We start from the raw sequence: 115,343 nt of genomic DNA on the forward strand, positions 1-115,343 counted from the left end.
TTTATTACGTTTCACAACAGTGCGTCGTTGTGTGGGGCGTATTATAGATATTTCAGAATTCTTTGCAAGTGCTTTTTTGTAAAAAATGTGATTTTTTTCTTAATTGAATATCTTTTCGTCTATTCGCTCAAAAAATAGATTATTTTTGTTATTTAATTAATCGCTTTGCTATTCTTGGTAAATCTGCAATAGAATCCAAAACATAATCAGCGAGATTCTCTCCTTCTTCTGTAATAGGTTTACCTGTTCGTACTAAAATATTTGTTCTCACGTTTGCGTCAATACCCGCTTTAAGATCTTCAATCTTATCGCCAACCATAATAGATTGCGCAGGATCGATTTTTAGTGCTTTAATCGCCTCTAATAACATGCCTGATTTTGGTTTTCTACATGCACAGTCTTCTTTATATTCGCCTTTCCCTTCCGGGTGATGAGGACAATAGTAGATACCATCTAAATCAATACCACGATCAGCCAATGACCAGTCCATCCATTCTGTAAGCTGCAAAAATTGTTCTTCTGAAAAATATCCACGAGCAATACCTGATTGATTCGTCACTAAAACTAAAAGGTATCCCAGTTCTTTTAGCGCTTTTAGTGCATCAATACTGCCTTCAATAAATTGGAAATCTTCAATTTTATAAACATAACCATGGTCGATATTTAAGGTACCATCTCGATCCAAAAAAATAGCTTTCTTCATATATTTTCTTATTTACCTTCTTCTTAAGGCAAATTATCTCCTTTATCTTCTACATTAGCAATAATAAGTCATAACCAATCAATCTAAAAAAGATCCGTTAACATATTGACATAGCAATCTAGACGTCTAGAATACAGATTAAACTTAGATATTAACTGACGACAAGGGCTTATATGATTAAGCTAAATAATATTACGAAGATTTTTACACTTCCAGATAAAAAACTGACTGCACTTGATAATGTTTCATTACATGTGCCTAAAGGACAGATTTGTGGGGTCATTGGTGCCTCTGGTGCGGGCAAAAGTACGCTGATCCGTTGTGTAAACTTATTAGAAAGACCAACTCACGGTGCCGTAATCATCGATGGCGTAGATTTAACTCAACTTTCTGACGCTGAATTAGTGAAAACACGCCGCCAAATCGGCATGATTTTCCAACATTTTAATTTATTGACCTCTCGAACCGTTTTTGAAAACGTAGCGTTACCACTTGAATTAGAAAATAAATCAAAAGCAGAAATTCAAGAGAAAACAACCGCACTTTTAGCGCTTGTTGGATTAAGTGATAAACATAATGTGTATCCAGCTAATCTCTCAGGCGGCCAAAAACAGCGTGTAGCCATTGCTCGAGCACTTGCAAGTGATCCCAAAGTATTATTATGTGATGAAGCTACTAGCGCATTAGATCCCGCTACAACACAATCCATTCTAAAATTATTAAAAGAAATCAACCGCTCTTTAGGCATTACAATTCTTCTTATTACCCATGAAATGGAAGTAGTTAAACGAATCTGCGATCAAGTTGCAGTAATTGATAAAGGCCGTCTCGTTGAACAAGGCACAGTTAGCGAAATTTTCTCTAATCCAAAAACAAAGTTAGCTCAAGAATTTATTAGTTCTACTTTCCATATCTCGTTGCCAGAAGAATACTTGGAAAATTTATCTCATAGTCCCAAACATGCAAGATCTTACCCAATTATCAAATTTGAATTTACTGGTCGCTCTGTCGATGCGCCACTACTTTCTCAAGCATCGAAAAAGTTTGGTGTCGAACTCAGTATTTTAACTTCACAAATTGATTATGCCGGTGGCGTTAAATTCGGCTTTACTATTGCAGAAGTTGAAGGTGATGAAGATGCAATTACACAAACTAAGGTCTATTTAATGGAAAATAATGTTCGAGTAGAGGTACTAGGCTATGTTCAATGAATTATGGGCAACACTTAGCCAACAATTTCCCGATAATTTTGCTAATTTATTAACGGTATCTACCGTTGAAACAATTTATATGTCGGTCTTATCAACATTAATTGCAGCTTTATTAGGTTTACCATTAGGTTTTTTAACCTTTTTAACCAATAAAGGGGCGATTTTAGAAAGCAAAAAGCTCAATGCGTGTTTAAATGTCATTATTAATATTGGACGTTCAATCCCTTATATTATTTTGTTACTTGCTTTAATTCCGCTTACCAGTTGGTTACTTCCTAGCGGGAGCATTGGTTCTAATGCAGCGATTGTGTCATTAAGTGCGGCGGCAACACCATTTTTTGCTCGCCTAACAAGTAATGCGCTTTTTGAGATTCCAATGGGTTTAACTGAAACCGCAAAAGCAATGGGTGCAACCAATTGGCAAATTATTCGTAAATTCTATTTGCCTGAATCCCTACCTACGCTAATTAATGCTATTACGCTCACTTTCGTGACATTAATTGGCTATACCGCAATGGCGGGAACGCAAGGCGGTGGCGGCTTAGGAAGCCTCGCCATTAACTATGGTGTCTATCGCAATATGCCATCGGTAACTTGGGCGGCAACGATTGTTATCGTGATTATCGTGATGCTCAGTCAAAAATTAGGCGACACGCTCGCAAAACGAGTGGATCACCGTTAATTATTTTCTATAGTATTTTATTCACAACAAGGAAAAAACATGAAATTAAAAAACTTATTTGCTATCACTGCTATTGCGTCAGCATTAGTATTAACAGGGTGTAAAGAAGAGAAAAAAGCAGATGTAGCATCAACTACACCTACTGCAACATCAATCAAAGTTGGTGTAATGGCGGGTCCTGAGCACCAAGTAGCTGAAACTGCTGCAAAAGTCGCAAAAGATAAATACAACTTAAATGTTGAATTTGTTTTATTCAATGACTACGCATTACCAAACACTGCGGTATCTAAAGGTGATTTAGATGCTAACGCAATGCAACACAAACCTTACCTAGATGAAGATGCAAAAGCAAAAAGCTTAAATAACTTAGTGATCGTTGGTAACACCTTTGTTTACCCACTTGCTGGTTATTCTAAAACTATTAAAAATGTAAATGATTTAAAAGAAGGTGCTAAAATCGTTGTTCCAAACGATCCGTCAAACCGCGGTCGCGCATTAATTCTTCTAGAAAAACAAGGTTTAATCAAACTTAAAAATGTTAACGACCTTCTTTCAACTGTAGCTGATATTGTTGAAAATCAGAAAAACTTCAAAATTTCTGAAGTAGATACTTCTGTTGCCGCTCGTGCACTAGATGATGTTGATCTTGCTGTTGTAAATAACACTTATGCGGGTCAAGTTGGTTTAAATGCGCAAGATAACGGTGTCTTCGTAGAAGATAAAGATTCTCCATACGTAAACATCATCGTTGCACGTACTGATAACAAAGACAGCAAAGCGATCCAAGATTTCGTCAAAGCGTACCAAACTGAAGAAGTTTACCAAGAAGCGAAAAAACACTTTAAAGATGGTGTTGTAAAAGGCTGGTAATCTTAGCTTAGAAGTACATATTTCAAAGCCATCCATTAGGGTGGCTTTTTATTGATGAAAAGAAAGTGCGGTCATTTTACAATACTTTTCCAAAAGAAAAATTCATCAAAACCTAACCGCTCTTTCTGTATTAAGATAATAAAAAACCCAAGTTTAAACTTGGGTTTTCTTTTATTGATTAGCGATTACTCTGCATCATCTGCCATATTAAGCATTTCTGCTAAGTTAGCGGTTGCATCATCTGCTGTCATGACAAATTCATCAGCAATTGCTGCTTCATCGTCTTCAGACAATTTAATCACAACATCGTCTACAATACGTTTTTTGTGACGACCTTGGTGATACGCAAAACCAGTACCTGCAGGGATTAAACGACCTACAATTACGTTCTCTTTCAAGCCGCGTAATTCATCACGTTTACCCGCCACCGCAGCTTCAGTAAGCACGCGAGTGGTTTCTTGGAACGATGCCGCAGAAATGAAGGATTCTGTCGCCAATGATGCTTTGGTAATACCAAGTAATTCACGTTCGAATTCAACCGGTGGTTTACCTTCCACTTCACGTTTACGGTTCACAATTTTCACGCGAGCTACTTCAACTTGTTCCCCTTCGAGGAATTCGCTGTCATAAGCTTTCGTAATGACTGCTTTACGTAACATTTGACGTACAATAACTTCGATGTGCTTATCGTTAATTTTTACCCCTTGTAAGCGGTAAACTTCTTGCACTTCGTTTACGATATATTCAGTTACAGCACGAACACCGCGTAAACGTAAGATATCGTGTGGTGTCTCTGCACCATCAGAAATCACGTCACCACGTTCTACCATCTCACCTTCAAATACGTTGAGCTGACGCCATTTTGGAATCATTTCTTCGTAGATTTCACCTTCAGTTGGGGTGATTAACAAGCGACGTTTACCTTTGGTTTCTTTACCGAAGGACACGATACCTGAAATTTCTGCCAAAATAGCAGGCTCTTTCGGTTTACGAGCTTCGAATAAATCAGCAACGCGTGGAAGACCACCAGTAATATCTTTAGTACCTACAGATTCTTGTGGAATACGTGCAAGTGGTTCACCCACTTTCACTTCCGCACCGTCATCTAAACTTACGATTGCTTTACCTGGTAAGAAGTATTGTGCAATAACATCAGTTTCAGGTAAGAAAATATCGTTACCTTTTGCATCAACTAATTTGATGGTTGGACGTAAATCTTTACCTGCTGTTGCACGTTCACCCACGTCTTGTACCACGATAGAAGAAAGACCGGTTAATTCATCCGTTTGACGAGTTACAGTTAAACCGTCCACGATATCAACGAATTTCACAAAACCTGATACCTCAGAGACAACTGGCATGGTATGTGGATCCCAGTTTGCCACTGTTTCACCTGCTGATACTTCTTGACCATCTGCTTTATTCAATACCGTACCGTAAGGCACTTTATAGTGTTCTTTCGTACGACCGAATGCATCGGTTACGGTTAACTCAGTATTACGAGAAGTTAACACTAATTTACCTTCGTCATTCACAACGAATTTTGCGTTAGCAAGGTGTAAAGTACCGTTGTTTTTGATTTGTACGCTAGATTCTTTCGCGGCTGCAGAAGCTGCACCACCGATGTGGAACGTACGCATGGTTAACTGTGTACCTGGCTCACCGATAGATTGAGCAGCGATAACACCCACTGCTTCACCTTGGTTGATGAGGTGACCACGTGCTAAGTCACGACCGTAACATTTCGCACATACACCGAAGTCAGTATCACAAGTTACAACAGAACGTACTTTTACGCTGTCCACTGAGTTTGCATCTAACACATCACAAAGTTTTTCATCTAATAACGTGTTACGTGCAATTAAAACTTCTTCTGTACCTGGTTTATACACATCTTCAGCTACAACACGACCTAACACTAATTCGCGAAGTGGAACTTTCTCATCGCCACCTTCGATTAATGGAGTCATGACTAAGCCTTCGTGTGTACCACAGTCATCTTCAACGATCACTAAGTCTTGTGCTACATCAACTAAACGACGAGTTAAGTAACCCGAGTTTGCTGTTTTTAATGCGGTATCCGCCAAACCTTTACGTGCACCGTGGGTTGAAATAAAGTACTGAAGTACGTTCAAACCTTCACGGAAGTTCGCTGTAATTGGGGTTTCGATGATCGAACCATCTGGACGCGCCATCAAACCACGCATACCTGCTAACTGACGAATCTGAGCTGCAGAACCACGCGCACCAGAGTCAGCCATCATAAAGATACTGTTGAAAGAAGCTTGTTTCTCAGGGTTACCTTCACGGTTGATGACTTCTTCCTGAGATAAGTTTTCCATCATCGCTTTCGCTACGCGCTCATTCGCCGCAGCCCAAATATCGATAACTTTGTTATAACGTTCGCCAGCTGTTACAAGACCAGATTGGAACTGTTCTTGAATTTCTGCCACTTCTTCTTCCGCTGCAGAAATAATTTCATATTTTTTCTCTGGGATAACCATATCATCGATACCCACAGAAGAACCTGAACGTGCAGCGTAAGCAAAACCGGTATACATAATATGGTCAGCAAACATTACTGCTTCTTTCAAACCTAAACGACGATAAGCTTCGTTGATGAGTTTAGAAATTGCTTTTTTACCTAATGTTTGGTTGAACAATAAATAAGGCATGCCTTTCGGCGCGATCATCCATAAGATTGCACGACCGATAGTGGTATCGGTTAATGTGGTTTTCTCTTCTAATTCGCCAGCTTCATTTTTCACATATTCAGTAATACGTACTTTAACACGAGAATGTAACTCCGCTTCACCTGTGCGATACGCTTTTTCAGCTTCGCGCGGATCTTGCAATAACATGCCTTCGCCTTTACCGTTTACTTTTTCACGGGTCATATAATAAAGACCCAACACCACGTCTTGTGATGGAACGATAATTGGATCACCGTTTGCTGGTGAAAGTACGTTGTTGGTTGACATCATTAACGCACGTGCTTCTAACTGCGCTTCAAGTGTTAATGGTACGTGAACCGCCATTTGGTCACCATCGAAGTCCGCGTTGAACGCCGCACAAACAAGTGGGTGTAACTGGATTGCTTTACCTTCGATTAGAAGTGGTTCAAACGCTTGAATACCTAAACGGTGAAGTGTCGGTGCACGGTTCAATAGAATTGGGTGCTCACGAATAACTTCTGCCAAGATATCCCAAACGATCGCGTCTTCACGCTCAACCATTTTCTTAGCCGCTTTAATTGTGGTTGCATAACCACGGCTTTCTAATTTTGCATAGATAAACGGACGGAATAATTCCAATGCCATTTTCTTCGGTAAACCACATTGGTGTAAGTGCAAGTATGGACCTACAGTGATTACAGAACGGCCTGAATAGTCAACACGTTTACCTAATAAGTTTTGACGGAAACGACCTTGTTTACCTTTGATCATATCCGCAAGTGATTTTAATGGACGACGGTTAGAACCCGTAATCGCACGACCACGACGACCATTATCTAATAACGCATCCACAGATTCTTGTAACATACGTTTTTCGTTGCGCACGATAATATCTGGTGCAATTAAATCTAATAAACGTTTTAAACGGTTGTTACGGTTGATCACGCGACGATATAAATCGTTCAAATCAGATGTTGCAAAACGACCACCATCTAATGGTACTAACGGACGTAAATCTGGTGGAAGTACCGGTAATACCGTCATCACCATCCACTCTGGTTTATTACCAGACTGTTGGAAAGCTTCTAATAATTTTAAGCGTTTAGTGATTTTCTTACGTTTTGTTTCAGAGTTAGTTTCTTGTAACTCTTCACGTAATTTTTCACATTCCACTTCAAGATCAATACCTTTAAGTAAATCTTGAATTGCTTCAGCACCCATTTTCGCTTCGAATTCATCTTGCCAACGGTCTTCTGCATCAAGGAATTGTTCTTCAGTTAATAACTGTCCACGTTCCAAATCGGTCATACCCGGTTCGGTCACGATGTACATTTCAAAGTAAAGCACACGTTCAATATCACGTAATGGCATATCAAGTAATAAACCAATACGGGATGGAAGTGATTTTAAGAACCAAATGTGTGCAACTGGACAAGCCAATTCGATATGGCCCATACGTTCACGACGCACTTTAGTTTGTGTAACTTCAACACCACATTTTTCACAAATCACACCACGGTGTTTTAAGCGTTTATATTTACCGCATAAACATTCGTAATCTTTTACTGGCCCGAAAATACGTGCACAGAAAAGACCATCACGCTCAGGTTTGAACGTACGATAGTTGATTGTTTCAGGTTTTTTAACTTCACCAAATGACCACGAACGGATCATGTCTGGAGAAGCTAACCCAATTTTAATCACATCAAAATCTTCACTCGTTTTTGATTGTGCTTTTAAAAACTTAACTAAGTCTTTCACAAATAGTCTCCTGTCGGAGTTAAGGGTTTCAAAGTGTGGTCAAAAATATTTTGTTTTTTAATCGCACTTCGGTGATTTCTTCCTTTTGCTTCCCCTGCGAACAGGGGAAGACAGGTTTGTCGATTACTCTTCGTCTAACTCGATATTCAAACCAAGTGAACGGATTTCTTTCATAATTACGTTGAAAGATTCTGGCGTACCCGGATCCATTTGTTGGTTGCCACCGACAATGTTTTTATACATCTTCGTACGGCCGTTCACGTCATCGGATTTCACGGTTAACATTTCTTGTAAGGTGTAAGCTGCACCATATGCTTCAAGTGCCCATACCTCCATCTCACCGAAACGTTGACCACCGAATTGTGCTTTACCACCAAGTGGTTGTTGAGTAACAAGACTATAAGAACCGGTTGAACGAGCATGCATTTTGTCATCAACTAAGTGGTTCAATTTGAGCATGTACATATAACCTACAGTTACTGGACGCTCGAATTTCTCACCAGTACGGCCATCATATAACGTAATCTGACCTGAAGTTGGTAAGCCACCGAGTTTCAACATTTCTTTGATTTCTTGCTCAGCAGCACCATCAAACACAGGTGTTGCTACCGGTAAACCTTTACGTAGGTTTTCCGCTAAACGCATGATTTCGTCATCGCTAAAGGTGCTTAAATCAACTTTTTGTGCGCCATGACCTAAATCGTATGCTTTTTGCATATAGCCACGAAGTTTCTCAACATCTTGTTTTTGTTTGATCATCGCATTGATTTGATCACCGATACCTTTCGCCGCTAAGCCTAAGTGGGTTTCTAAGATCTGACCGATGTTCATACGAGATGGTACGCCCAGTGGGTTCAATACGATTTCAACAGGTTGGCCATTCTCATCGTATGGCATATCTTCAACTGGGTTAATTTTCGAGATAACACCTTTGTTACCATGACGACCCGCCATTTTATCACCCGGCTGGATGTGACGTTTCACCGCAAGGTAAACTTTAACCACTTTTAACACGCCTGGTGCAAGGTCATCGCCTTTAATGATTTTCTTACGTTGTACTTCAAGTTTGTGTTCAAACTCTTTACGTAATTCTTCATATTGCTCAGCAAGCTGTTCTAATTGGTTTTGTTTTTCTTCATCTGAAATGGTTTGTTCTAACCATTTAGTGCGATCCATTTTATCTAATTGAACCGCATCAATACCGCCTGCAATAAGTACATTACGTACACGAGCAAACAAGCCAGCTTCTAAGATTTCTAATTCATCAGAAAGGTCTTTCTTAGCTTGTTTTAACTGCATTTCTTCAATTTCTAATGCACGTTTGTCTTTTTCTACGCCATCACGGGTGAAGACTTGAACGTCAATTACAGTACCACTTACGCTGTTTGGTACACGTAATGAAGAGTCTTTCACATCAGATGCTTTTTCACCGAAGATTGCACGTAACAATTTTTCTTCTGGTGTTAATTGCGTTTCGCCTTTAGGGGTTACTTTACCGACTAAGATGTCACCACCTTTCACTTCAGCACCCACATAAACGATACCTGATTCATCCAATTTGCTTAATGCAGATTCACCTACGTTTGGAATATCCGCAGTGATTTCTTCAGAACCTAATTTAGTATCACGTGCCACACAAGATAATTCTTGAATGTGGATTGTCGTGAAGCGGTCTTGTTGTACAACACGCTCAGAAACTAACATTGAGTCTTCGAAGTTATAACCGTTCCAAGGCATGAACGCCACACGGATATTTTGACCTAATGCTAATTCACCTAAATCTGTTGAAGGACCATCAGCTAATACTTCACCACGGTTAATTGGATCGCCTAAATTCACACAAGGAATTTGGTTGATACAGGTATTTTGGTTAGAACGGGTGTATTTAATTAAGTTATAAATATCGATACCCGCTTCGCCTGCTACAGTTTCGTCTTCATTTACTTTGATAACGATACGAGACGCATCAACGTATTGAACTGTACCACCACGTTTCGCAACAACCGCCACACCTGAGTCAAGTGCGATTGGTTTTTCCATACCTGTACCCACTAACGGCTTATCAGCACGTAAAGTCGGAACTGCTTGACGTTGCATGTTCGCACCCATTAAGGCACGGTTCGCATCGTCATGCTCTAAGAATGGAATTAACGCTGCAGCCACAGATACCACTTGTTGAGTTGAAACGTCCATATAATGAATTTCTTCTGGTTTATAAAGACCAGATTCACCACGCTCACCACGCGCAGTAACGAATGCATCAGTAAAGCGATTGTTCTCATCAAGATTTGAGTTCGCCTGTGCAATGATGTAGTTCGCTTCATCAATTGCAGATAAATATTCGATTTCTTCAGTTACTTGGCCATCAACCACTTTACGATACGGGGTTTCTAAGAAACCATAATCGTTCGTACGAGCAAACGCAGAAAGTGAGTTGATCAAACCGATGTTTGGACCTTCAGGAGTTTCAATTGGACATAAACGACCATAGTGGGTGTTATGTACGTCACGTACCTCAAAGCCTGCGCGTTCACGCGTTAAACCGCCTGGACCTAATGCAGAAATACGACGTTTATGTGTCACTTCTGATAATGGATTGTTTTGGTCCATGAATTGCGAAAGTTGTGAAGAACCAAAGAATTCTTTCACTGCCGCAGAAATTGGTTTTGGATTAATTAAGTCTTGTGGCGTGATCGCATCTAAATCGCCTAAAGATAAACGCTCTTTAACCGCTCTTTCTACACGAACTAAACCAATACGGAATTGGTTTTCTGCCATTTCACCTACGGAACGAATACGACGGTTACCCAAGTGGTCGATATCATCCACTTCACCACGACCATTGCGGATGTCGATGAGTTTTTTCATCACACCAATGATATCGTCGTTACTTAAAATACCCGTCCCCTCGCCTTCAGGAATACCTAACGAGCGATTAAACTTCATACGACCTACTGCAGATAAATCATAACGTTCTGCAGAGAAGAATAAGTTATTGAATAACGCTTCCGAAGATTCGGGTGTAGGTGGTTCACCTGGACGCATCATGCGATAGATTTCATATAATGCACTTATACGATCGTAAGTTGGATCAACACGTAATGTCTCAGAAATATATGGACCATAATCTAAATCGTTAGTAAACAATGTTTCGATGACTTTATAGCCCGCTTGAGATAACTTCGCTAATCCTTCTAATGAAATTTCACTGTTAACTGGACAAATAATCTCTCCAGAATCAAGATCAACGTAATCTTTTGCAGAAACTTTACCAATAATGTATTCCGTTGGCACCTCAACTTGTGTCACATTATCTTTTTCTAATGCTTTGATATGACGAGCTGTAATACGACGACCACGTTCTACATAGACTTTGCCATTTGCTTCGATATCAAATGTCGCCGTTTCACCGCGTAAACGCTCTGGTACTAAGGTCATTAATAATTTATTGCCAGCGATTTCGAACGTTACTCTGTCAAAGAATAGGTTTAAGATTTCTTCAACCGTATAACCTAACGCACGTAAAATAATGGTTGCCGGTAATTTACGACGACGGTCAATACGTGCATATAAGTTATCTTTTGGATCAAATTCGAAATCCAACCAAGACCCACGGTAAGGGATAATACGTGCGTTATAAAGCACTTTACCTGAAGAGTGTGTTTTCCCTTTATCAGAATCAAAGAATACGCCTGGGCTACGGTGTAATTGTGAAACGATAACACGCTCGGTACCATTGATCACAAAGGTACCATTATCAGTCATCAATGGGATTTCTCCCATGTACACTTCGCTTTCTTTGATGTCTTTTACTGCATGTGATGAAGATTCTTTATCGTAGCTAACTAAACGTAATTTGACACGCAACCCTGCCGCATAAGTGGAACCACGAATTTGACATTCACGTACATCAAACTCTGGCTCTTCTAAACGGTAATCAACATATTGTAATTCTGTATAGCCATTATTGCTTACGATTGGAAAAACAGAACGGAATGCAGCTTCTAAGCCTTGTTGACCTTCAGGATCTTTTTGAATGAATTTATCAAAAGAATCTAATTGGATAGTTAATAAATAAGGTACATTTAAAACTTGCGGACGTTTGCCGAAGTCTTTACGAATTCGTTTTTTCTCAGTATAGGAGTAACCCATTATTGGTTTTCCTCTGTAAATTTTAGTGAGACCGAGTTGATATAAAGAAAAGTGCAGTCAAATTGATTGACGTTTTTATTTATATCGGAGATTGACGCCGTTTCGGATACCGCACTCTGAACCTTACTTCTGTAGTGGGCTACTTAAATTAAAACGTCTGATTAATTTAAGTGGAAACAGATACCATTAAACGGAAAATGCCTATCTGTTTTTTTGTACTGTTTTTGATAGCACAAAATGGCTGATGGTAAACCACCAGCCATTAAGCCTGAGAAACAGGACATAAGTGAATCAAAAATTATTTGATTTCTACTTTTGCACCAGCTTCTTCTAATTCTTTCTTAAGTGCTTCAGCTTCTTCTTTAGAAATGCCTTCTTTTAAGTTAGCTGGAGCAGATTCAACTAAGTCTTTAGCTTCTTTTAAGCCTAAACCAGTTGCACCACGTACTGCTTTGATAACTGCTACTTTGTTAGCACCAGCTTCAGCAAGAACTACGTCGAATTCAGTTTTTTCTTCTGCCGCTGCTGCTGCACCGCCAGCTGCTGGAGCTGCTGCTACTGCTGCTGCAGAAACGCCGAATTTTTCTTCCATCGCTGCGATTAATTCAACGATTTCAGTTACAGATTTAGAAGCAATCGCTTCAATGATTTGTTCGTTAGTTAATGACATAACAATCAATTCCTAAAATTAATAAAGTTAAATGAAGTAAGAAACGCTTAATGATTAAGCTGCTTCTTGTAATTTGTCGCGTAATGCCGCAAAAGTGCGAACAAGTTTGCCTGCCGCAGCTTCTTTCATTGTGCCCATTAAACGTGCAATTGCTTCTTCGTAAGTTGGTAATGTTGCTAAGAATTCAACATCTTGGATCTTACCTTCAAAGGCTGCACCTTTAATTTCAAACTTATCGTTTGCTTTAGCAAAATCTTTGAACAAACGTGCTGCTGCACCTGGGTGTTCATTAGAGAATGCGATAAGTGTTGGACCTACAAACGTATCTTGTAAGCATTCGAAATCAGTGCCTTCAACCGCACGACGTAATAAAGTATTACGAACAACGCGCATTGTTACACCCGCTTCACGAGCTGCTTTACGTAATTCAGTCATTTTATCAACAGTTACACCGCGAGAATCCGCGATTACTGCTGAAAGTGCACCTTTGGCTGCTTCATTTACTTCGGCAACAATTGCTTGTTTGTCTTGAAGATTTAATGCCATTGGCTTTTAGCTCCTGAATACACTCCGATTTCTCGGAATTAATTTACCTCATCGAAAGAGTTATCTTTCAGACTAGGACGACTTCGGTGCCCAGAAGCAAGAAATATTCTTATTCTGTTCACCATCTACGTAGGATTATTAAGACGATTATTGCTAACCATTCCCTACGGTCTTGGACGGGGCTTGAATAGGTCAAGCACCAACCAGAAATTTTACGCTGAGCGTAATTTAGGAGCGAGATTATAGTGATTAATCTCGCTCTTGTAAAGTCTATTGTAGAAAAAATCTGCAGATTTTAACCGCACTTTGCGATTATTTTCTTACCGCAATTGCTTCGATTTCCACACCTACATCTTTTGGTAATCGAGCCACTTCTACACAAGAACGAGCTGGGAAATTCGGATGATTGTTTTCTTTAAAGAACTTCTCGTACTCTGCATTTACTGCTGCAAAATCATTCAGATCTTTCACAAACACAGTAGTTTTCACAATATCACCCACGGCCAAACCCGCTTGTTCAATAATCGCTTTCACATTCTCTAAAGATTGACGCGCTTGTGCCACAATATCTTTCGGCACTTCACCATTCGCCGGATTAACGGGAATTTGTCCAGATGTTAAAACTAAATTACCTAAATCTACCGCTTGAACATAAGGACCGATTGCTGCTGGGGCTTTTTCTGTGTGAATGATTTTAGTCATGATATTCTCCTTTAATATTGACGAATAAATACGCTTGCTATCCTAACATATAAGTGACTTTATCGCTTATACGAGTATTCTTAATCAATCTCTTTTAATACATCATCAGACAATTCTTTCTGTGAGCTTTCTTTTACTTTGCCATCATTTACTTTAAATTCTAAATTCTGATAATAAGCTTCGCGGAAGGTAACATAAGGATCTTGTGCTTGATTGAGCAACTCGGTTTGATCCAATGTTTTCGAGCGTTTATCTACCGCTTGCACTCCATATTTTACAAGTGACCACGGACCGCCTACCCAATTCCAGAAAGGATAGGTATAAGCTGCATCAACTACTGCACCCGTTAATTGACGAGGTGTCGTCGCATTATAAATTGGCAATACAATATAAGTACCTGCATCTACACCATAGGTGCCCAATGTTTCACCAAAGCTACGTTGATCATAAACCTGTAATTCTTTACTTGCACTTGCAAAGTCAAATAAGCCACCGATACCAAAGGTTGAGTTAATCCAAAAGCGGTTGAAGTGAACAAAGGCTTTTTTCGGTTCACCTTCTAATAAACGGTTAACAAAGCTCACCGGCTCATCCAAGTTATTTGCCACATTGGATAGACCTTTTGTAACCGGTGTTGGCACGTAATCACGCCAGCCTTTTGCTGCTGGTTCCAACACATAGCGATCCATGACTTTATAGTTAAAATCAAACATCGTACGGTTAAAACCTTCTAATTTATCATTGCGTTCACCATCAGCTTTGGTTGCACAACCTGTTAAAACAGCCGTTGTCATTAAGCTTACTGCAAGTAAAGGTGCTTTTTTCATTCCACTTTCCTATTACAAAAAATTGTCTTTATTCTAACCAACTTGAGAGATAACTACAAAAAATTTATTTAAATTCTAGTACTAACTTTCTTGTAAAACGATATTTTGGATTTCAATGTCAGTAAAAATGCCACCTTATTGGTGGCATTCTTACTCAAAAAGATTGATTATTCTGTTGTATTTTTTAATGGAATTTCTGCATCGGGCTCGTGAGTAATACGGTTACGTAGATCACGGCGAATAATCTCAATTGTCCAGAACCAGAAAATGTGTCCCACTAATTCAGAAATATGTTCATATAACGGCCATTCTGCAACAGGTGGTGTTAAACCCAATGCAGGGAAAGTAATGTAATGCACAAAAATATCGGCGATTAAACCAGCACCAATACCCTGCCAAAATTTGATTTTAGGGAAACGTTCTGCCACTAAGCAGTAAGCAATAGCAAATACTAATGAGAAAGTAATGTGAGTCACACCAATCCAGTCAAAACCATGATCTGCAAAAGTAAATACGGCTTGAGTTGGATCAATACCTAAATAATCACGTAAGAATACGTGTGGTGGGTTTAAGAATGCACGTGAACAGACTTGAAGAATTTGATCTTGGCTTAAGCCTGTAATGTCTACTTTACATGCTGCCGCGAAGAAATCAATTGGACTACGCGGTGGAAATGGATGCTCTGCACCCCATTTTACGAATGCAGAAATCAAACCTGCAATAATACCAACAAAAATCGCTACGCCATAACGACGACGATTAGCAGGAGTTTGTTCAAAAATACCTGACATATATTTGCTCCGAAAAAAGAAAAAAATGACCGCTCTTTGTATCAAAAGTCGCAGTTCCCATTTTGCTTTAGCAAAACTTATCTTGAATTTTCAATGACTTTGGTGAGTTAGTCAAGAACTAATTATTAAGAGTTAGAACATTTTATGATAAGAATAAAAAATGCGGTTATTTCCAACCGCACTTTCTTCTCTATCAAATTAAAGTTTTGCTGAAAGCATTGCTTCTAATTTCTCTTGGTCAACTGCAAATTTGCGAATTCCCTCTGCTAATTTTTCAACTGCCATCGCATCGCTGTTATGTTGCCAATAGAACTCTGCTTCAGTAGTTAACGGTTGAGGTTTCGCTTTTACTTCACCTTTGTACTCTAGTTTACGTACAAGTGCGGTTGAATTTTCTTGTAATTCTTTGAGTAAAGCGGGTGCAATAGTTAAACGGTCACAACCTGCTAATTCAATAATTTCGCCTACATTACGGAAACTTGCGCCCATCACCACCGTTTTATAACCATATTCTTTGTAATAGTTATAAATTTTGGTTACAGAAATGACACCTGGGTCTTCTGCTGGCGCATATTCTTTTTTATCGGTATTTGCTTTGTACCAGTCTAAAATACGGCCTACGAATGGCGAAATTAAATAAACACCCGCTTCAGCACAGGCGCGAGCTTGCGCTTCGGAGAATAATAACGTTAAGTTACAGTTAATGCCTTCTTTTTCAAGAATTTCTGCCGCACGAATACCTTGCCATGTTGAAGCAATTTTGATCAAAATACGATCATTTGAAATGCCTGCCGCATTATAAAGTGCGATAAGTTTACGTGCTTTTTCAACGGTTGCTTGGGTATCGTAAGAAAGGCGCGCATCTACTTCTGTTGAAATGCGTCTCGGAACAATTTTTAAAATTTCTAACCCAATGTTTACCGCTAATTTATCTTCTGCATCAATTAATTGTTGTGCTTTATTCGCACTTTGCGCTTTTGCATAAGCAATCGCTTCATCAATTAATGGTGCATATTGAGGTAATGCTGAAGCACTTAAAATTAAAGATGGGTTTGTTGTTGCATCTTGCGGTTGGTATTTTTTAATTGCATCAATATCGCCAGTATCAGCCACAACGACGGTCATTTTACGAAGTGAATCTAACTGAGTTGTCATTATATTCTCCTTGAATGGACTTGTTTGAATCTAATTGAGTTAAGATAGCATAATTAGCTTTAAAAAGGTAATTTCTCCAGCAAAATATTTGCGATAGGAAAAACCAATACATTCTAGATTTCTCCTCTCATATCATCACTTTTAGCAATTTTTTTAGCGATTTATTAGACACAAATCACAAAACTCAATTTTTCTTCAAATAATCCCCTTACAAATCTTTACAAAAATAATTTTTTGAGCTAATAAGTGGAAGACTCTTATAAAAATATCACCTAATAACAAGGAGGCTCAAATGCAACACAAACTACTCTTCTCAGCAATCGCTCTTGCTCTTTCCTATTCTGCGCAAGCAGTTATACTACCTGAGGGAACGCAATTAGATGAAAAACAGCATATCGTGTTCAATAATGGGGCTGAACCGCAAAGTTTTGATCCACAAAAAACCGAAGGTGTACCAGAATCTAACGTTGCTTATCAATTACTTGAAGGCTTAGTCACCTCAGACTCTGAGGGTAAACTTCAACCGGGTGTGGCGGAAAGCTGGGAAAATACACCTGACTTCAAAACCTGGACATTCCATTTACGTAAAGATGCTAAATGGTCAAACGGTGATCCTGTTACAGCACACGACTTCGTATTTGCGTGGCGCCGTTTAGTGGATCCTGCAACTGCTGCACCTTACGCAAGTTACTTAAGTTATTTACAAGTTGAAAATGCGCAAGACATCATTGACGGTAAGAAAAAACCGGCTGAATTAGGCGTGGAAGCAAAAGATGATTACACCTTTATTGTTCATGCAACCAATCCTGTGCCTTATGCGGTCAGTTTAACGACTCACCAATCCTTATTGCCATTACCACAAAAAGTAGTCGAAAAATTGGGTGATGCATGGGTGAAAAAAGAAAACTACGTGGGTAACGGTGCGTATAAGCTCGCTAACCACATCATTAACGAAAAAATCGAATTTGAACGTAACCCACTTTATTGGAACGATAAAGAAACCGTAATCAATAGCGCGACATTCCTCGCTATTGAGAATCCAAGTACCGATGTAGCGCGTTATCGTGCCGGCGATTTAGATATGACGAGCTACGCCTTACCACCAGAACAATTTGCTAAATTACAAAAAGAGTTGCCCGGCGAAGTATTCACGACACGTACTCTCGCAACCTATTCTTACGAGCTAAACAATAAGAAAGCGCCTTTTGATAACGTGAATATTCGTAAAGCCTTAAACTTATCCCTTGATCGTCATGTGATCACCGATAAAGTATTGGGTCAAGGTCAAACACCAACCTATGTGTTTACCCCAACTTACATCGAAGAAGGTCATCTTATTCAACAACCTGCTTATTCAAAAGAACCAATGGCACAACGTAATGAAGAAGCCATCAAACTCTTAGAAGAAGCGGGTTACAGCAAAGCAAATCCATTGAAATTCAGCATTCTTTACAATACCAATGAAAACCACAAAAAAGTGGCCATTGCTGCAGCATCTATGTGGAAAGCGAACACCAAAGGTTTGATTGATGTGAAATTAGAAAACCAAGAGTGGAAAACTTACATTGATAGCCGTCGTGCCGGTCGTTACGACGCGGCACGTGCAGGATGGAATGCGGATTACAACCAAGCCACAACATTCGGCAACTATTTCTTATCTAATTCGAGTAACAATACCGCAAAATACACGAATCCAGAATATGATAAAGCGATTGCTGAATCTTATGTCGCAACGGATGCAGAAGGTCGTGCAAAAGCTTATGCGAAAGCCGAAGAAATTCTTGCAAAAGATTACGGTATCGTACCAATCTTTAACTATGTGAATCCACGCTTAGTGAAACCTTATGTAAAAGGTTATTCAGGCAAAGATCCGCAAGATCACATCTACTTACGCAACCTTTATATTATTAAACATTAATTCGTTGCTCGTATTTAAGTGCGGTTAAAAATCGTCGTATTTTTTGACCGCACTTTTCGCCCATTTTGGTTGGAGTTGTTATGCTCAAGTTTATTTTTAAACGGCTGTTGGAAGCCTTGCCGACGCTGTTTATTTTGATTACTTTTTCTTTCTTTTTGATGCGTCTCGCCCCTGGCAGCCCGTTCACTTCTGAACGCGCTTATCCGCCAGAAGTCATGGCTAATATCGAAGCGAAGTATCATTTAAATGAACCATTATATAAACAATATTTCCTTTATTTAGAAAATCTTTCCAAAGGCGATTTTGGACCCTCTTTTAAATATAAAGACCAATCAGTCAATGATTTAATCGCGTCAGCTTTCCCTGTTTCCATAAAATTGGGAATGGTGGCTTTCGCCTTTGCAGTCGTGTTAGGGGTGACAGCAGGTACGCTCGCCGCTCTAAATCAAAATAGCCGCTGGGATTATATATTGATGAGTTTCTCGATGCTTGGCGTCATAATGCCAAGCTTTGTCTTCGCTCCAGTCTTGGTGCTGATTTTCGCCATTTATTTAGGATGGCTGCCAGCTGGTGGTTGGAACGGCGGTACCGCCATGTACATGATCTTACCTGTAGCCTCCTTAACTATCGCTTATGTGGCAGGGATTGCGCGTATCATGCGTGGCTCGATGATTGAAGTGTTACATTCCAACTTTATTCGTACCGCTAAAGCTAAAGGACTTTCTACGTCGAGAATCATTTTAAAACATGCTTTACGCCCTGCTCTTTTACCCGTGATTACCTATTTAGGCCCGGCTTTCGTAGGGATTATTACCGGCTCAATGGTGATCGAAAGCGTATTTGGTTTACCTGGCATGGGATTATTATTTGTAAACGGCGCATTAAACCGCGATTATTCTTTAGTTTTGAGCCTTACTATTTTAGTGGGGACATTAACCATTTTATTTAATGCGATTGTGGATATTTTATACGCCATCATCGATCCAAAAATTCGTTATTAAGGATAAGTTATGACAGATTATCGTACTCAGCCGATTAATCAGAAAAATGCGGATTTTGTGGAGCAAGTGGCTGACCGTATTGAAGAAATGCAACTGGAAGGCCGCAGCCTATGGCAAGATGCCAAACGCCGTTTTTTCCGCAATAAAGCGGCCGTTGCCAGTCTGATTATTTTAGCGTTTATTATTATATTTATTACCGTAGCGCCTTGGTTCTTCCCATTTACCTACGAAGATACCGATTGGAATATGATGAGCGCCGCACCAACAATGGAAGGCTATCACTTCCTCGGTACCGATGCTTCAGGTCGAGACTTGTTGGTACGTACTGCTATTGGTGGACGTATTTCCTTATTGGTCGGTATTGCGGGTGCTTTCATTTCCGTCACTATCGGCACAATTTATGGGGCGATTTCCGGCTATATAGGTGGTAAAACAGATATGTTGATGATGCGCTTTTTAGAGATTCTCAGCTCATTTCCATTTATGTTTTTCGTGATTTTGTTGGTGACGCTTTTTGGCCAAAACATTTTCTTAATTTTTATCGCAATCGGGGCCATTGCTTGGCTTGGTCTTGCACGTATTGTACGCGGACAAACCCTCAGCCTAAAAAATAAAGAATTCGTCGAAGCCGCCATCGTTTGTGGCGTACCTCGTCGCCAAATCATTTTGAAACACATTATTCCGAATGTATTGGGCTTAGTGGCAGTTTACGCCTCGCTTGAAGTACCGGGGCTCATTCTATTTGAATCATTCTTAAGCTTCTTAGGATTAGGTACACAAGAGCCGATGAGTAGTTGGGGCGCACTCTTAAGTGATGGTGCTGCGCAAATGGAAGTCTCGCCTTGGTTATTAATTTTCCCGGCATTTTTCCTTTGCCTTACCCTATTTTGTTTTAACTTTATCGGTGACGGGTTGCGTGATGCACTCGATCCGAAAGATAGATAGGAGCGAATAATGAATCCTTTATTAGATGTAAAAAATCTCTACGTTCGCTTCAAAACACCAGATGGCGTCGTCACAGCAGTGAATGACTTAAACTTCACGCTGAATGCAGGAAGCACGCTGGGTATTGTAGGCGAAAGTGGCTCAGGCAAGTCACAAACGGCCTTTGCTTTAATGGGTTTATTGGCAGCCAACGGAGAAGTGGAAGGTTCAGCCATTTTTGAAGGGAAAGAATTAGTTAATTTACCGAATGCTGAATTGAATAAAATCCGCGCCGAGCAAATTTCCATGATTTTCCAAGATCCCATGACGTCACTCAACCCATACATGAAAATCGGTGAACAACTCATGGAAGTGCTGCAATTGCACAAAGGTTATGATAAACAAACTGCCTTTGCTGAATCCGTGAAAATGTTAGATGCAGTTAAAATGCCAGAAGCTAAAAAACGTATGGGCATGTATCCGCATGAATTTTCGGGTGGTATGCGTCAACGGGTGATGATTGCGATGGCCTTATTATGCCGTCCCAAACTACTCATTGCTGATGAACCAACCACTGCTTTGGATGTAACGGTTCAAGCGCAAATCATGACTTTATTAAATGAGCTAAAACGTGAATTTAATACTGCGATTATTATGATTACCCATGATCTTGGTGTAGTGGCAGGTATCTGCGATCAAGTTATGGTGATGTATGCTGGACGAACCATGGAATACGGCACAGCGGAACAAATTTTCTATCATCCAACCCATCCTTATTCCATTGGCTTAATGGATGCAATTCCTCGCTTAGACGGCAATGAAGAACACTTGGTAACCATTCCAGGCAATCCACCGAATCTGTTGCATTTGCCAAAAGGTTGCCCATTCTCACCACGTTGCCAATTTGCAACCGAACAATGCCAAACTGCGCCCAAACTGACTACATTTAATCACGGTCAATTACGCAATTGTTGGTTACCCGCGGAGAAATTTAACCTATGACAGTCTCAAATAACAAAGAATTACTCCTTGAAGTCAATCACTTAGGCGTCAGTTTTAAAATTAAAAATGAGAAATCCCTTTTCTTCGCCAAACCGCAAACCTTAAAAGCGGTGAAGGATGTCTCTTTTAAACTTTACGCAGGTGAAACTCTCGGTGTGGTGGGTGAGTCCGGTTGCGGTAAATCCACACTTGCACGCGCTATTATCGGTTTAGTCGAAGCGAGCGAAGGGGAAATCTTGTGGCTTGGTAAAAATTTACGAAAACAATCAGCCAAACAATGGAAAGAAACGCGTAAAGATATCCAAATGATTTTCCAAGATCCGCTGGCCTCTCTCAATCCGCGAATGAATATTGGTGAAATCATTGCTGAGCCATTAAAAATCTACCAACCGCACTTAAGTGCCGCTGAAGTGAAAGAAAAAGTACAAGCAATGATGTTGAAAGTTGGGCTTTTACCAAACTTGATTAACCGCTATCCGCATGAGTTTTCTGGTGGCCAATGTCAGCGTATCGGTATTGCTCGTGCGTTAATCATTGAGCCGAAAATGATCATTTGTGATGAGCCGGTTTCTGCATTGGATGTATCGATTCAAGCTCAAGTGGTAAATTTATTAAAATCCCTACAAAAAGAAATGGGGCTTTCCTTAATTTTTATCGCCCATGACTTAGCGGTGGTAAAACACATTTCTGACCGCGTATTAGTCATGTATTTAGGCAATGCCATGGAATTAGGCAGTGATGAGGAGGTATATAACAATACCAAACATCCTTATACCAAAGCCTTAATGTCTGCAGTTCCGATTCCCGATCCAAAATTGGAACGCAATAAATCCATCGAATTGCTTGAAGGTGATTTGCCTTCGCCAATTAATCCGCCGTCTGGTTGCGTGTTCCGTACCCGCTGCCTGAAAGCTGATGAAAATTGTGCGAAACAAAAACCACCTTTCACCAGCCAAAACAACAGCCATTTTGTGGCTTGTTTAAAAGTCTTATAAAACAAAAAGTGCGGTTAAAATTGATCTGCACCCCAAAAGTTGGACTCAACAAACCAACAATTGAGGTGCAGATTTTTTATGGGTAAACACTACACAATCGAATTTAAATTACAAATTCTACAACATATGAGAATTTTGGATAAAACGAGATTTATTTTGATATTCTTGTGGAATACCTAATTAAAAATGTTTAAATCATACAAAGTCCGCATTCTCTCATCATTTCAGCAATTTTTCTATTTGTGATATGCTAGGATCAATTGATGAAAGGAACTATTATGTCTGAAATTAAACTGAATTATCATAAAACGCATTTTCTTACGAGCGCCCCCAATATTCGTTCTATCCCAGAAGATACAGGAATTGAAATTGCTTTTGCGGGACGCTCAAATGCTGGAAAATCAACCGCACTTAATGCATTAACCAATCAAAAAAGCTTAGCTCGAACTTCTAAAACACCTGGTCGTACACAGCTCATCAACCTTTTTGAGGTGGAGCCGAATTGTAAACTAGTGGATTTACCCGGCTATGGTTATGCTGCTGTTCCTGAAAAAATGAAAATCGAATGGCAAAAATCCCTCGGGGAATATTTGCAAAAACGCGAATGTTTAGGCGGGCTTGTTGTTTTAATGGATATTCGCCATCCTTTAAAAGATCTCGACCAACAAATGATCGAATGGGCTGTTTCTGCTGATTTACCGGTTATGTTACTTTTAACTAAAGCAGATAAGCTCAGTCAAAGTGCGCGTAGCAAACAGGTCAAAATGGTACGTGAAGCTATTTTACCCTTCCAAGGTGATATTCAAGTTGAGGCTTTTTCTGCACAAAACAAAATTGGTATTGATAAATTAGCAACTAAGTTAGATAGTTGGTTTGCGCCACTTTTCGTGTAGTTTTTTATCAAGAAAAAGTCATTTCTGCGATCAAGATCGCAAAAAAAGCACAGAATGCATGATTTCATTCTGTGCTTTTTTTATAGTGCGAAAATCTAATTATTTTTGACTGCACTTTAAGGAATCTGAATGTCTCTTGCCATTGTTTATAGCCGTGCCTCAATGGGGGTACAAGCCCCCCTTGTCACCATTGAGGTGCACTTAAGTAACGGAAAGCCTGGATTTACCTTAGTTGGCCTACCTGAAAAAACAGTAAAAGAAGCGCAAGATCGTGTCAGAAGTGCATTAATAAATGCCCAGTTCAAATATCCGGCCAAACGCATCACCGTTAACCTTGCACCAGCCGATTTACCCAAAGAAGGGGGACGATTTGATTTACCTATTGCAATCGGTATTTTAGCCGCATCAGATCAACTTGATGGCAGCCGTTTAAAACAGTTTGAATTCGTAGGTGAGCTCGCATTAACAGGTGAATTACGTGGTGTACACGGTGTCATTCCTGCCATTTTAGCGGCACAAAAAGCGAAACGCGCCCCCATTATCGCTTATCAAAATGCTAATGAAGCTTCGCTTGTTTCAGAACAAGAGACTTATTTTGCTAAAAACCTGTTAGACGTCGTACAATTCTTAAATAATCAAGAAAAATTACCTTTAGCCTCATTACTCGCACAAGAAAGTGCGGTCGGATTTTCAGCTAAAAATCACTTAGATTTGACCGATATTATTGGTCAACAACATGCTAAACGAGCACTAACGATAGCGGCAGCAGGTCAGCACAACCTACTCTTTTTAGGGCCACCAGGGACGGGTAAAACCATGTTGGCAAGCCGTCTTACTGCATTGCTACCTGAAATGACCGATTTAGAAGCCATTGAAACCGCTTCGGTTACGAGCTTAGTACAAAATGAATTAAATTTTCATAACTGGAAACAACGTCCGTTTCGAGCGCCACATCATAGTGCCTCATTACCGGCCTTAGTAGGTGGGGGATGTTAAAGTTACAAATAATTGGCAAACGATACAAATAATTGTCACATAGCTACCACATCATTTATAATCTACATATCTCTTGAAATAATAGAAAGGATGTGGATTATGTCTTTCGTAGATGAACTTATTGGAAAAGAATTCACTTATGAATCCTATGATAGTTTCTGTCCTGATTTTTCAGTATTCTTTAATAAAATGAAATATCTAGAAAACCATGCTGAATTAAACCCACGCCCACCAATTAAAGGTAGTAGTTGGTATTTTCCTTCTTATGAATATATCGTTGTTTGGTACGATAGTAGCTTGATTTTTCAAAGAAAAAACACTCAATCACACATTAAAGTTAAGTTGGTAAACCTAAAGAATCCTACCTATAAAAAGGAAGGTGTCACTTATTTAAGCATTCTGTATATTTCTGTACCTATTAATATTCTTCATTACTTCTTTATTGGTAGTGTTTGGAAAGATGGTAAGGCAATAAAACAGATAAAACTCAAAGAATATCTTGTTACAGCTAATCAAGCATTTGAAGGAAACAGAGATAACGTAAATTATCAACCTTTCTATGATAAAGAAAACCATAAATACAACGAGCCATTCTCACCAAATTTATACACTATTGAATCAGACTGTAACAACTATAAGTATGATAAAAATCAACTAATCAAAATTCAGCAAGATGGTATAGATTTCATTATTCATCCATTACATCTTTTCTGTGCTCATTATGGAATGTCAGCAGATATTAAGAGAATTTTAACAACCTACGATTGGAATGAAGTCAAAAAACGGTTTTATTTAGATATAAATGAGCCATCTTTATATCATGAAAAACACGTTGTTGTATCAAAGTATTTTGTGAAGAAAGATGCAATTTTCCTTTACCATCTCAAATATGATAAAGCAGTAACACTAGAACGAACAAAAACGCTTAATAATGAAATTAAGATTTCAGATGAGAATCCAAAGCCGATAAAAGTTCAATTTTGGCACGACCAAAAAGTGCAACTAAAAATTCGTGGTATTGAGTTAAATGGAGTTATTTTATGTGCAGAAATTGTAGGTATAAATCAACCTATCGGCGATGATATTACTCTTGTATTACATCGCAATAAAAAGGAAGAAGAAAAAAATATCCAATCAAACGGAAATGAAAAACCTGCCATCAAAAAGTATAAACGAGAAGTAAATACAGAATATCTCAGCACAAAAATTACAGATAGCGAGCCTAATAATAGAACATCTCAAAGTATCAGAAAAAAATTTGAAGAACTAGGGCAAAAAAGAATCATGAATACGGTTCATGTTCAACACCAAAATAACAATTTACATCAAACTAAAGGAATACAACCCAAAGAGGCTGATGAGCTTGGATTCGGAGACCATTATGGTGCAGAAGGTAATATAGGCTTAGCGGCTTGTTTCCTAGATGATACAAGTGAAAATAAAGATATAAAGCTATTTCGACTTTGGGATATGGCAAAAGACTTTGTTTTAAAGAATGGCGGACAGGTCCACTGGTTCACTCCCAAATTAGGATTCAGAGATGACAATGATTTGGTGTTCATATCATTAGATCAAGATAATTCTATTGCCTACCCTGAAATCGCATTGGTAATTCGTATCATCCTAGACGATGAAAAATTCTACATTATAGATTTTTCTCAAAAATCACATGACATTTCAATGAGCGGTATTGCTTATAAAGAAAGCGACGATGAAGACTTCATTTCATTAGATAACACTCAAAGCAGTAAATTAATGGAAATAATTTGTGAAGTGATACTTTCAGAGCAACTACCTACTGAGTATATTTCACAACAGAACGAGAAAGAAATGAAGATTTCAACATTCAAACATCCAACAGCAGAAAGTAGTAATTGGGTATATAACGCTATAAGTAAATTAACACTCCAAAATTTAAATAAATAATAAAGGACCATTTTACAGTAGAGCAGATCATAACCCAATTAATAGTGAATCTAGCAAATATTAACCCTAATAAATGAGCGATAATATGAATTTTGAAAATTTACAAGTAAAAAAGTTATTTCACACTTTATTCATCAACCTGATTATGCAGGAAATTCCATCCCACCTATCATTAGTCAAGAGCTAATTAGTTTAGATACACTTGCAAAAAGCCTTTTAACTGAGCGACTGGTAAAAGTCTTAGGAAGTGATTCTAAATCTGTTGAAATGCAAATATCTGATACTCAAGCAGGTAGTTGCTTTGATTATATAAACAGGGCTTTAATAAATAATAGAAGTAATTTTATAGAGCAATCTCAAAACATCGCTAATAAGCTTGCAGCCATACAAAATTCTGATAGAAAATATCCAAGTGGATTACTTATTTTAATTTATGCTACTGTAACCGCTGATAATTTAGATTGTATAATTGTGATAAAGGCAGAAGAGCAAAGTGCATTTCAAAAAATAATAGATGAAAACACGCAGTCTATTTCTTTAAACTTACTTAATGATTTATTCTTAACTCCTCAAAGTAAGCTCTATAAAGTTGGTGTTTTTATTGGGAATAATATAGAAAATAAAGATATTAGTTTATCGGAAAGAGTAAAATATTACAATGCCTTTTTATATGATTCAAATTTCACTAGAGATTTAAAAAATGCAGCAAAGTATTTCTACTCACTATTTTTAGGATTATCAATCCCTGAAAATGATAAAATTATAACTCAAAAGTTTTATGAAGAAACTCGGAAATTTATTAATAATATGCAAATTCCTTCAGAAAAAAAGATCGAGTTACAGAATGCACTCTATACAGAATTAAAAACCAATAAATCTTCAATTATTTCAACGGCAACCTTTGCAGAAAATTATCTAGATGGAAATGAGCAAGATAATTATTTATCAGTTATGTCTGATGCAAATATTCCAGATAGATCGTTCACAAAAGATATATCATTAATTGAAAATGTGCTAAAATTAAGACATTATCATTTTTCTAGTGGGGTAAAAATAATCTCACCAAGTGAAAGCGATCTAGTGAAAATAATTTCTACTGATGAAGAAATCTCGCTAATTGACAGAACACAATCAACGATTATTCGTATTAAAGGCACTTTATCTGAGCAATGATAAGAGAAGAATTTATAGCTAAATATGAACAAGACAAACCCATGTTAGAAGCATGGGCGCAGTTTATTATTGCTGAAATTCGTAAACACTTACCAGAGGGATTTGAGCAACATTCTGTAAAAATCCCCGTATCATATCGTCTTAAAGACAACCAATCTATTCTTGAAAAAGTTTTTATTAGAAAAAGGGATAAATATAAAAATCCATACGAAGACGTTCAAGATAAAGTTGGATTAAGATGGGTAGTTTTGCTTACAGAACAATTAGAAACTTTTTGCAAAATTATTGAAAATAGTGAATATTGGTCTTTTTCTAAAGATCGAACATTAAATGATTGGGAAGAAAAACCTGAGGTTTTTAGCTATCAATCTATTCATTATGTTCTCATAGCTAAACAAAAATTAGTATATAAAAGTACAGAGATTCAAATTGGTACACCTTGTGAAGTTCAACTAAGAACGCTATTGCAACATACTTATTCTGAATTTGGGCATGATACAATTTATAAAGGAAATTTAAATAAACCACCTGAAGTTTTAAGATACCTAGCTAAAAGCATGGCACTACTTGAAACAACAGATGAACTTCTATGTAATGCTAAGGAAAAAATTGAGAAAATTAATTATAAAGATCCTAGTTATCCTCTTATAAAGAAATCTAATGAAATATTTAAATCGCATTTAAACTTTACAGAGAAGCAAATATTAGATAGTGAAAAAACGGCATACTTTATTTTAAATAAAATTCGAAGTATCATTGATGACAATAAAAACTTATCAGAAGAAGATTTTAATATTTTTCTTGAATCAAAAAAATTTATTCTTGAACAAATCAAGGATAAACAATCGCATTTTATTGAATTTTCTCAACCTATCATCCTATTAATTTATTTCCTTGTTTATAAAAATCGAAGAAGAAAAGATTGGCATCCATTCTCGGGTAATATAATGGATAAAATTTATACTGATTTAGGGTACTCTTATGAACAAGATTAAATTCTTCGCCATTATGTCGCAAATGAACAAGTACTAACCACTTAAAATTACTAAAATCCTCGTAATGCATTTTCTGATTGCGGGGATTTTTTATGGCTCTAAGTTTACTAATAAACTAGGAGTAATTAAAGGGATAGTAAAAATTGATGAAATAAATTTAATGATATTATTTCCGCAAGTAAGAGAGTTTATTTGGGATTCAACCAAGTCAGAGAATGACCATATAGATAAACAGATAATAAAAGCAGTATTCCGAGATTTTCTTGAAGATGTTATAGAAAGATTATAGATAAAATAAGAGCTTCTGATTTAAAATACAGGTATGAAAAATCAGAAGCTCTTATAGTTTATAGTTATTTTCTGAAATTTGATAAGCTATCTAAAAAGACTAATAGCCCACGTCTTTCATCCGCACTTAGTTGATCCATGTGATAAGTTAAACGTTCTCTCACTTCATCTTCGCCAACAGGTATAAATTTTCTTGTATGCGTTGTCTTACCATCTTCCGCTAAACAATCAATAAAGAACCAACCAATAGATGTATCAAGTGCAGTTGCAATTTCAACTAAATGGGAAACATTAATTTTGTTATCCCCACGCTCATAGCGAGAAAGTTGTTGTTGAGCAATACCAATTTGTTCCGAAAGTGCTGATGCAGTAAGCCCCAATTCTTTTCTACGTTGCTGAATACGTTTACCAATAAATCTATCTACATCTGTAACGGATAACTTTGACATCGATCTAAATTCCTTACTTATCTTTTATTGATATTTTCGGGATTATTTACTAGTAAAAGAACATCTGATATAGTACATATAACCTAAATTACCTAATAACGGTGTATTTAGAATGTAAACATAAATTAAAACATCACAAAGGGTTATCACAATGAAGAAGCTACTTCTCTTACTCGGAATAGTTGTATTTTCAGCTAACGCCACAGCCACATCCACACTTGATCAAGCCAAATTAAATACGGTTGCAAAGGTTTATCAAACAGGAAATTTGTATAAATACGCCACTCCTGATTTTCAGAAATTGTTAGCTAAAAAGGCAAAATACGATAAATCCACGCCTTGTGATGATTGTGTAGGACACGAATCTTGGATTGATGGTCCATCTGCACAAGATGTTCCTGATTCAATTAACCCTAAATTCAAATTAGTTAAAGATAAGGTATATGCCACGTTCTTATTTTTTGATGAGAAAGTGACCATTAAATTTAGCCTAGATTGTAATAAGAATAATCAATGTTTGGTTTCTGACTTTATTACAGCAGAAGGCGATAGTTATAAGAAATCAATAATGAAATATATCAGATAGGGAAATTAAGATATGAAAAAAGTCTTTATTGCAACAACACTTGCTTTATCACTGACATCTTGTGAGGAATTAGCTTCATTTGCAAATGCATTACAACCTAGCAATACAATGCCTTCTTATGAGTTTTATGAGAAATTTAGCGAAATGAATAACGCTAAAGTAGTATTGACGATTTTAGAGAAACACCTAACAACGATATCGATAGATGGGCAAAATGAACAAGTATTTTTATTTTCACCTAGTTTAGTGAATCAATCTACATTTGGTTGGTTTACCCCAAATGATGATTATTCCTTCAATAATAGAGTAAGCTATTTACAAGAAACGAAGAACAATAAAATTGAATATATTAGCTTTGGATTCAGCCACGTTCTAAGTTTATCTAAATCAAATTTTTATCAGATATTCAATCTTAATCCAAATGATGTTTCGATAAGTCAATTAAAACAACATTGTTCTGCTTATCGAAGAATTGTTCCACTTTACAAACTTTCTATTAAGAATGGGAAATCACTCTATTTAGCTGAAGATATGGGAAGTGGTTCTGCTAATTCTTCAACAAATTTGATTATGTTTAACAGCAAGCCAGCTTGCAAGCGTTTAGGTTTTGATAAAACAGTCAAAGAATATGGTAATGAAAACTTTGAACAATAGAGTTTATCTATTTTAGTTTAATCCCAAAAATCAATCATCTTATTACAGAAGGAAACCATTATGAAAGAGTTGATCTATTTCTATCTTATTGTCGGTTGCTACATTGCACATCGTAGAACATCTCATCTTGATGCTAATTCAACTGAATTTCTAAAAACATACCTGAAAATAGTATGTACATATCCTAAAGAGTTATTTAGCAAAATATCTAGTTTAAAGAAAAAAGAGTCTGAAAATCCTGAAAAACAACAAGGAGAATAAAATGGCTTTTTCTAAGTTTAGAAAATATATTTTTCCAGTGATTGCTACTGCATTTAGTATAGATGTTTTAGTGCCTAGTATATCGCCTTTACAACTAGTACCTACCTTTCAAAAGGAAATTGAGTGCGATGATTATGTTGTTGAAGAAACAGTCCGCAGATTCATTAACGAAGGAATTCGAGCTCAAAATGTTCAAGCAAATAAACTCGCTCAATTTTTTGTAGGGCACGCTACGCAAGGGTTAGACCGCTCTAATCCACTCTGGGATATGTTTGGTCGAGCAATGGAAGGTGCAGGAAGTATTGCTGAAGGTACAACAAGAATGCAGAATTATATTGCATTTTCTTCTTTTGAATCTAAAGAAATATCTGATAACAACGGTGTGAAGAAGTGTAGAATTATGGCTAATTCTATTGGTAACAGATTATCAGGTAGTGCAGACTATACTACACATAACTATATTGTGAGCATTAATGGTAATCAGGTTAGCGTTGATTAACTTGTTATATATCCATTTTTTAGAATCACAGTTCATAAGCAACTCAGCAATGGGTTGCTTTATTTTTTAATTTAATATTTAAAATAAAGTTGTTTAATTGAAGTATTTTAAATTCAATGAGTATTTGATTATAAATTATAAATAGCATAAAATTAACGACATGAATTTCGTCATCTTGAGTAAAAATATGAAAGTAGTTTATCAGCATATTTATTCGGTAATGATATTTGCCTGCCTTCCTAATTCTCTTTTTGCTAATCAAACTGAAAACTTCTCTCGCTTAAATCAAATTGATGCTACGCAGCAACAACGACAGCAACACATTCAACAAGCACAAGATAAAATATTGCAACCTCAATCTGATGTACGTTTAGATACCACCAATAAGGAAAGGTTGACATTATCAAACCACGAAATGCCTTGTTACCCCATCCATCGTATTAGTATCATCGATTACTCCACTACGCCCACTTCCTCTAAAAGCCAATTCCAATGGGCATTTGAACAAGCCGCCCGAGATTTAAAACTAACCTTGCCGCACTGTTTTGGTGGGGAAGGTTTAGGTATTTTAATGAAGCAAATTCAAAATCGAATTATTGAAAAAGGTTATGTGACAACCCGTGTGGTAACTCCTGAGCAGGATTTACGTGGTGGGCAGTTACATTTAACGGTTATCCCTGGGCGGATTGGCAATACCATTGTAGCTGATAGCGGTGTAGTACCTCGTTTTACGCGTTTACATGCGTTAACGGGGTTTACTTTTTCTAAAGGCGACTTGTTAAATGTGCGTGATATTGAGCAGTCTTTGGAAAACTTGAAACGCATTCCGAGCGCAGAGGCGAACATTGAGATCTTACCGAGTGAAAGCGAACAAGCACAGCTTGGCGAGAGCGATTTAAAAATCAGTTATGCACAAGCTTTTCCTTTTCGGCTGAATATTGGTTTAGATGATGCCGGTTCAACCTCTACGGGGAAATTTCAAGCCAGCGGAACGTTGTCGTTTGATAATATGTTCTCGGCAAATGACCTATTTTATACGGCTTTCACGCATAGTTTAAAAACGCATAATGATGATAAAGGCAACCGTGCCAGCAAAAATCTAACCTTCTATTATTCAATTCCTTTTGGTTATTGGACACTTTCTGCTTCACAAACTTATAGCCGTTATCATCAAGAAGTCTTCGGAGCCTTTGACAATAACTACCTGTATGCCGGTGAGAGCAATACCACCAAAGCAACACTTTCTTATCTACTCTATCGAGATAGCAAACGCAAAACGTCCATTTCGGGAAGTTTTTGGTCTCGTCAATCACATAACTATGTTGATGGGGCGGAAGTTGAAGTTCAACAACGCAGAATGGCAGGTTGGGAAGCCGGGCTTTCACATAAAGAATATTTGGGCAGTGCCACACTTGAATTATCAGCGAATTATAAACGAGGAACAGGCGCAAGAGGTGCTTTATCTGCACCGGAAGAGCTTTGGGGCGAAGGGACATCTCGTCCACAAATCATCTCGGCTTCAATCGATTTTACCCAACCATTTATGTTAGGCGAACAACCTTGGCAATATCAAACCGGTTGGAATGCACAATGGAACAAAACACCATTGATTGCCCAAGACCGTTTTAGCATTGGTGGGCGTTATACGGTGCGAGGATTTGATGGCGAATTAACGCTTTCTGGTGAGCGGGGCTGGTTATGGCGGAATGAATTGGCTTGGAATGTGAATGGCAAAGGGCAACAGCTTTATTTTGCTTTAGATGGTGGACGAGTGATGGGCTGGGCAACCGAATCGCAATTAGGTCATCATTTAATGGGAATGGCGATGGGCATTAAAGGTGGCTGGCAAGGCTTTTATTACGATGTTTTTGTCGGTAAGCCAATCAGCAAACCACAAGGTTTTAAAACCTCTAACGCCGTAGCAGGCTTTAATGTGGGTTATAGTTTCTAATAAAAAATGACATCACTTTGCTCCCTCCGTTTACGGAGGGAGCAAGGTTTTTGTGGGGTAATGTGGATTTACATCCACCCTACATGATTTTGAATAAAAAATTTTGAAATAAGGATTAAAAAATGAATAAAAAATGTTTCCGTGTGATTTTCAGCAAAACGCTTCAGCGTTTGGTGGTAACCTCTGAATTAGCAAAATCAGAAGGTAAATCTACGGAGTCGTCCGCTTTTGGCTTATCGCACATTTTTGCCCAAATCCGACCGCTTACCTTTAGCCTTTATTGTGCATTAGGCTTTGTAGCATTCTCTAATTCGGCATTAGCCAATCTGATTATTCAAGCCGATAAATCCGCCCCGAAAAATCAACAACCGATAGTACTACAAACAGCGAACGGTTTACCGCAAGTCAATATTCAAACCCCGAACGACAAAGGGCTTTCACATAATAAATATGCCAAATTTGATGTTGATACCAAGGGGGCGATTTTGAACAACAGCCGCACCAATGTGCAAACACAGCAAGGCGGTTTGATTACGGGCAATCCTTATTTGGCGAGAGGGGAAGCCAAGGTCATTTTAAATGAAGTCAATTCCTCCGACCCCTCAGTGTTAAAAGGCTATGTGGAAGTAGCAGGCAAAAAGGCGGATGTGATTATTGCCAATCCGTCCGGTATTCATTGCGAAGGGTGTGGGATTATCAACTCTAACCGTGCGACGCTCACAACCGGTAAACCACAGATTAAAAACGGCAACTTAGAAAGCTTTGTGGTGGAAAAGGGTAAGGTCAAAGTATCGGGCAAGGGGTTGGATAACAGCCGAGTAGATTACACCGAGATTATTGCTCGAGAAACGCAAGTCAATGCCGGTGTTTGGTCTAAAAAAGAAGCTAAAGTGATTACCGGTAAGAATACGGTCAAGCGGTTGGAAACTTCGACAGATTTACAAATTATTCACAACAATCAACCGCTTGCGGATGAACCACGCCCACAGGTGGCGGTGGATGTTGGCGAGTTGGGTGGCATGTACTCGGGCAAAATTCATCTTATCGGCACGGAAAAAGGCGTGGGCGTGCACAATGCCGGACATATTGGGGCGAGTGCGGAAACTCTCAAAATTGACAGCGAAGGTCGCATTGTCAATACCGGAACTTTAAACGCCAATCACGCCGTTCAACTAGCAGGCACAAAAGGCATTGAAAACCGAGGTAAAATCGAAAACCGCCAAGGCGACATGACCTTTAACACGGCAGCCGATATTCAACAAGATGGCTCTGTAGTCGCACGTGGCGGTCAAATTCATCAAACGGCAAACCAAGCCATTCACCAGCAAGGTGAAACGGTGGCAAAAGGGCGTATTACCTACAAGGCACCCAAGGTTACCGCTTCAACGTCTTCCTTAATTGCCGCCGGTGTAGAGATTCAAGACACTCCAAACGGCGAAACCCGTACCCTTGAAAAAGCAAGTGCCCAAGGGCAATCGATTGTAGTAAACACGACCGGAAAAAGTACGCTGCAAGGCAAGGTGTTGGCGTCGAATGTCCAAGTCAATGCTGCTGAGGCGAACTTTGATAACAGCCAAATCCACGCCTATGCGCTGAATGTGCAAGCAAAAGCGGGCAACATTCAAGCGGATAATGCCGTGCTGATGGCAGAAAAAACGCTCAATCTCACTACGCCAGCCCAACTCCAAACGCAAAACAGCGTGCTGAAGGCGGAAACACTGACGACCCAACAACGCTCACTGAATACCAACGGTGCCATTTGGGAGCAAACCGGCAGCAGCGAATTAAAGCTCAATGTTGCCGATAAACTGCAAAATCGTGGCGGTACTTTTAAAACCCAAGGGGATTTAACGGTTAATGCACAGGGAATGGATAACCAACAAGGGCGTTTGTTGGCGAAAGGCAAGCTGACGGTTAATGTTGCTCAAGGTAAGGTTGATGCTACGCAAGGCATGTTGGTGGCGGAGAAAGACGTTGTGATTAAGTCGGGCGAATGGCTTAATGACGGCGGTTTAATTCAGTCTCATCAAAATGTGACGATAAATACCCATGGGCAAACACTTTCGAATCAACAAACGCTCACGGCAACACAAGACAAAGGCATTGTGGCATTGGGGCAATTAAATATTCAGTCGTCCAATTTTTCCAACCAACAAGGGCGAGTGGTTAGCGGTGGCAATCAACAGCTTACTGCCACGAACGTCAATAACGACCAAGGTTTGGTTTATACCCAACAAAACCTCGCCTTAAACGCACAAAACCTGACGAACCACCACGGCACGCTCAATGCCACCCAACAGGCAACCTTGGCACTGACCGGAAATTTAAGCCAAACGGCAGGCATGGTTGAGGCGGAGCGTATCACGCTTTCGGCTCAAAATCTGCACAGCCGTGAGCATAGCCGTATTGTGGCAAATCAAACGGATTTAACGCTGGCGAATCAGTTAGATAACAGCAACAGCTTGATTCAAGCGAAAACGGCGGCTTTAACGATTTCAAGCCAAGCATTAAATAATACAAAAGGGGACATTCAGAGTTTACAAGGTCGTGCTGATATCAATACCCATCAACAAACGCTTGATAATACCGCCGGTAAAATTCGCTCAAAATCTACGCTGACGTTAAATAGCGGAAAATTAGATAACACCCAAGGTGCAATTCATAGCGAAAGTGATATTTGGCTTGATACCCATCATCAAACATTAACCAACCAGAATACCCTTTCATCAGAACAAGGGATTGTGGCATTGGGTAAATTGACGCTAAAAAGCGCAGATTTGGTTAATCAACAAGGTTATATTGCAAGCCGAGAAGCACAAACGCTAGAGGCTAACGCAGTTGATAACACGCAAGGTTTAATCAAAGCAAATCAGGCATTGACGTTTGTTGCACAGTCGGTTGAAAACAAGGAAGGGATTATTTCAGGGAAGACGGTTGCTAATATTTCTGTCGCTGATCATTTTTCACAAACAGCAGGGCAGCTTGGGGCGGATACACTGTGGTTAAATGCAGCGCGTTTAACGAGCGAAGAGGGCAGTTTGATCTCGGCAACGAAGGCAGATATTCAAGTCTCAGGGCCGTTCAGTCATCAACAAAGCCGTTTAAATACGGTTGGGGATCTCACTGTTCAAAGCCAGGGCTTAAACAATCTACTTGGGGTTATCAATAGCGTTGGAGGGAATATCACTATTCAGACCCAACAACAGCAGTTGAATAACACTCAAGGTCAAATCACGGCGAAAGGTAAACTGACGGTCAATTCAGGCGAATTGCAGAATCAGGCAGGTTTGCTTTATGGCGAACAAGAGATCACGATTAACACGCATGGAAAAACGTTAAACAACCAACAAACCCAAGGTCAAAATCAGGGAATTTTAACGCCAGGTAATTTAACGATAAATTCAGGGAAATTAGAGAATACCCAAGGCGTGATTTCAGCTAAATCTGTGCAATTGAATAGCACGGCATTAACCAATCGCTTAGGGCGCTTACAAAGTAATGAAGATTTATCGCTGACGACTCAACATCTTGAGAACAGCCAAGGGATCATTTCAGGTGCAAAAAAGGTGACCTTAACGGTTGCAGAGAGCTTACAACAAACGGCAGGTCAAATTGGTGCAGGCGAATTAACCCTTAATGCCGGCTCACTCCAATCAACAGAAAAAAGTGTGATCGCGGCAGATAATGCCACCTTAACGGTTCAGCAGGCATTAACTAATACAGACAGTGAAATCTCTGCGACTCATCATCTTGCGATAACAAGCCAAGCACTAGATAACCAACGAGGTTTGTTGCTTGCCGAGCAAGGCAATTTAACGCTTAACAGCCAACAACAGCAGATCAATAATCAGTACGGTAAAGTGGTTGCCAACCAACAACTACAAGTTGAAAGTGGCGCATTAAATAACCAAAACGGCTTGGTGCAAGGGAAAACCGGTGTCAGTTTAAATACGCACCAGCAATCGTTGGATAACACCTTAGGCAAAATTATCAGCCAGCAAGCCTTAACGATTGCCGCCGGTGAGTTAAATAATCAGCAAGGTCATATTCAATCTACGCAACAAGCCGACATTCATTTGGGGCGTGCGACATTGCATAACGCATTGGGTGTGATGAAGTCTGAAGCGGATTTACGTTTAAATGCCGGTATCGTGCGTAACCATCAAGGTGTGGTGGATGCAAAAAATCTGCAAGCGGATCTCATTACTCTTGAACAAGAAGGGGGCGTGATTCAAGCGAATCAATCGCTCAATTTAACGGCAAGCGGTCCAATTTCTTCTACCAATCGCAGCTTAATACAGGGCGAAAATCTGCACATTACAGTTGCCGGTCAGCTTGATAATCAGCAAAGTGAAATCATTGCTAAAAACCATGCAACGCTTAACAGCGGACAGCTCAATAACAATGATGCAGCGATTGTGGCAGAGCAAGGCAATCTTGAGATTACCACCCACCAACAAGCCTTAACAAACCAGCAAGGTAAGTTAAGTGCCGGGGCGAATTTGACGCTTGAAAGTGGCGATTTAGACAACACTGCCGGTTTAATTCAAAGTCGCCAAAATATGACGATTCATACGCATCAAGGCAATTTGAATAACCAACAAACGCAAGTCTCTGCACAAAATAAAGGCATTATTGCGCTAGGCGAGTTAGCTTTAACAACACAAAATTTCCTGAACCAACAAGGTTATTTATTAAGCCAACAGGCACAAACCTTGAACACACGCAACCTTGAAAATGACTCGGGGGTATTGGCTTCGCTGGGCGGACAAAAGGTCTCGGCACGTGAAAATATCACTAATCGCCAAGGCAGAATCAGTGGTGAGTCAGCCGCTCTTACTGCCCAAGCCATTGATAACCAATCTGGATTATTGCAAGGGAGCCAAGCTCTCACTGTCCAAGTGCAAGGCAATCTGAACAATGTGAAAGGACAAGTGAAATCCAAAGAAACGCTCAATATAAAAGCGAATGAAGTCAATAATCGTGAAGGGCAAGTGCGTGCAACGGAGGGGACGCTATCACTTTCTGGGTTATCAACACTAGATAATACACTTGGCAATATCACAGCCAAACAACAAGCCACTATTGAAGCGACTGCCTTAAACAATCAACAAGGTTTAGTGTACAACGAGCAAGGTTTACTCCATCTCAACCTGAAGCAAGCTCTTGATAATGCAAACGGCAGCGTGATCAGCAAAGATACATTTGTGCTCAAAAGTGATTCATTAAACAATCAACAAGGCACACTTTATGCCGAAAACCAAGGCAACATTCACGTCAATGGTTTATTGGATAACCGACAGCTGGGCAAAATCCACGGTTTGGGCGAAATGGCGATTCAAGCGAACCAAATTGATAACCGAGGTGGCGAAATCCGCACCCAACATAAACTGGTGCTGAATGCAACGGCGGATATCAACAACCAAAAAGTGAGTAACACCGGCTCATTTATTGAAAGTGGTAATGTCTTATCCATCCAGACCGCACAACTGAATAACAGCCAGACCAAAGCCACGAATGAAAAGATGACCCAAGGGATTTTAGCCTCAGCGCTAACGATTTCAGCGCAGGTGCTGGATAACCAACAAGGGAAAATCCATAGCCGTGTGCAAGGCGATTTACAGATACAATCGAACCTGAATAATCAGCAAGGCGAAATAACCGGCGGTGGCAATGTCGCGATTCAGGGTAAAGCACTGACGCTTAACAACCAAAACGGGCGTTTGCAAGCGGTGGATTCGCTTTCCCTTTTTGCAGATGAAGTGACGACCAACGGGCATATTGAAGGGCGAGATATTACGATTCGCCAGCAAAAAGATTTTGTGACGAATAACCACATCAATGCCGACCGAAGCTTATCCATTAGCACGGCAGGTAATCTGACCAATCAGCATAACTTATATGCCGATGAGCAAGTTACCTTAAATGCCAACCATATTACCAACCGTATTGATGGACGCATCAGTAGTGCTAACACGCACATTACTGCAAAAGGCGATTTAACCAATGAAGGGTTAATCAACAGCGTGAGTGCCGATGAAAATGCCCAAACCGTGATTAAGGTGGGTGGTCGTTTAACCAACACGGGCAAAGGACGCATTTATGGCGATAATATTGCCCTGCAAGCGGATAAGTTTGAAAACCGCGATAAAGATTACGGCAATGGCGAAATTCTCTCTGCGGTAGTGGCTGCACGTGGGCGTTTAGATATTGGCGCACGAGAAATTGAGAATAATACCGGCTATTACCTTTCGGATAACCAAGTAGGCGCAACGCTTTTCAGCGTGGGCGATATGAGCTTTGGTCGCATCTTAAATGAGCATCATCAAGCAGAAGGCAAAGCAGATGTGTTGCGTAATAACAGTAGTGTGATTGAGTCAGAAAGCCGTATTCGTTTTGGGGTGGATAAGGTTTATAACAATAATACACACTTTACAGTGGAGCATGTTGAAGAAGGTAAACCCAATAAGGATATTACGTTATTACAAGATAAAACAAAACCAATCAATGAGCACTATATCATTCCTAAAGATGGCTATGATAAATTACCTGCAACGTTCATCAACACCTTGAAAGAAGAGAAAGGCGCACTTTCTAATAGTCCGTTTATCCCTATGAAATATCTCAAATGGGTTGGTTGGAGCCGAGCAGGACAATTAGTTTACCAAAGTGATGGTACGAAACCTGTAGAATTAAAAGCAGGAGATAAGATTACACCTGATATGGTGCTTGCTGTTCGCAACCAAATGAACTGCGATGAATATGGTGGAGAGAAGGCAAAATGTAACTACGATCCAGCGGGTCAATATGGGATAGATAGTCCAATTTGGGCACATTTTAATGCAACAGCTCCAGCTGAGGCTGCACCATTATTTCCATTTGATAAATTAGAGGCTCAGCCTTGGTACAAAGAAGCCGATTGGTTCTCACTTGATGATAGCACAAAAGAATTTGATACCTTTAAAGTACAGGAAGATCCGGGTAGTGCGCCAAGCAAGCCTAGAAAACGTTTTTTTGAGAAAGAAGAGGCTTATCAGAAAAGAGTTGAGGAATATGAAAATCAACTTGCTGCATATACATTAGCAAAAGAAAAATGGGATTTCTATCGTACGCATATTGAACCTTATACGATATGGGAAAATAAATATAAGGAGGCTTTGACAAAAGTAGATGAGGGTATACAAAAACATAACCAAGATCGTATCGATAAACTCAAATTACCTTATTATCGTCGTTTTTGGGATATTAAATTAACCCATCATCGTGAAGATGAAAGTAAAGTCTTGACGACCGTTGCAGGGCAAATTATTGCCGGCGGAAATTTAGAAGCCAATAGTCAGTCTTTTGTGAATAATCGCAGTGTGGTGATTGCCGGTCAAGATATGTTGCTCGAAAATAAAATTAAAAATGAAGATGAAGAGGGCAGACATCGCATAACAGATACAGGTAAAAGTGAATACACTTACAGCCGTTGGCGTGGAGGATTTAGACGTTATCATCAGCGTAAATGGGACGGTGAAAATGATTACACCCGCATTATCGAAACACCATTTAATATGCAGGTGGTTAGAACAGAAAAAAATGTAAATTATGCTGACAACAAACAAACCGATGATTCACTCAAAAACAAAACGCTTCATCAACTTTCGTTAAGCAATGTGAGCGTACAGAATGACGCACTTTCTGCACAAGGGAACAAAACGCTGGGGGGATTAAACTCGCTCGGCTCGGCTTCGTTTACCTCACTGGGCGGAATGGCGCATCAGATGGATGTATTAGGTGCTTGGTCGGGCAATGGGGCGACTGTAGATGTTCAAACGCCGACAGGGAAGCAAGATGCCTTCCAAACCTTGCGTGATGAAGCCTTTAAGCCGACCACGGTGGCGAAGAACAATGCCAATACCTCAGCTCGCCCACTGGTACGCATTGCCCTGAACGAACAGCAAGAAGTGCGGAGTATTCAGCCGAATTTAGTGATTCCGCAGAATGTGTGGTATCGGGTTAATGCAAATCCGACCAACCGTGTACTTGTTGAAACCGACCCGGATTTTACTAATCAAAAACGTTGGTTAAGTTCGGATTATATGTTCAATGCTTTACGCTATGAGCCGAATGCGGTGCAAAAACGCTTAGGCGACGGTTTTTATGAGCAGCGTTTAGTGCGTGAGCAAATTAACCGTTTAACGGGCAGAAATTTTGTCGGGAATTATACGGATTTTGACAGCCAATATCGTGGCTTGATGGATGCGGGTATCACCTTTGCCCAAAAATTCAACTTACGCCCGGGGATTGCCCTTTCACCAAACCAAGTGGCACAGCTGACGGCAGATATTGTGTGGTTGGAGAGCGAGCAGGTTACTTTACCAAACGGCAAAGTGGAAAACGTGTTAGTGCCGAAAGTGTATGCCTTGGCGAAAAAAGGCGACATCACGGGCAATGGCACGTTGCTTTCGGGTAATAAAGTGATTCACAAAGGTGGCGAGTTTATTAATAGTGGCACCGTTGCCGGTCGTGAACTGGTGCAGTTTGACAGCGAGAGCATTCGCAACAGCGGCAACATCAGCGGTGGTGCGATTGTGGGCAAGGTAAGTGGCGATATGGAGAACGTGGGCGGCACAATAGAAGCCGACCGCGCGATATTGCTGAACGTTGCCGGCAACTTTAACCACACAAGCCAAACGCATACGACTTCCGTGAATGAACAAGGCTACCAACGCACCGACACCACCATTGGTCGTAAAGGCTTGTTACACGTCAAAGGCGAGAACGGTACGCTGCAAATCCAAGCGAACAACATCACTCTTGCCGGTGCAGACATCATCAATGACGGGCAAGGTCAAACCTATCTTTCTGCAAAAAACAACTTAAATCTGACCGCTTTATCGGTGGGCTTTGATGAGAAGATGGGCGGCGGCAACCACTATCGTAATGAAGCGGTACAAAGTGTTGAAGTCAGCCGTGTGCAAGGCAAGGGTGATGTGGTGCTAAGCGGTCAAAACATTTATAGCGAAGCGGCACAACTGGAAGCAAAACAACGTTTAGCCTTGTTAGCGGAAAATGATGTGGTGTTGGGAACGGCGAGTACCTCAAGTGATTATGCGGAATACCACCACACGAAAAGCGGTGGGGCATTCGGCAGTTCGAAGAAAACGACCTTAGATACCTATCAAGACAAAACCCAAGTCGGCACGACATTGGGCGGTGGCGAGATATTGGTTTCTGCCGGCAATGACCTAAAAGCCCAAAACCTTCAAGCGATTGCCGATAAGGATTTAAGCTTACAAGCGGTCAATAATGTCAGCATTTCTGCCGATACGAACTACTTTAAAGAAACCCATTTTGAGCAAAAATCAAAATCGGGTGTGTTCTCGGGTGGTGGCATTGGCATTACTTTTGGCAAAAAATCGGAAACCCACGAAAGCGAAGCGGAAGGCTGGCAACAAAGTCAAGCACGCAGTACGCTGGGCAGTGTGTCGGGCAATGTGAGTGTGAAAGCAGGCAATCACGCCCATCTTTCAGGCACAGATTTAATTGCTTCTAAAGAACTCGACAAAGCCATTACGATTGAAGGTAAATCAACTTACATTGGTGCAAGCCAAGATGAGTTAAGTTCAAAAGAACGCCACGAGTATAAACAGTCAGGCTTAACGGTATCTTTCAGTTCTGCAGTAACCGATGCGGCAATGGCAGTGCAAAGCAGCTTAAAACGTTCGGAGCAAGTCAAAGACGAAAGACTTGATAAATTGCTGAAAGTGAAAGCAGCGAACGAAGCCATTGAGATGGCAGAAAAAGCCGGCCAAGCGATTGACGCAATACAAAAAGCGGACAGTGTCAGCGAAGCGCTAGCCAATAGCGATGCGAAAGTCTCGGTGAGTGTGGGCGCAAGTAAATCCGTCTCCACCAGCCACACCCAACAAACTACCCATCAAGGTAGTGAGTTAAGTGCCGGCTCGGTTACAGTTCGTGCCACTGAGGGCGATAACACGATTGTTGGCTCAAAAATCAACGCCAAAGAAGCGACCTTGGAAGGCAACAACGTTACACTACTCGGCACCACCGACAGCCAAACCAACCGCAGCGACAACAAGAGCGGCAGTTGGAGCCTGGGCGTGTTTGTGGGCAAATCGGGCGGTTCGACCGGTTTAGGTATTGAAGGAGCCGCAAGCGTAGGCAAAGGGCATTCAAACAGCGACTCGCAGGTGCAAAACCACACCGAAATCAACGCCGACCGTTTAACAATTAAAGCAAACGAAACCACAGCCTTAAAAGGCGCGACGGCGAATATCAACCACTTAGCACTTGATACCAAAAATCTGCATATTGAAAGCGTGCAAGATATTGAAAAATATGACAGCAAGCAAACGCAAGGTGGTGTAAGTGCTTCAGTCGCTATTTATGGAAGTGGCTCGAGCGTATCGGCTCAAGGTAGCCGCACCAAAGCCAATGTGGATTATGCGCAGGTTACTCAACAATCTGGCTTTAATATTAAAGAAAGCTCGGCTATCAACGTAGCCGAAAACACCCACTTAAAAGGCGGCGTTATCAATGCGGAAGGAAAAAAAGAAAACCACCGCTTAACCACAGGCACGCTCACGACAGAAAACATTGAAAACCGTAGCGATATTAAAGTCAGCACCGTAACCGCAGGGGCAAGCACGGATATGTCGCAAATGGCAACGATGGCAATGGGTGCGGCATTAAGTGCTTTAGGTAACACAAACGAAAGTGAACGCAGCCAAACACAAGCCGCGATTAGCTCGAATATCAATGTACAAATTACCGACAGCGAAGCCCAAAAACAGAAAACGGGCAAAACTGCTGAAGAAACCTTGCAAAGCCTAAATCGAGATGTAGCAAATGCGAACCAAAAACTGGAGAAGCAAGACTTAACCAAAGCGAAAGAACGCCAAGAAATGGCACAAACCATTGGGCAGATTTCGGAAGACTGGTTGCAGTTTGCGGTGGGCGATAAGCTCAAAGAAGCCGATAAAAAACGCCAAGAAGCGGACGCTATCGAGAAAGACAACCCAACAAAATCCTCCGAGCTCAAAGCCCAAGCACAAGCGATTGAAGCGGAATACGGCTTAGGCAGCAACTTACAAATGGGTGTTCGAGCAGCCACCGCTGCTCTACAAGGCTTGGCAACAGGCAGCGTAAACCAAGCGGCAGTGGGCGCAGCTTCGCCATATCTGAACAAGCTGATTAAAGAGCAAACCGGCGATAATAAAGAAGCCAACTTAATTGCTCACGCCGTATTAGGTGCAGTAGAAGCGCATTTCACAGGCAACAACGCCGCAGCCGGTGCAGTGGGTGCATTAACCGCAGAGGCAGCAGCTCCCTTGATTATGCAAACGCTTTACGGCACGGAAAAACCGGAAAACCTAACCGACAGCCAAAAACAAAACGTGGCGAATTTAAGTCAAATCGCAGCTGGTTTAAGCGGTGGTTTAGTTGGCGACAGCACAGGCAGTTTTGTGGCTGGGGCGGAGATTGGGAAAAGAGCGGTGGAGAATAATGCTCTTTCCCTTAAAGATGTTTATCAATACCAAAAATCATTAAAAGCAGCTATTCAAAATGGTAAAAGTGTTGGGGAAGTTCATCAGAGATTTAAAGAATTAAGTGAAAAACAACGAGCTGAATTGCTTGCTAATTGTGATATTGAATGTAGAGCAACGGTACCGAATGAATTATTGGGTGCTGTTGGTTTTGCAGATGAATTATCAGGTATATTGCATAGCTGGTTGAATGGCTTACCGTTAGATGAGCAAACAAAATTCTATCAGTTAGTTGAAGAAGAAAATGCGAAAACGATTGAGGCATTAAAAGCTCAGCAAACTGATTTTGAAAAAGGCATAGAATTAGCCATGAATGCTGCGCATTTGTTTGCGAAAGAGGATATAAACAATACCTCCAATAAAAAAGCTATTTATAATCCAAAACAAACAAGAGCAAAAATTGAAGATAAATTTGGAGAGCATAATGTAAAATCGACCACGGTTGTTCAAAATGCACGTTCTACCGTTACAGAACGAACCTTAAAAACGGGAGAAAGTGTTCAGATTATTCAATCAGAAGGTGGCAAAGCAATTCAAGTTCATTCTAAACCTGATGAATTTGGTAATACAAAACTGCTCGCAAATATTCCGTATGATACGAGAGGTTTACCTGTTTTTGATGATGTGGCGACATTTACCACAAAAATTGAGAAGCCTAAAAATTATCAAAATTTATCTAGTAAAGTAAGGAGAGAGCTTGAAATGAAAAATGCAACTCTAGCATTAAAGCAAGAAATAGAGCAAGGTAAAGTCAATAAAAATCTATTTACTCAAAGGCAGCTAGAAGATATTTATTCAGGTAAAGCTCAAATTGATAAATATACATGGCATCATAATGCTCAAAGTAGCCCTAATAATATGCAATTATTACCTACAAATATTCATGATGCAGTGAAGCATATTGGCGAAGCATCTTTAAGTGAGGGGAGATAATATGAAATTTAGAAATTTAGAAATTACATATGATAATGGCACAGTTGATATTTCAATCATTAAAGACGTTGAAAATATTTTTAATATCAAGTTTCCTAAGTTATATGTTGAATTGATATCGAAACATAATAATCTTTCGGTAGAACCTAGTTATATTACTTATTATGATAGCTATAATAAAGAAGATGGTATGGCTGCTATTGGTTTTGATAGCTTTGAAACTGAACAGAACCCAGATCCTCAAAATATCTGTAGACAATATATTTATGATGATCCAACTTATGGTTATGAAGCTGTGTATTCATTTGCTCGTACAGGAAATGGGGACTTTATCTGTTTTGATTATCGAGAGGATCCAAACGGAGATGAACCAAAGATTTGTATTGTAATTCATGATGAATATGATGAAGAAACAGGAAAGATGCTGCTTTTTCCTGTGGCAAATAATTTTGAGGAGTTTTTAGATAGCCTAAAATCTTTTGATGAAATTATGGCTAAATATTCCACATAGAACACAGGGATAATACAAGCGGTTGTTTATGATTAAGATTTTGCAAGTTCTAGCAGTAAATCTACCGCTTGTATTTGAGTTGGGGTATTGGGGCAACATGAGTATAGAGAAATAAATCATGTCAGGTTGTAACTATTATTGAGTTTTAAAATCGCCTGTGATGACGATTTTTTATTTCTATATACAATAAAATTAGTTGCTAATACTTGCAATATGCCTAAAACTTGATTTAGAATGATGTTGAATTTAGGCAAATATTCTCGATTTGCTTTTTTGGGAATCACCCGTTTTTATTTTGTTCAACCAGTTTTTTAGAGAAATAGGGCTTATCGTAAAGATAAGAGAGAATTTACTTACTGGTTGAACAAAAATGAAAAAGGACTTACGCCTCCAACTCTCCACATCTCATGCAAACTATCTAAGCTACTTAACATCACACAGAAAAATTATTATGCCGTTTTATTTTATGTCCTAACCACTTTAGCAATAAATAACCCATATATTTTACCTTCTAAATAAGGATACTGCTCTAATAACAAGTTCTTTATAGCTTTAAAATGGCTACCTGTAGTTAAGACATCGTCAAAAATCAAAACCACTTCAGAATTTTGTGGAATTTGCTTTAATATACGATAGTTATTTTGTAATTGGTTCGGGGTTGGTCTAGAGCTTTCAGACAAATGAAAAGCATCTGTTGAGTGAATTTGCTCTACAAATTCTATTACATTTATCCTTTCTTCATTTAAACTAGCTTGGGTTGCTATTCTAAGCATTCTGTCATCATATAATTGATGTTCTTTAGATTTTGACGGCGGTATAGGAATAATTACAATAGGGTCTTTTGTCTGTTCTAATACATCATTTAGAACAGATTTAACCATTGATACACACTGTTCTATAGCTAAATTCTTATATTTATAATCTCCTCTATCTTTTCTATCAATACCTTTCTTTAAATTTGCGATTAATCGATTTACATCACTACAATCATATCCACCTCGTGGAGTGTAATCACCAAAGTAAAAGCAAACATCGCCTTTTTCTAGATAATAGCAATCAGAGAGATTTTCTTCTTCCAAAGTTTTAATAAAAGATTTCATATCACCCTTCCAAATTATTTAAAATATCTTCTATTTTCTTTACCCTAATAGCACCTTTATTTAGAAATTTTTGAGGCCATCTAATATTAGGATTTAGAAAACAATTATCTAAGATAAATAATTTTCTCCCTTGAGCAAGAGCTGCCCTAGCTTGGATTAATGTTCCAGATGTTTCACTAGCCTCAACAATTATTGTTGCCTGAGTCAGAGCTGACATTGTGACATTTCTCTCTGGGAAATACTGTCTATTAGTTCTATAATCATGCTGATTATATTTCCAAATTGGAATTTGACTAATTAGAAGATAATCTCTTGCAATTTTATCTTGTAAATGTTTATTCTCTAGAGGATAACTCTCTGTAATAGGCGTACCTATAACGGCAACTGTCCTGCCTGAACATTCTATTGCTGTTAAATGAGCAATGGTATCCACTCCTTTGGCTAAACCTGATACAATTGTATATCCATTTTCTACAAGTAATTTTGTTAGCTTTCTAGTTCTCTTGATACCATCATTACTAACATTTCTGGAACCAACAATAGCTATTCGTTTGGGATGCTCAATTAATTCCCAATTACCTCTAAAATAAAAAGCCTCAATAGGATTTCGAGCATCTCGTAATCTTTCGGGATAATCGAAACATCCATTTACACGAATACCAACTCGATCAATTCCCTTGTTTTGAAATTGATTTTTTATAAACTCTTTCATTTCATCAATTTCTTTAGGGGGTACGAATTCAGAGGGTCTAGAGTGTGGATACTCCCTAAACAAATCTGCTACTGTTTTAAATGTATTATATTTTTTCCATAGTGCTTCATAAGCAGCCATTTCATGAAATGGCTGAATGATTCGATCAAAGGGAAAAGAATTTTCTTGTCGTTTCATACCTAATTATCCTAAAAATAGAAATGTATAGATAGTATCTAGAATTCATTATAATATTAAATTCACTTATAAATCTCTTTATCTATACGAAATAATCTTCGCCATTTGCTTAGATAATATTTCTCGAACCGATTTCCTTTAATGATAGCTAATCGCTTATCAAACCGTCTTAATATATGCGGAATAGTGCCGATAACAATCATTTCATCGTTTTTCTGTTCCTCTTCAAGCCATTGTTTAAATTGAGCTTTTAAGGTTAAGTTTGTTGTACTGTTCATAACTGCTCTCCAATTAGTATTGATGGTTAATAACTGGATGTAACTTTAACAGTCGGGCGATTTCTGTCTAGAAATATGTTTCAATTTTTCGATCTCGCTCGAAAAAATAACATTTTTCTCGTCAAAATTGCAGTTTTATGCGCAGATAAATATCTTGAGGAAGGAAATAATCCTTCGTCTTATCGCGGTAATAAGCCACACCATCTAGCAGTAAAATGGCATCAGGTTTTGGCTTTTTGATTTCAATACCGTGTAAGCTATATAGGACAACGGATACTAATTCCATCTGTTCATCATCCATTAATTCGGTCTGTTTGTAGAGTTCAACTAAACGTTTCGAATAATGCTTTTTAAGCCGTTTAGCTTTCATCTGTTGAATAAGTTTGCGGTCAATGTCTAACTCGCAGTGATATGCCGATTTTAGGTGATTGACAAAGCCTGTAATTGACGCCACTTGTCCTGATTTATCAGTAAGATAGTCATTTAACTGTTCCTGTGTTGGATAATCAGTAATGTCGTTAGAGCTTATTAAGTCGATAGCTGGCTGTAAAGCTAACCGAACAGATTTTAGTGAAGTTTTACCATCATCATATCGTCTTTGTAAAAGTTTATAGTAACTTGCTATACAAGGTACAGATTCTTTAAGTTTATTAAAAAGGGATTGTATGCGTTGCATTTCAGCTAAATCGTCTTTTAAAGCTTCATCTACAACTACTTGATTCGTATCAAGTAACCAGCGTAATACAGTTAAATTTGCACGCAAGCCATTTGGTTTAAAATGAATAACCAACTTTTCATAATCAGGGATTTTCTGCCAAATATCATCACAATCAATAAAAAATCTCATAAAGTCTGAACCTTTATGTAAAGCAACGCTAATCCCGCATTTTCTCATGTACCAAAAAATAAATTTCTTATAGGCTGTTTTAATTGTCTTATGGCGAAAGATATGCACATTTAAGCGAATCATATTGAATAATAAGGTTCGTCTTGCACAGTCAGGACAAATATTTCCATAACCTGAAGCCATTTCCGTTTTGCACTTAGGGCAAGTTGAAAGTAACTGTTCATCACATTTTTTGCATAACTGCTTCTCTTGATTATGAATTTTGCGATAACGGCTACAATTCTTACACGTTGCAAAAGTATATCGTCGATAGCAAGAAAGGCATATAGATTCTTTTGTGATTGGTGAACGATACCTATCTCGGGTCATATTGCCACATTCTGAACACATTTGTTCTTCACGGAAGTAACGAACACATGATGAACATACAGCTCCGTAATTCGTCACCATTCCTACATTAAATGTACCAGCTTCTTTTCCACAACGAACACAATCCGTCAAACGTTCGCACTCAAGGCAAAATTCGCCATCACGGTGAATACGCTTTAATTGACCACATGACTTACAGGTTTTCTTTTTAAACCATTGAGCGTAACAATTCGCACAATAGTATTCCTCTCGGAATTTGCGTGTAACTGGTGTTTTTCCACAAATAGAACAACTACTTTGCGAACGAATTTGGGTTATCTTCATACTGCAATTTGTAATTGTCGTTTTAGTCGTTCCCATTGACGGTTAAGACTTAAATTAGAATTAATTTTAGGCTTATTTACTATTGTTTTTCGATTAACTTCTCTACCTTCTCTTGCATGCTTGAATAGTGAATCAAGCTCAGAAGGGTAATTTTCAAAAGCAAAGGCTTTTTGTGTAATCTCACTTTGTTGAATCGTATAAATAATTGCTTCGGAAGATAACTGAAGAATTTTTACAGCATTCACCAAAAGATTTTTACGTTCCTCTATCGGTAGCAATTCAAATGCTAATGCTGTTTTAGGTTGACATAGATTACCTTGTGATATGCCTAACTGTTCAAGAAACCTTGCAATAGCGTGAGAAGATTTTACTATTGCTCCACGACGAATGAGATTAATAAAATAACGTAAAATAATAAAATACTCTTGAGAATTAACTTGTTTCTGAAAACATATACCTAAATCACTTGTAAAAACAGCATCTAGTATTTGTAGTGTTTCAATTTCCGTTTCACTTAATAAATCAGAGTGATGACTCAACATCTCACCACATTGATGACAATAATTGAGTTGTCTTTTATCCGCAGACAGTAAATGCGGTTGATATAGCTCACCACAACAAGAGCATTTTGCATCAAGTAATGTTTGATGTTTCAGACAACCAAAATACCATGCAAAACGCCATTCATTCCGTAAATATGGTGCTTCATCTAAACAGCATGAGCAATAATGCTGACCACTATGATGTGAGCGATTACGAGAGCTTCTTGGCAGTACCCACTTCGCTTGACCTTTCATTAGGGTCTGTTCACCGTTAATCCGTTTTAATGCAGAATAAAGAGAGTGAGCTTCTAGGTTTACCATTCCATTCAGAGATAAGTCACAAATATCAGAATAGATTTGCTGCTGAATAGGTTCAAATCCCCTATCTAAATCATACGTCCATAACCGCAATTTATCCCAATAAAATCCTGTGAACGTTAATGGGTCAGTGCCGCAATCTAATGCTGCACGAATTAACCACGAACTAATGCTTTCATTTGGTTGTATTGGCGTTCTAATCGTACCTGATTTTATCCGATAATTTTTCGGAAGCCCTGCGTCGGTTGTACCCATGAGTTTTTCTCAATAATGTCTAACGTAATTTGCTCAGTACCTGATGTAATTGCTTCTACTGCACACGCAGTCAATAAACGATGTACATTCCCTAGATTTCCACCTGAAATCGTATGAATTTTAGTAGCGAGTTCAGGCAATTGTAGGTTAGAGCATTTCTTCAATGGCAAAACACCCTGAAATTGGAAAAGTAACTTTTGAAAGTCCTTATCCAATTTCCACGTTGGCAATTCAGCAACGTCAAAACGGCTGGCGTGTTGTGGGTCAGTGTGTAGTACACGAATTGCATCTCTTGTACCTACACCAACAATAGGAATTTGCAGTTCATTACATAACATTTTAATCGCATTCATCACCTGACGTTGCAAACGTGGCGTACCCACAAGTAAAGAATGAAATTCATCAATAACTAACATTTTTACTTTGTATTCACGAAACAAATGAATCGTTTGATAACGTAACTTTGCTACACTATCTGTTGCACGATAAGGTACATAAAAACGCTCTAACAATGAAATATAAAGTTCTTTCTCATTTGCACTCGGCGGTGCTTCTGCCAAAATAATAGGGCGAACACCATCCGATCGGCTATCAATATAAGATTGTCCGTACAAATCATAGAAATGGCGAATTAACGTTGTTTTACCATTATTAGAATCACCTACTACCAACAAATTAAACATTCTTGGTCTTTTCGGTTTATTCATCAGTGAAACTAGATTGTCAATGATTTGATTTGCAACAGAATAACCCACCCAACGAGGTTCATCTAAAAACTCAATCCGTTCTTGATTATTTGCGGTAACTAAATGACGAAATTTCTCATGAACATACTCATATTTCTTTTCCATTATTCAATATCCCCAAATGTGAATTCATCATCTGAAAGCAAGCTAGAAGCTGGTGCTTTTACTATTTCATGTTGTGTTTTCTCGATTACATTAGTCGGTATTACTACATCACTTTTTGCATGGACTTTCTGTCGTTGTGCTTGTCGGCGAGCTTTCTTCGTTCTATGAGCTGATTGCTCAACCATTTCACGCATTTCTGTTAAAGCATCATTAATTTGTTGTGAATGAATCAATTTTTCATCTTTGTCTTTCAAGAATTGACGAACTTGTTTATATTCCCAAATACTCATATCAGGTAATGATTGATCTGCAAACGGAATAGGGAAATAACGTTTTAATCTTGGATCGTAAAACCAAATTTTGCCAATATTACGTGGATCTCGACGAAATAAAAATTCCTTGCTTTTACCGTTTTCATCCGAATCATTAATGTACATATTGAGAGCAACATCATAGTAACGTAAGCCATCTATCGTTACGCCATTATGTTGAATCGTGCGTTTTTCACTTGGTAAAAAATCGAGTAATAATGTTTGTTCATCAACAGGCATCTGCGGATAACCGCAGCCCACATGGTCTTTATCACCAAAAATACCTAAACGCCATTTTTGAACAGGCGACATTCCTAAAGCAGAGTGCGTACGTTTATGGTACACATTCACAATGTAGTTAATTAGCCAAGATTCAAATTCATCTAACGTCATTACAGCTTCGGCTTCGGATTGATAAGTATCTTTTTCTTTCGTATTAGAGAAAGTTGTACCACTCAAACCATGAACCTCTTTCATAAATGTACCAATCACACGTTCAATATGTCCGCCAAATTCAGGACGACCGACTGGGCGAAATTCCAAAGCAATACCGTGTGCTTCACAAGATTTTGATAAATCAAGTGAACGGAAATCTGCACCGTTATCTACGTGAATTTTATTTGGATAACCAAATACAGCCCATTCACCTTTGATATTATGGTCTAGTAATAAACGCTCTTTGGGCAAAATACTGCGAGCAATACACATTGCGACAGAAGTAACAGATGGTGCATCAAGCGAAAGGTAATAACCTGTAATCATTCGGCTATACACATCCATTGCTAACGTTAAATATGGTCTGCCAATCGGCTTGCGATACTGATTATCTACGATAATTAAATCAACAGGTGTATGGTCAATTTGAATCACACTTAGCGGAGAATCAGCATTTGGAAAACTATTTGGTTTAGGTGTAAATTTATTCTTCGCTTTTTCTTTTTGTCCACGTTTACGTAACCTTTCTTCTTCCGAAATACGTAAAATACGTTGTCGAATTGTTCTACGACTAGGGCTATCAATGCCTTTTTGACTCGCTACACGTTGTACTTCACGAATCGTCTGCTCAATAGAAGGACGTTGCTTGTGCAGGTAAAACTCATTAATGACTAATGTAACTAATTCATCTTGTTCTTTAGTTAAACGAGAATTACCTTCAGCCCAACCACGTTTACGACTAACCAACCCTGCGATAGAGCCTAGTGAATTATAGGATTGCAACCATCGGTATAAACTGCGTTCACTTACGCCAACTTCTTCCGCTCGAGCTCTTACCGAAGCTGGACTATGTTGCTCATAGTTAAGTAACGGTTTAATCATTTCGTATTTTTTCAATGCCTTTTCCCAATAATCATCACTGATTGCACTTAAATCAACTGATACATCTTCACGTTCGTTGATTTTCAAATTATCTAACTGATGAATACTGGCAATCTTACTTTGGCGAGTATGAATATGTCGAATCATGACCTGAGCATCTTCATCAAGATATTCAAGTAACTCATATTGTTCGCCATCTTCACGATTTACATAAATATTACCCTTTTGAAGAATAATACGACCACGCTCTAACTTGCCATGATAACGTAGGTGAATAAATCCTTTTTCATTTGAATTAGTCATTTGAATATCCCCAAACTTCAGTAAATTCAGAAAGTGGCTCAAACCAATTACAAGTTAGTTGTTTGGTTGCCAACAAGTGATAGATAATTTGTAATCCTTTCGTGCGATACAAAGAACCTGTAAAGAAACGAGAAAGTAGATAATCTATTGTGGTGCCACCAAGCAATTCCACTTGAGAGAGTACCGCTTTAATATCTTCAGGATCGCACTGTAATCTCTTATATCGCTGTACAGTATTGATATTGAATAAAGCAAGATGACGAATTTTATCTTCATCATAAATATGAAAGATGCAATCATTCTTCTTCGCAAATTTCATTGCAGCTTTCCATTTCTCTTTCCAATCCCGCCAATGTTCTTGCCATTTTGATTTTGGTTTCACTTCAATTAACAAGGACGGTCGCCCATCATTGAAACGAATGAGGAAATCTGGTGTGTAAGGATAGGTTAGCCCATTTTTTACAAACAAAATGCGAGCAGGCTGAGAAACGATTTCCTCTACCGCAGACATATAAGTAAAATAGAGCAATAGGTCACGCTCAAGCGTAGATTCGTAAGGTACGCTAATGCCTTTCTTGAAAGGAAGATAACCTGATACACTAAGGCGTGTTGGTTTAATCTTACGAACTTGTTTAAAAATTTGTTCTGTTTTCATAGATAATTTGACTTTTATTAGTATCTTTTTAAAGATTTTGACAGTTATTTGTGTAAATAGTGCCATTAAATAGTATCTTTTTAAGGTAAAAAAATAGGCTTAAGCCTTATTCTACCGTTCCATTTGTTGCCTATTATGCCACTTATTTGTAACTTTGACAGGGGAACCATTCCAAAACCAGGCGAAATATCACTCGCACATAACGGCGTACTTTTTCTTGATGAATTGCCTGAGTTTGAGCGTAAAGTGCTTGATGCACTTCGACAGCCCTTAGAAAGTGGAGAAATTATTATTTCGCGTGCCAATGCAAAAATCCAATTCCCCGCTCGCTTTCAACTCGTTGCCGCGATGAATCCAAGTCCAACCGGGCATTATACGGGAACACATAATCGCACCTCGCCGCAGCAAGTGATGCGTTATTTAAGCCGACTTTCAGGGCCATTTTTAGATCGCTTTGATTTATCTATTGAAGTACCTCTTCTGCCACAAGGTAGCTTACAGAATACAGGGGATAGAGGTGAGACAAGCCAGCAAGTACGAGAAAAAGTGTTAAAAGTGAGAGAAATTCAACTTGCCCGAGCCGGTAAAATCAATGCGTATCTTTCAAGCAAAGAAATTGAACGGGATTGTAAATTACAAGATAAAGACTCGCTATTCCTTGAGAATGCACTCAATAAGCTAGGACTTTCAGTAAGAGCCTATCATCGGATTTTAAAAGTCTCACGCACGATTGCTGATTTAAATGACGAAAAAGAAATACAGCAACCCCATTTAGCTGAAGCGCTCGGATATCGAGCCATGGATCGATTGCTACAGAAATTATCTGCCGCTTAAAAAATAAAAGGGCGAATCATTCGCCCTTTTTTATCTTCTATTCTTAGTAATAAGAATGTTCACCACGTTGGTGTTCGGTTACGTCTCTTGCACCTTTTAATTCATTTGGGAAGAGCGAAACTAACTGTTTCTCTACCCCATCTTTTAAGGTGACATCCACCATTGAACAACCGTTACAGCCACCACCAAATTGTAAAACTGCATAACCGTCATCAGTAATTTCAATTAACGTGATTTTACCGCCATGACTGGCTAATTGTGGGTTGATTTGTGTTTGAATCACATACTCTACGCGCTCAATTAAAGGCGCATCATCCGCAACTTTACGCATTTTTGCGTTAGGCGCTTTTAAAGTCAGTTGAGCCCCAAGCTCTTCTGTTACATAATCAATTTCCGCATCTTCTAAAAACGGTAAGCTGATTTCATCCACAAATGCAGAGAACGTATCGTACTTCATTTCAGTATCAGTCGCTTCAACTGAATTTGGCGGGCAATAAGACACGCCACATTCTGCTCCAGGTGTACCCGGATTCACAACAAAAATACGGATATTGGTACCTTCTTCTTGTGTATCTAAAAGTTTCCGAAAATGTGCTTGTGCAGCATCTGAAATAAAAATTTGTTCCATAAATAAAATCCTAATACTTGATGCAATATATCAAGAATGATACTCCTATATGGTAATTTTTTCTATATTTATTCCTATTTTTATAAATATAGATAAATCCTATCTTTAAAAATTTAGGCTCTCGCTAAGCCCCACACTTGAATTTCTTTTACGCCTAATTTTCGAAGCTGTTTGGCTATCTCTGCCAACGTTGAGCCGGTTGTAATCACATCATCCACCAACGCAACACGTTCATAAGGAAAAGACTTTTTGGTATTCACTGTAAAAGCATTTTGTAGATTATATCGTCGATCTTTCGCACTTAAACCTCGCTGAGTGTGGGTGTGTTTAATTCGTTTCACCACATGATGACAGTTAGGCACATCACACCAACGGCTCAACCAGTTCGCTAATAAATCAGCCTGGTTGTAGCCTCGTTGCCATTGCCGAAAATGATATAACGGCACAGGGATAATCGCCTGTGGCAGTGAGAGTCCATGCGTTCGTCTCGCCTCTCGCACCGCAAGATAAAGCAAACGCGATAAACTGCGATCTAACCAAGACTGTTTTTGAAATTTAAAACGATGAATAAGTGAAGAAAGCGGTTCGAGGTAATGCCCAATAATCACAATACGATCCCAAGCGGGTTCATTTCTCAAACAATGTCCACAGCCCATTGCATAATGCTGCAAGGGTGAACCACATCGCCCACAATAAGGGAAAGTTTTAATTTGCTTCTGACATCGACTGCACAATCCATTTCGACCAAGATGAATAGATCGCTTGCAATACACACAGCTAAATTGAAAAAAATGAGAAAACATCAGAGAAATTGACCGCACTTTATTTTTTCGCTTTTTCAATTTGCTTAAAATGCTTTTCTTTCTTAGCCATTTCCATTCTTTCACCTTGTTTTAAAATATGAGGAGTCACAAAAATTACAAGCTCTCGCTTTTGATGACGTTCACTTTCCTTACTAAATAAGCGCTTAATACCTGGAATATCACCCAATAGCGGCACTTTATCAATTCCTTTTGTGATCGTATCGTGGAATACACCACCTAATACAATCGTTTCCCCATCTTTAGCAAAAACTTGTGTATTAATTTCTTGTTTATCAATAGACACGACTTCGTTACCTTGCCCATAAGCCACACGGTTTCCCGGGGAATTTTGACTGACTAATAAATCCAATAAGATATTATTATCCTTTGAAATATGCGGTGTGACTTCCAATCCCAACACAGCTTCTCGAAACTCCACTGATTGGGTGTCATTTTTCCCGTTCGTCACTACATAAGGAATTTCCGTCCCTTGTTTGATACTTGCACTTTTCTTATTGGTCGTGAGTAAGCGAGGGCTCGCAATAATTTCTACGTTATTTTCACGTTCAAGTGCAGTCAATTCTAAGTCTAATAATCGGCCATTAATTTTAGCGACTTGAAATGCTAATGAGCCAGCTGGCGTGACCGTTGTCGCAAAATTCACATTTAAATTATTACTGATATTGCTAAAACCATTCGCATCTAGACTGCCACTCACTCGATGGGCAGCCTCAGTCGGATTAAAAATACCCCAACGTACACCTAACTCTTTCAGGCTTTCATCAGTAATCGTCACAATACGTGCTTCGATGACAATTTGTTCAATGGGTTTATCCAGCTCTGCAATCAATTTTTTGATATTTTTGATAGAACGTGCATCATCCTGAATCAGTAATACATTGCTTCGATCATCAAAGGTAATTGTGCCGCTAGGTGAAAGCAAAGAACCACTACCAGTTGTTAAAGATTTCATCACATCAGAGGCCTTAGCAAAATGCAGTTTAACCGTTGTACTCACAAGTGGTGTTTCACTAGGCAAACTTTCTCCGCTAATCGCCATAGGTTCTGTCATTTTCTCTGCATATTGTTCATGTTGAGAAGGCTTACCCAAATAATAAATATCATTTTCTTGATAAAAAGAGAGCCTTTTGATTTTTGCCACAGAACGCAATAAACGATCAAAATCTACGTTCTCTAATTGCAATGAAAGCGTTCCTTCTAACTCATCATCAATCATTAAATTGGCATTTTGCTCAAGAGCAAGTTGCTGGAGTGTCGCCACCATGGGAGCTTGTTTTAAGCGAAGTGAAAATACGCGATTTTCTGCCGCCGAGTAAGTTGTCCATAGGATCAAAAAACACATTAAAAACTGACCGCACTTTGTTTTTATTTTCTGCTTTATCATTTTAAAATCTCATTATGATTGAGGTCGTTTGTTCACATTGCCCCGGTTTATAACTTTGAAGCGTCACGCCATTTTTACTTACTTTTTCAATTAAATAACCTTCTTTTCCAATTCGCTGCCCGACTTGAACGGAAAGAATATGCCCATCATCATTAAATAATACTTCTGCCTGTTTACCATATTGCACGACTCCCACAATATCTAGCTGAGCCAATGGGCGTTCCTCCGCCAGTCTCAGCTCTGAATACACGCAAGTCGACACTGGCGGTAGGGTAAGCCCCTCTTTTGGATATTCGGTTTGTTCTCTTTGTTTACGATCAAAAGGATCTTGCGAAAATGCTGACACAGAAAAAAACGCTATCAAGATTAAGAAAAGCTTTTTCATTATTTGTCCTTATTTAGTTGGAAAATTAACTCGCATGTAATAGAAGCATTTTCCTCTTCATCTAATTTCTTAATGTTTAATTGAGTTAAAGAAAGTGTAGGAACATCGTTTAAAAGTGCGGTCAAAAATTGCTGTAAATCGACAAAATAGCCTTGTAACGACAAATGCAACAAAGTATGTTGAGAAAAATCCCAACGTAAATCCAACGCTCGAAGTCGCCCATTTAACAGCGCCTGTACATGCTGATTAATCGGCAACACAGAGTTAGCCAATTCAGGAGAAAGTTGTCGGCTGTCTGACTTTTGCCTTAAGGTTTGTAAAATCTTTTCCTGTTTATCCCACTCTTGCTGCTGCAAACTCAATTCTGCGTCAAGTCGATGTAGTTCGTTGCTATTTTCAACGTAACGAAAAACAGGTAAAAAGATGACTGCACTTAATGCACTCAACCAAAAGGCAGCATGGACCATTTGAGGTAATCGAAGCCATCTCCCAAACCAACTTTGCGCACTTTTTTGAACTAGCTCATTGATAAAGTTCCTCATTGCATAGACTCCGATAAATGAATATCAAATTGAAAAAATAACTGCTGTTGCACTGGCTGAAACTTAGTTAAGTTAACCTCTGTAAAATGGCGTTTGAGAAATTGATGTATCTCTTCAAACTCTTGTTGGCTTTCTGTCATGCCTGAAAGGACAATTTGCTTCGCATTGAGCGTAAATTCATCTAACTCACCCTGTTGTAATGGCAGCTCACTTAATAAATTAAGCAGGCGATACACATATTCCGTATCCATCTCAGTCAACTCATTCATTTCTTTTAAGTTACTTTGTAGTTGCTGAACTTGAATGCGCTTCTGATGGACTTGATGAGTTATTTGTGTCAGTTTTTCTTTTGTCTGATTTAGGGCTTGCCCTTGTTGTTCATTGAGTTGGTTCAATCCAATGACAATCAAAACTGAACAAGCTAGCCAAATGAAACCTTGCCACATAAAACGACGAAAGGCCTTTTGATGTTGTTCTAAACGCCAAGGCAATAAATTAAGGCTTAACATCACCACTCTCCCGATTAACTAAAGGCAAAAGTGCGGCTGGTTTTAAAGATAAATCCACTAGCTTTAAATCGGTTTGCCAAAGTGCATTACCTAAGGCGATGAAAGGAAAATCTGTTTCGATACGCTGCCAATCCTGAGACAGTAATTCGATTGTGTGTGAATTTAATATATCGGGCGTTTGATACATATAAATCTGTTCTATGGTTTCAGGAAAACGCTGGGTAAATTGTTGATAAAGTTCGGATAAATCACCTTGAGATTGCAAAACTTGTCGTTGTTGTAAGCGTTCACAAACGGCGAGACATCCTTGTTGATCTTGATATAAAAATAAAGTGTTAATCGGCTCTTGACCTAAAATGGCATAAAATGCACGTAAAATACTGTGATTCAGTGAATCAAGTGCGGTCAATTTTAGCGGCAAATATTTTTCTAATTCTGCATTGGCGCTTTCTTGTCGAATCGCCGTGATATCCAAACGGAAACCTTGTTTTAATGGCATGGCAAGATAATCAAACCATAATTCATCCAACGGAATCGGCAATTCTTTTTGCAAAATAAAACGACATTGTTGTTCACACTCCTGAGCATTGAGTGTTTGCGGTAAAATAAGCGTTTTAGACCAAGTCAAATGGGGGGAAATGGAACCAATAAAACAACATTGGTTCGCTTTTTGAGGTAAATGAGGTAATAACTGGGGAAAAATGTCCTTTTGTTGTCCATTTAAGCAAATAGATTGAACTTTGTAGAATTCATCTAGCCAAACAAAATAGAGGTTATCTTGTTGTTTACTCACACCAATTTTTTGTTTTAGCTGCTTTCTAGGAACAATTCCCATATTCTTTCCTATTCTTTAAGGGATTAATCTTTTATACTTAGCAGCCAAAATCATAATTTTGATTTTTTGAATATTCATTAAACCAGAGAGAATTTTACGATGCGGATCGCAAAATTAATATTAAGTACCCTATTTACGATATGTATACTGGGGTTAGTCGCCGGTGGTGTACTGTATTTTCACTTAAAATCCTCCTTACCATCGGTTGAGAGCCTAAAAACCGTTGAGTTGCAACAACCAATGCAAATCTATACGGCTGATGGCAAATTAATCGGTGAAGTCGGTGAACAACGCCGTATTCCAGTAAAATTAGAAAATGTGCCTCAACGCCTGCAAGATGCCTTCTTAGCAACAGAAGATAGCCGTTTTTATGAACATCACGGTTTAGACCCTGTCGGTATTGCTCGTGCGATTTTTGTTGCCGTCAACAATGGTGGTGCATCTCAAGGGGCAAGTACCATTACGCAACAGCTTGCGCGTAACTTCTTCTTAACGCCAGAAAAAACCATTATTCGTAAAGCTCGCGAAGCGGTATTGGCCATTGAAATTGAAAATGCCTTAAGCAAACAAGAAATTTTAGAACTCTATTTAAATAAAATTTTCTTAGGGTATCGTTCTTATGGCGTTGCAGCCGCCGCTCAAACCTACTTTGGTAAAAACTTAGATGAATTAACGCTTTCTGAAATGGCGATCATTGCTGGCTTGCCAAAAGCGCCTTCTACCATGAATCCACTCTATTCGCCAAAACGTGCGGAAGAACGTCGAAATGTGGTTTTAAGTCGAATGCTTGATGAGAATAAAATCACCAAAGCAGAATATGATGCAGCGATTAAAGAGCCAATCGTCGCAAGCTATCACGGTGCTAAATTTGAGTTCCGTGCAGACTATGTGACAGAAATGGTTCGTCAAGAAATGGTAAAACGTTTTGGTGAAGAAGATGCTTATACCAAAGGTTATAAAGTCTTCACGACTGTACTCTCAAAAGATCAAGCAGAAGCACAAAAAGCCGTTCGTAATAACCTGATTGATTATGATATGCGTCATGGCTGGCGTGGCGGTGCACCACTTTGGAAAAAAGGTGAAGCCCCATGGGATAATGAACGTATTGTCGCTTTCTTGAAAAAATTACCTGATTCAGAACCATTCATTCCAGCAGCAGTGACCGCATTAGGTAAGAATGGTGCAGAATTACTTTTAGCCAATAATGAAACGATGACGCTCTCTTCTAACGCAATGCGTTGGGCAGGTAGATCACCGGTTAAAGTGGGCGAACAAATTTGGATTCGTAAACGTGATAACGGTGAATGGATTTTAGGTCAAATCCCAGCCGCTAACTCTGCATTAGTTTCATTAAACTCCGATAATGGTGCAATTGAAGCCATGGTGGGTGGCTTTAGTTACGAACAAAGTAAATTTAATCGTGCAACCCAATCTTTAGTGCAAGTCGGTTCTTCAATTAAACCATTTATCTATGCCGCTGCGTTAGAAAAAGGTTTAACGCTTTCAAGCGTATTGCAAGACAGTCCTATCTCTATCCAAAAACCAGGACAACCTTTGTGGCAACCGAAAAACTCACCTGATCGTTATGACGGTCCGATGCGTTTACGTGTAGGTTTAGGTCAATCTAAAAACATGATTGCAATCCGAGCACTACAAACCGCAGGTGTTGGCTTCACTGCTGACTTCTTACAACGTTTTGGATTCAAACGTGACCAATATTTTGCGAGTGAAGCGCTTGCATTAGGTGCTGCATCCTTCACGCCATTGGAAATGGCGCGTGCTTACGCAGTTTTTGATAATGGTGGTTTCTTAATTGATCCTTACCTTATCGAAAAAATTCAAGATAATACCGGTAAAGATTTATTTATTGCGAACCCTAAAATTGCTTGTATTACCTGTAATGACATTCCTGTGATTTATGGTGAAACCAAAGATAAAATTGATGGCTTTAAAGATGTCGCAGAAGTGGCTAACCCTGATAACCTAAAATCCGCTAAAGGTAATAGCAACACCGATACAGATGAAGGTGAGGGCGATCAGCAACCTGAGAATGTACCAGACTTGCCAGAGCTTCAAACATCCGCATTAAATGACGGTTCTGTTGATTTAATGGCGGATGCGAAAGACGGTGCAGCAAAACAAGAATACGCACCTCGTGTGATTAGTGGTGAATTAGCCTTCTTAATTCGTAGTGCATTAAATACGGCGATTTATGGTGAGCAAGGACTTAGTTGGAAAGGTACCAGCTGGCGTATTGCTCAAAGCATTAAACGTAGTGATATCGGTGGTAAAACCGGTACCACTAATAGTGCGAAAGTAGCTTGGTACGCAGGTTTTGGCGCAAACTTAGTCACCACAACCTATGTTGGTTTCGATGATAACAAACGCATATTAGGTAAAGGTGAAGCGGGTGCAAAAACTGCAATGCCGGCGTGGGTCGCTTATATGAAAGCTGCACTTTCTGATGTTCCAGAACGTCAACTTGAGCTTCCTCCAAACATCATGGAAAAAACCATTGATAGTAACTCTGGTTTACTTTCTGAAGGTGGTGGTCGCAAAGAATACTTTATCGTCGGTACTGAGCCTAAACGTACTTACATTGCGGAAATGCAAGAGCGTGGTTATTATGTTCCACCAGAGTTACAACAACGTCTAAACGGTGGAACAGGTAAAACTAAAGATGCCATTCCAGCAACGCAACCAGAAGAATTATTCTAGTACTGATTAAAATACTAAAAGTGTAGTTAATTTTAAATGCCTTTCCGATCTCAATTTGTGAAAGGCATTCTTTTACTCAAAATATTTTCAATATTAGTTAAATTTTAAGTTTGATAAATTTATCTAGCGCAGTTGCCTATCTCTTGTTTCCGTAATAAACCAAAGTCCAATCAAACTTAATACGGCATTTAAGGTTAGATAAATTCCAACACTTTTTAAGCCATAATTTGCATTCAGTGGTAACGCAATAATTGCTGCTACACTGGCACCGAATAAGCCTGAAATATTGTAGGTCAACGATGCACCGGAATAACGAGCATGTGTTGGAAATAATTCAGGTAAGAAACTCGCAAGCGGGCCATAACCCATGCCAATTAACCCCATTCCTATCATCAAGAACCAAAATAAACTGGTAGTTGTTCCATTATCGAGAAAATATGGCAAGGCTAAGCCAAAAATAGCCACGCCAAAGGTTGTCCAAATTAACCAAATTCTTCGTCCAACAATATCGATATATTTGCCTGAAATAGCAATTGTAATAGCTAATGAAATCGCACTGCACATTAGTAAAGCAGTAAAAATTTGTGGTGAGAAACCTAATCCCATTGCGTAGCCAGCTTCTGATACGGTTGGGGCAGATTTTGCATAAATTTGGCTGAAAGCGATCATAATATAAAAGAGCACATAGCCTGCAATGCAGATCATCATGCCTAAGAAGAACGGTTTGAAATGAGTAACGATTACTTCTATCATCGGTAAAGCTTTAGGTTTAGGCTTGTTAAGTACAGCAATAAATATTGGTGCTTCCGTAAGTTTTAATCGAACATACAAACCAATTGCAACTAATACAAAAGAGGAAAGAAATGGAATTCGCCATGCCCAGTCAATCATTGCTGCTTGTCCAAAAAGCGTGGTAATGAGTAGAAAGATACCATTGGCAAGTAGTAACCCTAGAGGTGCGCCTAATTGTGGAAAAGTGCCATACCAACCACGTTTTCCTTCAGGTGCATTTTCGATTGCCACTAATGCAGCGCCGCCCCATTCGCCACCTAAACCAATACCTTGCCCGATACGGCATAAGCAAAGTAAGATGGTTGCCCATATTCCGATACTGTCGTAAGTCGGTAATAAGCCGATCACTACGGTTGAGATTCCCATTACTAACAGGCTCATAACAAAGGTATTTTTTCTTCCTAAGCGATCGCCAAAATGTCCGAATAATACCGCCCCCAGAGGACGAGCAATAAAAGTCAGTGCTAGCGTAGAAAGCGCAGCGATTTGGCCTGAAAGCGGATCGGCTGCATGGAAAAATTGATGATTGAAAACGAGCACCGCAGCCATGGCATAAATATAGTTATCGAAATATTCAATAGCGGTGCCAATCATTGTTGCTATTGCGACTCGTTTTAAGCTATTTGGATTATTGGTTGCTTGCATTACTTTCTTCCTTTAAGGCTTGAGTGGCTACTTTTATATCATTCGCTTGAGTTATAGCCGTTATAACTGCAACACCATCAGCACCATATTTCAGTAAGGTTTTTACATGTTCTCGTTTTACGCCACCAATAGCTACAAGTGGTTTGGTGATTCCTGCTTCTCTCAATGTTTGAATGAACGTCATTCCTAGAGTAGGTTTAGGATTTTCTTTTGACTGAGTCGGAAAAATTGGACCAATACCGAAATAATCGATTTCAGATAATTCCTCTCCGATTTTGGCTTCGTCTAAACGGTTTACTGACCAACCAATAATCAGTGGTTTATTGGTTTTTGCTCGAATCGTTTTTACAGGCGTATCACTTTGCCCAACGTGAATACCATCCGCTTCAATTTCTAAAGCTAAATCAACGTTATCATCGACAATAAATGGCACATTATATTGACGACATAAGTCTCTGCACTTAATGGCTAAGACTCGTTGTTCTGTTGGAGAATTTTCTAATGAGAATTTGCCTTTATCGCGAAATTGAAAACAGGTAATGCCACCTTCTAAAGCTTGTTTAAGAACAGAAAGCAAGTTATCTGCTGGATTATCACCTAAATGTCGGCAATCTTGTGTGCCTGCTACAAAATAGATCGGTAAAATTTCTTGAATATTTTTCATCTTTCAATCCTTAAAGGCGACTGTAAGCCCAATGATTCGTTGGTCCATGTCCATGACCAATATTCAATGGGTGAGAAATAGCTGCCGTAATAAAATCTTTGGCTGTTTTGACCGCACTTTCTAGAGGTGCCCCTTTGGCTAATTCTGCCGTTAAGCAAGCTGAAAAAGTACAACCTGTGCCATGAGTATGTGGTGTATTGAAACGTGGACTTTCCAAAACAAAATGTTCACCATTTTGTAAAAGGATCCAATCTTGGCATTGCTGACTTTGTGAATTGAGTGAATGTCCGCCCTTAATAATCACATTCTTTGCGCCTTGTTTTTGCAAGTCTAACGCGGCTTGTTGAATGCTGGCTGTATCAGAAATCTTAAAACTAGTTAAAGCTTCTGCCTCAGGAATATTTGGCGTAATCACATCGGCAAGTGGCAATAAATATTTGCTTAGTGCGGAAATAGCTTGTTGTTGCAATAAAGGTGCCCCACCTTTCGCAATCATGACGGGATCAAGAACTAATGTGCCGAATGGTCGATATTTTAAGAAATCAGCAACGCATTCAATAATATCTGCCGTGCCAAGCATGCCAATTTTGGCACTTGCAATTTGAAAGTCATTTTTAACCGCTTCAAGTTGTGCTTGAATCGTGTTCAGCGGAATAGGGTGAATATCAAATACGCCAAGTGTGTTTTGTGCGGTGACAGCTGTAATCACTGAAGTCCCAAATACGCCTTGCATTTGAAAGGTTTTCAAATCTGCTTGAATTCCCGCACCACCGCCGCAGTCAGAACCAGCAATAGTCAATGTTTGTGGAATGTTAGACATATTTCACCTCCGCATTTTGTTCTATTAAATCAGGTGTTAAGTCTGCCAATTCATCAAGTAAGCGAATTTGGAATTGACCGACTTGCGTGGTTAAGTTTTTAGCCGCAAGCTCCCCTGCAACGGTGTAAGCGGCACAGGCTTCGACTGTTGCAGAAAAATGTTTACCTTCATCAACGGCTAAAAATGCTGTGCATACTGCACTTAATAAACACCCCGATGCGGTGACTTTTGGAAATAGCGGCGTACCGTTATGGATGGTAGCAGTTTGCTGACCATCACTGATAATATCGACTTCTCCACTAATCAACACCGTACAGTTATAGCGTTGTGCAACATGTTTAGCGACTTCTTGTAGATTCGTTTTACCTTGTCCCGCATCCACGCCTTTTGCTTGCCAGTCTTCACCTGCAATTGCAGCTAGCTCACCAGCATTACCACGAATTAAGGCAAATTTTACTTCCGCCAATAACTGACGGACTGTTTCTTGTCGGTAACGAGTGGCGCCCACTCCAACCGGGTCAAGCACGACAGGAATGCCTATAGAATTAGCCGTTTTACCCGCTAATAACATAGCCTCTCGTTCTTTACCTATGAGAGTACCGATATTGATGACTAATGCTTGGCTGATTTTCGGCACCTCAACCATTTCCTCTATGTTGGCTGACATCAATGGTGACGCACCTAATGCAAGTAAGCCATTGGCACTAAAATTTGCCGCGACAATGTTGGTAATGTTATGAATAAGCGGGTTTTGTTCACGAATTTTTGATAAATAAATAGATTTCATTTCACACCTTTATTTTTATGCTAAATCTAATCCCATTTGCCAAAATCCGATTTCCATTCGGGTAGCCGTAGTAAAAATTTGTTGGATATGAGCGAATTGGGCATCATTAAGTGGTTCACAAAGTGCGGTAAGAAAATCAACTGTTTCTTGTGCCGCTTGTTGATATTCTGGTGCAGAGTATGCGTCAATCCATGCTTGATAAGGATTGCTTGGTTGTTTGGGATAATTTTCTGTGATGTAACGGGCGACTTGTGCGTAACCTAAAGCACAAGGCGTAACGGCGGCATATAGTTCAGGTAAACCGCCCGTCATTCCACAATCAAGCAGATAACGTGTATAGGAAATACATGCCGCACTTTCGGGTGTTTGGAATATTTCCTGTTCACTAATTTCCCATTGTCGGCAGTAATCCAAATGTAATTGGATTTCTTGGCAAAGAATATCGAGCGTTTTACGTGGCATGTCCATCTCGGCAAAATTTTTTGCCTTGAATACGCCCAAGGCAAAAGCTCGGCTGTAATGGAAAAGATAGATGTAATCTTGTTTTAAATAGTGTTGAAAACAAGCTTTTGGCAAGGTGCCTTTTGCAAGTTGTTGCACAAATTCATGCTCAACATATTGCTTCCAATAAGGTTGCGCTTGCTGAATGAGTTGATTAATCATCATTTTCCCTTATTGTAATTCGACAGCATAGTCTTTCAATTCAAGTGCTTTTGTAATCAACCCTTTCTGATGCATAAATTCCGCCATTTGTTGATAACGTTTAGCATCCAATTGACGGGGTTTCGTTGCTAATAAAGGTAGGGTATCTTTCCATGCTAATTGATTTAATTCTGTATTAAGTTCTTTTGGCTTATAGCTCACAAATGCTTGCCATGCTTCATCTGGATGGCTTTGTAGATAGGTTGTGGCTTGTTCAAGTGCGGTCAAAAAAGCGGAAATTTTTTTAGAGGCAAGATTGTTTCTGTTCGCCACTAAAATCAATTCATCATAAGCTGGCACACCATATTGTTCTGGGAAAAATGCCACGCCTTCTTGTTTTTCTAAATGGATCTGATTCAGTTCGAAATTACGAAATGCCCCGATGACCGCATCGACTTGTCCGGTTAAAAGAGAAGGGGAAAGTGACCAATTCACATTCACTAATTTTACGTCTTGGTTGCTGAGTCCGATGGAATGGAGCATGGTATCGAGCAACACATCTTCAAAGCCACTGACTGAATAGCCTACTTTTTTCCCTTTCAGATCGGCAAGCGTTTTGATATTGCTATTTTTTAGAACCACTACGCTATTTAATGGGCTGGAAATCAGAGAGCCTACACGTACTAAAGGTAATCCTTCAGCAACTTGTTGATAAAGTTGAGGTTGATAATTAATAGCTAAGTCCACTTTTCCTGCGGCAACTAATTTAGGCGGTAATGATGGATCGGCGGGTTCGATAATGTCGACGTCTAAGTTATTTTTTTCAAAAAAGCCTTTTTGTTGCGCGACAATGATTGCGGCGTGATCAGGATTTACATACCAATCAAGCATTAAGCTGATTTTCTCTTTTGCTAAGCTGGAAAAGCTGGCGGTGAGTCCAATTAAAAGACTGAAATAACGGATGATTTTCTTCATTTTTGTCTCCTTTTGTCATGAAGTGTTAAACGTTCCAAATAAAACGGCGTAGTAGCCAATCAATGCTGAAATATAAACAAAGTGAAATTGCCACTAAGATCAGCAATGCGGCAAACATTAAATCTACCTGCATACGGGCGTTGGCATGAATCATCAAATAGCCAAGCCCTTCTGATGAACCCACCCATTCTCCAATTACAGCGCCAATTGGTGCGACTGAAACAGCAATGCGAAAGCCTGATGCAAATGCGGGTAAAGCAGCTGGTAAACGTACTTTAAGTAATAAACGCCAAGGGGATGGCTTGAATGTTTTGGCGAGATCAATCCAAGCTTTAGGTGTATTGCGTAAGCCATCGTAACAAGCTGCAGTTACAGGGAAATAGATAATGAGAATAGCCATAACAATTTTTGACGGCATGCCATAACCTAGCCAAAGTACGAGTATCGGAGCGATAGCAAAAACAGGAATTGCTTGAGAAATCACTAAAACCGGTAACAGTAAGGACGATATTTTAGGCGAAAAAGAGAGCAATAGGGCTGATGACAATCCAAAAAGAAAACCCAGTAGCAGCCCTAAGCCAATTTCAATTAAGGTGATTAGTGTATGTTGCCAAAGTAGTTCTGAATGAGAAGTTAATTGCAACCATACAGCTTGTGGAGAAGGAAATATGTAATGGGGAAAATCACCGAATACACCAATAAGTTGCCATAGACAAAGCAATATAACTCCAATAAAGAGCGGTTTAAGAAGGTTAAGTTTCATCTTTTTCCCTCTAATAACTCGTTCAATAATTGCTGTTGGAGCATCCACAAATTATTTTGGTTTAGATCTCGTGGTGCTTTACCTTCAGGTTTTATAACATCGGATAATGCTGATTGATTAGGCTGCGGTGAACGTAATACAAAAATACGTTGGCTTAAGCGTAATGCTTCTTGAGGATCATGGGTAACTAATAATACTGATTTATTTTTTAATAGTTCATAGGCCAAGTTTTGTAATTGGTAACGACTAATCGCATCAAGGGCAGAGAATGGTTCATCAAGTAAAACTAAATCAGCGTTTTGCATTAATACTCGAGCGAGCGCCACTCTTTGTTTTTGCCCTCCAGATAATTGAGCACTGTTTTTATGCAGATGCTCTGACATACCCACTTGTTCAAGTAATACTTTGGCTCGAATAGTGGTTTTTGCAGATTTATTTCCAAATAGTACGTTTTCTAATTGGACGTTATCAACAATTGAAAGCCAAGGATAAAGGGTATCTTTTTGCGGTAACCATGCCACTCGAATATGAGGATGGGAGGTGATATTGCCTTGAACTTTTCCTGGTATTTCAAGCCCTGCAATTAATCTCAAAAGCGTTGATTTACCTACACCAGAGCAGCCAAGTAAACTGACCCACTCATTAGGCAAAAGCGTTAAATCAAGGTGTTCAAATAGTACTTGCTCTCCAAAAGCAAGACTAAGATCCTGAATATTCACCATAGCATTAACCTAAGGATTAATAACCAAAGGTAACGGCAGAAAAGGAGTAAAAATAGGTATGAAGAATGAGAAAATATTTTGGCATATTAGTTTCCTACGTCAGTACTAACTGTTTCAGGTTCACGGGTATCATCTCAGCCACCTTGTGGCACCCCGACTAAAATTTGAAATAATTTTATATCGCAATTAAGAATAAAACAATAGGAAATGATATTAACTTTAGTTTAGATTTTTTTGTTTAGTCCTCAGGAGTCAATTTAAGTAATGAAAATAATAAGTTAAATTATAGACTCACTTTTCAAGTGTTATATTCAACGTTCTAGAAATGACTCCTTACCTTGTAAAATAAGACAACAAAAGTATTTATAATAAAAAACTAGATTCTCTATAAGCATATAATATATTATTAGTCCTTTAATTTGCTTTTCCATAAGTTGCTTGCCGGATTATAAAAATTTCTGACATCATGAATATCCCCTTGAATTCAAAGCTCTTCAAAGGTTTTAGTGTTTCAAGTGATAATATTTTTTCTACAGAAAAGTTATACCATCAATCTTGAGCGTACTTTTCTCATCATAAAGGAGAAACTATGTTAAGTTATCGCCACAGTTTTCATGCTGGCAACCACGCCGATGTGCTTAAGCACATTGTACTAATGCTGATTCTAGAAGATCTTTCACTAAAAGAAAAAGGTTTCTACTATCTCGACACCCATTCAGGTGTTGGCCGTTATCGCTTAAGTTCTAACGAATCAGAAAAAACCGGCGAATACAAAGAGGGAATTGGAAGACTTTGGGAAAGAACAGATTTACCCGAAGAGATTGCTCGCTACGTGGATCTCATTAAAAAGATCAATTATGGGGGTAAAGAATTACGCTATTATGCGGGTTCACCAATGATTGCTGCACAATTATTGCGTCCTCAAGATCGTGCATTACTGACAGAATTACACCCAAGCGATTTTCCATTATTACGCAATAATTTTAAAGAGTTTAAGAATATCACAACAAAATCAGAAAATGGTTTCCAACAACTCAAAGCCACACTTCCACCCAAAGAACGCAGAGGTTTGGTGCTTATTGATCCACCTTATGAATTAAAAGAAGATTATGATTTGGTGGTGAAAGCTATAGAAGAGGGTTATAAGCGCTTTGCGACAGGCACTTATGCGATTTGGTATCCCGTGGTACTTCGCCAGCAGACAAAACGCATTTTTAAAGGATTAGAAGCGACAGGGATTCGTAAAATTCTGAAAATTGAATTGGCTGTTCGCCCTGATAGTGATCAACGTGGTATGACCGCGAGTGGAATGGTGGTGATTAATCCACCTTGGCAATTAGAACAGCAAATGAAAGCTATTTTGCCTTATTTGACCCAAACGCTCGTCCCTGAAGGTACAGGAAGTTGGACAGTGGAATGGATTGTGCCGGAATAATCCATTCCAAAACCTTGGTCAAAATGACCGCACTTTTAAATTTTAATTTTATTGGAATACAACACTAAACAAAGTGCAATAACCATAATTAAAATCGCGCCTGCGAATAAGATGGTATCAACTGAGCTTTCATGATTCACAATAATCAAACGCAACATGGCCGTAATCCCTGCGTAAATAAAATAGCGTAAAGGAAAGTGATAGCCACTTTTAAAATATTGCACAATAAGGCCAATAAAACCGAAGTATAAGAAAAACATCACGGCTTGTTCAGCGACTTCATAAGGCACAACGCTTGATGTATTAAATACCATAATCGCTAAAGTGTACGTGATTTTAGCTAAAGCAATAATCAACACTAAAGCCAACGCGATAAGCGAAAAGCTTAATACTACTTTTAATACACCTGTCACTACTCGAGGCAGCTTTTCTAGTTCTTGAGATTCTTCCATAAAGTTCCTTTTTTGTTTTTAAATGACGAAAGTTGCGTATTTTAAAGGAATGTGATTTCGCGGTAAATAACCAAATTTAATCAAATAAAAAAGGCAGATATTTCTGCCTTTTCTTTTTTACATAAATGAATAATTACTCATCTAAGAAACTTCTCAATGTTTCTGAACGACTTGGATGACGTAGTTTACGTAATGCTTTCGCTTCAATCTGACGAATACGCTCACGGGTTACATCAAATTGTTTACCCACTTCTTCAAGTGTATGGTCGGTATTCATATCAATACCAAAACGCATACGTAACACTTTCGCTTCACGAGGAGTTAAACCTTCTAACACTTCATGAGTTGCCACTTTTAAGCTTTGTGCGGTTGCTGAATCTAATGGCAATTCAAGGGTTGAATCCTCAATGAAGTCACCTAAATGTGAATCATCGTCATCACCGATTGGGGTTTCCATTGAAATTGGCTCTTTCGCAATTTTAAGCACTTTACGGATTTTATCTTCTGGCATTCCCATGCGTTCAGCAAGCTCTTCTGGCGTCGCTTCACGTCCCATCTCTTGTAACATTTGACGAGAAATACGATTTAATTTATTAATCGTTTCAATCATATGAACAGGAATACGGATTGTGCGCGCTTGGTCTGCAATGGAACGCGTAATTGCCTGACGAATCCACCAGGTTGCATAGGTGGAGAATTTATAACCACGACGGTATTCAAATTTATCTACCGCTTTCATCAAACCGATATTCCCTTCTTGAATTAAATCCAAGAATTGTAAACCTCGGTTTGTATATTTTTTCGCAATAGAAATCACCAAACGTAAGTTGGCTTCAACCATTTCTTTTTTTGCACGGCGAGCTTTTTGTTCACCACGAGATACCGCATCACAAATCTCACGCATTTGTTGGATGGTAAGATTGGTATTTTGCTCAATATTCGCTAAGTTACCTAAAGATAAACGGATACGTTCTTCATATTTTGGTAAACGTTTTGCCCAAGCTTTCGTTGATTTTAATGCTTTTGCTACCCATGCATCACTGCTGCCATTCGCAACAATAAGCGCCTCAAATTCATCTTTTGGCATACCTGCAATATCAACTAATACTTTTTGTAGTTGACGCTCTTCTGCACGTACACGTTTCATCATATTCTTCATTGATAAAACAAGCGTATCGAATTGTTTAGGCACTAAACGGAATTGTTTAAAAATATCTGCGAGTAAAGCAATTTGATCTTTTGCGCGTTTACCACTGCGTCCGTGTTTTGCAATAGATGCTAATGTTTTAGTGTGTTGCTCTCTTAATGCCGAAAATCTTTCACGCGCTACTTCAGGATCGATGCTATTATCAGAATCGCTGTCATCAGAACTTGAGCTGCTATCGCTTTCATCTTCCTCATCGCTCTCATCATCAACTTCTGCAGCGACTTCAACACTTTCCTCTTCGTTAGCAAAATTCTCATCAATATTTGCTGCTTCCTCTGCGGCAATATTTGGATCCACAAATCCGGTAATTAAATCAGCTAAACGATAATTACCCGCTTCTACTTGATCATAATTATCTAATAATTCGGTTAACGCTTCTGGGTACGCCGCAATGGCGGTTTGAACTTCGTCAATTCCTTCCTCAATACGTTTTGCAATGCTGATTTCATCTTCACGGGTAAGAAGATCAACCGTTCCCATTTCACGCATATACATACGCACAGGGTCGGTTGTACGACCGATTTCAGATTCCACATTTGATAAAATTTGCGTTGCTTCTTCCACAGCATCTTCATCTGGAATCGTGTCATTCAACATCATTTCGTCACTTTCCGGTGCTTCATCCAGAACCGGAATACCAGCATCATGCTGTAAAGTTTGCAACAACTTATCGTAATATTCTGGATCGATCAAATCTTCTGGAAGCAAGTCATTGATCTCCGCATAAGTTAAATAACCTTGCGTACGACCCAATTCCATAAGCTGTTCAATTTGTTCTGAATATTGCTCGGCGGTAGATTGTTGATTTTGTTCCATTTTTATTCCCGTTTTGCGTTATTTTTGGAAGATAAAAGCCCTTGTTTTGAACAGGAGATTTTACCATTGTTATGACGGATTAACTAACTGTTTTTTCTGCTCTTCTTTTCCCTTGAGCAAATTCACTAAAATTGCTCGTTCTTGATCAGTTAAGCCTTCCGCCCTTTCTTTGGCGATAAGCATCTCAATATCACGTTCAATTGCTTGAATATTCAATCGACGATAGTTTTGAGAGAATGCATTAATGATTTCTAAGTCGTCTAATAGATGATCCCAAGAGGCTAATATTTCAAGGGGCTTGCTGAATTCTGTATCACGAAAATACTCTAAGATTTGCCCTGTTGTAATGCCTTCTCGTTCACGACAAAGTGCGGTCAATTTTTCGAGTAATTCGTAACCCGCCTCATGCTTTAAGGCTTGTAAACCCACATCCGAAATACGATTCACTAATTGTGAATTCTGTAATAACAGCGAAATCACCACACGCATTGGTGTTTTCTTAATAGTTTTTTGTGGCGTTTTAGGTTTGGGTTCAGCCTTGTCTATTTGATTTGGTATTAAGCTTTCAAGCTGTGATTGATCAAAGATTCCGAGCTTTTGCGCCAACATATTCCGCAATGATAGACGCAACATATCACCAGGGATTTGACGAATTAAAGGCGCTGCGAGTGCCACTAATTTGCCTCGTCCTTCTTGCGTCGAGAAATCTACTTGTGGACTTAAATGCGCAAATAAAAATTCTGTGAGGGACTGAGCTTGATCAATATATTCTTCAAACTTTTCTTTACCATATTGGCGAATATAAGTATCTGGGTCTTCTCCATCGGGTAGGAAAATAAACTTAATTTGTCGTCCATCTTCCAGATAGGGCAGGGCATTTTCAAGGGCACGCCAAGCGGCATCACGCCCTGCTCTATCACCATCATAGCAGCAAATAACTTGCTCTGTTGAACGAAACAATAATTGAATTTGCTCCGATGTCGTTGATGTCCCAAGAGAAGCCACCGCATAATTGACACCAAATTGCGCCAATGCCACCACGTCCATGTAGCCTTCAACCACCAGTAATTTTTCTGGCTCATCATTAATTTGTAAGGCTTCATACAAGCCATAAAGCTCATTTCCTTTATGGTATGTAATAGTTTCGGGTGAGTTTAGATATTTGGGTTTTTCATCCGTTAAAACGCGTCCACCAAAGGCAACCGTACGACCACGTTTATCCCGAATCGGAAACATAATACGATTACGGAATTTATCGTACACATTGCCACGATCGTTTCGAGAAAGCATACCTAAATCAAACAGTTTTTTCTGTTCTTCTCGATTTTTGCCGAATTGACGCAACACCGTATCCATCGCATTGGGCACATAACCGATTTGAAAACGAGCAATAATTTCTGGCGATAAACCACGTTGCTGAAGATAGCTTTGAGCAGGAATATTTAGCGGTAGTTGAGCTTGATAAAACGACGCAATCTCTTGCATCAAATCGTATAAATTACGTTTTGTCTGATAGCTCACATCAGGTTTATTGCCGAATTGGTTTGCACGTTTTTCATAAGGCACTTCAAGCCCTGCCGAAGCGGCAAGTTCTTCAACGGCTTCAACAAATTCTAATTTGTCATAATCCATTAAAAATGAAATGGCATTACCTTTCGCGCCACAGCCGAAGCAATAATAGAATTGTTTTTTTTCACTTACCGTAAAGGAGGGTGTTTTTTCGTGATGAAACGGACAACAAGCTTGATAATCTCGTCCCGCTTTTTTGAGTTTCACACGCGCATTAATCACATCGACAATATTCGATTTTGTGAGCAGATCATCAATAAATTGGCGTGGAATAGAGCCTTTCATTGCCTTGCCTCCTTGAATACGATGCAAAAGTGCGGTTGATTTTGCGTGATTTTTTTGATGAGTTTAAAGCAACAAAACCGTGATACCCAAAAGGTTTCACGGTTTGTCTTAACTCGAGTTAGAAAATACTACAAATTAGTATAAACGGGTATTGCGCGCATTTTCGCGAGCATTACGTTTAGCGTGACGTTTAGCAAGTGTTGCTTTTTCACGTTTACGGATTGTAGTTGGTTTTTCATAGAATTCACGAGCGCGAACTTCTGCTAAAATACCAGCTTTTTCGCAAGAGCGTTTGAAACGACGTAAAGCTACGTCGAATGATTCGTTTTCACGTACTTTAATTACAGGCATAAGCCAATCACCTCAATGAGTTTAATTTAATTGCAATTTTAAATTTTTATTACTGCCGAATGAACGGCAAATTCAATAAAGGACGCAATTCTAATCGATCTTCCCTGCAAAAGCAAAGGAAAGATCGCCTATTTGCTGAAAATTTGGCGTTTGAACTGGTTTAAGCGGGCTAAACAAGGTAAAATCTTTGCCAATTTTTTTAATAAAATGAGAAGAAAATGCGTATTTTAGGGATCGAAACCTCCTGTGATGAAACAGGTGTCGCGATTTATGATGAAGACAAAGGCTTAATTGCTAATCAACTCTACACGCAAATTGCCTTGCATGCGGATTACGGCGGTGTGGTGCCAGAACTGGCTTCTCGCGATCACATTCGCAAAACAGCACCATTAATTAAAGCAGCATTAGAAGAAGCTAATTTAACCGCTGATCAAATTGATGGTATCGCCTATACAAGTGGCCCAGGTTTAGTGGGGGCATTATTAGTGGGCGCAACAATCGCACGTTCACTGGCTTATGCCTGGAATGTGCCCGCTATTGGCGTACACCACATGGAAGGTCATCTACTTGCGCCAATGCTTGATGAAAATCGACCGCACTTTCCATTTATTGCCCTCTTAGTTTCAGGTGGACATACGCAATTAGTGCGCGTTGATGGTGTGGGTAAATATGAAGTCATTGGCGAATCTATTGATGATGCGGCAGGTGAAGCCTTTGATAAAACCGCAAAATTATTAGGGTTAGATTACCCTGGTGGTGCAGCACTTTCACATTTAGCCGAAAAAGGATCGCCGGATCGTTTTGTATTTCCACGTCCAATGACAGATCGACCAGGCCTTGATTTTAGCTTTTCAGGTTTAAAAACCTCAGCGGCTAACACCATTAATCAAGCGCTCAAACAAGAAGGGGAATTAACCGACCAAACCAAAGCCGATATTGCCTTTGCCTTCCAAGATTCCGTCGTGGATACGCTCGCCATTAAATGTAAACGTGCCTTAAAAGAAACCGGCTATAAACGTTTAGTGATTGCTGGCGGGGTGAGTGCAAACAAAAAATTACGTGAAACCCTTGGCGCTATGATGAAAAATCTTGGTGGTGAAGTATTTTACCCGCAACCTCAATTTTGTACCGATAATGGTGCCATGATTGCCTACACAGGCTTTTTGCGCTTAAAACAAGGTCAGAATAGCGATCTCGCCATTGATGTTAAACCACGTTGGGCAATGACTGAACTCCCTGCAATTTAAGGAAAAAATATGGAAAATATGATTAAAGTGAGAGCTATGCGTGCAGCCGGTATCGCTTGTTTTTTAGTGCTCGCGATTATTGGCGCATGGATTTTTACCACACCAAGTGGCGATATCGTTAGCGCGCTTTCAGCTGCCGGAAAAATGGTTGGCGGTGGTGCAACTTACGGTACCTTTATGCTAGCAGCCTGTCCACCTGTTGCAGGATTTATTGCCTATTATTTCTGGAAATGGGTGATTAAATAATGGCAAAACTCTATTTTTACTACTCTACGATGAATGCGGGCAAATCAACCACGTTGCTGCAATCTTCCTATAACTACCGTGAACGCAATATGAACACCATGGTTTATACGGCTGCCATTGATGACCGTTTTGGATTAGGCAAAGTCACGTCACGTATTGGTATTCATGAAGATGCCAATTTATTTACGTCAACGAGTGACCTTTTTGCCGAAGTGAGCCAACATTTACAACAAGAAAAAATTCATTGTGTTTTGGTTGATGAAGCCCAGTTTTTAACGAAACAACAAGTCTATCAATTAAGTGATGTCGTAGATAAACTGAAGATTCCTGTGCTTTGTTATGGCTTACGCACAGACTTCCAAGCTGAGCTATTTGAAGGTAGCAAGTATTTACTTGCTTGGGCAGATCAACTAGAAGAATTAAAAACAATCTGTTATTGTGGGCGTAAAGCCAATTTCGTTTTACGTTTAAATGAACAAGGTGAAGTCATTAAGGAAGGGGAACAAATCCAAATTGGTGGAAACGACTCCTATCTTTCGGTTTGCCGCTATCATTACAAAGAAAAGTGCGGTCAGCTTTAACCTCATTTTTCAATTTTATACTCGGAGGACAATTTTATGCTAAAAAACAAAACATTCGGCAGTGCCTTAATCATTGCAGGCACAACCATCGGGGCGGGAATGCTCGCGATGCCATTAACCTCTGCTGGTATTGGTTTTGGTTACACCGTTTTCTTATTGGTCGGCTTATGGGCACTTTTAGTTTACAGTGGTTTGCTTTTTGTTGAAGTGTATCAAACTGCCGATCGCTTGAATGATGGCGTGGCGACTCTCGCGGAGAAATACTTTGGCATCACTGGGCGTGTCTTAGCCACCTTTAGTTTGCTTATTTTACTTTATGCCCTTTCTGCAGCCTACATCACTGGTGGTGGTTCATTATTATCGGGTTTACCAACCGCTTTTGGTTTCGAAAGTCTTTCCTCCGAACTTTCAATTATTATATTTACTGTCGTACTCGGTGCCTTTGTGGTTGTAGGTACAAGAGGTGTTGATGGTGCCACCCGTATTCTGTTCATCGGTAAATTAATTGCCTTTGCTTTTGTGTTGTTCATGATGTTACCCAAAGTATCTGTCGATAACCTGATGGCCTTACCTTTAAATTATGCTTTCGTGATCTCTGCAGCGCCAATTTTCTTTACCTCCTTTGGCTTCCACATCATCATGGGCAGCGTAAACAGCTATTTAGATGGTAGTGTTACTCAATTCCGTAAAGCGATTTTAATTGGTACAGCGATTCCACTCGTCGCTTATTTAGTGTGGCAATTAGCGACTCACGGCGTATTAAGTCAAAATGAATTCGTGCAAGTACTCCAAGCGGATCCAACACTTAACGGATTAGTGAACGCGACGCGTCAAATCACGAATTCCCACATCATGGGCGAAATCGTGCGTGTATTCTCAGCACTTGCATTAATCACCTCTTTCCTTGGTGTGATGCTAGGGGTATTTGAAGGTTTAGGCGATTTATTCAAACGTTACAAATTACCACACAACCGTTTAACACTGACGGTTGCCGCCTTCACACCACCACTTGCGTTCGCCTTGTATTATCCTGAAGGTTTTATCGCCGCATTAAGCTATGCTGGCTTACTCTGTGCGTTCTATTGCTTGATTTTGCCTATCGGACTGGCATGGAAAACCCGTCAAGCGAATCCGAATCTGCCTTATCGTGTAATCGGTGGTAATGTGACTTTAGTGATTGCGTTAATCATTGGTGTAGCAATTATGATCGTGCCATTCTTAATTCAAGCGGGTTACCTACCGGCTGTGGCAGGCTAAAGTGCGGTAGATTTTCAAGGCATTTTTCTTATAAAAAGTAGGGCTTAAACGCCCTATTTTTTTATTTTCAAAAAGTTTTCATTTTTTTATCTCTCTTAATCTTTCCTTAAGATTCTCTTGTTTAAATACACTCATCGAAGGTAAACAACCCAATCGATAAATAAATTTGAAAGCAAAACTTTCAACTTACTTTATGATTATCTTATTTAGGAGAACAAACTATGAAAAAATTACTTACTGTTGCAGCTATCGCATTATCTTCTGTTGCCGTATATAACACCGCAATGGCGCAAGGATTTAATGATGGAAAGAATCAAGTCACTCAACAAGGTTTTGTAGATGAAAGCGTCATTGTGAAAACCGTCGCTGATGCATTAAATGCCAATGATAACACTCCAGTTCGTTTAGACGGACAAATTGTAAAACAAATTGGTAAAAAGGATTTCTTATTTAAAGATGCAAGTGGAAAAGAAATCCAAATTGAAGTCAGCAAAAAAGCATGGAATGGTCAAACGATAGCACCTCAAGATAACATTCAAATTATCGGTAAAGTCGATAAAGAATGGAATAAAACAGATATTGATGTGAAACAAATCATCAAAAAATAAGTAACAAAATGACCGCACTTAATCTTGAGATGAGATGAAGTGCGGTCAATTTTGAGCGTATTTTTGAGATAAAAAATGGGGCGTATTCATCTGCGCCCCATTTTGTTTTCTAACCGTTTAACTATGACTGAATTTCTGCAATGAACTCTTCTTCCGTTAGCACAGTAACACCTAATTCTTGTGCTTTTGTGAGCTTAGAACCCGCCGCATCACCGGCAATCACAAAATCCGTTTTTGCTGAAACCGAGCCGCTCACTTTCGCGCCCATGTCTTGTAATAAGGCTTTAGCTTCATTGCGTCCCATTTGAGTTAAGGCTCCGGTTAACACAACCGTTTTGCCTTTAAAACGATTTTCTGTTACTTCTTTAGTTTCCACTGTTTCCCAATGTACGCCTTGAGCGATCAAATCATTCACCACAGACACGTTATGTGGCTCGTGCCAAAACGCTAAAATACGATTTGCCACCACTTCTCCTACATCCGGTACTTGTTGTAAGGCTTCTAAATCTGCATTTTGTAACGCTTCTAGGGTTTTGAAATGATTTGCTAAATTCAATGCCGTTGCTTCACCCACTTCACGAATCCCTAGAGCAAAAATAAAACGTGCTAACGTCGTATTTTTTGCTTTTTCAAGGCTGGCTAAGGCATTTTCAGCAGATTTTACGCCCATTCTTTCCAAACGGGTTAGCGTGGTTAAATCTAACTTGAATAAATCGGCTGGCGTATGAATTAATTCACGATCCACTAACTGCTCGATCAATTTGCCCCCTACGCCATCAATATCCATGGCCTTGCGAGAAACGAAATGTTTAAGCGCTTCTTTACGCTGTGCTGCACAGAACAAACCGCCCGTACAACGCGCTACCGCTTCACCTTCAATACGAACAATGGCTGAATCACATACAGGACAAGTTTCTGGGAAAACAATTGGTCTTGTATCCGCTGGGCGACGATCGTGCAATACGCCGATAATTTGTGGGATCACATCCCCCGCACGGCGAATCACTACCGTATCACCAATCGCAATATCCAAACGTTCAATTTCATCACCATTATGCAATGTGGCATTACTTACCGTTACCCCTGCCACAAATACCGGCTCTAATTTTGCTACTGGGGTAATTGCACCCGTTCTGCCTACTTGGAATTCCACGTCATTTAAGCGAGTTAATTCTTCTTGCGCAGGGAATTTATAAGCAATCGCCCAACGTGGCGCCTTGGAGATAAAACCTAATTTCTCTTGTAACGCAATATCATTAATTTTCAGCACGGTACCATCAATATCATAGCCAAGGGAACTGCGTTTATTTTGAATATCACGATAAAAATCCAACACTTCATCTGTGCCGTTACATAAACGGATTTCTGGGTTTACCGGAATCCCAATAGACTTCAACCATTGCAAACGATCATAATGCGTATTTGGTAAATCCACCCCTTCTGCAATACCAATACCATAAGCATTCAATACCAATGGACGCTTACTCGTAATTTTTGGATCGAGCTGTCGCAACGAACCTGCTGCTGCATTACGTGGATTAGCAAAGGTTTTCTCGCCTTTCTCTAAAGCCTGTTGATTTAAACGCTCAAAGCCTTCATGTGGCATAAACACTTCACCACGCACTTCTAAACGTGCAGGTGGATTGTCCATTAAAAGTTGCAAGGGAATATTTCGAATTGTACGGATATTCGCGGTAATATCCTCCCCTGTTGCCCCATCACCACGGGTTGCGGCTTGAGTCAGTACGCCATTCACATACAAAATACTCACCGCTAAACCATCTAATTTCGGCTCACAGCAGAAAGTAAGAGGTTCAGGCAAACGAATAAGACGATCTTCAATACGTTTTACGAATGCATAGAATTCCTCGTTTGAAAAGGCATTATCCAAAGACAGCATTGGAATTTCATGACGAATTTGAGCAAAACCAGAAAGCGGTTTGGCGCCTACACGTTGAGTAGGTGAATCTGCCGTAATGCGTTCCGGATGGGCGGCTTCTAAGGCTTTAAGTTGATGAAATAAACGGTCATATTCTGCATCAGGAATCGTTGGGTTATCCAATACATGATATTCATATTCATAACGACGAAGATCCTGACGTAATTTATCAATTTGTTGCTGAAGGCTCATAATGTTCTCTAACAGTTTGTTCATTGAATTAAAATGGGCGAACCATCGCGGCTCGCCCAAAGTGCGGTTATTTTTCGTGCGTTTTTATGCGATACGAGATAAATAATCCTGCTCTGCTACATCATCAAAAATTTCTTGTTGTTCAGTCAGCACTACACCATCTAAATCTTCTGCAATAGTTTTCGCTGCGCGAATCATGGTACGTAAGTTGGCCAAATTATTACCTGGCGATGGCAATTGCATAAAGAACACAATCCCAATGGTTGAAAACTCAGCCATATTGTAATAATCAAACGTACCTGGCTGTTCAATATTCGCTACGCTAAATAATACAGGACTCGCTACACTCAAATCTAAATGGCGATGATACATTTGATGTTCACCAAAAATAAAACCAAGATTTTCCAAAGATTGTGATAATTGCGGTCCATAAAAGTCACGATTTTGATTCGAAATCACATAAAGTTGAACAAAACCAGAGGTTTGTTTTGGTTTCTCTACTTCGACAGGTTCGTGATAATTAAAATGCACATTGTCATGTGTAGCATTCTGTGAACTTAATGACATTTCCGCTAACTGCTCACGCAATTCAGGCGAAGAAGAATTCACACCGTCAAAATCATTGCTTTGCGCTTCTAATTCTTCGATTGTCATTTCTACTACACGACGCTTCGACTGCTCATTAGCGTCAAGAGAAGCTGCAGACTCGGATTGCGATGCTGAAGGTGATTGAACAGACTCGATTTCATAAACAGACTGATTTGGTAAGGAGATTTTTATATCATCGACACTTTTTTCTGTTTGACGAGCATCCTCTTGGGTTCGTTGCTCTTCAACCTGGCTCACCACCTGTGGCATAACATTGAATCGATCGGTAGTTTGCTGTACTGTTTGTACGCTCTCTGCACTATGCGTTAAAGAGATATCCGCATTGACATCGGCCGCTTGCGAAAAAGGATTGACCTCCTCACTTTTAAAAGTGCGATTAAATGCATTCGCATTTTTAAAATACTTTGATTTCTCTCGACGATTTGACCATAATCCGTGTACCACTAGGGCAATTAAAGCGATCACTCCTAAAATGATCAAAATGGTATTCAAATCCATTCTTGTTGCTCCTTGACGCAATAATTTTTGCTAATCCTATCACATTTCACCAAGTGAAAAAATAGGGATACAAACAAGATATTAAAAGGAACAAAATGGAATTTTTCTCAAAAAACATTGTCTTTCTGTGAGATTTTGTGCTTTTTACTTTTCAATTCAAAGGAACAATGATGATCGATCAAAATGAAATAAAATCTGCTTTCAATCATTTCGTAATGGGTTGGCATTTTATTACGCAAAAAGGACTCCGCCGTTTTGTGATTATGCCAATTTTACTTAACGTCGTTCTACTTACAGGCTTATTTTGGCTATTCGTTTCACAAATCTCCACGATGATTGACTGGGTGATGAGCTTTATTCCAGATTGGCTAAGCTTTTTAAGCGTGATTTTGCTTGTGTTGTCTATTGGCTCAATTCTCTTATTTTTCTATTTTGCCTTTACAACGCTTTCAGGCTTTATTGCCGCACCGTTTAATGGATTATTAGCAGAAAAAGTCGAAAAAATGCTAACTGGTGAAGCCGTTAATGATGATGGTTTTGCCGAAATTATGAAAGATGTGCCACGTATGCTAAATCGTGAATGGCAAAAACTGTGGTACAGCTTACCGAAATTCGTAGGCTTATTCCTATTGAGTTTTATCCCTGTTATCGGACAAACCATTATTCCGGTACTGACCTTCTTATTTACTTTCTGGATGATGGCAATTCAATATTGTGATTACCCATTTGATAATCATAAAATTTCTTTTGGCATTATGAAAAACGCATTAGGCGAAAGACGCATACAAAGCCTGACATTCGGAGCATTAATCACCCTTTGTACCGCATTACCGATTGTGAATTTAGTCGTTATTCCCGTTGCAGTCTGTGGTGCGACCATAATGTGGGTCGAAAATTATCGCTCACAATTAAAATTTGATATGAATTTTGACCGCACTTCAGGTTCAACACAAATTGTGACACGTTCTACAAGTACGGAAATTAAGCCTTCGGGAAACAGCATCGTGAATAAATAGCATTTAGTTATAAAATATAGCGATTAACTATTTTTTGAATTTAAAAGCTGGTGTTATAACTATTGCATCAAATTATTCCAAAATATAAAAGGACAGTAAAATGACAATTTATGCAGATAACTCATACTCAATCGGTAATACGCCATTAGTTCGTTTAAAACATTTCGGACACAATGGTAACGTTGTCGTAAAAATTGAAGGTCGTAACCCTAGCTTTAGCGTGAAATGCCGTATTGGTGCCAACATGATCTGGCAAGCGGAAAAAGATGGCATTTTAACGGCTGGTAAAGAAATAGTAGATGCGACTAGTGGTAACACCGGTATCGCTTTAGCCTATGTGGCTGCCGCACGCGGTTATAAAATCACCTTAACCATGCCTGAAACCATGAGTCTTGAACGTAAACGTTTATTACGTGGTTTAGGCGTCAATCTTGTGCTCACTGAAGGCTCAAAAGGGATGAAAGGTGCAATCGCTAAAGCAGAAGAAATTGTGGCGTCTAATCCAAATCATTATGTGATGCTAAAACAATTTGAAAACCCGGCTAACCCTGACATTCACCGTCAAACTACTGGTGAAGAAATTTGGAAAGATACGGAAGGTAAAGTCGATGTTGTGGTTGCTGGTGTGGGTACCGGTGGTACAATTACCGGTATTTCTCGTGCGATCAAACTCGATCACGGTAAAAAAATTACCTCTGTGGCGGTTGAACCAACAGAATCACCTGTTATTAGCCAAACCCTTGCAGGCCAAGAAGTAAAACCAGGTCCACACAAAATTCAAGGTATCGGTGCGGGCTTCATTCCGAAAAACTTAGATTTATCATTAATTGATCGCGTGGAAACTGTAGATAGCGATACTGCGATTGCTACCGCTCGCCGTTTAATGGCTGAAGAAGGGATTCTTGCGGGTATTTCCTCTGGAGCCGCTGTGGCAGTAGCTGACCGCTTAGCAAAACTACCAGAATTCCAAGATAAATTAATCGTCGCGATCTTACCTTCTGCATCAGAACGTTATTTAAGTACGGCGTTATTTGAAGGAATTGAGGCTTAGTGATTAAGCCTCACTATTTCACTTTTAGATGTAAATAAAGGAACACTTATGAAAAAATCATTTTTTAGCACCGCACTTTTAGCGGCTGGATTAGCTCTTTCTACTTTTGCTAACGCAGGTGAAATTGCTGATCGCGTTGAACAAACTAAAACCTTATTAGTCGGTACTGAGGGAACTTACGCACCATTCACTTTCCACGACAAAGATGGCAAGTTAACGGGTTTTGATGTGGAAATTATCGAAAATGTCGCACAAAAATTAGGTTGGAAAGTCGAATTCAAAGAAACCGCTTGGGACGGTATGTATGCAGGTTTAAACGCAAAACGCTTTGATGTTATTGCAAACCAAACCAATCCAAGCCCAGAACGTTTAAAAAAATATGATTACAGTGCACCTTATAACTACTCTGCTGGCGTAATCGTGACGAAAGCTGATAACGATAGCATTAAATCATTCCCTGATTTAAAAGGTAAAAAATCTGCACAATCTGCAACTAGTAACTGGAGCAAAGATGCTCGTGCTAATGGTGCAATTATTGTAACCGTTGATAGCTTGGCGCAAAACCTTGAAGCAGTAAAACAAGGTCGTGTTGACGCAACTGTAAATGATAAACTCGCGGTGTTAGATTACTTCAAAAAACAACCTAATGCAGGCTTAAAAATTGCTGTAGAAAGTGATAAAAAAATCCCGACCAGTTTTGCTTTCTTGAAAGGTGAAGAACCGCTTATTGCGAAAGTAAACCAAGCACTTGAAGAACTACGCAAAGACGGAACGTTAAAACAAATTTCAATCAAATGGTTTGGCGATGACATTACTCAATAATTGGTTAGCAAGCCTTCCATTTATGACCGCAGAACGAGCTGATTATGTAATCAGCTCGTTTTGGCCTATGATGGAAGGGGCAATTTTATATACGATTCCCCTAGCGGTAATTTCCTTCTTTTGCGGTTTATTCATTGCTGTTATTGTGGCTGTGATTTGCACATTACCGCATCCCAATTTAATGACCAAAATTCTGCAGGGCATTTGCCGCACTTATATTTCAATTATTCGTGGCACGCCAATGTTGGTGCAGATCTTCATTATCTTCTACGGTTTACCTGAAATTGGTATCAAGCTAGAACCTTTTCCAACCGCAATTATTGCGTTCTCCATTAACATTGGTGCTTATGCGGCAGAAACGGTAAGGGCCTCCATTCTTGCGATTCCTAAAGGTCAATGGGAAGCCTCTTATGCGATAGGCATGAATTACACACAAGCTTTCGTGCGTACCATTATGCCGCAAGCTTTACGTATTTCCGTCCCTTCGCTATCAAACACTTTCATTAGCACGGTGAAAGATACTTCTCTTGCTTCACTCGTTTGGATCGCTGAATTATTCCGTGTAGCGCAAAACATCACGGCTGAAAACTATGAGTTTATTTTAATTTATAGTGAAGCAGCCCTTATTTATTGGGTATTCTGTTTTGTGCTGTCGATAGGGCAAACCCGCTTAGAAAAACGCCTTTCTCGCCATTTATAAGGACTGGTTATGTTAAAAGTCACGAATATTCAGAAAAGTTTTAATGGCCACCATGTATTAAAAAGCATTGATTTTGAAATTAATAAAGGTGAAGTGGTTGCCATTCTGGGCCCATCAGGTTCAGGCAAAACGACCTTTTTACGCTGTTTAAATTTGCTCGAACGCCCAGAAAAAGGGGTATTAGCATTTACCGATGGAAGCTTAACTATTGATTTCAGCAAGAAGATCAGCAAATCCGATGAACTAAAATTGCGTCGTCGTTCCTCAATGGTGTTCCAACAATACAACCTATTTCCTCACCGCACGGCTCTTGAGAATGTGATGGAAGGGATGGTGGTTGTGCAAAAACAACCAAAAGAGACTGCTCGTGAAAAAGCCTTGGCATTATTGGAAAAAGTCGGTTTAAAAGCAAAAGCGGATTTATATCCCTCTCAACTTTCTGGTGGTCAACAGCAACGTGTCGGGATCGCCCGAGCTTTAGCGGTTAAACCCGATATTATCTTGTTAGATGAGCCCACTTCCGCTCTTGACCCGGAACTCGTTGGTGAAGTGTTACAGGCACTCAAAATGCTCGCACAAGAAGGCTGGACAATGATTATCGTCACCCATGAGTTGAATTTTGCCAAAGATGTGGCAGATCGTGTGATTCTTATGGAAAATGGTCATATTGTTGAACAAAATACCGCAGCTGAATTCTTCAGTCATCCACAGCAAGAGCGCACCAAACAATTCTTATTGCAAGCTAAAATGCCGATGGAATTCGAAGATTATTGTATTTAATCCCCCTAAATACAAAAAGAGCGGTCAAAAAACATCATGAATTTTGACCGCTCTTTCTATTAGAATAAATTACATAATGGCGTTATAGAATACCGCTGCTAAAGCCGCCCCGATAAATGGACCTACAACCGGAACCCAACTGTATCCCCAGTCAGCTTTAGTTTTTAATGTACCACCAAGTAAAAGACCTAAAGTTAAGCGCGGACCAAGATCTCGAGCTGGGTTGATCGCATAACCGGTTGTTCCACCTAAACTTAAACCAATTGCCCAAACTAAAATCGCGACTGGTAATGCCCCGATAGAACCTAAACCAATTGGCGTGCTTTCTGCTGTGCCAGGTAAAGTGATGTTTGCACCTGCAAGATAGAAAATCACGAAGACGAGTACGAAGGTACCAACGATTTCGTTCACTAAGTTGATTGGATAGTTACGAATTGCTGGTTCAGTACAGAAACAAGCGCGTTTTAAGCCCTCTTCTTCAGTCGCTGCAAAGTGATCTTTATACATAATGTAAACCAACAACGCACCAACCATGCCACCCACCACTTGTGCCGCGATGTAGCCCGGCACCAATTCCCAAGCAAATGCACCTTTCATTGCTACACCAAGTGTTACCGCAGGATTTAAGTGTGCCCCACTGTAAGGTCCCGTTACAACAACCGCCACATACACCGCAAATGCCCATGCGGTAGTGATCACAATCCAACCAGAACTTTGCCCTTTCGTTTTATTTAAGCATACGTTGGCCACTACACCGTTACCTAACAGGATGAGAAGTGCTGTGCCAAAAAATTCTGCAAAATAGGCATTCATAAGAAAATCTCCAAATAATGATTAACTTAATGATTTCATTAAAGAAATCTTGCTTTGCAATTCGTTTCGTTGTTTGATCAAATATTGAGATACTCAAAGTGAGTGGCTTCATTATCTAGTTTTAACCAATTAATTCAATAGATGAAACCGATCTATTTTCTAAAAATGAGAGAGCGATCACATTATTTTGTGCGTTAACGCAATCGTTTACATATTTTCAGGAAAAAATTTGTGATCACAGTCACAAAATCAAATATTGCTTATTCCAATTAAGTTCGAATTCAATTAAGTTAGGTTCGCAATTTGTTCGTTTAAGCTCAAAATTTCTTCATTCATTTAATGAGAGTGCCAAACACTCTAAGGAATAGAACCATGACAGACAAGAAATACATCATTGCGTTGGACCAAGGTACCACAAGCTCTCGTGCAGTATTATTAGATCACAATGCGAATGTTGTCGAAATCGCTCAACGTGAATTTACACAAATTTATCCACGTGCAGGCTGGGTGGAACATAATCCAATGGAAATTTGGGCAACACAAAGTTCAACATTAAACGAAGTGGTTGCAAAAGCAGGCATTACCTCTGATGAAGTTGCGGCAATTGGTATTACTAACCAACGTGAAACCACCATCGTATGGGAAAAAGCAACCGGTACACCGGTTTATAACGCGATTGTGTGGCAATGTCGTCGTACTGCAGATATTACAGACAAACTTAAAGCGGATGGTCATGAGGAATATATCCGCAACACCACGGGTTTAGTGGTGGACCCCTATTTCTCTGGTACAAAAGTGAAATGGATTTTAGACAATGTAGAAGGCGCTCGCGAAAAAGCGGAACGTGGCGAGCTTTTATTCGGTACTGTAGATACCTGGCTTGTGTGGAAATTAACCCAAGGTCGTGTTCACGTAACGGATTACACCAACGCATCCCGTACCATGTTATTTAACATCCATACGAAAAAATGGGATGACAAAATGTTGGAATTATTAAATATTCCACGCTCTATGTTACCTGAAGTGCGTAATTCTTCTGAAGTGTATGGCCAAACCAACATCGGGGGTAAAGGCGGCGTACGTATTCCAGTTGCAGGTATCGCGGGCGACCAACAAGCGGCACTTTACGGCCATCTATGCACACGCGCAGGCCAAGCGAAAAATACCTATGGTACAGGCTGCTTTATGTTGCTCCACACCGGTGATAAAGCTATTACCTCTAAAAATGGCCTATTAACCACCATCGCTTGTAACGCCAAAAGTGAACCTGAATACGCACTTGAAGGTTCTGTATTTATTGCAGGCGCTTCAATCCAATGGTTACGTGATGAACTCAAAATCGTTCATGACAGCCACGACTCCGAATACTTCGCACAGAAAGTCCCTGATAGCAACGGGGTATATGTTGTTCCAGCCTTCACCGGTTTAGGTGCACCATATTGGGATCCGTATGCACGCGGTGCAATTTTTGGTCTTTCTCGAGGTTCTAACCGTAACCATATTGTACGCGCAACCCTTGAATCTATCGCTTACCAAACTCGTGACGTATTAGAAGCAATGCAATCTGACTCTGGTCAACGCTTACAATATTTACGTGTTGATGGCGGCGCAACCAACAATAGCTTCTTAATGCAATTCCAAGCGGATATTTTAGATGTGAATGTTGAACGACCTGTCGTAAAAGAAGTGACCGCACTTGGTGCAGCTTACCTTGCCGGTCTTGCAGTTGGTTTCTGGAAAGACCTCGATGAACTTCACGACAAAGCACGTGTAGAACGAACTTTTACGCCTGATAACGATGATGAAAAACGTCAACGTCGGTATAAAGGTTGGAAAAAAGCCGTTAAACGCTCATTAGAATGGGCAAAAGAAGATGCGGAATAATCTTTTCTGACTGATAATAAAATGAGATCAAAATTTCTATTTTGATCTCACCTAAAAGCTACACCATTCACTTAAGGACTGACGTCGATATATTAGACGACGTCCTTTTCTTTTGATTTTAATTAAATTGATCGGCCATCATCGCAATTTAGATCACCATTGATTATCGAAACCATTTACTTCTCTATATGCCACAAATGATTCTTTATTCAGTCTCAATTCGATGATAGACGGCTAAATGACCAGCCAAATCTTCAATAAAAGAAACTACTCGCTTAGTTAGCCATTCAGAGATTACTTTACCATCTCTAAATGGCTGCTAGTAGGCTTATATTCGATATTAACTAAAGAATATGTTGGTATTGTTCTAACATCTCTTTTGGCCATACGCTTGATTGCACTTCACCAATGTGTTTTTTGTGAAGCAACAACATTGCCAAGCGAGATTGACCGATACCACCACCGATGGTGAGAGGTAATTTGCCGTTTAATAAATCTTGGTGCCAATCCATTTTTAAGCGATCTTCATCACCGGTTAAGCCAACTTGTAAACGTAATGCGGATTCATCCACACGAATACCCATTGAAGAAAGCTCAAACGCTTTACCTAACTCAGCGTTCCACACCAAAATATCACCGTTTAAGCCTTTGTAGCCGTTTTCAGATTCAGTTGTCCAGTCATCATAGTCTGGTGCACGACCATCATGTGGTTTACCGTCTGATAATTTGCCACCAATACCAATTAAGAACACGGCGCCATATTCTTTACAAATCGCATTTTCACGCTCTTTGCTTGAAAGCTCTGGGTAGCGTTTCACTAAATCTTCACTGTGAACGAAGGTGATTTCTTTTGGCAAACTTGATGGGATATCAAAACGCGCTTCTACTGCTAATTCAGTTAAACGGATTGCACGATAGATAGAACGTACCGTTTCTTTTAAATAAGCAAAGTTACGACGACCTTCAGGAATCACTTTTTCCCAGTCCCATTGATCCACATAAACAGAGTGAGTTTGATCCAATGAATCTTCATCTGGACGTAATGCTTTCATGTGCACAAATAAGCCTTCGCCTTCTTTAAAGTGGAAACGTGCTAAAGTGTGACGTTTCCATTTTGCTAATGAGTGAACCACTTCATAAACCGCATTTGGGATGCATTTCACGTTTACTTGAACCGCTTTCTCAATGCCTGATAAGTTATCTTGCATACCATTGCCAACTTCACTCAGGATTGGACCTTGCACTTCAATGATGCCAAATTGTTCAATTAAATTTTGAGTAAAGGTGTTCTTCACAAAGCTAATTTCTTGTTGTTGTAAAATAAACGTCTTTTTCATATTTATCCTTCTTTTTTATAATAACTGGTAAGATTTGTTGTGTATTATTTAATAAAATTGCAATTTGTTTCAAGTAATTTCTTTACATTGTTTTAAATGTTGAATATTATCAAAAATAAAGAAGATATTTTAAAAAAGATCTAACTGGGGGTGTTTTATGCACAATATCGATACGCTTGATCGACAAATTCTCCGAGTACTGACAAAAGATGCTCGTACACCCTATGCAGAAATGGCCAAAAACTTTGGTGTAAGCCCGGGTACAATTCATGTTCGTGTAGAGAAAATGCGTCAGTCTGGCCTGATTGAAGGGACAAAAGCGATTATTGATGAGCGTAAGTTGGGTTACGATGTGTGTTGCTTTATTGGCATTATTTTGAAAAGTGCAAAAGATTATGAAAAAGTGATTAAAAAGCTAGACACTTTTGATGAAGTGGTGGAAGCCTATTATACCACGGGTAACTATTCGATTTTTATTAAAGTGATGACACATACGATTGCTGAATTACATTCCGTGCTGGCAACTAAAATTCAGCTAATTGATGAAATTCAATCGACGGAAACCTTGATTTCCATGCAAAATCCTATTTTACGAGACATTAAACCTTAAATGTCATCGAAACAATAAAGGCGTGTATTTAACACGCCTTTTGTTTTTTAATTAACGATAACGATCGAGGAATTTGTAATAGAGTACGCCGATCTTGGTGGCTAAGTTTTTAAGATATTTTCCACCGTAAAACGAAGGGACTTTCAACCCTTCAAAAATTCTCAAACGTTCGTCATTACCTAAAATTGCTTCTGCAATAATGCGTCCTGCAAGTCCAGTGAGAGCGACACCGTGTCCAGAATAACCTTGTGCAAAGTAAATATGCGGTGAAATACGACCAAAATGTGGGCTTGCGTTCATTGTCATATCAATTGGCCCTGCCCAGCCATAGTCAATTTTGACATTTTCTAACTGTGGGAAAACATGCAACATATTGCCACGCATAATTTGCACCATATCTTTTTCTGAGCTTGAGTCACTACCAAATAACAAACGGTTATCCGCACTCAAGCGATAGTAATCGAGCAAGATATTGTTATCGCAAACAGACATGCCATTGTTGATCACTGAGTCAGCCGAGGCTTGATCTAAAGGTTCGGTCGCAATAATAAAGCTCTCGACCGGTAAAATTTTGCGATTAATACCGTGATGAATGGACTTCGGTAGTGCATCAATATAAGCGTTGGTGGCTAAAATAACGTCTTGAGAAATAACCGCACTTTTATCGGTTTTGACTTCAATGCAGCCTGATTTTTCCACTAAATCCACAACAGGCGATTGTTCATAAATCTGCACGCCTAAATCCAAGCAAGCTTTTGCTAAGCCTAAGCAATAGTTTAATGGGTGTAAGTGGCCTGAGTTGCTATCGTATAAGCCGCCTACATAAATATCGCTGCCTAGATGTTGTTTAAGTTTGGCTTTATCCCAAAGTTGCATTTTGTCATAGCCAAAAGTCGCATGGCTGGCTTTTTCCATTTCAATGAGATCGTCCATACGACGTTCATTTAACGCCAATGTGGCATAACCTTTTTTCCAATCACATTGAATGCCATATTTCGCAATGCGTTCGTCAATAATATCAATGGCTTCTAGCGACATATCCCAAAGTTTTTTCGCTTTATCAAAGCCCACTTGAGCAATATATTCATCAATGCCTTCTTCAAAACCATTGATAGCTTGACCGCCACTTCTGCCGGATGCGCCAAATCCGACTCTCGCACCTTCTAGGACAACCACTTTTTTACCTTTTTCCGCCAATTCAAGCGCTGCAGATAAACCAAAAAACCCCGCACCGATGACACAAACATCCGCCTCTTCTTGTTGAGTGAGAGGCATCAGTTCAAAAGTTTGATTCCGACTGTCAAGATAATAAGATTTGATGTGTTCTTGATGTGCAAATTCGAGCATAATTGATGATTAATTAACATAAAATTGAGATAAAGGAAATCTTACCCTGATAGAAAAATATGTCAAACCTTTTGCAAAAAAGGTGCTATACTCAGAAAGTTTATATAAGTAAACAATTACTTAGGGTTTATTTTGATTGTCCTGAGGAGGTCAATAAATTGAAAAAAAATGCTGTTCAATACATCAAATCACTTTGCCTTTCAGCAGTTGCATTCGCTGCAACCTCTGCAGCACTTGCTGCTGAAAAATTGTATGTTTACAACTGGACTGACTATGTCCCATCCAATTTGGTTGCAGAATTTACCAAAGAAACGGGCATCGAAGTGATTTATTCTACGTTTGAAAGTAATGAAGAAATGTATGCTAAATTGAAGCTGACCTCTAGTACAGGCAGCGGTTATGATTTAGTTTTCCCATCAAGCTATTACGTCAATAAAATGGCGAAAGAAAATATGTTACAAGAGCTTGATCACAGCAAATTAAGTAATTTTAAACAAATTCCGGCAAACTTATTAAATAAGGAATTTGACCCAAATAACAAATATTCTCTGCCTTATGTTTATGGCTTAACCGGTATCGGCGTGAATGCAGATGATATTGATCCAAGCAAAATCACAAGCTGGGCGGATTTATGGAACCCAGAATATAAAGGCAAAGTATTATTAACCAGTGATGCACGTGAAGTGTTCCATATCGCATTAGTCTTAGACGGAAAATCACCAAATACTACAAATGAAGAAGAGATCAAAGCGGCTTATGAGCGCTTAGTGAAATTATTACCAAATGTGGTGACCTTTAACTCTGATTCGCCAGAAGTGCCGTATGTACAAGGTGAAGCGTCTATCGGGATGTTATGGAACGGTTCAGCTTATTTAGCACACAAAGAAAACCCAAGCCTCCAATTTGTGTATCCAAAAGAAGGTGCCGTTTTCTGGATGGATAACTATGCGATTCCAAAGGGTGCGAACAATGTTGAAGGCGCGTATAAATTTATCGACTTCTTACTTCGTCCTGAAAATGCGAAATTAGTAGTGGAGAAAATGGGCTTCTCTATGCCAAATGAAGGCGTAAAAGCATTGCTTTCACCTGAAATGGCCAATAACCCAACCTTATTCCCCTCTGCTGAAAATATCGAAAAAGGTATTATGCAAGGCGATGTGGGTGAAGCAGTGGATATTTACGAAAAATATTGGAATAAATTGAAAACCAATTAATAACATCTCAATGAAAGTGTGGTCAAAAATGACCACACTTTTTTATTCCTTCACAAATTGTTTAATTTGATCTGAATTCAAATGACCTGGCTGTGCTTTGATAAGATTTAAATCCTTATCCAACAGCAAATTAAATGGATAACCTAACACATTAGCACGTTTAATAATTTCCCCATTTTCATCCAATAATACCGTAATATTTTTGTAATCCAGACCTTTATACCAATTGATAAATTTTTGACTATTTTGTTCGTTCTTTTGTCCAGGTGAGGCAATCGTAATCACATTAAAATCAAGATTCTTTTCAGCACTGAGATCATCAATTTCCGCTAAGCCTGCTAAGCAAATTGAACACCAAGATGCCCACATTTTAATATAAAGCGGTTTGCCTTGATATTGTGATAAGGTGACGGTTTGGTTATCCAACATCTTCAAGGAAATATCCGCCAAAGACACCTTCTCTTGTGCAAAACTCAATGGACTCAAAAAAAATAAAAGTGCGGTCAATATTTTTCTCATTTTGCCCTCTTATTTCACAAAAGGAATCAAATCACCATAGCCTTGTTTTTCCATTTCATCTAATGGAATAAACTTAATCGATGCGCTGTTGATGCAATAACGCAAACCACCTTTATCACGTGGACCATCGTCAAACACATGACCTAAATGGGCATGACCACTGCGACTTAACACCTCAATACGAGTCATATTAAAGCTAGTATCTTTTTGATATTCAGCGACTTCAGCCGCAATCGGCTTAGTAAAACTTGGCCAACCACAGCCTGACTCAAATTTATCTTTCGAAGAAAATAACGGTTCTCCCGTGGTGATATCCACATAAATACCTGGGGCGAAATTATCCCAATATTCGTTACTAAAAGAGCGTTCAGTATGTTTGCCTTGCGTCACATCATATTGAAGTGCGGTCAATTTTTGCTTTAGTTCTATATCACTTGGTTTTGGGTATTTTTTATCATCAATTAATGGCTCATCCGCTTTTTTGATGTCAATATGACAATAGCCATTCGGGTTTTTCTTGAGATAATCCTGATGATATTCTTCCGCCTCCACATAATTTTTCAGTGGCTCTACTTCAATTTGAATTGGCGCCTGATATTTACTTTGTAAGGTTTTCAATGCCGCTTCAATAACCGCTTTATCTTGCTCATTTTGATAATAAATGCCGGTGCGATATTGTCTGCCACGATCATTGCCTTGCTTATTGATACTGGTTGGATCGATCACACGGAAATAATATTGCAGCAATTTATCTAGCGAAATTTTATTTGGATCGTAAGTCACTTTCACCGTTTCCGCATGATCTGTCGCGTGCAATAATTGATAGTTCGTGGTATCGCCTTTTCCATTGGCATAGCCAGAAACGGCATCAGTTACACCTTGAATGCGTTCCATATAAGCTTCTAATCCCCAAAAACAGCCACCGGCAAGATAAATAATTTGTTGTTCTTGTTTGCTTTCCATTGTCATTTTTTGCTCCCTTGATGAAGTTGTATTATCAGCATACGTTAAACTACTTTGCAAACCGCCAAAAAGTGCGGCCAATATGAGAAATGTTTTTGTATATTTCATTTTCTTTCCTTATTATAGAAAATATCTTCAGCTTACATTTCATTAGACGAAGACAAACCCATTTTCTTACAAAATAAGGCAATTTTTTACCGCACTTTGTGCAAGGAACCTTTATGCCAAACATACATCTCCGCAATAATTATCAAAAAGCTGTTGTTTGTATGGTGTTAGCTTACATCAGCATTGCCTTAATGGGCGTATTTGTAAAATACGCCTCTGATGAATTACCGTCCAGTGAAATTTTATTTTCCCGTTTTTTTATTGGTTTTGTGTTTCTCCTACCTTTTTTAATTAAAGATGGAGATTTCAAAGTTGATATGTCGCAATGGAAATTTCTCGTTTTGCGCAACCTCGCCGGCATTGCCAGTATGTTGTTAACCTTTTACGCCATTAAATATTTACCAATTTCCATTGCAATTTTATTGATGAATACATCCGCACTTTTTGTGCCTTTATTGCTGTTTTTCTTTAAAGTCAAAACACCATTGAAAGTATTAGCTTGCAGCTTTATGGGATTTCTCGGTGTATCCATCATTATGCTGACCAACGGCTCAATGAATATCAACCCTATCCATGTAGGCTATGCCTTAGGTGCTGCCGTCTTGGCTGCGATGGCATTTATCAGTTTACAAGAACTCAATAAACACAATTCACCTAAAAATATCGTGTTTTACTTTCATTTATTAGGCTCGATTTTGTTGCCGCTCTTTTTCATCGCACAGTGGAAAATGCCAACACTGCATGGGTTTACGCTGTTACTTTTAGTAGGCGGATTTGGTCTTATTTTCCAATTATTACTGACTCGTGCCTTTAAATACGCCCCCGCCAATGTCATCACGCCTTTTGCTTTTACTGGCGTCATTTTCTCCAGTATCTGTGACTGGCTATTTTGGGATAACGTACCTAGTCTGAATTTCTGGATTGGTTCATTAGTCATCATTATCGCTGTCAGCTTGCTTGCTAGAATGCGGGCAAAATAGAGAAATCCGACCAAATAGATAAAATATAACTATTCTCAATAACATTGTTTGAATGTATAATCCAAATGCTTTTTATTATTGAGGACACAACATGAAAAAATTATTCAAAACCACTTTAGCTTCTGCATTATTAATGGCATCTGCATTCGCTAGTGCCGTGACGGTTAAAGATGCAAAAGGTGAATTTACCCTTGATAAAACCCCAAGCCGTGTTGTGGCGTTGGAATATTCTTTTGTGGATGCCTTAGCCCAAGTCGGTGTTAGCCCAGTGGGTGTGGCTGACGATAACAAAGTCGATCGTATTTTGCCGCAAGTACGCGAAAAAATTGCCGCATGGCAATCCGTTGGTACGCGTTCTCAACCGAGTCTTGAAGTGATTGCTTCTCTCAAACCCGATTTAATTATTGCCGATCCATCTCGCCATACTGCAGTATTTGAAGAATTGAAAAAAATTGCACCAACGGTGATGTTTGATTCCCGTCATGAAAGCTACCAAGAAAACCTTGAAACAGCACAGAAAATTGGTGATTTAGTGGGTAAAAGCGCTGAAATGAAAGCGAAGATCAATGAACATAATGATTACATTGCCAATATCGCAAAAAATTTAGGTGTGCAAGGCAAAAAAGCCTCATTTGGTACTTCCCGAGAAGATAAATTTAATATCCAAAATGACAATGGCTACGTGGGTAGTTTCTTAACGACATTAGGTTTTGCCCCAACTAAACTCAATAGTGATCAAGCTTTCGTAGAAATCAACCTTGAACAATTAGTGATGGAAAAACCGGAATACTTGTTCATTGCCCATTATCGTGATGAAAGCATTGCCCGGAAATGGGAAGCCGAGCCACTTTGGAAAGCGATTCCTGCCGTAAAAGCAAATCATGTTTACAGCGTTGACTCGGATATGTGGGCCCGTGGTCGTGGCTTAGAAGCGAGCAAAATTATGGCAAAACAAATTGAAGGTTTCGTGAAACAAAAATAATGATGAAGTCCACTTTCCGTTGGGGACTTCCCCTTATCATTCTGGCTTTCCTATTATGGGGAAGCCTGTTTTTGTATTATCCCATCGAAATTCGACCGCTTGCAGCGTTACAAGCATTTCTCCCCGATGGCGATGAAATTGCAAAAATTACCGTAACCGATTTACGCCTACCGCGCGCATTAGTTGGCATGATTTTAGGTGCCAATCTTGCAGTGGCGGGAGCGTTGTTACAAACCATTACGCGCAATCCACTTGCCTCGCCTACACTACTCAGCGTGAACTCGGGAGCTAGTCTTGCGATGGTAACCGCCAGTGCGTTTAGCCCCTTGATTCTTTCTGGTTATAGCATTGCCTTAGTGGCCAGTATAGGTGGTGGTATAAGTTGGTTTGTGGTGATGTTGATCAGCAATGGTTGGAAAGATAATAGTGGAGATCGTAGCCGAGTGATTTTAGCGGGGATTGCCGTATCACTACTTTGTGCCGCGCTCACGAAATTGGTACTCATTATCGCGGAAGATCATGCCTTCGGTATTATGAGTTGGCTAGCGGGCGGCATTGCGCATGCGCGTTGGAATGAATTATTGACGTTATTTCCGTTCTTTATTTTGACCGCACTTTTCTGTCTGTTTTTTGCTAGTCGTTTAAATTTACTCAATTTAAGTGATGAATCTGCGCGTTCACTAGGCATCAATCTCTTCCGTTTACGCTGGTACGCTAACATCATGGCATTATTGATTGTGGGTTCAAGCGTGAGTGTTGCTGGCCCTGTTGCCTTTATCGGCTTACTCGTGCCCCATCTTGCTCGCTATTGGATTGGTTATGACTTGCGAAAATCGCTCCCTATGGCAATGTTACTCGGTGCAATTTTAATGCTCGCTGCAGATACCATTGCCCGAGCGGTTAATTTCCCTAGCGAAGTGCCTGCCGGTGCGGTGCTTGCCTTAATCGGTGCCCCAGTCTTTGTATTATTTGCCAGAGGAAGACACTAATGCGAGCTTCTCATGTATCTTTTCGCGCTATCGGCTTTTATGTCGTCACGCTTAGTCTGATGGTACTACTCTTTGGATTGAGTATTCGTCTCGGCACTTATACGCTTTCCTTTGAGGAAATTTGGGCGGCCTTTCAGCCTGATGATAAAAACTATTTTACCTTGATGGAATATCGCCTACCCCGTGCGGTATTAGCGATTTTATTAGGCGGCGCCTTAGCGATTTCTGGTGTGCTCGTACAAAGCGTGGTGCGTAATCCACTTGCCTCTCCCGATATTTTAGGGATTAACAATGCAGCGGGGTTAATTGCTGTTTCGGTATTGATGTTCTTGCCAAACTTAGCATTTTACTGGATGCCTATTTTTGCCTTTTTAGGCGGTGTGCTCTCTTTTGTCATTTTATGGATCGTGTGCGGTTTTAACTTCCGCCCTATTAAAATGGCAATCATTGGGGTCGCACTTTCCGCATTATGGGCAGCGATTAGTCATTATCTGATGCTCACCAATCCAGTCGAGATCAATACGGCAATGTTATGGCTTACTGGTAGCTTATGGGGGCGCAGCTGGTCTTATTTGAATGTGGTATTACCATGGTTAGTGGTATTGCTGCCCTTACCATTTATTTTCTGTCGCGATCTCGACACCCTTGGTTTAGGTGAAAACAAAGCCTCTACCTTGGGCGTGACCGTAAATAAAGTGCAAATCAGCGTTTTAGTGCTAGCGGTAGCCCTTTCCACTACAGCCGTGGCAATTTGTGGTCCGATTGCCTTTTTAGGCTTGGTTGCGCCGCATCTTGCTCGTCGTTTAGTCGGTGGCAGACATCGTACCTTATTACCGGCGGCCTTGATTATTGGCGCCCTCTTATTACAACTTTCGGATATTTTGGCGCGGGTAATTGACCCACCGACTGAACTGCCGGCAGGTATTCTGACCGCAATTATCGGTGCGCCATATTTCTTCTACTTATTGATGAGAACTAAATAATGAGCATTGAAATCAATAATTTATCTTTAGGTTATCAAGATAAACTCGTGGTTAAAAATCTGTCGCTAAAATTCCCGAAAAATAAAGTGATTGCGTTAATCGGCCCAAATGGTTGCTGTAAGTCCACCACATTAAAAGCGGTGGCTCGCTTGCTTAAGCCAAAGCAAGGCTCAATCACCCATAAAGGCAAGGACATTTGGCAAAAAACTCCTAAAGAATATGCCCAAGAATTGGCTTTTCTCCCGCAGCAACACTTGGTACCCGAAGGGATTAAAGTGCGCGAATTGATCGCTTACGGGCGTTCGCCTTACTTAAATCTCTGGGGCAAACTCAGCCAAAAAGATGAAGAATTGGTTAATTGGGCGATGGCGCAAACACAAACTGCCGAACTCGCCGAGCAGCTGGTTTCCGATTTATCTGGTGGTCAACAACAACGGGTATTTTTAGCCATGACTCTTGCGCAAGATGCCGAATTAGTGCTACTCGATGAGCCTACCACTTATCTGGATTTAAACCGCCAAGCAGAACTCATGGGCATGATGCGACAAATGCAACAAAACGGTAAAACCGTGATTACGGTGTTGCATGATCTCAACCAAGCCTGCCGCTATTGCGATTACTTAATCGTCATGAAAAAAGGTGCCGTAATGGCACAAGGCACACCTGATGAGGTCATGACCGAAGAGTTGCTGAAGGATGTGTTTGATTTGGATGTCATCATTTATCGTGATCCTATCAGTAATACACCGATGTTTATTTTGAAATAACTTTCAATCACTTCTCTAAATATCAAATAGGCGTTTTATTTTACTAAAATGCCTATTTTTTCACCTAAAACACTCGATGTTATACATAACTAATACTTTTTATAGCTCAACTTGAGGTCGGACCACTTTACGAAACTTACACTTTCCTTACATTGTCATAAATATGGAGTTCACAATAAATAATTATAATTAAACATAGTAGAAGTTAATATGAAGTCTCTATCCCATGTCTTTAAGGCAGTGCTATTAGTAGGTATCAGCACCTCAGTAGTACAGGTTGCCTATGCCCAAAAATCCTCTATTGATACCGAACGAGAAAATATCATCATTTTCTCTCGTCAAGGAGAAGCCCAATTAAATCAAGCCATTCCAAAACTTGAGGCCTTATTTAAGAGGACAAACGATATTAAAGTACGCGATGATTTAATTACACTCTATCTGAGGACGAATCAATCCGCTAAAGCACTTTCACTTTGCGAAAGCTGCGCACCAGCGCAATTTTCCCAAAATGAACTGGAAAATTTAGGCAAAGCTGCCCGAAATGAAAAACAATACGACCGTGCCGTTGCATTCTATTCCCAATTGCAAAAGCAATTCCCTGATAATCCAAATGGATGGCTTGGTGGCGCATTAGCCTCCACTGAAACCAAAAACTACAATGCGGCAAAAAATGCACTGAATGTTTATAAGAAACGTTTTGGACAAGATAATGCTTATCTTGATGCAGAAAGTTATTTGCTTGATTTCACTGAACCCGACATGGCTAAACTTGGCCGCTGGCAACGTCAGTTAGAACAAAATCCGAAAAATATCACCTTAATGAGAGAGTTGTATCGTTTAGCATCGAAATACAACCTTCAACCATTACAAGAGAAACTACAAAAAGCCTATCCTGATCAATTCAATCAAAAAGACATGATGTGGTTTGAGCATGGTAAAACGATTACCTCTTCAAAAAATGCGACAACGCCTACACAACAAGAAAAATCATTTGAAGAATTGACCGCACTTTTGGCCAAAATTAATCCTGAGCATCCTCTGTATCAACAAGCATTGCAAGATCGTTTTGTGATGGGTGTTCGCTTGAATAAATTTGATGAAATAGAAGACGATTTCAATACATTACAGGCTCAATCTAATGTACCTGCGTATTTAGAAGAAGCCTTTGGTGATTATTGGGCAGCAAAAGGCTCACCACACAAAGCATTAGCAATTTATCAATCAATTGAACAACAAGCCTTAAACAATAAACTCCTGTGAGCGATGGCTTACTTCATAAACTCTCTCTGACCGCAAGCGATGCAGGCAAATTTGAATTGGCGCAACAATATTTAGAGCGTATGAATTCAAATATTTATATCAATGACTATACCCGAACATCAAAAATTCTGAATCCAGGCTACGATTCTCGCTATTTTGGTTTAGCTCGTTTAGCGTTATGGCGTGGTAACAGCAAATTAGCTCAGCAACTTATTGATGATCGTCTATTTAACAAAACGCCTGGTGATCCATGGGTTATGTTGCAAAAAGCGGAACTTGAGCGAAATCGTGGCAACTATGATGATGCCAAATTATGGGCGGAAAAAGCCGGTTATTTTTTGAGTAAAAATGATCAGCAAGAAGCTCATAATAACCTGGCTGAAACCGCCTTAAGTCAAAATGATTTACCAACAGTTTCAAAAACGATTGATGCAATGAATGAAGAACAACGTCAGTCAGCTCAATCCCTTATTAAGCATTATGAACAAGCGCGTTCCGGCAAAGTTGTAGGGAGTGTCGGCTTACAGCATCGCTCCTCACCAATAAGTTATAGCAATGAAAGTAGCCAAGATTATGCGATTTACACACCGAAAACAGCAAATGGTCACGATCTCTACGTTCATTACTTAGAAACTCGCTCCCCTTATGACAAAGAAAGTCTTATTTCGCGTCGAATCGGTGTAGGCACTGAACTCAATTTCTATCCACTCCAAGTAAAAATGGAAGGTGGGAAAGGCATTAAGCTTAATGATAAAGCCTATTTCTCTACAGAGGCAAATTATACCCTCAACCAGCATTGGTCATTTAATTTAGACGCCAATATTAATGGTAGTGGCACTCCAGTTAAAGCCATCAATAAGGGTGTGTATACCAAAGATATTGGTTTCTCTACCACGTATTCCTATTCCGATATTTTCCAAGCAGGACTAGGTGGTGGCGTCATGAAATTTGATGACGACAACTTAAGAAAAGAAGCCAATTTCTGGTTGAATCTCAATACATTTAAACATGACCGTTGGGCGCTAACCAATAATTTCAGAGTCGATTACAGCAAAAATAAAACCATTGATTCCGCTGAATATTACAACCCATCAAAAGCGACAAGCTTGGAATTCGGTGCGGATTTAAGTTACTACCAACCACTTAATTATGGCTTAGTCTTAAATCATCACCTGAAAGCCAGTGTGGGTGCTTATAAACAGGCTGAACTCAGTCGAGAAAAAATGTGGTCGATTAGTTACGGACACCAATGGCGTGTGGGTAAAAAATTTGGCGTGTCTTATGAAATTGGTCGTAAAAAGAATATTTACGACGGCAGTGCTGAATTCAACAATTTCGGAAATTTAAACTTCTCTATTTATTATTAAATACTTAAGCGGTATAACTTTATGAGATCTCTAAAACATTTTGCAAAAATCATTATTTGCACGCTTTCCCTTTTTTCAGCTTTTGCCTTTGCGCAAGATCGTTATGGCGTATTAGCTTATCACTCCGTTGTTGATGAAAGTGCGGCTGAAAATCAAAAACAGTATTTTCCTCAAACGATTTCAGCCCAAACCTTAATTAAACATTTTAATTGGCTAAAAGAAAACGGATACAACGTGATCAGTTGGCAGCAAGTTATCGATGCTGAAAATGGTAAAGGCACATTACCTGATAATGCGGTATTGCTAAGCTTCGATGATGGCTATGAAACCATGTATAACGTGGTCTTTCCTCTATTAAAGGCCTATAACTACCCTGCTGTTTTTGCGCCAGTGACAGGCTGGTTAGATACGCCGGCAGATCAAAAAATCGCTTATGCCGATAAAATGTTGGATCGTTCAGTTTTTGTCACTTGGGCACAAGTCAAAGAAATGGAACAGAGCGGGCTCGTTGAGGTTGCCTCACATACACATAATCTTCATAACGGTATTAATGCTAACCCAGCTGGTGGTCAATTGCCTGCTGTGATTGCGCCTGAATATAAAAATGGGAAATATGAAACAGAAGATGCCTACAAAAATAGATTGAAATCTGATTTCGCCCGCACCGTTCAAACATTAATCAATCATATCGGTAAGAAACCACGTGTAATGGTGTGGCCTTATGGACAATTTAATGATGTTGCTGTGCAAATTGCACGACAAGCAGGAATGCCACACTATTTCTCATTGGGTGAGAAAATTGTTAATAAAGTTGGCGATAAACACATTGGACGCTTATTACTTAATGCAGAAACCGATCTAAATACCGTTAAAAACTATCTCGATGGTATTGATGAAAGCAAGCAAATTCAACGTGTGCTACATGTTGATTTGGATTATGTCTATGATGCGGATAAAGCTCAGCAAGCCAAAAACCTTGATAAGTTAATCGACCGCATCTATCGCTATGGTGTGACGACAGTTTATCTTCAAGCCTTCTCTGATCCCGATGGGGATGGTGTAGCGGATGCCTTGTATTTCCCAAATAAATACCTTCCTGTACGAGATGATATTTTTGGCCGAATTGCCTGGCAATTGCAAACGCGCGCGGGCGTACAAGTCTACGCTTGGATGCCTGTACTCGCCTTTGATTTACGAAAAGGCGTAAAAGAGGCGGAATATGTCATTGATAGCCGCACTGGCAAGCCTTCAACAAAGGCTTATTTACGCCTTTCACCTTATAACAACCAGAATGTTGAAATCATTAAATCCATTTATAACGATTTGTCATTCTATGCCAAATTTAATGGCATCTTATTCCACGATGATGCGTTCCTAACCGATTTTGAAGGTGCAGAAGGCACTCACGCTGAAGGCATGGTTAGTCCACAAGCAAAACAAAAAACACAGGATTTAATCCAATTAACCCATCAACTCACTGATGCGTTAAAACCTTATTTCTTGCGTGGTTCATATTCTCTTAAAACGGCTCGTAATATTTATGCATCAGTGATCACAACCCCAAATGCAGAAGAATGGTTGGCTCAAAACTTAAAAACGCTCACCGAAAATTACGATACCACGGCCATTATGGCGATGCCATATATGGAAAATGAGCAGCCTATTTCACAAAAAGAAGCCTATCAATGGTTTGCTTCTCTTATTGAAAATGTGAAAGCTCAAGCACCATTAGATAAAGTCTTATTTGAATTCCAAGCGGTGAATTGGCGAACTCAAAAACCAATTCCTGAATCCGAATTGATTGATTGGATGACGCTATTGCAAAAAAATCATATTTATAGCTATGGCTACTATCCGGATAACTTTTTAACAAACCAACCGGATATGAACAAAATGAAACCGTATTTTTCCGTAAATACGAATGCAGGAAAAAAATAAGGATTGATCATGAACCAACAATTCTTAGAAGCAGTGAGTATCTTCGTATTCATGTATCCTGCCGGGATGGCAATATATTGGGTGACGGCAAGTCTGTGTTATTACCTGTTTATGGAAGGAAAACTCGGGCAACCGACTTTCCAACAAATGCCCAAAGAACGCGTTCCTATGGTCAGCATTATGGTGCCTTGCTACAACGAAGGGGACAATCTAGATGAAGCTATTCCTTACTTGCTCCAACTCAGATACCCAAACTATGAACTGATCTTTATCAATGATGGCAGTAAAGATAACACAGGTGAAATTATTGAACGTTGGGCAAAAGCTGACGAACGCATCGTGGCGCTTCACCAAGAAAACCAAGGTAAAGCCAGCGCATTAAATCATGGCTTGTTAGTTGCTAAAGGTGAATATGTGGCCTGTATTGATGGCGATGCGGTATTGGATTTCGATGCGATCGATTACATGGTGCAATCCCTCGAATTAAACCGTGCTTATGGCGCCGTTACAGGAAACCCACGCGTACGTAACCGCAGTACAATCCTAGGTCGCTTACAAGTGTCTGAGTTTAGCTCCATTATCGGTTTAATCAAACGTGCTCAAAGCCTGATGGGAACCATCTTCACCGTATCTGGTGTATGTTGTTTATTCCGAAAAGATGTAATGGAAGAAATCGGTGGCTGGAGCACCAATATGATCACCGAAGACATTGATGTTAGTTGGAAAATTCAAACGGCCGGTTACAACATCATGTATGAACCTCGTGCTTTATGTTGGGTATTAATGCCTGAACGTCTTTATGGTTTATACAAACAGCGTTTACGTTGGGCACAAGGTGGTGCTGAAACCATTCTCAAATATTTCCCTCAGGTCTGGCGTTGGAGAAACCGCCGCCTATAGCCAATGTATGCCGAATATTTTGTTACTGCAACTTGGGCAATCTTATTAGTTGCACTGGTTGCACTTGCACTATACCGCAAGATTACCTTAGGTATAGGAATTCAAAACATGGAGTTGTTTGAAACAAATATCTCAATCATGTTTTTTTCCTTCTTCTTACAGTGTCTCTTAAGCTTATACATTGATTCACGTTACGAAAAAGGATTGATCCAATATGGAATTTCCTGCATTTGGTATCCCTACGTTTATTGGTTACTCAATACAATAACGTTACTCGTTGGAATCCCAAAAGCGATTTTTAGAAACAAGTCCAAGCTAGCTGTCTGGACAAGCCCTGACAGAGGAGTTTAAATAATGGCAACCGCCACTTTACAACAATTGATGGTTATTAATAAAGGTAGCAGTCTTCCCTTGCTGATTAAAGCCAAAAGCTTTGTACTAGATCTAGTTACCTGGGCTTTATGGGCTTATATCATCACTTTTGTCGCGAGATATGCGGAACGCATCTTCACTAAACCGATTCTGGAAAGTTTCTTTTTCGTTGATGTGGTCAGCATCATGTTTTCTGTCTCTGCGGTATTGGTCATATTGGCTTATATTTGGTCTATTCTTACCGTAGCAAAAGAATAACTCGCAAAAAACTTAATATAAAAACCGCACTTTGGTTTACAAATCAAAGTGCGGTTATTTTTAGAAATGTTTAATTAGATACGATATTCTCTAATTAAGCTTTTGGACCTGCTGCGATAAGCGCTTTACCTTCTGCGTTAGTTGCATATTTTTCGAAGTTTTTCACGAAACGTCCAGCAAGATCTTTCGCTTTTGCTTCCCATTGTGCTTTATCCGCATAAGTATCACGTGGGTCTAAGATCGCAGAATCTACGCCAGGTAATGCTTTTGGAATCGCTAAATCAAAGATTGGTAACTTGCCCATTTCTGCTTTTTCAATAGAACCATCTAAGATGGCATCGATAATACCACGAGTATCTTTGATTGAGATACGTTTACCTGTACCGTTCCAACCAGTATTAACTAAGTAAGCTTCTGCACCAGCAGCTTGCATACGTTTAACTAACACTTGAGCATATTGTGTTGGGTGAAGAGTTAAGAACGCCGCACCGAAACATGCTGAGAAGGTTGGAGTTGGTTCAGTAATACCACGCTCTGTACCAGCTAATTTAGCAGTGAAACCAGATAAGAAGTAGTATTTAGTTTGCTCTGGTGTCAATTTAGACACAGGAGGTAATACACCGAATGCGTCCGCAGTTAAGAAAATTACTTTCGTTGCGTGACCAGCACGAGATACTGGTTTAACAATATTATCAATGTGATAAATTGGGTAAGACACACGAGTATTTTCAGTTTTAGAACCATCATCGAAATCAACTGAACCATCAGCACGAACCACTACGTTTTCTAATAACGCATCGCGACGGATTGCACGATAGATATCTGGCTCATTTTCTTCAGAAAGATGGATAGTTTTCGCGTAGCAACCACCTTCGAAGTTGAAGATACCTACATCATCCCAACCGTGCTCATCGTCACCGATTAATTCACGTTTTGGATCGGTAGAAAGGGTGGTTTTACCTGTACCTGATAAACCGAAGAAGATTGCAACATCACCGTCTTTACCTACGTTAGCAGAACAGTGCATTGCACCTACACCTTTAAGTGGTAGGAAGTAGTTCATCATTGAGAACATACCTTTCTTCATTTCGCCACCGTACCAAGTACCACCGATTAATTGGATACGCTCAGTTAAGTTGAATGCAACGAAGTTTTCAGAGTTCAAACCTTGTTCTTTCCAGTTCGGGTTGGTGCATTTAGAACCATTCATTACCACGAAATCAGGTTTAAAGGTTTTTAATTGTTCTTCTGTCGGACGAATGAACATATTTTTCACAAAGTGTGCTTGCCATGCTACTTCAGTCACAATACGCACTGCGATACGGTCTTGTTCACTTGCGCCACAGAAACCATCAACCACGAACAAACGTTTGCCAGAAAGTTGTTTAGTCACAAGGCCTTTCAAGCTTGACCAAGTTTCTTGAGTCATTGGTTTGTTATCGTTTTTCGCCACATCAGAAGTCCACCATACGGTATCTTTTGTAGTATCATCTAAAACGATATACTTATCTTTCGGTGAACGACCGGTAAAGATCCCTGTATCAACAGCCACCGCGCCAGTTGTGGTAAGTGTACCTTTTTCAAAACCTTCTAAACCTGGTTTCGTTTCTTCTTCAAAAAGTTGTTCATAACTTGGGTTATAAACCACTTCTTTTACGTCATGAATACCAATGGCTTCAAGTTCTTTAATTACATTTTTAATGTCAGTCATAGTTCACCTCTTGATTAAAGTTTAAAAATTTTTCCTGTGGCTATTGTAGGGGAATTACCCCAAAAAAAATGTTAACTAGATCAAATTTTTGAACATTCATTGAAAATTTCTACCTATTTTTAGGGTGTTTTGGGGAGCCAAGATGAAGTGCGGTTGATTTCACCTTTACTTTTACTATATAGTGATAACCATTCTCAAATTAATACCAGATAACCATGTTCTCATTTCTGCGTTTACCTTTTTTATTTTTTCTGCTGATGTTTACACAAAGCACGCAAGCTGAACCCGATTTTAAAATTCCACCTATTCAAGAAAGCATGAAAAAAATGTATCAAATTCAAGAAAAAGATTTTACTTTTGAAGGCAAGCATTACCGTTTGTTTATTGCAGTTCCACCAAAAACGTCGAAAAAACTGACCGCACTTTATACGCTAGATGGTAACGCTCAATTTCCAATCGCAGTGAATGCGGTCAATCCTAACAAACCTCTCCCTCTTATTGTCGGTATCGGTTATGTATCTGATAAAGCTTACGCCATTGAGGAACGTACAAGAGACTACACGTTTCCGGCTGAAGGTGCTGAATTTGCCAAAGGAGGGAAAGCTGCCGATTTTTTACGTTTTATTCAAGAAGATGTTAAACCTTACATTGAGCAGCATTTCAATATAAATAAAGAAAAACAATATTTCTTTGGTCATTCTTTTGGGGGATTATTTGGATTGTATGTGCTCTTCCATCAACCGGATTTATTTCAACATTACACCTTGGCAAGCCCTTCCCTTTGGTGGGGAAATGGCTCATTTTTGCCTCAAAATGAACCTTGGGTTAGCCAAAAACCATCACATATTCTAATTACATTAGGCTCTTACGAAGAATACCCTGAACAAGATCCAAATATCACTGAAGAACAATTACAGCGTATTAATCAACGGAAACAAATGCGAACAATCAATGCGCATCAATTGGCGGAAATATTGGAAAAACAAGGCAATTCCGTAGCGTTTATTTCTATTCCCAATAAAAATCATGGTGGCTCGATTCCAGATGCCATCAAACATTGCTTAGAACAAGTGCAACAATAAAAGCGCATAAAAAAATCCCCGTTATCATGAACGGGGATTTTTCTTATTGTGCTTGTTTGAGTTTATTGATGGCTTCTTTATTGAAGAAGTAATGCGTGCCACAACATTCACACTGCATATCAATGCTACCTTTATGCTCTTCTAAGATTTCCTCAATTTCAGCTTCTGGAATCAGCAATAATGCGGCACCAGAACGCTCAGGTGAGCAGCCACAGAAGAAAAAAACAGTTTGCGGTTCAAAAACTTCTACCACTTCTTCATGATATAAACGATAAAGCAATTCTTCTGCGGGTAATCCAAATAACTCCTCATCTTTTACGGTTGCAGCTAACGTAGTTAAATGCTCAAAATCCTCTGGCGTACCTTGACCATCTGGCATGATTTGCAACAACATCCCTGCAGCAACTGGTTTGCCTTCATATTCACCTGTGCGAATAATAAGTTGGGTTTGTAATTGTTCTGAACGAACAAAATAATCTTCTAAACATTCCGTAATCGTTGGTTTGTCTAAACCAATAACCCCTTGATAACGCTCGCCTTCAGTCGGCGCAATCGTAATCACTAATACGCCTTTGCCGATCATATCATGAAGGCTCATACCATCTTGAATATCACCTTGCACACGGGCTAATGCACGGATCTGTTGTTGGTCATTACCATTGACTAAAGCTAATTTTAATGGGCCGTCACCTTGAATTTGAACAGTAATATTACCGTTAAATTTTAATGTTGCGGTCAATAAATTCGTTGCCACCATCATCTCACCCAATAAGTTTTGTACTGCTTTTGGATAATGATGGGTATTCAAGGTATCAGTAAAAGTTTGGTTTAATCGCACCCATTCACCACGCACGGCACGGTTTTGGAAAAGGTAGCGGTAAAGTTTGTCATTGTCTTGAGTGTAATTCATTATTTGTTCCTATTTATTCTTTGAGTAAAAAGCGCGGTCAATTTTTCGAATAAATCGTAAACATTCAAAAAAGATGTCATTTTGTTACCGCACTTTGCGCCTGAGCAGTATTATGGGGGTGAAAATCAAAATTACAAGCCAAAAAGAAAAGCGGATAGCTTTCACTATCCGCTCACTTTATAAAATTAAACTGATAAATTACCAGTATGCACGTAAACCGATAACAGTTTTGAAATCACGGCTACGATCAAGCTGTTTACCTGCGTCATCAAAGGTATTCTCGTATTTAGTACGAGTCGCTTGCCATTCAATGAATGGTTTAACTTTTAATGAACCTTGATTATACACATAGTATTCAGTACCCACTAAGAATTGGCGATCTGTTGATTTGGAATATGCAGAACCCACAGGTAACGTTTTCTCAGTTTTATAAGAATACATTGCATATACGTTCCAGTCTTCATTTAAACCTTGGCGAATTACTGCGGTTACTTCATTATTTTTTACCTTGTTACCTGCGCCATCTTTATTTTTAGTATCTTTGTGAGCAAAGTCTAAACCATAAGTAGTGTGAACAAAGTTATATGCTAAGCCTAAAGCATAAGCATTGCTGTAGTATGCTGTTTTGTCAGCATTTTCAGAAATTTCACGAGTGAAACCTGCTGCGACAGTTACATTTTGGATACTATCAATTTCATGATCAAAGATAAGACCTGTACCCCAAGTGTTTTTACGGTTATTTTTTAAATCTACGTTTTTGATGTCACGTTTGCTTGAACCGCCATAGTACGCACCAAATTTCACTTTATTTGAGCCGTAGTCACCATTATAAACATATTGTGCTACACGACGAGCTGAAGTCTCTAATAAACCATCAGTCAAGCTATAAGTATTTGCTAAATCACTTTGTGTTACTTCATCAGTGATAGTTACCATGTTACCGTAAGTTAACTCACCGAATTGTTTGTGGCCAAAACCAGCATAAAGTTGACGAGTATAAACATGGTCAAAATCATGTTGTGAAGGCGCTTCACCACGCATACGCCATTCCGCACGACCTAAAGCATAGAAATCGCCACCTAAACTTTGTTTTAATTTAAAGCCAAAACGTGAACCATCGTTATCAACTGCATGGTTGATGTGCTCTTTGCTTTCACCGCCCGCTACATAGTTAGTTTTGTTAGAGGTGCTTTCCCATTTAACACGTAAAGAACCGTAAAAATCAACATCTGTACCAGTTTGGTCAATGTGGAAGTTATAAGCTTGTGCAGAACCTGCTGCTAATGCCGCTACAGATAAAGCAAGAAGTGTTTTTTTCATAACGCTTTCCCTATTATTTAATGAAGTTTATTAAAAAATTGAACTTTTTGCAGTTTATACACTACAACCTAAATGGTCAACCCTAAATTTTTCTAACTATCAGAAAATAGGCAATATTTTGACTAAAATCAATCCAGATAAATACATATTCGATTATTTTATCGCCTATTTAGTTAATAAATTAAGCGCAGAAAATACTTGGTCTGAGGTAATATTTTCCATTGAATTCGCTGTTAAATAGTGCTGATTTTGACCATAACAGCCAATTAAGGTCGGATCTGTTGCGCCATAAAGCGTAATATTTGGTTTATCCAGTGCGGCTGTCAAATGGGCAAGCCCTGTATCCACGGACACCACGGCTTTCGCATTAGCTATTTGGTCAGCCAATTCATTCAATGAAAGTTTAGGTAAAACGACCACATGAGATAAACCTGTGGCTAATCGCTCTGCTCTCGCCTTTTCTTTTTCATTCCCCCAAGGTAAACGGACTTGAATAGAAAGTGTGGTCAGTTTTTCGATTAAATTCCGCCATTCTCGTTCTGACCAATGCTTTTCATCTCTTGTTGTAGAGTGAAAAAAAATCACGTAAGGTTCAATAGAATTTACGGAAATAAAATGACGTGCAATGCCATAATCCCCTTTTTCTATCGGCAACGGATAAGATAGTGCTTGAGCAAAAAGCTGACGAATACGTTCTACCGCATGTTGTTGATAAGAAATCACATATTTTTTATCGTAAAACAAGGAAGCTATCGGCTCACGGATACTTTTGCGGTCATAGCCATGTTTGACACCATTGGCTAAGCGTGTCGCAAAAAAAGCGCTCTTAAAAAGCCCTTGCGCATCAATCACAGCATCATATTGATTGGCTTGTAATAAAGTGCGGTAAGATTTCCACTCATTTTTGGTCTGAGCCGAAAAAGGCGATTTTCGCCAGCGTCTTAAGGCAATTGGAATGATTTGCTTCACTGCCGAATGCCAACGTGGAATTTCGGCAAAATTCTCTTCCACCACCCAATCAATGGAGAGATTAGGAATAGCACGCTGTGCATCAGTCAATGCCGGCAAAGTATGAATCACATCCCCCATAGAGGAAGTCTTAATCACACATACTTTCATTTAATTAACCTTCTTCCCCAGTGCATAATTCCAAGTCCAGATACGGCTAAAATGCCTCCAATAATTAAGGAGGAATCCACTTGTTCATTCAACCAAACGGCTGAGAATAAAATCCCTAAAATCGGCACTAGAATAATATAAGCAGAGGCATTACCTGCGCCTAAGTATTTCACCCCATCAAAATACCATGCATAGGCTAATACCGTTGCACCAAATGCAAGACCAAGTAAACTAAACCATTGTGGTCCATTTAATTGAAGTACGGTTGCCCAATCTTCTGCATTTTCCGTCCATAACGCTGCCAACGTCAGCATGAAGAAACCAAAAGTGGAAGAAATTGTGGTCGCGGTAAGGGAATCTATTCCAATTAATACCTTACGCGCCAACAAAGTATAAGCAACCCAGCAAACTAAAGCACAAAGCAATAACATTTGACCGAATCCAAAATTTTGTAAGAGATTAGTTGGATTCCCTTTTGTCATGGCTAATAGGGAACCGCTAATTGCAATAATCATGCCTAATACAACCCAGCGATTCCATTTTTCTTTAAATAGTAAAATAGCAAAAAACATCGTAAAGACTGGATTCGAAGCAACCACCATCGTTCCTTGTCCTGCAGGCACGTATTTCAAGCCCCAAATAAAGAAAGTCGAATAACCAAAAATCCCAAGCAAAGCCGTTAATAATAATCCAAACCATTGGTTAGGACGAAGCTTTCTCACATAAATAAAGCGATTAGCCACATACAACCAAATCAACAATGGAATAATCGCGAACAAAAATCGTAAACTTGAAGCCACAAATGTCGGCATGGCTTGGGCAACCACTCGTCCCCAAGGCCAAGAGGCGCCCCATAAAATGGCCATTCCGATTAATTGTAAGTGTATGCGTAGAGGGTTCATTTTGCTAATAATGCCTCTAATTTTTCTAATGCCATTTCTGGCGTAATATCAATCAAACTTTGATGATACCCTTCCGAGCTATCTGTACTTTTACGCACCTTAATTAAATCGCCTTCAATTAAACGAATAATTACAGCTTTATCAGATAATGGTGGCGTATAAGTTGGGCTCGTTGGGCCATAAAGTGCAACCAATGGACGATCTGTCGCAGCAGCAATATGCATTAAGCCGCTATCATTGCTCACCACTGCCGTACAGTTAGCGATTAAATCCACAGCTTGATTCAGGTTAGTTTGTCCCGCTAAATTTAAACAAAATGATTGTAGCTCGGCAGGTAATGCATTGCGAATTTGCTCTCCTGATTCCACATCTTTTGGTGAACCAAATAATTCTACCGCATAGCCTTTTTCAATCAGCATTTCTGCTAACTTAGCATAATGATAATGCGGCCAACGTTTAGCTGGACCAAATTCAGCCCCAGGACAGAACCCGATAATCGGACGTTCGCCTAAAAGTGCGGTCTGTTTTTCAAATGTTTTTAAGGTTTCTGCTTGTTGAGTTGACTCAACGGTTAAATAAGGTTTTAGAACAGGAATATCAGCCGCTTTCGGTACCGCATTTTGCTCAAAAGCTAACGCGACATAACGTTGCACCATCATAGGATAATCACGTTTATTATTGCGTAAATCGTTAAGCAAGAAATAACGGCTCTCCCCTTTCCAGCCTCGACGTACCGCAATTTTTGCAAAGGCGGGAATAAAAGCTGACTTCAAGGAGTTTGGTAATATGATTGCCATATCATATTGATTGCGCAATGCCTTACCTAAACGATAACGTTCACACAAGGCAAACTTGCCGTGTCCAAGCGGCATTTCAATAGCATGACGCACTTCTGGCATACGGGCTAAAAGCGGTTTACACCAATTGGGTGCCATCACATCAATTTGGCAATTTGGATATTGCT

The 115,343-nt window shown here is 39.4% G+C and carries 91 protein-coding genes, 6 pseudogenes and 1 riboswitch (1 of these 98 running past the window's edge); of the genes and pseudogenes, 47 read left to right on the plus strand and 50 right to left on the minus strand.

What is annotated here, in order from left to right:
• Positions 1–148 precede the first annotated feature (148 nt).
• Positions 149–703 carry a D-glycero-beta-D-manno-heptose 1,7-bisphosphate 7-phosphatase gene (gene gmhB, locus ACXVWP_RS04755; RefSeq protein ID WP_049357206.1) on the minus strand — a complete coding sequence of 185 codons (555 nt, stop codon included), beginning with the start codon at positions 701–703 and terminating at the stop codon, positions 149–151.
• 173 nt (positions 704–876) lie between these two features.
• On the opposite strand from gmhB, the gene metN reads away from it, so the two are divergent.
• Genes metN through ACXVWP_RS04770 form a run of 3 tightly spaced genes read left to right on the plus strand, consistent with a single transcriptional unit; the run spans position 877 to position 3,466 of the window.
• The gene (gene metN, locus ACXVWP_RS04760; protein ID WP_049357205.1) at positions 877–1,914 is read left to right on the plus strand and encodes a methionine ABC transporter ATP-binding protein MetN; all 1,038 of its coding nucleotides are present in this window, start codon (positions 877–879) and stop codon (positions 1,912–1,914) included.
• Positions 1,904–2,596 (plus strand): methionine ABC transporter permease, encoded by a 693-nt coding sequence (locus tag ACXVWP_RS04765; RefSeq protein WP_049357203.1) that lies wholly within the window; start codon positions 1,904–1,906, stop codon positions 2,594–2,596. Before metN ends, ACXVWP_RS04765 begins: the two co-directional genes overlap by 11 nt.
• A 39-nt stretch (positions 2,597–2,635) precedes the next feature.
• Positions 2,636–3,466 (plus strand): MetQ/NlpA family lipoprotein, encoded by an 831-nt coding sequence (locus tag ACXVWP_RS04770; RefSeq protein ID WP_289902098.1) that lies wholly within the window; start codon positions 2,636–2,638, stop codon positions 3,464–3,466.
• A 185-nt stretch (positions 3,467–3,651) separates the two neighbouring features.
• On the opposite strand, the gene rpoC is transcribed toward ACXVWP_RS04770, so the two are convergent.
• The 8 genes from rpoC to tal all read right to left on the minus strand — a co-directional run bounded on the left by rpoC (position 3,652) and on the right by tal (position 16,745).
• Complete coding sequence (rpoC, locus tag ACXVWP_RS04775; protein ID WP_297568313.1) at positions 3,652–7,902, minus strand: DNA-directed RNA polymerase subunit beta'; 4,251 nt, start codon at positions 7,900–7,902, stop codon at positions 3,652–3,654.
• 123 nt (positions 7,903–8,025) lie between these two features.
• On the minus strand, positions 8,026–12,054 hold the full coding sequence (gene rpoB, locus ACXVWP_RS04780; RefSeq protein WP_289902100.1) for a DNA-directed RNA polymerase subunit beta: 4,029 nt from the start codon (positions 12,052–12,054) through the stop codon (positions 8,026–8,028).
• Positions 12,055–12,352: 298 nt separating this feature from the next.
• A complete protein-coding gene (gene rplL / locus ACXVWP_RS04785; protein ID WP_049357197.1) occupies positions 12,353–12,724 on the minus strand; it encodes a 50S ribosomal protein L7/L12 in 372 nt (123 codons plus the stop codon).
• A gap of 54 nt (positions 12,725–12,778) precedes the next feature.
• Positions 12,779–13,270 (minus strand): 50S ribosomal protein L10, encoded by a 492-nt coding sequence (gene rplJ, locus ACXVWP_RS04790; RefSeq protein ID WP_005694693.1) that lies wholly within the window; start codon positions 13,268–13,270, stop codon positions 12,779–12,781.
• A 312-nt stretch (positions 13,271–13,582) separates the two neighbouring features.
• Positions 13,583–13,972 (minus strand): RidA family protein, encoded by a 390-nt coding sequence (locus ACXVWP_RS04795; RefSeq protein ID WP_289902101.1) that lies wholly within the window; start codon positions 13,970–13,972, stop codon positions 13,583–13,585.
• Positions 13,973–14,052: 80 nt separating this feature from the next.
• The gene (locus ACXVWP_RS04800; protein ID WP_289902102.1) at positions 14,053–14,799 is read right to left on the minus strand and encodes an MlaA family lipoprotein; all 747 of its coding nucleotides are present in this window, start codon (positions 14,797–14,799) and stop codon (positions 14,053–14,055) included.
• Positions 14,800–14,966: 167 nt separating this feature from the next.
• Positions 14,967–15,590, minus strand: a complete 624-nt coding sequence (locus ACXVWP_RS04805; RefSeq protein ID WP_289902103.1) for a YagU family protein — start codon at positions 15,588–15,590, stop codon at positions 14,967–14,969.
• Between the two features lie 198 nt (positions 15,591–15,788).
• Positions 15,789–16,745: a transaldolase gene (tal, locus tag ACXVWP_RS04810; RefSeq protein ID WP_458473278.1), complete on the minus strand. Its 957-nt coding sequence runs from the start codon at positions 16,743–16,745 to the stop codon at positions 15,789–15,791.
• Positions 16,746–17,037: 292 nt separating this feature from the next.
• Between tal and ACXVWP_RS04815 the strand changes: the two genes are divergently transcribed.
• From ACXVWP_RS04815 to ACXVWP_RS04860, 10 genes and pseudogenes are all read left to right on the plus strand, one after another.
• Positions 17,038–18,663, plus strand: a complete 1,626-nt coding sequence (locus ACXVWP_RS04815; protein ID WP_128786789.1) for an ABC transporter substrate-binding protein — start codon at positions 17,038–17,040, stop codon at positions 18,661–18,663.
• A gap of 80 nt (positions 18,664–18,743) precedes the next feature.
• The gene (gene oppB, locus ACXVWP_RS04820) at positions 18,744–19,664 is read left to right on the plus strand and encodes an oligopeptide ABC transporter permease OppB (RefSeq protein ID WP_049357190.1); all 921 of its coding nucleotides are present in this window, start codon (positions 18,744–18,746) and stop codon (positions 19,662–19,664) included.
• Positions 19,665–19,673: 9 nt separating this feature from the next.
• The gene (gene oppC, locus ACXVWP_RS04825; RefSeq protein WP_289902105.1) at positions 19,674–20,609 is read left to right on the plus strand and encodes an oligopeptide ABC transporter permease OppC; all 936 of its coding nucleotides are present in this window, start codon (positions 19,674–19,676) and stop codon (positions 20,607–20,609) included.
• 9 nt (positions 20,610–20,618) lie between these two features.
• A complete protein-coding gene (gene oppD, locus ACXVWP_RS04830; protein ID WP_128786786.1) occupies positions 20,619–21,590 on the plus strand; it encodes an ABC transporter ATP-binding protein in 972 nt (323 codons plus the stop codon).
• Entirely contained in the window at positions 21,587–22,585 is a 999-nt protein-coding gene (oppF, locus tag ACXVWP_RS04835) for a murein tripeptide/oligopeptide ABC transporter ATP binding protein OppF (protein ID WP_014064663.1), read from the plus strand. The genes oppD and oppF overlap by 4 nt, the downstream gene beginning before the upstream one ends.
• Positions 22,586–22,863: 278 nt before the next feature.
• Positions 22,864–23,478 carry a ribosome biogenesis GTP-binding protein YihA/YsxC gene (gene yihA / locus ACXVWP_RS04840; protein ID WP_049357183.1) on the plus strand — a complete coding sequence of 205 codons (615 nt, stop codon included), beginning with the start codon at positions 22,864–22,866 and terminating at the stop codon, positions 23,476–23,478.
• 129 nt (positions 23,479–23,607) lie between these two features.
• Positions 23,608–24,468, plus strand: a pseudogene (locus tag ACXVWP_RS04845) (YifB family Mg chelatase-like AAA ATPase); the annotation flags it as partial.
• Positions 24,469–24,573: 105 nt separating this feature from the next.
• On the plus strand, positions 24,574–26,400 hold the full coding sequence (locus tag ACXVWP_RS04850) for a hypothetical protein (protein WP_458473279.1): 1,827 nt from the start codon (positions 24,574–24,576) through the stop codon (positions 26,398–26,400).
• Positions 26,401–26,628: 228 nt separating this feature from the next.
• Positions 26,629–27,573: a nucleoid-associated protein gene (locus ACXVWP_RS04855; protein ID WP_297568475.1), complete on the plus strand. Its 945-nt coding sequence runs from the start codon at positions 26,629–26,631 to the stop codon at positions 27,571–27,573.
• Positions 27,570–28,568 (plus strand): GTP pyrophosphokinase, encoded by a 999-nt coding sequence (locus ACXVWP_RS04860; RefSeq protein WP_297568325.1) that lies wholly within the window; start codon positions 27,570–27,572, stop codon positions 28,566–28,568. Before ACXVWP_RS04855 ends, ACXVWP_RS04860 begins: the two co-directional genes overlap by 4 nt.
• Positions 28,569–28,921: 353 nt before the next feature.
• Here ACXVWP_RS04860 and ACXVWP_RS04865 read toward each other — a convergent pair whose 3' ends face one another.
• Entirely contained in the window at positions 28,922–29,305 is a 384-nt protein-coding gene (locus ACXVWP_RS04865) for a helix-turn-helix domain-containing protein (protein WP_297568328.1), read from the minus strand.
• A gap of 151 nt (positions 29,306–29,456) precedes the next feature.
• On the opposite strand from ACXVWP_RS04865, the gene ACXVWP_RS04870 reads away from it, so the two are divergent.
• From ACXVWP_RS04870 to ACXVWP_RS04900, 7 genes are all read left to right on the plus strand, one after another.
• Positions 29,457–29,891, plus strand: a complete 435-nt coding sequence (locus ACXVWP_RS04870) for a hypothetical protein (protein ID WP_297568330.1) — start codon at positions 29,457–29,459, stop codon at positions 29,889–29,891.
• Between the two features lie 12 nt (positions 29,892–29,903).
• Positions 29,904–30,545: a hypothetical protein gene (locus ACXVWP_RS04875; protein WP_297568332.1), complete on the plus strand. Its 642-nt coding sequence runs from the start codon at positions 29,904–29,906 to the stop codon at positions 30,543–30,545.
• A 60-nt stretch (positions 30,546–30,605) separates the two neighbouring features.
• Positions 30,606–30,806 carry a hypothetical protein gene (locus ACXVWP_RS04880; protein ID WP_458473280.1) on the plus strand — a complete coding sequence of 67 codons (201 nt, stop codon included), beginning with the start codon at positions 30,606–30,608 and terminating at the stop codon, positions 30,804–30,806.
• Position 30,807: 1 nt separating this feature from the next.
• Positions 30,808–31,305: a hypothetical protein gene (locus tag ACXVWP_RS04885; protein ID WP_297568340.1), complete on the plus strand. Its 498-nt coding sequence runs from the start codon at positions 30,808–30,810 to the stop codon at positions 31,303–31,305.
• Positions 31,306–31,492: 187 nt separating this feature from the next.
• Positions 31,493–33,256: a ShlB/FhaC/HecB family hemolysin secretion/activation protein gene (locus tag ACXVWP_RS04890; protein ID WP_297568343.1), complete on the plus strand. Its 1,764-nt coding sequence runs from the start codon at positions 31,493–31,495 to the stop codon at positions 33,254–33,256.
• A gap of 122 nt (positions 33,257–33,378) precedes the next feature.
• Positions 33,379–45,744, plus strand: a complete 12,366-nt coding sequence (locus ACXVWP_RS04895; RefSeq protein ID WP_297568346.1) for a two-partner secretion domain-containing protein — start codon at positions 33,379–33,381, stop codon at positions 45,742–45,744.
• Between the two features lies 1 nt (position 45,745).
• A complete protein-coding gene (locus ACXVWP_RS04900; protein ID WP_297568349.1) occupies positions 45,746–46,255 on the plus strand; it encodes an SMI1/KNR4 family protein in 510 nt (169 codons plus the stop codon).
• A 464-nt stretch (positions 46,256–46,719) separates the two neighbouring features.
• Here ACXVWP_RS04900 and ACXVWP_RS04905 read toward each other — a convergent pair whose 3' ends face one another.
• The 8 genes from ACXVWP_RS04905 to ACXVWP_RS04940 form a co-directional block, all read right to left on the minus strand.
• A complete protein-coding gene (locus ACXVWP_RS04905) occupies positions 46,720–47,355 on the minus strand; it encodes a hypothetical protein (protein ID WP_297568352.1) in 636 nt (211 codons plus the stop codon).
• Position 47,356: 1 nt separating this feature from the next.
• Positions 47,357–48,244, minus strand: a complete 888-nt coding sequence (locus ACXVWP_RS04910; RefSeq protein ID WP_297568355.1) for a DNA-processing protein DprA — start codon at positions 48,242–48,244, stop codon at positions 47,357–47,359.
• Positions 48,245–48,306: 62 nt separating this feature from the next.
• Positions 48,307–48,522: a tRNA delta(2)-isopentenylpyrophosphate transferase gene (locus ACXVWP_RS04915; RefSeq protein ID WP_297568357.1), complete on the minus strand. Its 216-nt coding sequence runs from the start codon at positions 48,520–48,522 to the stop codon at positions 48,307–48,309.
• 121 nt (positions 48,523–48,643) lie between these two features.
• Positions 48,644–50,098, minus strand: coding sequence for a hypothetical protein (locus tag ACXVWP_RS04920; RefSeq protein ID WP_458473283.1), 1,455 nt, complete (start codon positions 50,096–50,098; stop codon positions 48,644–48,646).
• Entirely contained in the window at positions 50,059–51,177 is a 1,119-nt protein-coding gene (locus tag ACXVWP_RS04925) for a TniQ family protein (RefSeq protein ID WP_297568362.1), read from the minus strand. The genes ACXVWP_RS04920 and ACXVWP_RS04925 overlap by 40 nt, the downstream gene beginning before the upstream one ends.
• Positions 51,135–52,028 (minus strand): TniB family NTP-binding protein, encoded by an 894-nt coding sequence (locus tag ACXVWP_RS04930; protein ID WP_297568365.1) that lies wholly within the window; start codon positions 52,026–52,028, stop codon positions 51,135–51,137. The genes ACXVWP_RS04925 and ACXVWP_RS04930 overlap by 43 nt, the downstream gene beginning before the upstream one ends.
• The gene (locus ACXVWP_RS04935; protein WP_297568368.1) at positions 52,028–53,959 is read right to left on the minus strand and encodes a Mu transposase C-terminal domain-containing protein; all 1,932 of its coding nucleotides are present in this window, start codon (positions 53,957–53,959) and stop codon (positions 52,028–52,030) included. The genes ACXVWP_RS04930 and ACXVWP_RS04935 overlap by 1 nt, the downstream gene beginning before the upstream one ends.
• Positions 53,952–54,614, minus strand: a complete 663-nt coding sequence (locus ACXVWP_RS04940) for a TnsA endonuclease N-terminal domain-containing protein (protein WP_458473285.1) — start codon at positions 54,612–54,614, stop codon at positions 53,952–53,954. Before ACXVWP_RS04940 ends, ACXVWP_RS04935 begins: the two co-directional genes overlap by 8 nt.
• A 162-nt stretch (positions 54,615–54,776) precedes the next feature.
• On the opposite strand from ACXVWP_RS04940, the pseudogene ACXVWP_RS04945 reads away from it, so the two are divergent.
• Positions 54,777–55,448 (plus strand): annotated as a pseudogene (locus tag ACXVWP_RS04945) (ATP-binding protein); the annotation flags it as partial.
• Between the two features lie 43 nt (positions 55,449–55,491).
• On the opposite strand, the gene nfuA reads toward ACXVWP_RS04945, so the two are convergent.
• The 7 genes from nfuA to ACXVWP_RS04980 all read right to left on the minus strand — a co-directional run bounded on the left by nfuA (position 55,492) and on the right by ACXVWP_RS04980 (position 60,555).
• Positions 55,492–56,076, minus strand: a complete 585-nt coding sequence (gene nfuA, locus ACXVWP_RS04950) for a Fe-S biogenesis protein NfuA (protein WP_005694707.1) — start codon at positions 56,074–56,076, stop codon at positions 55,492–55,494.
• 113 nt (positions 56,077–56,189) lie between these two features.
• On the minus strand, positions 56,190–56,879 hold the full coding sequence (locus ACXVWP_RS04955; RefSeq protein WP_289902165.1) for a ComF family protein: 690 nt from the start codon (positions 56,877–56,879) through the stop codon (positions 56,190–56,192).
• A 19-nt stretch (positions 56,880–56,898) separates the two neighbouring features.
• Entirely contained in the window at positions 56,899–58,284 is a 1,386-nt protein-coding gene (locus tag ACXVWP_RS04960; protein WP_289902107.1) for a type IV pilus secretin PilQ, read from the minus strand.
• Between the two features lies 1 nt (position 58,285).
• Positions 58,286–58,669, minus strand: a complete 384-nt coding sequence (locus ACXVWP_RS04965) for a pilus assembly protein PilP (protein ID WP_289902108.1) — start codon at positions 58,667–58,669, stop codon at positions 58,286–58,288.
• The gene (locus ACXVWP_RS04970) at positions 58,669–59,211 is read right to left on the minus strand and encodes a competence protein ComC (RefSeq protein WP_289902109.1); all 543 of its coding nucleotides are present in this window, start codon (positions 59,209–59,211) and stop codon (positions 58,669–58,671) included. The genes ACXVWP_RS04965 and ACXVWP_RS04970 overlap by 1 nt, the downstream gene beginning before the upstream one ends.
• The gene (locus ACXVWP_RS04975) at positions 59,208–59,720 is read right to left on the minus strand and encodes a competence protein ComB (protein WP_289902110.1); all 513 of its coding nucleotides are present in this window, start codon (positions 59,718–59,720) and stop codon (positions 59,208–59,210) included. The genes ACXVWP_RS04970 and ACXVWP_RS04975 overlap by 4 nt, the downstream gene beginning before the upstream one ends.
• The gene (locus tag ACXVWP_RS04980) at positions 59,707–60,555 is read right to left on the minus strand and encodes a competence protein ComA (protein ID WP_289902111.1); all 849 of its coding nucleotides are present in this window, start codon (positions 60,553–60,555) and stop codon (positions 59,707–59,709) included. Before ACXVWP_RS04980 ends, ACXVWP_RS04975 begins: the two co-directional genes overlap by 14 nt.
• 99 nt (positions 60,556–60,654) lie before the next feature.
• Between ACXVWP_RS04980 and ACXVWP_RS04985 the strand changes: the two are divergent.
• Positions 60,655–62,505: pseudogene (locus ACXVWP_RS04985) on the plus strand (penicillin-binding protein 1A); the annotation flags it as partial.
• A gap of 75 nt (positions 62,506–62,580) precedes the next feature.
• A pseudogene (locus tag ACXVWP_RS04990) lies at positions 62,581–63,273 on the plus strand (penicillin-binding protein 1A); the annotation flags it as partial.
• Between the two features lie 123 nt (positions 63,274–63,396).
• On the opposite strand, the gene ACXVWP_RS04995 reads toward ACXVWP_RS04990, so the two are convergent.
• The 8 genes from ACXVWP_RS04995 to ACXVWP_RS05030 are packed head-to-tail and all read right to left on the minus strand — an operon-like array spanning position 63,397 to position 70,083.
• Positions 63,397–64,710, minus strand: a complete 1,314-nt coding sequence (locus tag ACXVWP_RS04995; protein WP_289902113.1) for an MFS transporter — start codon at positions 64,708–64,710, stop codon at positions 63,397–63,399.
• Positions 64,694–65,374: a thiamine phosphate synthase gene (thiE, locus tag ACXVWP_RS05000; protein WP_289902114.1), complete on the minus strand. Its 681-nt coding sequence runs from the start codon at positions 65,372–65,374 to the stop codon at positions 64,694–64,696. Before thiE ends, ACXVWP_RS04995 begins: the two co-directional genes overlap by 17 nt.
• A 10-nt stretch (positions 65,375–65,384) precedes the next feature.
• Complete coding sequence (gene thiD, locus ACXVWP_RS05005) at positions 65,385–66,194, minus strand: bifunctional hydroxymethylpyrimidine kinase/phosphomethylpyrimidine kinase (RefSeq protein ID WP_289902115.1); 810 nt, start codon at positions 66,192–66,194, stop codon at positions 65,385–65,387.
• Positions 66,187–66,981, minus strand: a complete 795-nt coding sequence (gene thiM / locus ACXVWP_RS05010) for a hydroxyethylthiazole kinase (protein WP_289902116.1) — start codon at positions 66,979–66,981, stop codon at positions 66,187–66,189. Before thiM ends, thiD begins: the two co-directional genes overlap by 8 nt.
• Positions 66,982–66,996: 15 nt before the next feature.
• Positions 66,997–67,644, minus strand: a complete 648-nt coding sequence (tenA, locus tag ACXVWP_RS05015; protein ID WP_289902166.1) for a thiaminase II — start codon at positions 67,642–67,644, stop codon at positions 66,997–66,999.
• A gap of 9 nt (positions 67,645–67,653) precedes the next feature.
• Positions 67,654–68,598, minus strand: coding sequence for an ABC transporter substrate-binding protein (locus tag ACXVWP_RS05020; protein WP_297568388.1), 945 nt, complete (start codon positions 68,596–68,598; stop codon positions 67,654–67,656).
• A gap of 25 nt (positions 68,599–68,623) precedes the next feature.
• Positions 68,624–69,361: an ABC transporter permease gene (locus ACXVWP_RS05025; RefSeq protein ID WP_289902118.1), complete on the minus strand. Its 738-nt coding sequence runs from the start codon at positions 69,359–69,361 to the stop codon at positions 68,624–68,626.
• Positions 69,358–70,083 (minus strand): ABC transporter ATP-binding protein, encoded by a 726-nt coding sequence (locus ACXVWP_RS05030; RefSeq protein ID WP_126470271.1) that lies wholly within the window; start codon positions 70,081–70,083, stop codon positions 69,358–69,360. The genes ACXVWP_RS05025 and ACXVWP_RS05030 overlap by 4 nt, the downstream gene beginning before the upstream one ends.
• A 74-nt stretch (positions 70,084–70,157) precedes the next feature.
• Positions 70,158–70,249: riboswitch (TPP riboswitch) on the minus strand.
• Positions 70,250–70,672: 423 nt separating this feature from the next.
• Between ACXVWP_RS05030 and ACXVWP_RS05035 the strand changes: the two genes are divergently transcribed.
• The gene (locus ACXVWP_RS05035) at positions 70,673–71,518 is read left to right on the plus strand and encodes a 23S rRNA (adenine(2030)-N(6))-methyltransferase RlmJ (RefSeq protein WP_289902119.1); all 846 of its coding nucleotides are present in this window, start codon (positions 70,673–70,675) and stop codon (positions 71,516–71,518) included.
• Between the two features lie 35 nt (positions 71,519–71,553).
• Here the strand turns inward: ACXVWP_RS05035 and psiE are convergent, their stop codons facing one another.
• The 4 genes from psiE to rpsU all read right to left on the minus strand — a co-directional run bounded on the left by psiE (position 71,554) and on the right by rpsU (position 76,198).
• The gene (psiE, locus tag ACXVWP_RS05040) at positions 71,554–71,970 is read right to left on the minus strand and encodes a phosphate-starvation-inducible protein PsiE (protein WP_049362461.1); all 417 of its coding nucleotides are present in this window, start codon (positions 71,968–71,970) and stop codon (positions 71,554–71,556) included.
• A 133-nt stretch (positions 71,971–72,103) separates the two neighbouring features.
• The gene (rpoD, locus tag ACXVWP_RS05045; protein ID WP_297568394.1) at positions 72,104–73,993 is read right to left on the minus strand and encodes an RNA polymerase sigma factor RpoD; all 1,890 of its coding nucleotides are present in this window, start codon (positions 73,991–73,993) and stop codon (positions 72,104–72,106) included.
• 69 nt (positions 73,994–74,062) lie between these two features.
• A complete protein-coding gene (gene dnaG, locus ACXVWP_RS05050) occupies positions 74,063–75,847 on the minus strand; it encodes a DNA primase (RefSeq protein ID WP_289902120.1) in 1,785 nt (594 codons plus the stop codon).
• Positions 75,848–75,982: 135 nt separating this feature from the next.
• The gene (gene rpsU, locus ACXVWP_RS05055; protein ID WP_005694732.1) at positions 75,983–76,198 is read right to left on the minus strand and encodes a 30S ribosomal protein S21; all 216 of its coding nucleotides are present in this window, start codon (positions 76,196–76,198) and stop codon (positions 75,983–75,985) included.
• 218 nt (positions 76,199–76,416) lie between these two features.
• Here rpsU and tsaD point away from each other — a divergent pair, with 218 nt between their 5' ends.
• The 5 genes from tsaD to ACXVWP_RS05080 all read left to right on the plus strand — a co-directional run bounded on the left by tsaD (position 76,417) and on the right by ACXVWP_RS05080 (position 80,137).
• A complete protein-coding gene (gene tsaD / locus ACXVWP_RS05060; protein WP_289902121.1) occupies positions 76,417–77,445 on the plus strand; it encodes a tRNA (adenosine(37)-N6)-threonylcarbamoyltransferase complex transferase subunit TsaD in 1,029 nt (342 codons plus the stop codon).
• Positions 77,446–77,454: 9 nt separating this feature from the next.
• Positions 77,455–77,691 (plus strand): hypothetical protein, encoded by a 237-nt coding sequence (locus ACXVWP_RS05065; protein WP_049357145.1) that lies wholly within the window; start codon positions 77,455–77,457, stop codon positions 77,689–77,691.
• On the plus strand, positions 77,691–78,272 hold the full coding sequence (locus tag ACXVWP_RS05070; RefSeq protein WP_049373832.1) for a thymidine kinase: 582 nt from the start codon (positions 77,691–77,693) through the stop codon (positions 78,270–78,272). Before ACXVWP_RS05065 ends, ACXVWP_RS05070 begins: the two co-directional genes overlap by 1 nt.
• 36 nt (positions 78,273–78,308) lie before the next feature.
• Entirely contained in the window at positions 78,309–79,529 is a 1,221-nt protein-coding gene (locus ACXVWP_RS05075; protein ID WP_128786770.1) for an aromatic amino acid transport family protein, read from the plus strand.
• 221 nt (positions 79,530–79,750) lie between these two features.
• Positions 79,751–80,137 (plus strand): YgiW/YdeI family stress tolerance OB fold protein, encoded by a 387-nt coding sequence (locus ACXVWP_RS05080; protein ID WP_197560909.1) that lies wholly within the window; start codon positions 79,751–79,753, stop codon positions 80,135–80,137.
• 121 nt (positions 80,138–80,258) lie between these two features.
• Here ACXVWP_RS05080 and ligA read toward each other — a convergent pair whose 3' ends face one another.
• The gene (gene ligA, locus ACXVWP_RS05085; protein ID WP_458473287.1) at positions 80,259–82,268 is read right to left on the minus strand and encodes an NAD-dependent DNA ligase LigA; all 2,010 of its coding nucleotides are present in this window, start codon (positions 82,266–82,268) and stop codon (positions 80,259–80,261) included.
• Positions 82,269–82,352: 84 nt separating this feature from the next.
• Positions 82,353–83,375: a cell division protein ZipA gene (gene zipA, locus ACXVWP_RS05090; protein WP_329506318.1), complete on the minus strand. Its 1,023-nt coding sequence runs from the start codon at positions 83,373–83,375 to the stop codon at positions 82,353–82,355.
• Positions 83,376–83,545: 170 nt separating this feature from the next.
• Here zipA and cysZ point away from each other — a divergent pair, with 170 nt between their 5' ends.
• From cysZ to ACXVWP_RS05115, 5 genes are all read left to right on the plus strand, one after another.
• Positions 83,546–84,391 carry a sulfate transporter CysZ gene (gene cysZ, locus ACXVWP_RS05095; protein ID WP_289902167.1) on the plus strand — a complete coding sequence of 282 codons (846 nt, stop codon included), beginning with the start codon at positions 83,546–83,548 and terminating at the stop codon, positions 84,389–84,391.
• Between the two features lie 100 nt (positions 84,392–84,491).
• On the plus strand, positions 84,492–85,442 hold the full coding sequence (gene cysK, locus ACXVWP_RS05100; RefSeq protein ID WP_075915763.1) for a cysteine synthase A: 951 nt from the start codon (positions 84,492–84,494) through the stop codon (positions 85,440–85,442).
• Positions 85,443–85,490: 48 nt separating this feature from the next.
• Positions 85,491–86,264, plus strand: coding sequence for an amino acid ABC transporter substrate-binding protein (locus tag ACXVWP_RS05105; RefSeq protein ID WP_297568407.1), 774 nt, complete (start codon positions 85,491–85,493; stop codon positions 86,262–86,264).
• Complete coding sequence (locus ACXVWP_RS05110) at positions 86,248–86,964, plus strand: amino acid ABC transporter permease (RefSeq protein ID WP_289902123.1); 717 nt, start codon at positions 86,248–86,250, stop codon at positions 86,962–86,964. The genes ACXVWP_RS05105 and ACXVWP_RS05110 overlap by 17 nt, the downstream gene beginning before the upstream one ends.
• Positions 86,965–86,973: 9 nt before the next feature.
• Positions 86,974–87,744: an amino acid ABC transporter ATP-binding protein gene (locus tag ACXVWP_RS05115; RefSeq protein WP_128786765.1), complete on the plus strand. Its 771-nt coding sequence runs from the start codon at positions 86,974–86,976 to the stop codon at positions 87,742–87,744.
• Between the two features lie 69 nt (positions 87,745–87,813).
• On the opposite strand, the gene ACXVWP_RS05120 is transcribed toward ACXVWP_RS05115, so the two are convergent.
• Complete coding sequence (locus tag ACXVWP_RS05120) at positions 87,814–88,557, minus strand: MIP/aquaporin family protein (RefSeq protein WP_065286246.1); 744 nt, start codon at positions 88,555–88,557, stop codon at positions 87,814–87,816.
• A 372-nt stretch (positions 88,558–88,929) separates the two neighbouring features.
• On the opposite strand from ACXVWP_RS05120, the gene glpK reads away from it, so the two are divergent.
• A complete protein-coding gene (gene glpK, locus ACXVWP_RS05125; protein WP_458473289.1) occupies positions 88,930–90,441 on the plus strand; it encodes a glycerol kinase GlpK in 1,512 nt (503 codons plus the stop codon).
• A gap of 344 nt (positions 90,442–90,785) precedes the next feature.
• Here glpK and asnA read toward each other — a convergent pair whose 3' ends face one another.
• Positions 90,786–91,778, minus strand: coding sequence for an aspartate--ammonia ligase (gene asnA, locus ACXVWP_RS05130; RefSeq protein WP_297568413.1), 993 nt, complete (start codon positions 91,776–91,778; stop codon positions 90,786–90,788).
• A gap of 157 nt (positions 91,779–91,935) precedes the next feature.
• On the opposite strand from asnA, the gene asnC reads away from it, so the two are divergent.
• Positions 91,936–92,388, plus strand: a complete 453-nt coding sequence (gene asnC, locus ACXVWP_RS05135; RefSeq protein WP_288669103.1) for a transcriptional regulator AsnC — start codon at positions 91,936–91,938, stop codon at positions 92,386–92,388.
• Between the two features lie 51 nt (positions 92,389–92,439).
• Here asnC and ACXVWP_RS05140 read toward each other — a convergent pair whose 3' ends face one another.
• On the minus strand, positions 92,440–93,735 hold the full coding sequence (locus ACXVWP_RS05140; RefSeq protein WP_297568415.1) for an NAD(P)/FAD-dependent oxidoreductase: 1,296 nt from the start codon (positions 93,733–93,735) through the stop codon (positions 92,440–92,442).
• A 182-nt stretch (positions 93,736–93,917) separates the two neighbouring features.
• Between ACXVWP_RS05140 and ACXVWP_RS05145 the strand changes: the two genes are divergently transcribed.
• Positions 93,918–94,949 carry an extracellular solute-binding protein gene (locus ACXVWP_RS05145; protein ID WP_369866756.1) on the plus strand — a complete coding sequence of 344 codons (1,032 nt, stop codon included), beginning with the start codon at positions 93,918–93,920 and terminating at the stop codon, positions 94,947–94,949.
• A 42-nt stretch (positions 94,950–94,991) separates the two neighbouring features.
• Here ACXVWP_RS05145 and ACXVWP_RS05150 read toward each other — a convergent pair whose 3' ends face one another.
• Positions 94,992–95,468, minus strand: coding sequence for a redoxin family protein (locus tag ACXVWP_RS05150; RefSeq protein ID WP_297568420.1), 477 nt, complete (start codon positions 95,466–95,468; stop codon positions 94,992–94,994).
• A gap of 9 nt (positions 95,469–95,477) precedes the next feature.
• A complete protein-coding gene (gene msrAB, locus ACXVWP_RS05155; protein ID WP_297568423.1) occupies positions 95,478–96,539 on the minus strand; it encodes a bifunctional peptide-methionine (S)-S-oxide reductase MsrA/peptide-methionine (R)-S-oxide reductase MsrB in 1,062 nt (353 codons plus the stop codon).
• A 113-nt stretch (positions 96,540–96,652) separates the two neighbouring features.
• Between msrAB and ACXVWP_RS05160 the strand changes: the two genes are divergently transcribed.
• The 9 genes and pseudogenes from ACXVWP_RS05160 (at position 96,653) to ACXVWP_RS05200 (ending at position 107,335) form a co-directional block, all read left to right on the plus strand.
• On the plus strand, positions 96,653–97,519 hold the full coding sequence (locus ACXVWP_RS05160) for a DMT family transporter (RefSeq protein WP_297568426.1): 867 nt from the start codon (positions 96,653–96,655) through the stop codon (positions 97,517–97,519).
• A 91-nt stretch (positions 97,520–97,610) separates the two neighbouring features.
• Positions 97,611–98,501 (plus strand): Fe(3+) dicitrate ABC transporter substrate-binding protein, encoded by an 891-nt coding sequence (locus ACXVWP_RS05165; protein ID WP_297568429.1) that lies wholly within the window; start codon positions 97,611–97,613, stop codon positions 98,499–98,501.
• Positions 98,501–99,490: an iron-dicitrate ABC transporter permease FecC gene (gene fecC / locus ACXVWP_RS05170; RefSeq protein WP_297568432.1), complete on the plus strand. Its 990-nt coding sequence runs from the start codon at positions 98,501–98,503 to the stop codon at positions 99,488–99,490. The genes ACXVWP_RS05165 and fecC overlap by 1 nt, the downstream gene beginning before the upstream one ends.
• Positions 99,490–100,473: a Fe(3+) dicitrate ABC transporter permease subunit FecD gene (gene fecD / locus ACXVWP_RS05175; protein ID WP_140529269.1), complete on the plus strand. Its 984-nt coding sequence runs from the start codon at positions 99,490–99,492 to the stop codon at positions 100,471–100,473. The genes fecC and fecD overlap by 1 nt, the downstream gene beginning before the upstream one ends.
• Positions 100,473–101,240: a Fe(3+) dicitrate ABC transporter ATP-binding protein FecE gene (gene fecE, locus ACXVWP_RS05180; RefSeq protein WP_297568438.1), complete on the plus strand. Its 768-nt coding sequence runs from the start codon at positions 100,473–100,475 to the stop codon at positions 101,238–101,240. Before fecD ends, fecE begins: the two co-directional genes overlap by 1 nt.
• Before the next feature lie 210 nt (positions 101,241–101,450).
• Positions 101,451–103,867, plus strand: a pseudogene (gene pgaA, locus ACXVWP_RS05185) (poly-beta-1,6 N-acetyl-D-glucosamine export porin PgaA).
• A gap of 21 nt (positions 103,868–103,888) precedes the next feature.
• On the plus strand, positions 103,889–105,805 hold the full coding sequence (pgaB, locus tag ACXVWP_RS05190; RefSeq protein ID WP_297568441.1) for a poly-beta-1,6-N-acetyl-D-glucosamine N-deacetylase PgaB: 1,917 nt from the start codon (positions 103,889–103,891) through the stop codon (positions 105,803–105,805).
• A 9-nt stretch (positions 105,806–105,814) separates the two neighbouring features.
• Positions 105,815–107,056: pseudogene (pgaC, locus tag ACXVWP_RS05195) on the plus strand (poly-beta-1,6-N-acetyl-D-glucosamine synthase).
• Between the two features lie 3 nt (positions 107,057–107,059).
• Positions 107,060–107,335: an HmsD gene (locus ACXVWP_RS05200; protein ID WP_065420546.1), complete on the plus strand. Its 276-nt coding sequence runs from the start codon at positions 107,060–107,062 to the stop codon at positions 107,333–107,335.
• Positions 107,336–107,429: 94 nt separating this feature from the next.
• Here the strand turns inward: ACXVWP_RS05200 and pckA are convergent, their stop codons facing one another.
• Positions 107,430–109,046: a phosphoenolpyruvate carboxykinase (ATP) gene (gene pckA, locus ACXVWP_RS05205; protein WP_297568444.1), complete on the minus strand. Its 1,617-nt coding sequence runs from the start codon at positions 109,044–109,046 to the stop codon at positions 107,430–107,432.
• Positions 109,047–109,303: 257 nt separating this feature from the next.
• On the opposite strand from pckA, the gene ACXVWP_RS05210 reads away from it, so the two are divergent.
• Positions 109,304–110,128: an alpha/beta hydrolase gene (locus tag ACXVWP_RS05210; RefSeq protein ID WP_297568480.1), complete on the plus strand. Its 825-nt coding sequence runs from the start codon at positions 109,304–109,306 to the stop codon at positions 110,126–110,128.
• A 43-nt stretch (positions 110,129–110,171) separates the two neighbouring features.
• On the opposite strand, the gene hslO is transcribed toward ACXVWP_RS05210, so the two are convergent.
• The 5 genes from hslO to waaF all read right to left on the minus strand — a co-directional run.
• A complete protein-coding gene (gene hslO, locus ACXVWP_RS05215) occupies positions 110,172–111,038 on the minus strand; it encodes an Hsp33 family molecular chaperone HslO (RefSeq protein WP_297568447.1) in 867 nt (288 codons plus the stop codon).
• A gap of 198 nt (positions 111,039–111,236) precedes the next feature.
• Positions 111,237–112,358: a porin gene (locus tag ACXVWP_RS05220; protein ID WP_049381432.1), complete on the minus strand. Its 1,122-nt coding sequence runs from the start codon at positions 112,356–112,358 to the stop codon at positions 111,237–111,239.
• A gap of 165 nt (positions 112,359–112,523) precedes the next feature.
• Complete coding sequence (rfaC, locus tag ACXVWP_RS05225; protein ID WP_178161709.1) at positions 112,524–113,477, minus strand: lipopolysaccharide heptosyltransferase RfaC; 954 nt, start codon at positions 113,475–113,477, stop codon at positions 112,524–112,526.
• Entirely contained in the window at positions 113,474–114,379 is a 906-nt protein-coding gene (locus tag ACXVWP_RS05230; RefSeq protein WP_289902130.1) for a DMT family transporter, read from the minus strand. Before ACXVWP_RS05230 ends, rfaC begins: the two co-directional genes overlap by 4 nt.
• Positions 114,376–115,343: the 3' portion of a lipopolysaccharide heptosyltransferase II gene (waaF, locus tag ACXVWP_RS05235; protein ID WP_289902131.1), read on the minus strand. Its footprint extends 76 nt past the window's final position; only the last 968 of its 1,044 coding nucleotides appear in the window; its start codon lies beyond the right edge, outside the window — the gene reads right to left on this strand; it ends in the stop codon at positions 114,376–114,378. Before waaF ends, ACXVWP_RS05230 begins: the two co-directional genes overlap by 4 nt.

The organism is Haemophilus sp. SZY H56 (assembly GCF_054332415.1).

Coding starts and splice junctions, on each gene's coding strand:
- gmhB (WP_049357206.1), bottom strand. CDS start 703: ATGAAGAAAGCTATTTTTTTGGATCGAGATGGTACCTTAAATATCGAC.
- metN (WP_049357205.1), top strand. CDS start 877: ATGATTAAGCTAAATAATATTACGAAGATTTTTACACTTCCAGATAAA.
- ACXVWP_RS04765 (WP_049357203.1), top strand. CDS start 1,904: ATGTTCAATGAATTATGGGCAACACTTAGCCAACAATTTCCCGATAAT.
- ACXVWP_RS04770 (WP_289902098.1), top strand. CDS start 2,636: ATGAAATTAAAAAACTTATTTGCTATCACTGCTATTGCGTCAGCATTA.
- rpoB (WP_289902100.1), bottom strand. CDS start 12,054: ATGGGTTACTCCTATACTGAGAAAAAACGAATTCGTAAAGACTTCGGC.
- rplL (WP_049357197.1), bottom strand. CDS start 12,724: ATGTCATTAACTAACGAACAAATCATTGAAGCGATTGCTTCTAAATCT.
- rplJ (WP_005694693.1), bottom strand. CDS start 13,270: ATGGCATTAAATCTTCAAGACAAACAAGCAATTGTTGCCGAAGTAAAT.
- ACXVWP_RS04795 (WP_289902101.1), bottom strand. CDS start 13,972: ATGACTAAAATCATTCACACAGAAAAAGCCCCAGCAGCAATCGGTCCT.
- ACXVWP_RS04800 (WP_289902102.1), bottom strand. CDS start 14,799: ATGAAAAAAGCACCTTTACTTGCAGTAAGCTTAATGACAACGGCTGTT.
- ACXVWP_RS04805 (WP_289902103.1), bottom strand. CDS start 15,590: ATGTCAGGTATTTTTGAACAAACTCCTGCTAATCGTCGTCGTTATGGC.
- tal (WP_458473278.1), bottom strand. CDS start 16,745: ATGACAACTCAGTTAGATTCACTTCGTAAAATGACCGTCGTTGTGGCT.
- ACXVWP_RS04815 (WP_128786789.1), top strand. CDS start 17,038: ATGCAACACAAACTACTCTTCTCAGCAATCGCTCTTGCTCTTTCCTAT.
- oppB (WP_049357190.1), top strand. CDS start 18,744: ATGCTCAAGTTTATTTTTAAACGGCTGTTGGAAGCCTTGCCGACGCTG.
- oppC (WP_289902105.1), top strand. CDS start 19,674: ATGACAGATTATCGTACTCAGCCGATTAATCAGAAAAATGCGGATTTT.
- oppD (WP_128786786.1), top strand. CDS start 20,619: ATGAATCCTTTATTAGATGTAAAAAATCTCTACGTTCGCTTCAAAACA.
- oppF (WP_014064663.1), top strand. CDS start 21,587: ATGACAGTCTCAAATAACAAAGAATTACTCCTTGAAGTCAATCACTTA.
- yihA (WP_049357183.1), top strand. CDS start 22,864: ATGTCTGAAATTAAACTGAATTATCATAAAACGCATTTTCTTACGAGC.
- ACXVWP_RS04850 (WP_458473279.1), top strand. CDS start 24,574: ATGTCTTTCGTAGATGAACTTATTGGAAAAGAATTCACTTATGAATCC.
- ACXVWP_RS04860 (WP_297568325.1), top strand. CDS start 27,570: ATGATAAGAGAAGAATTTATAGCTAAATATGAACAAGACAAACCCATG.
- ACXVWP_RS04865 (WP_297568328.1), bottom strand. CDS start 29,305: ATGTCAAAGTTATCCGTTACAGATGTAGATAGATTTATTGGTAAACGT.
- ACXVWP_RS04870 (WP_297568330.1), top strand. CDS start 29,457: ATGAAGAAGCTACTTCTCTTACTCGGAATAGTTGTATTTTCAGCTAAC.
- ACXVWP_RS04875 (WP_297568332.1), top strand. CDS start 29,904: ATGAAAAAAGTCTTTATTGCAACAACACTTGCTTTATCACTGACATCT.
- ACXVWP_RS04880 (WP_458473280.1), top strand. CDS start 30,606: ATGAAAGAGTTGATCTATTTCTATCTTATTGTCGGTTGCTACATTGCA.
- ACXVWP_RS04885 (WP_297568340.1), top strand. CDS start 30,808: ATGGCTTTTTCTAAGTTTAGAAAATATATTTTTCCAGTGATTGCTACT.
- ACXVWP_RS04890 (WP_297568343.1), top strand. CDS start 31,493: ATGAAAGTAGTTTATCAGCATATTTATTCGGTAATGATATTTGCCTGC.
- ACXVWP_RS04895 (WP_297568346.1), top strand. CDS start 33,379: ATGAATAAAAAATGTTTCCGTGTGATTTTCAGCAAAACGCTTCAGCGT.
- ACXVWP_RS04900 (WP_297568349.1), top strand. CDS start 45,746: ATGAAATTTAGAAATTTAGAAATTACATATGATAATGGCACAGTTGAT.
- ACXVWP_RS04905 (WP_297568352.1), bottom strand. CDS start 47,355: ATGAAATCTTTTATTAAAACTTTGGAAGAAGAAAATCTCTCTGATTGC.
- ACXVWP_RS04910 (WP_297568355.1), bottom strand. CDS start 48,244: ATGAAACGACAAGAAAATTCTTTTCCCTTTGATCGAATCATTCAGCCA.
- ACXVWP_RS04915 (WP_297568357.1), bottom strand. CDS start 48,522: ATGAACAGTACAACAAACTTAACCTTAAAAGCTCAATTTAAACAATGG.
- ACXVWP_RS04920 (WP_458473283.1), bottom strand. CDS start 50,098: ATGGGAACGACTAAAACGACAATTACAAATTGCAGTATGAAGATAACC.
- ACXVWP_RS04925 (WP_297568362.1), bottom strand. CDS start 51,177: ATGGGTACAACCGACGCAGGGCTTCCGAAAAATTATCGGATAAAATCA.
- ACXVWP_RS04930 (WP_297568365.1), bottom strand. CDS start 52,028: ATGGAAAAGAAATATGAGTATGTTCATGAGAAATTTCGTCATTTAGTT.
- ACXVWP_RS04935 (WP_297568368.1), bottom strand. CDS start 53,959: ATGACTAATTCAAATGAAAAAGGATTTATTCACCTACGTTATCATGGC.
- ACXVWP_RS04940 (WP_458473285.1), bottom strand. CDS start 54,614: ATGAAAACAGAACAAATTTTTAAACAAGTTCGTAAGATTAAACCAACA.
- nfuA (WP_005694707.1), bottom strand. CDS start 56,076: ATGGAACAAATTTTTATTTCAGATGCTGCACAAGCACATTTTCGGAAA.
- ACXVWP_RS04955 (WP_289902165.1), bottom strand. CDS start 56,879: ATGTTTTCTCATTTTTTTCAATTTAGCTGTGTGTATTGCAAGCGATCT.
- ACXVWP_RS04960 (WP_289902107.1), bottom strand. CDS start 58,284: ATGATAAAGCAGAAAATAAAAACAAAGTGCGGTCAGTTTTTAATGTGT.
- ACXVWP_RS04965 (WP_289902108.1), bottom strand. CDS start 58,669: ATGAAAAAGCTTTTCTTAATCTTGATAGCGTTTTTTTCTGTGTCAGCA.
- ACXVWP_RS04970 (WP_289902109.1), bottom strand. CDS start 59,211: ATGAGGAACTTTATCAATGAGCTAGTTCAAAAAAGTGCGCAAAGTTGG.
- ACXVWP_RS04975 (WP_289902110.1), bottom strand. CDS start 59,720: ATGTTAAGCCTTAATTTATTGCCTTGGCGTTTAGAACAACATCAAAAG.
- ACXVWP_RS04980 (WP_289902111.1), bottom strand. CDS start 60,555: ATGGGAATTGTTCCTAGAAAGCAGCTAAAACAAAAAATTGGTGTGAGT.
- ACXVWP_RS04995 (WP_289902113.1), bottom strand. CDS start 64,710: ATGCAAGCAACCAATAATCCAAATAGCTTAAAACGAGTCGCAATAGCA.
- thiE (WP_289902114.1), bottom strand. CDS start 65,374: ATGAAAAATATTCAAGAAATTTTACCGATCTATTTTGTAGCAGGCACA.
- thiD (WP_289902115.1), bottom strand. CDS start 66,194: ATGTCTAACATTCCACAAACATTGACTATTGCTGGTTCTGACTGCGGC.
- thiM (WP_289902116.1), bottom strand. CDS start 66,981: ATGAAATCTATTTATTTATCAAAAATTCGTGAACAAAACCCGCTTATT.
- tenA (WP_289902166.1), bottom strand. CDS start 67,644: ATGATTAATCAACTCATTCAGCAAGCGCAACCTTATTGGAAGCAATAT.
- ACXVWP_RS05020 (WP_297568388.1), bottom strand. CDS start 68,598: ATGAAGAAAATCATCCGTTATTTCAGTCTTTTAATTGGACTCACCGCC.
- ACXVWP_RS05025 (WP_289902118.1), bottom strand. CDS start 69,361: ATGAAACTTAACCTTCTTAAACCGCTCTTTATTGGAGTTATATTGCTT.
- ACXVWP_RS05030 (WP_126470271.1), bottom strand. CDS start 70,083: ATGGTGAATATTCAGGATCTTAGTCTTGCTTTTGGAGAGCAAGTACTA.
- ACXVWP_RS05035 (WP_289902119.1), top strand. CDS start 70,673: ATGTTAAGTTATCGCCACAGTTTTCATGCTGGCAACCACGCCGATGTG.
- psiE (WP_049362461.1), bottom strand. CDS start 71,970: ATGGAAGAATCTCAAGAACTAGAAAAGCTGCCTCGAGTAGTGACAGGT.
- rpoD (WP_297568394.1), bottom strand. CDS start 73,993: ATGGAACAAAATCAACAATCTACCGCCGAGCAATATTCAGAACAAATT.
- dnaG (WP_289902120.1), bottom strand. CDS start 75,847: ATGAAAGGCTCTATTCCACGCCAATTTATTGATGATCTGCTCACAAAA.
- rpsU (WP_005694732.1), bottom strand. CDS start 76,198: ATGCCTGTAATTAAAGTACGTGAAAACGAATCATTCGACGTAGCTTTA.
- tsaD (WP_289902121.1), top strand. CDS start 76,417: ATGCGTATTTTAGGGATCGAAACCTCCTGTGATGAAACAGGTGTCGCG.
- ACXVWP_RS05065 (WP_049357145.1), top strand. CDS start 77,455: ATGGAAAATATGATTAAAGTGAGAGCTATGCGTGCAGCCGGTATCGCT.
- ACXVWP_RS05070 (WP_049373832.1), top strand. CDS start 77,691: ATGGCAAAACTCTATTTTTACTACTCTACGATGAATGCGGGCAAATCA.
- ACXVWP_RS05075 (WP_128786770.1), top strand. CDS start 78,309: ATGCTAAAAAACAAAACATTCGGCAGTGCCTTAATCATTGCAGGCACA.
- ACXVWP_RS05080 (WP_197560909.1), top strand. CDS start 79,751: ATGAAAAAATTACTTACTGTTGCAGCTATCGCATTATCTTCTGTTGCC.
- ligA (WP_458473287.1), bottom strand. CDS start 82,268: ATGAGCCTTCAGCAACAAATTGATAAATTACGTCAGGATCTTCGTCGT.
- zipA (WP_329506318.1), bottom strand. CDS start 83,375: ATGGATTTGAATACCATTTTGATCATTTTAGGAGTGATCGCTTTAATT.
- cysZ (WP_289902167.1), top strand. CDS start 83,546: ATGATCGATCAAAATGAAATAAAATCTGCTTTCAATCATTTCGTAATG.
- cysK (WP_075915763.1), top strand. CDS start 84,492: ATGACAATTTATGCAGATAACTCATACTCAATCGGTAATACGCCATTA.
- ACXVWP_RS05105 (WP_297568407.1), top strand. CDS start 85,491: ATGAAAAAATCATTTTTTAGCACCGCACTTTTAGCGGCTGGATTAGCT.
- ACXVWP_RS05110 (WP_289902123.1), top strand. CDS start 86,248: ATGACATTACTCAATAATTGGTTAGCAAGCCTTCCATTTATGACCGCA.
- ACXVWP_RS05115 (WP_128786765.1), top strand. CDS start 86,974: ATGTTAAAAGTCACGAATATTCAGAAAAGTTTTAATGGCCACCATGTA.
- ACXVWP_RS05120 (WP_065286246.1), bottom strand. CDS start 88,557: ATGAATGCCTATTTTGCAGAATTTTTTGGCACAGCACTTCTCATCCTG.
- glpK (WP_458473289.1), top strand. CDS start 88,930: ATGACAGACAAGAAATACATCATTGCGTTGGACCAAGGTACCACAAGC.
- asnA (WP_297568413.1), bottom strand. CDS start 91,778: ATGAAAAAGACGTTTATTTTACAACAACAAGAAATTAGCTTTGTGAAG.
- asnC (WP_288669103.1), top strand. CDS start 91,936: ATGCACAATATCGATACGCTTGATCGACAAATTCTCCGAGTACTGACA.
- ACXVWP_RS05140 (WP_297568415.1), bottom strand. CDS start 93,735: ATGCTCGAATTTGCACATCAAGAACACATCAAATCTTATTATCTTGAC.
- ACXVWP_RS05150 (WP_297568420.1), bottom strand. CDS start 95,468: ATGAGAAAAATATTGACCGCACTTTTATTTTTTTTGAGTCCATTGAGT.
- msrAB (WP_297568423.1), bottom strand. CDS start 96,539: ATGAAATATACAAAAACATTTCTCATATTGGCCGCACTTTTTGGCGGT.
- ACXVWP_RS05160 (WP_297568426.1), top strand. CDS start 96,653: ATGCCAAACATACATCTCCGCAATAATTATCAAAAAGCTGTTGTTTGT.
- ACXVWP_RS05165 (WP_297568429.1), top strand. CDS start 97,611: ATGAAAAAATTATTCAAAACCACTTTAGCTTCTGCATTATTAATGGCA.
- fecC (WP_297568432.1), top strand. CDS start 98,501: ATGATGAAGTCCACTTTCCGTTGGGGACTTCCCCTTATCATTCTGGCT.
- fecD (WP_140529269.1), top strand. CDS start 99,490: ATGCGAGCTTCTCATGTATCTTTTCGCGCTATCGGCTTTTATGTCGTC.
- fecE (WP_297568438.1), top strand. CDS start 100,473: ATGAGCATTGAAATCAATAATTTATCTTTAGGTTATCAAGATAAACTC.
- pgaB (WP_297568441.1), top strand. CDS start 103,889: ATGAGATCTCTAAAACATTTTGCAAAAATCATTATTTGCACGCTTTCC.
- ACXVWP_RS05200 (WP_065420546.1), top strand. CDS start 107,060: ATGGCAACCGCCACTTTACAACAATTGATGGTTATTAATAAAGGTAGC.
- pckA (WP_297568444.1), bottom strand. CDS start 109,046: ATGACTGACATTAAAAATGTAATTAAAGAACTTGAAGCCATTGGTATT.
- ACXVWP_RS05210 (WP_297568480.1), top strand. CDS start 109,304: ATGTTTACACAAAGCACGCAAGCTGAACCCGATTTTAAAATTCCACCT.
- hslO (WP_297568447.1), bottom strand. CDS start 111,038: ATGAATTACACTCAAGACAATGACAAACTTTACCGCTACCTTTTCCAA.
- ACXVWP_RS05220 (WP_049381432.1), bottom strand. CDS start 112,358: ATGAAAAAAACACTTCTTGCTTTATCTGTAGCGGCATTAGCAGCAGGT.
- rfaC (WP_178161709.1), bottom strand. CDS start 113,477: ATGAAAGTATGTGTGATTAAGACTTCCTCTATGGGGGATGTGATTCAT.
- ACXVWP_RS05230 (WP_289902130.1), bottom strand. CDS start 114,379: ATGAACCCTCTACGCATACACTTACAATTAATCGGAATGGCCATTTTA.